We start from the raw sequence: 115,343 nt of genomic DNA on the forward strand, positions 1-115,343 counted from the left end.
CCTGTATCAATTGCTCTTGCTACTTCATAAGCAAAATGATCTTCTGGACGTAAAAAATAACAGCTTTGAGTGGCAACAAGCGGAATAGACTGTTCTTCGCACCAAATCACTATTTCTTCTTCATTCGCTGTTTTTACTCCATCTGGTCTAGCGATGCCCACATATAATTGCTGTTGAAATAGCTGAATTAAAGCAGTGACCGCAGTATGCCAATCCTCTAAATCTGCAAAATCATTTGTGGAAAGCAGAGCTATACAACCCGCTGCGTATCCCTCAAGCCACTTCCAAGGCAACACTTCGTCTTGTCTAATGGATATAGCACTACTAATCTTTAATAGCTGTTGATAGCCCTCCTGCGTTTGTGCATACAGAACAAGAGGGATGGTTTTCTCATGCCACTGTACGTTAACGGAAAGCCCAATGACAGCGTGGATACTTGCTTGCTGCAATGCTTTACAAAAAGGCAAAAGCCCGTACAATTTCGTATTAACGATTGCACAGGCCTGTGTCTTTTGCTCTTGTAAAAAAGGAATCAATTGCTCAAGCCGAATTGTGCTTTTCAATAAATCCGCGCTCGTATACATTTTCGTATATACATGTGTCAAATGAATCCCTTCCTTTTCTCTGTTAATGATACGCCTTACACATTTCTTGTAATCTTGAAATAACGTGGTCAGCTTCCTCCCATGAATAAGCTGTCGCACCAGATGCAAGCGGATGTCCTCCACCATTAAATTCTTTTGCTAATGTATTAATAACAGGTCCCTTCGAACGTAGACGTACTCGTATTTGATCTACTTCTTCAATGAAAACAACCCACGCGCATATCCCTTTAACACTGCCAAGGCAGCCTACTAATAAAGAGGCCTCAGATGGCACTGTATTATATTCCGCTAACAATTCCTTTGTTAGCTTTACATAGGCAGCTCCATGCTCATCCATTGTAAAGTTTTGATATATATAGCCTTGTAAATTAAGTAGCTTTTGCTCCATTTCATACATACCATCAAAAATTTGATTTCGATCAAAATCATATGTAATCAGCTCTGAAGCCACTTTAAATGTTTTCGCTGTCGTGCTCGGGAACTGGAATCTTCCTGTATCCCCTACAATTCCTGCAAATAATAGGCGTGCAGCAGCATCTGTAAGTTGCCAGCTAGCAACTGCCTTGCCTTCTTCATACAACGCATAAATCATTTCACTGCATGAGCTTGCTGTCGTATCTACCCATAATAAGTCACCATATGCATCGTCATTTGGGTGGTGATCAATTTTTATCACCATTTTTCCTTTTGTATAGCGTTGATCGTCAACCCGCTCTGTATTGGCCGTGTCTGTGACAATTACTAAAGCATTGTCGTACATATCATCTGCTATTTCATCAGGCTGTGCCATAAATGATAAGGAAGCATCATGTTCACCAACAGCAAAGACCTTTTTCTCAGGGTAGTTGGCTAAAATAATCTCTTTTAAACCTTGCTGAGAACCATAAGCATCCGGATCTGGACGTACATGACGATGAATAATGATTGTTTCAAAGGCCTTAATTGTGTCGATGATTTGTCTTTTCACCTTACATTCCTCCAAAATGATAGTAAGAACCGTTAGCATTTTTTTATAATTATCGTTACAATAATGTCTAGTTATGCTAGGAGGTTTACTATGCTCAATTTAATATTTGTATTTGCGATTATCATATCTTTTGTTTTTTATTTCTATTTTAAAACAAAACAATTCCGTTCTCCACTACCAATTGCTAAAAATTGGTATAAAAGTAAGGCGAATATCGGCTTAGGTTCCTTAATTTTATCCTTCGCTTTAAATCAAGCTTATTTATTCCCAGGCTTATTTACATTTATTATTGTAGCAATTCTTGTCGCACTAGGCATCTTAGTTGTTATAGAAAATATAAAAAAAGCACGCCATTATGGGCAATTTGTTGAGGAAGAATTCCGCATTAATCAATAATATATGTACAAAGGGATGACCAAGCAATTGCGCTAGGCCATCCCTTTTTCAATACTTAACGTTCTAATAGTTGGAACATCATCATTGCCTTACCGACAAGCATTTGTTGATTATACACTTCGAAGTCCATTTTCACAAACTTACGACTCATGTCTAAAATGCGAGGCTTAACCGTAAGCGTACTTTCCATTTGAACCGGCTTAATAAAATAAATAGTCATATTCTCAGCCACTGCATCACCACGTTTACGGCGTTTTAAGGCAAATGAACCAACTTCAGCTAGTAAAGTTGTAAAAGCACCATATGAAATGGCCCCATATTGATTGGTCATTTGTGGTGTGACTTTAAACTCTACTATTAGTTCTTCATCACCCAGTACCTTCATCTCATTTTTCACTAAATCATCAATCGTTTCACCATGCTGAGGCTGTCTTTGTGCTAATTGCAGCGCCTTAAGTACATCCTGACGACTAATAACACCTTGCAAAATATTGTCATCATCAACAATTGGTAAGAGATCAATCCCTTCCCAAATCATACGATGCCCAGCAGAAGCTACACTCATTTTCATGGAACCAGCAATCGGATTTTTTGTCATTACTTTTTCAACTAGCTCGTTCTCTTCACGACCAATAACGTCTTTTACGGTAATCATCCCGACTAATTTATTTTGATGTGTGACAACAGGAAATGCACCATGTGTTGTGCGTTCATTTAACTTATGAAAATGATGGATCGTTTCATCATTTTTTAAGGCAGCCGTGTCAGTCATTGGGACATAAATATCTTCAATAAATAAAATATCTTTTTTGATTAATTGGTCATAAATTGCTCGGTTAATCATTGTTGCTACTGTAAACGTATCATAGCTTGTTGAAATAATGGGTAAATCTAATGAATCCGCAAGTATTTTATTATCTTCCGTTGTATCAAAACCGCCAGTGATTAAAACAGCTGCATCCGCTCGAAGTGCATTTTCATGTGCCTTAATCCGGTTACCAACAATCAATAAGCTACCTGCATCTGTATAACGCATCATGTCTTCTAATTGCATTGCACCAATGACAAATTTCGTTAACGTTTTATGTAGACCCGATTTTCCACCTAAAACTTGGCCATCGACAATATTGACAATTTCTGCAAAAGTTAAGCGTTCAATATTTTCTTTCTTTTTTTTCTCAATGCGAATTGTTCCAACACGCTCAATCGAACTTACTAAGCGACGATTTTCCGCTTCCTTTATGGCACGATAAGCCGTCCCTTCACTCACTTGCATTTCTTTCGCTATTTGACGTACTGAAATTTTATCACCCACGGGTAGTGATTCGATGTATTGTAAAATTTTCTCATGTTTTGTAGACAAAATATCACCTATTTCCTAAGCTTCTATTCTGCTCTTAGTGTACCATATTTTTTATAAAAATATTTAATATAAAGTGATCAAATTGTTTAACTTTCCCCATCATTTCAACTACTAGCGTGGTGTCAATTCATATAGTACAGCCCTGTCAACGATTAGAAACAGTTTACTTTTTCGCCAGCTTTCAAAATTTGAACCTCTGTATTTTGCACTAAATCTGCAAAAATTTGTGGATCCTGCTCGATTGGTGGGAATGTATTGTAATGAATTGGTACGACAATTTTCGGCTTTAAGAATGAAACCGCGCAAGCTGCATCCTCTGGTCCCATTGTAAAATTATCCCCAATCGGTAAAAATGCAATATCAATAGGGTGTCGTTCGCCAATTAATTTCATATCACTAAATAGAGCTGTATCACCTGCATGATAAATCGTTAATCCCTCAACAAATAATAAAACCCCTGCTGGCATACCCATATAAATTATCTCATTATTCTCTGTTACATAAGATGAACCGTGAAAGGCTTGTGTAAACTTCACCTTACCAAAGTCAAACTCCTTAGCACCTCCAATATGCATTGGATGCGCTTTTACACCTTGCCAAGAGATCCAATTAGCTAATTCATTTGGGGCAATGACTAACGCATCTTTTTTCTTCGCTAGCTCCACTGTGTCCCCAACATGATCATTATGTCCATGTGTAAGTACAATAATATCTGGTGCTTCTCCTGCCACCGTTAAGTCTGTTTGCCCATTGCCATTAATAAAAGGGTCAATTAAAATTGTTTTCCCGTTTGTTTGAATTTTGACAACTGAATGTCCATGATAACTAATTTCCATTTTAAAATCCTCCTCGAAAACCAAATTACAGTTCATCATTTTAATTCGCTACTCATGCGCTTTTTCCCTTTTTTTGATATGCTTGTACAGAGAATAATCGTAGTGTTCTCTAACAGCCTTATACCCTGTTAGCGCACAATTATTCAGTACTAGAAAAGGAACATCGACATTGCTTTATAGAGTCGACGCTTTTTTACGTAAAATTTCCCATGTACTAAAAGGAGGACATATTGATGTCAAAGGTCGAAGAAATCCAAAGTTATTTACAGCAACATCACATCGATGCAGCATTCGTAACAACACCTGACAATGTTTTTTACGTTTCAGGCTTTAAAAGTGATCCACATGAAAGATTACTAGGAGTCATGATTTTTAAAGATGCCGAGCCTTTTCTAATTTGTCCACAAATGGAGATTCCAGATGCGAAGGCAGCAGGTTGGTCTTATGAGGTAATCGGCCATCAGGATACTGAAAACTCAATGGACGTTCTTGCGCAAGCAATCATTTCACGCCAAGTTAATCCGACTACGTTTGCTATTGAAAAAGCGCAACTAATCGTCGAGCGTTTAGAAGCTTTACAGCAATCATTCCCACAGGCTAACTTTGTTCGCCTTGATGAAAAGATTAATGCTATGCGCGTCATCAAAGATGGGACTGAATTAGAAAAATTACGTAAAGCTGCGGAGCTAGCAGACTATGCAATTGAAATCGGTTGTAAGGAGATCGCTGAAGGGAAAACAGAAATGGAAATTCTAACAGCGATTGAAAGTGCTATTCAAGATAAAGGTTGCAAAATGTCCTTTGAAACAATGGTATTAAGTGGTCCAAAAACGGCCTCTCCTCACGGCAAGCCAGGTGCACGTAAAATTGAAAAAGGGGATATGGTATTATTTGACCTTGGGGTTATTTACGATGGCTATTGCTCAGATATTACGCGTACTGTTGCCTTTGGGGAGCCTAGTGAAGCACAGAAGGAAATTTATCACGCTGTTTTAGCTGCCAATACAAATGCTGTCGCAGCTGTAAAACCAGGTATTCGTGCGATGGACTTAGATAAAATTGCACGTGATACTATCACAGAAGCTGGCTATGGTGAATATTTCACTCACCGTCTTGGTCATGGCCTTGGAATTTCTGTGCATGAATTCCCATCCGTTACAGGTGCAAATGAAATGACGATGGAAGAAGGCATGGTCTTTACAATTGAGCCAGGGATTTATAAATCAGATGTGACAGGCGTACGCATTGAGGATGATGTAGTTGTAACGAAAGATGGCGTTGAAGTATTAACAAAATTCCCGAAAGATTTAATTGTTCTATAATTACACACAAAAAAAGGAAGCAACTAGTGTAGTGCTTCCTTTTTTGATTTATTGAATTAACTCATCCACTTCGACAAATGGAAGACCTTGTGAATCTGCCACTGCTTTATAGACTAGTTGTCCATCTAATGTATTCACACCTTTTTTCAGTGCCGCATTATCTAGGCAAGCTTGTTTATAGCCTTTGTTTGCAATTTGAAGTGCATATGGAATTGTATTATTTGTTAAAGCAATTGTTGATGTGCGCGGTACTGCTCCTGGCATATTTGCTACTGCATAATGTACTACGCCATGTTTCACGTATGTTGGGTCATCATGAGTTGTCACACGATCAGACGAAGCAAAAATACCGCCTTGGTCAATCGCAATATCGACTACAACAGAGCCAGCTTGCATTGACTGAATCATTTCTTCAGATACAAGTTTCGGTGCTTTTGCGCCTGGTATTAACACCGCACCAATGACTAAATCTGAATCTTTCACTGATTCTGCAATATTATAAGGATTTGAAATTAATGTTTGAACATCACGACCAAACAGATCTTCTAATTGACGTAAACGTTCTGGGCTTAAATCGATTACTGTCACATCCGCACCCATGCCAACAGCGATTTTTGCAGCATTTGTTCCTGCGATACCACCACCGATTATTGTCACCTTGCCACGCTGCACACCTGAAACGCCACCTAATAAAATACCTTTACCAGCATGGTTTCTTTCTAAGAACTGTGCACCGATTTGCGTAGCCATTTTACCAGCTACTTCACTCATAGGCGTTAACAATGGTAATGAACCGTTTGCTAATTGCACTGTTTCGTAGGCAATACCTACAACCTTTTTATTTAAAAGTGCCTGAGTTAGTTCAACCTCTGGCGCTAAGTGTAAATACGTAAATAAAATTTGACCTTCATAGAAATAATCATATTCAGAAGCTACAGGTTCTTTTACCTTCATGATCATTTCTTGTGACCATGCTTCTTTAGCAGTTTGAACAATATGAGCTCCTGCTGCAATGTAATCAGCATCCGTAAAGCTTGACCCTAAGCCTGCTCCAGTTTCAATGTATACCTCATGACCTGCGTGTGTTAAAGTTACAACTCCTGCTGGTGTCATGGCTACACGATTCTCATTGTTTTTAATTTCCTTTGGAATACCAATCTTCATTGTTTCCTATCCCCTTCCATAGCATAAAAAATAAGCATCATTATTATGTAACTAAGAATTGATGCACCCCTTGCCATTCCATATTACCAAACAAATGCAAAAAAAGCTTTAACTAAAGCAAATACAAATAAAATTTCTAACATTTATAAAATACTAAATATTTAAACGATGAATAATGGTATAAATTATTATATTTGAAAACTAAAAAGACGGCTATAACAGTTGCTAACGAAGTAAATACTTCCACAAGTTCTACCGATCAAAAGGCGTTTACACGCTGTAAATAGTGGGAATTAAGTAAGTGTATATAATTGACATTTTGAAATGAAATGTCTTCACTTTTTCATATTTTTCTTTCGGAAAGTATTTCCTTTAGAAAATCATTTGGTATAATCAACATATACAAATCAGGGAGGTTTTTCAAAATGGCTAATCATTATAAAAGCATTGTTGTTGCAGTAGACGGCTCAAAAGAAGCTGAATATGCATTTCGTAAGTCAATTGATGTTGCAAAACGAAACGAAGGTGCTGTCTTAAATCTAGTAAATGTTATTGATACACGTTCATTCGCTGCAATCGAAGCATATGACCGTTCCATTGCAGAACGTGCTCAAGCATTCTCTGAAGAGCTATTAAATGGTTACAAAAAACAAGCTGAAGATGAAGGCTTAACAAACGTTAATCTTATCATTGAGTACGGCTCTCCTAAAAATATCATTACAAAAGAGCTTTCTAAAGTCGTAGACGCAGATCTAATCATTTGTGGTGCAACTGGTCTAAATGCAGTTGAACGCTTCCTAATCGGTTCAGTATCTGAAGCAATTGTACGTTCAGCTAAATGTGACGTACTTGTTATCCGTACACCAGAAAACTAATTCGCAATACATAAAAAGGTATCCTTCCATAGGATACCTTTTTACATTGTGTTGAAAAACAAAACGATCACTAGAATTTCTATGAAGGGTGAAAAAGGCTTTTCATTCTAAAGGACGCTGGTCCAACAGAAATCACCCTCACCTTACCAAAAGGTCTTTTTCTGCTAGTAGTAACATCATCTTTTTACTTATGTCGGCTTCCAGAGCAATTATTTGCCCTCTTTCCACATCTTCACTTTTTCAAAGAACAGCGCAAGAGCTTGCTTATTCTGCATATTCGGTACTTTTGCTAATAGTACCTCTTTAGGTGCTTTCAATTCCTTTGCTTGCTTTTGCAAAATCACAATACTTTTTTCTAATGCCTTATTGGCAAACATAGCCTCAGGTAATTGAATAATGGCTTGAATCCAAGCATGCTTTTGAATGTACTTGTGTAGTTGCTTAGACTGCTCGGAGTCAAAAAGATGTGATGGCGCAAGGAAAAATAAATAGCCGCCATCCTTCGTATAATTCATCGATTGCTCAATGAATAGATGATGAGCATAACTCATCCCCTCTGCTGCGCATAATTCATAATCGAGTGCTACTTCTTCATTAGGATAATAGCCTACAGGTAAATCACAAACAACGGCATCCACTGGGTTTACCAATAAATCTTCTAAGGCATCTTGACGGTATAAGGAAATAGGCTGTTCTGTTAAATCAGCAGTAGCAGCAGCAAGACGAATTAATAGCTCGTCAACCTCTACGCCTGTCGCTTCCACTTTTCCATCTAATAAATTCATGACTGTTAGTAGTAAATTCCCCGTACCTACGGCTGGGTCCATAATTGACATTTTTTCGTTTGCAAGGCGCTCTTCAAATATTTGCTCCACAAAATAGCCAACTAGTAACCCTAACGTATCAGGTGTCATTTGATGGTTTGGCTGCGACCCTTTGCGCATTCCTTTTAAAATAGCGATTTGAATAGCTTTGCGAATATCCTCTTTTGTTGCATCCTTTTGTGAAAAATTCACTTCGCCATCAAGCCATGCCTCAAGACCATCTAGCAACCCTTCTAACAATGTTAAATCTTGTTCTTTTTCGATCTTTTCAGCATGCTCATTTAGCAGACCAAATAATTTCTCGATGTTTTCCATATTTAAACTTCCTTTCACGCAGAAAAGAGCCGTGACAAACTCTCGTCACAGCCCCTTTGTCTAGTATTATCTTAGCCTAAAAGCAGCTCATTATGCTAGTGCTTTAACAGCTGCAATGGCCGCTTCATAGTTTGGATGATCTGTAGCTTCAGGTACATATTCAACATATGTTACTTTATTATTTGCATCCACAACGAATACTGCACGTGTCAGAAGACGTAATTCTTGAATGTACACGCCATACGCTTCACCAAATGAAAGATCGCGGTGATCTGATACAGTTTGCACTGCATCAATACCTGCTGCACCACACCAACGCTTTTGAGCGAATGGAAGATCGACAGATACTGTATAAATAACTACATTGTCACCCAGGTTAGCTGCTTCTTCATTAAAACGGCGTGTTTGTGCATCACATACACCAGTATCTAATGATGGTACAACACTGAATAGACGAATTTTGCCTTCTGAATCATTTAATGTTACAGGTGATAGGTCATTCGCTAATACCGTAAAATCTGGAGCTTGATCGCCCACCTTTACTTCATTTCCTACTAGTGTTACTGGACCATTTTTAAATGTTACTTGTGCCATATAAACGCCTCCTTATTTCATATGTACATAATATTACTAAATGAAGGGAATTAATTGCAACTAAGATAGCTTACTTTAGAAGAACTAGCTTAGAAATAGGAAAGACTGTCTCGAATTAGGAGACAGCCTTTTGTTTATTGTTCATTTTTTTCCTCTAGCTTGGCTAGTTCTATTTTTTCCTCTTGCACAGTCGTTTCTATCTGCTCTTGCTGTTTTGGCAAAGCGGCTGGTGCTGGATCCTTTTCAACAAAGACTTTTTCGTGCACCACTGCTGTATCTGCAAAATAATCATGTAACCCTTGATTTTCTGGTAAAATGACTACCAAAATATACAGAGGCATAAAAATATTATTGATAATGCGGCCAATCCAATCACGGAATAACACATCTGACCAAGTAAGCTTATCATGCTTTAATGAAATAACACGTAAGCCAAAAACCATTTTTCCAAGTGTTTGCCCAAAGAACTTTGTCATCAGTACAAAATAGCTATAATAGAGGATCGCTGTGATGATTGAAATCGGTGCATACCAAACAGATTCTGATAAGGACCAATCCATTAGATAAAAGATAGGATTGATAAGTATTCCAACTACAGCAGAAATAATGAATCCATCTAATAAAAATGCCCAAAACCGAATCCAAAAACCAGCCGTTTTTAAAGCATAGTTTTTATGCTTTACTGACTCATCTGGAGCGTTCATAAGAAAGCCATTTTCCATAGAGGGTGAACCTTGCATAACAAATTCATTGTTTGTCATTGTACTCCCTCCTTAGTATTCCCCGTATAAATACATCATTTTCGGTGCACTGTAGTCGGTCATAATTTTCATTAGCATTTTTTCTTCTGCAGATGGACCAAACATGGAGCCAATTTTCATCCCAACGTATGATTGCCAGCCTCCCATATCGTACGCATACTCAAATAAAGCAGCATCTTCCAGTCCATAATCTGCACGTAGAGCAGCGATGGCTGCTTCTTCATCACCAATTTCATCGATTAAACCTGCTTCAAGCGCTTTTGTGCCACCAAGAATACGACCATCTGCAACCTTCTTCACTTCTGCTTCAGACATATTACGTCCCTGCTCTACAATGTCTACAAATTCTTCATACGTTTCATTAATCATATCCTGCATCATTGCACGTTCTTCTGGTGTCACTTCACGCATTGGGCTTAGCATATCCTTATGCTCCCCTGATTTAAACGTTTCAAATTTAACACCTACTTTTTCAGCCAATGCTTGGTAGTTAATGGATTGCATAATGACGCCAATTGAGCCTGTTATTGTATCACGATGGGCAAAGATTTTATCTGCAGGTGCTGAAATATAATAACCACCTGATGCTGCCATCGAATCCATCGATACATAAATTGGAATTTGTCGTTCTTCTTTAATTTTTAGCAGCTTTTTATAGATTTCTGCTGATTCTTTCACACCACCACCTGGTGAATTGACGCTTAAAACAACGCCCTGTATCGAATCATCATACAAAATATTATCCAATTGCTCTAAGAAAAATGTATGATCATAGGCAACTGGTTGCCATAATGTACTTGAGCCGATATCTTGAATCGCTCCATCTACCTTTAAATAAGCAATTCGCTTATCAAAATTGTCCCCTTCAATGACATTTTCATATACATCTAAATTATTCCCAGCCATCAAACTATCAAAATTACCTAGGAAATCTGCTTTAAATAGGGCAAAAATGGTGTTAATTCCTAATGAAAATAGTAAAAGAACACCTGCGACTACTAAAGCAACCCACCTTTTTACATTCATGTCTTTCCGCCTCCTCAACACGTAATACGAATGACTTGCTTATTTGTTTCATTTTTTTGCAATAATATGCAAAAAGCTTGTTGCTATTTATTTCCTCATATTACCTTACCTAAAAAAATAAAAAAAATCAAAGTCCATACCTTTGCATGAACTTTGATTTTCGACATTATTTCCTAGGAAATGATGATGAATGGCATTGCTTTGTTTCTTGCTGTCGTAATTCAACTCGTCGAATTTTTCCAGAGGATGTTTTGGGTAGCTCTTCGACAAATTCAATAGCACGTGGATATTTATATGGGGCAGTCAATGATTTCACATGACTTTGAAGTGTTTGAATAAGTGTTTCATCACCAATTTCACCATTACGAAGAACAATAAATGCCTTTACAATATTTCCTCGAACTTTATCTGGACTGGCAATGACAGCAGCTTCTTTCACAGTTGGATGCTTCATCAAAGCATCCTCTACTTCAAAGGGACCAATTGTATAACCCGAGGAGATAATGACATCATCTCCTCGACCCTCAAACCAAAAGTAGCCATCTTCATCTTTGTAGGCACGATCTCCTGTTATATACCAATCACCACGGAATTGTAAATTTGTACGTTCAGGATCATTTAAATATTTTTTAAAGAGAGCTGGTGTTTCACGATGAACAGCAATATCACCCACCTCTCCCACTGCAACAGGATTGCCGAAATCGTTAATAATATTAACGGTGTTGCCAGGAGTAGGTTTTCCCATTGAGCCAACTCGCGCCTCCATCCCTACCATTGTACCAACAAGTAATGTATTTTCCGTTTGACCATAGCCATCTCGCACTTGTAAATGGAATGTTTCTGAAAATACGTTGATAACCTCACTATTTAACGGTTCACCTGCTGATACAGCTTGGCGAATTGCATGTAAATCATATGCGTGTAAATTTTCAAGTGATGCCATAAAACGATATTCAGTTGGTGTACAGCATAATACATTGATTTTGAATTTTTCAAGCATTGCCAAATAGGAAGCAGCATCAAATTTACCTTTGTAAACAAATGCAGTAGCACCACTGCCTAATGTAGCGAGAAAGGGACTCCATATCCATTTTTGCCATCCAGGTGCTGCTGTTGCCCAAACAATATCATTTTCTTGTACACCTAACCAATGTGGTGCTGTTGTTCGTAAATGAGCATAGCCCCAGCTGTGTGTATGTACCGCTGCCTTTGGGTTACCTGTTGTGCCGCTTGTATAGGCTAAAAATGCATTATCAGTACTTTTTGTCGGGGTCGGATTTATGTAAGTTGTAGGTTGATGGTGCATTTTTTCTAGTAAAGGCTGCCAAGGCTCATGTGCTTTCCCTATGACAAATTGCTGTATGCCCTGTAAATTTCCAACTTCATCAAATTGTTCAATATAGGGCTCATAGGCAACAACCCCTTTAGCATTGGCGTGATGAATGCGATACTCAATATCTTTTGTTCTTAACATTTCTGAGCTTGGAATGATGGTTAAACCTGCTTTTAATGCTGCAATATAAACAATATATGCTTCCACTGAGCGTGGTACCATCACTAAAATCACATCACCCTTCGTTAAACCTTGTAAGGTGAAAACATGTGCTGCTTGATTCGCTTTTTCCATCAAATGTGCATATGTAATAAATTGTACAGCTTGATTTTCTTCATAAATAATTAAAGCATTTTTCGTTGCATCCTGAGCATATTTTTCAATTTCCTCTGTTATGTTATACCATTCTGGTGCAACTAAATCTTGTCTTTTCATGGCAGATGCCCCCTTTTGCTATGACACATTATAAAACTCCTTTTTCAGTATTTTCAATGGTTTGCGCTTAATTTAGGTAAAGTCATGACAACTATCATACCTAGCTATATGGCATCAGTCACGTTTTGTCGATAGGAAAACTAGCTATTGAACACAAATGAAAAGTATGGTACATTTTGGTCAACTAAAAGCAAAATTGCAGGGGGACTCGAAAGAGTTGAGAAGGTAAAACCTGACCCTTTGAACCTGTTAGTTAATACTGACGTAGGGAGCAACAGACATCGATTTTTTCAGATGAAAGGCTCTTTTTCGTGTATTTTCACATAAAAAGAGCCTTTTTGCATGCTTACGTCCATCCACAAAGGAGGACTAAAATTAAAATGATATTTCAAACAATTCGTCAACAGCAACCACTTATTCATTGCATCACAAACTATGTGGTGGCAAATTTCCAAGCAAATGGTTTATTAGCATTAGGTGCTTCGCCCGTTATGGCTGACGATAGCCAAGAGGTTGAGGAAATGGTAGCAATGGCACAAGCATTATTAATTAATATCGGGACACTCAATACTCGCACCAAAAACGCCATGCTGTTAGCAGGAAAAAAAGCTAATGCACTTGGCATTCCAGTTATATTAGATCCAGTTGGGGCAGGGGCTACAACTTATCGCAAGGAAACCGTTCAATACTTACTTGAAAACATACAATTTGCCGTAATTCGCTGTAATATCGGTGAGCTTGCGGCTATAGCCAATGTAGATTGGCAACAGAAAGGTGTAGATAGTGGTCATGGCTCCATGTCACTGGAGACGGAAGCATTACTAGTGGCACAACGATATAATTGTATCGTTATTGTAACAGGTGAACGTGATCTTATAACAAATGGTGAGCATAGCCAGTGGATAGCTGGTGGCCACCCACAAATGACAGAGGTCACTGGTACTGGCTGTTTACTTAGTGCGCTTTGTGGTGCTGCCTATGTCGCAGGTAACAAGCCATACAACCAATTAGCAGAAACACTCACTTACTATAAAAAGGCAGCAGTACTAGCTTCTGCATTCACTGCAGATATCGGTGATTTTCAAATAGCTTTGCTTAATGCTATACATCGTTTATCAAAGGATGGTGAAGCATCATGCATATTGTAACGACGATTGCTGGATCAGATAGTGGTGGCGGTGCTGGTATACAGGCTGATTTAAAAACATTTCAGGAATTAGAGGTGTTCGGCACTTCCGTTATTACAGCTTTAACTGCACAAAATACAACAGGCGTGACAGGTGTTTTCCCCATTGACATTTCGTTTGTGGAAAAACAATTTCAAGCGTTAGTCGAAGATTTTCCGATTGCTGCAATGAAAACAGGCATGCTTTATTCCTCTGGTATTATCCAAGCCATCGCACGCATGATCGGTGAATTAAACATACCACTAATTGTGGATCCCGTGATGATTGCAAAAGGTGGAGAAAGCTTATTACAGCAAGAAGCTATTGAGGCGTTACGCTCATCTTTACTACCACTAGCTACGATTGTTACGCCAAATATACCCGAAGCAGAGGCTCTCACGGGGAGAACCATTCGCCATTTTGAGGATATGAAACAAGTGGCTCAAAGCTTTTTACAGCTAGGTGTACAATGCGTCATTGTAAAGGGTGGGCATTTAGCAGAACCACTTTATGCCATTGATTATGTATTTTTCAAAAATGGACAATCTTTTTCGATGCAGTCTCCACGAATCCAAACCAAAAATACACATGGTACTGGCTGTACATTTTCAGCAGCACTCACTGCTTTTCTTGGACGAGGTTTAGCGATGGAAGAGGCTATTATCGAAGCTAAAAAATTTATTCAATTAGCGATTATGCATGATTTAGCCATCGGCAACGGGCACGGACCTACAAATCATTTCGCTTATCAACAGCATAAGGAAGCCTGTGAGGTAATTATTCATGAAACGTGAGGATTTACAGCTTTATTTTATTATGGGGACAGGCAATGTTTTTCAACAAAATCCCATCCATCTCCTCGAAAAGGCATTGCAAGCTGGCATTACGATGTTTCAATTTCGCGAGAAAGGGTCTCTTGCCTTAACTGGATTAGCCTATGAACAATTTGCACGCCAATGTCAAAAACTTTGTCAGCAGTATAATGTACCGTTTATCGTTAACGATGATATAGAGCTCGCTTTGCGAATTGGTGCCGATGGCGTTCATATTGGACAAGATGATTTAGATGTTGAAATAGCACGTAAAAAAATCGGGAACATGATACTTGGTGTTTCTGTACATTCACAGGAAGAATTACAAACAGCTATAGACCATCATGCTGATTATGTAGGAATTGGTCCAATCTTTGCAACAACATCTAAAAGTGATGCACAACCACCATGCGGTACAAATTTTTTACAGCAAGCTTATCATCTTTATCCTGAATTACCGATTGTAGCGATTGGTGGGATTACTTGTACAAATGCACATTCTGTTTTTCAAGCAGGTGCTGATGGTGTTGCCGTTATTTCTGCTATCTGTGAAAGTCAAGACATTGCACACACTGTATCTACATTTACGTCATTATCTCGCATAAAAAAATGATCTATAAACAAACTAAAACCAGTGCCTTTTACGGTCACTGGTTTTAAGTTTATAAATGCTTAGTCAGCATTTATTGGTTGTTTGGCATACCTTTTAATTGAGATTCTGCCATTTGTACAAGACGTTTAGTGATTTCACCACCAACGGAACCGTTAGCACGAGCTGAAGCTTCAGCTCCTAATTGAACACCAAATTCTTGTGCAATTTCGTATTTCATTTGATCTAGTGCTTGTTGTACACCAGGTACTGCAAGCTTGTTTGAACTGCGGTTGTTGTTTGAAGTCATGTGTCTCACCTCCTTGTGAATATAGAATGTGCGATATTCGATTTTTAATACGAAAATTTTAAAGGTAAATTGTACCTCTAATGGCATCTAGCCAGTAATATAAAAAAGCCGTCTCAAAATGGACTTTGAGACGGCTTTGAATCCTTATAATAGTTCTGCAAACTTATCTTGTTGTTGCTCTTCTTTCTTAGGGAAAATATAGACCTCTCGATTTTTTACTGCTCGCTCGATTAGCTCATCAAAATCAGAGAAGCTTTCATAATGCTCGACCTTTTCAAGCTTCGGCTTTGTTTTTGGACTTGTAGGTGTAAAAATCGTACAGCAATCTTCAAATGGCTGAATAGATGTTTCGTATGTGCCGATTTTTTCTGCAATATCAATGATTTCGAGTTTATCTGATGAAATTAACGGACGCAAAATAGGTGTATTCGTTACAGCATTAATCGCTGTTAAACTTTCAAGCGTTTGACTCGCTACCTGCCCAAGACTTTCACCTGTTACAATGGCAAGTGCCCCAATTTCCTCACGCACCTGATCAGCTACTTTCAACATCATACGGCGTGTTGTTGTCATCGATACATTAGAAGGCACTTTCTCTTTAATAAGAACTTGTATTTCAGTAAATGGAATGACATGTAAACGAATACTAGCACCAAATTTCGTTAGTTCATTGGCAAGTACCTTTACTTTTTCTAATGAATTTTCGCTTGTATATGGTGGACTAAAGAAGTGAATCGCTTCTAATCGCACGCCTCGCTTCATCATTAAATAACCTGCAACAGGGCTATCAATACCACCAGATAACATTAATAAAGATTTTCCATTAGACCCTACAGGCATTCCACCTGCGCCAGGAATAACTTGTGCCATCATATATGTTGCATCATGACGAACTTCTACACGTAGTTCAATATCAGGCTGCTTCACTTTGACTGATAAATTTTGAAATTGCGGTAAAACATAGCAACCAATCTCACGTTGGATGGCATGAGATTCTAAAGGAAATGTTTTATCGGTACGTTTCACTTCTACTTTAAATGTATGCTGCTCATCTTTAAATGTCTCCATTATAGTGATGGCAAGTTTCTTCATACTTTCTATATCTTTTTCACATGCAGCCACAGGGCTAAAAGATTGAATACCAAAAATTTTAGGTAAGCCTGTTACAAGTGCCTGCATTTGTGTTTCGTTTTCTATAGCAATAAACATACGATCACGCTCTGTACGAATATGCAGCTGTCCTAGATCGGCAAAAGCATGACGAATATTTTCACGTAAGCGACGGATAAAATCCATTTTGTTGCGACCTTTTGTAGAAAGCTCACCATATCGAATTAAAATTTCTTTCCAAATCATTACTTAATTTCTCCTTTGAGTTCCAGCATGACTTCTGCTAGTACTTGTTTAAACTTTTCTATATCTTGTGCTGTGTTATGCGCACCAAAGCTCATACGAATTACACCTTTTTTATAATGCTCATCGAGGTGCAGAGCCTCGACAACATGGCTTGTTTTCGTTTGCTTCGATGAACAAGCACTTGATGTTGACACAATGATGCCACGTTTTTGCATAGCATTAATAATGACTTCCCCTTTTAAATCACGAACACTGAACGATAAAATATGTGCAGCTCCTTGTGGAGTCGATAAAATATGCACTGCCTCTCCGTATCCTTTTAGTTGCGTACGAATTTCATCTTGCCATTGACGGTATTTCATTGCACGGTCATTCAATGTTTCTACTGCTAATCGAGCCGCTTTTGCTAATGCAGCTGCTTGCGGTACCGCTACAGTACCACTTCGCAAACCAAATTCCTGACCTCCACCAAGTGCATAAGGCTGCCATCTCATGCTTTTACGAAAGGCTAATACACCTGAGCCTTTAAAGCCATGAATTTTATGACCTGAAATAGCAATACTGTCTGGACCTTCTTCTCCATTAAAGGACACAGCTAATTTCCCAAAGCTTTGAACAGCATCAACATGAAGAGCTGCTCTACTCATTTCATGAATCATTGCTGCTGCTTCCTTAATAGGCTGGATAGCACCCATTTCATTATTCACATGCATAATGCTGACTAAAATTGTATCTTTACGTATTTTAGCACGCAGCTCCTCTAAAGAAATGACTCCATGTTGATCAACTCGAAGATAGTCAACCTCATAGCCCTCTTTTGTAAGCTGTTTAACTGTTTCTAAAACCGATGGATGTTCTATTTCAGTCGTTAAAATATGCTTTCCTATATGTGTATTACTACGTGCTATACCAAAAATAGCTGCATTATTTGACTCGGTCCCACCTGAAGTAAATAGCACATTTTTTGCCTCTGTCTGCAAAATATCTGCTACTTGCTCACGTGCACGCATTAATAAATCATTTGCTTCAACTCCCATGGCATGGATGGATGCAGGATTGGCATAATACTGCTCATTCACTACCATAAATGTCTGCATAACCTCTGTTAAAGGTTTTGTTGTTGCACTATTATCTAAATAAATTGTCTTAACCATCACTTTTCACACACTTTCAAAACGTTGATTTAACGGTATTTATCATAACGCAATCTTTGGCGATTGACCACTAACTTTCACGATTCTTCAAATTTTAAATAGCATATTACACTTTTTTCAACATTGTAATAAAGACTGTTGGTGTACTAAATTCACTATCTTTGACAAAGCCGAATTTTTCATAAAGACAAATGGCTCTCTTATTAAATCGGGCCACAGTTAAACGAAGCGGTAGTTGATGCTCTTGTTGAATTGTTTTGACAATAAACGAAAAAAATGCCGTCCCTAAGCCTTGACCAGTTAGATTGGGCTTCATACCGATGCCGATATCTACATAGCATTCTGCATATGCCCCAATGTCATGTCCTTTCGGTACTTGTGCGGCTGTTCCTGTGCAATAATAGCCGATTAACTCCTCCCGCTCATTAAAGATAGCATAGTAGGGATTTTCGAGCATTTCTTGTAAGGTTTCATCTGATAAATCATTATTATAAAAATCGTATGGTGCTGCATAATGCCATTGTAAAATTTCACTCGCATACTTCTCATTCATTTCTCGTAGCGACAGCTTCAACCGTATCACACCTTTCCCTCTATTTAATAAAGAAAGCTGTCTAAAAAGTAATCGCTATACTTTTTAGACAGCTAACAGTTATTTGAATTAATTTGACATAGACTCTTCTGCAACCATTTCTTGAATACGTTTTAAAGCACCTGGCTCCATCTCTTCAACAGCTGTTCCTGCTTCTTCTAATGCTTTCGCATAACGGAATTGATGGAATGCCTCTTCAGCTTCTTTTAAACGCGCATTCAATGTTGGATTCGAAGCACGATGACGATTTCCATACTGAATAATACGTTCAATAAGCATAACATTTTCTATTAACTCATGTGCTTTGACTTTTACATCCTCTACGCACAGTGTGGCAGCATTTAAATTATTATGAACAGTCCCCATATTTAATGGTACTTCTTGCAGGCTTTGCATAACAATGTAGATGTGCTCTGCAGCCTCATCAAGACGTGCATCCATTTCCTCAGGGATTCCTGGGATATTGGCCTTGTTCAATAAGCGATCTGTATCTTGTAATATTTTCTTTAAATTTTCAACTTGAGCGCGGGCTTTATTTTCATCAATTCGAAGCTTCTTCATTGTATTTGATAAATGTCCTTGCTCCTCATGAATTCGTTCAAGCTCTTCACTAATTTCGATTAATTCTTCCTGTAAACTAGAATAAGCCGATTTTTCTTCTCTCACACGCATAGCTAATAAGTCGTAGCGACGTTGTAATGCTTCCAATTGCTTTAATGCAGCTTTCGGAATTTCTGCATCCTTTTCGTTCAAATGATAACTTTGCTGCACATAGGTCGCTTCATCATTCACTAATTTTGTTGAAGAAATAACATTAGTGATGGAGCTTAATAGACGCTCACAATTTTGATCAACGTAATTTTTAGCAATAACCTCTTTTTCAAGTAAATCATAAAAATGATCGATTTCTTCATTTATTTCTGTCACACGAGGTTTAACTACTGTTAAATTAAGCGCTGCTAAGTCTTTTTTTAATTCATCAAACTCTTTTTCATACTTATTTAATGCCTCAGTCAATTCTAAATGCTGTAAATAGTAAGATTGATCTTCCATTTCACGTTGACCATTCCGCAATTCCTGAACCGCTCCTGGTAGCTTCACTTGTAATTCCGTTAAAATAGTTGGGACATCATTAATAAATTCAAAGGTCTGCTGTGATTCTTGATTTAAACTAATGACAATTTCGCGTGCTTGCAAATAATTCCCATCATTTGTCAATACATCAAACTCTTCAAACTTTTGTACAAATGTTTCTAGCTTTTTCTCAAGTGCAGGTAACGCTACACCAAATGAATGTTGGTGAGCAAGCAAAGTCTTTCTTGCAGAGCGATAATATTCCTTTAATTGTTCAATTTCAATTCGATTTTTTTCTTCGCTGCCAATTAATTCATTCAGTTCTTCTAAAATTTTATCTTTATCTTGTTCGCATTTCTCAATATAATCTTCAATTTCACGTTCTATAAACGTCGCTTTTTTAAAACGAAGTCGATTAATTTGATCCTCAGCATCAAATAGCAATGAATCAATTTTAGTCATATGTACATCGATGACCTCATCCCAAGTATTGCGCCATCGTTCAAACATTTCTTCCGTTTCACCGTTCATGTTTAAAGATTTTACTTTTGAAATTTCTTCATTTATAGGATTATGTTGAATTTGTAATTTTTCATTTTCAAGTTTTGCAATGATTGCAACATGTTTTCTTCGCATCATAAATCCTACTATGGCTAAAATTAATAGTAGGATAATCGGAATGATGATATACTCCATCGTAAGCCTCCTATTCTACAATAAACGAATTGGCTAGTTGTCTTTATTATATACTATGTTTTCGCCTTTTGTACTAAAATTTAAGTGTTTTTCAGAAAACTGTATTTTCGCTATTGTGAAATACTTAAATAGCGCATCTATAGAGCTAAAGGAGTGGTAAATTATGAAACGTGATGGGCATATACATAGTCCTTTTTGTCCACATGGCAGTTCAGATTCTTTCGTGCAATATATTGAAAAAGCAATTTCTCACCATTTCACTGATATCACCTTTACTGAACATGCCCCATTACCAAAAAATTTTGTCGATCCTACCCCGCAAAAAGATAGCGGAATGAATCCACATGATCTCATGCCCTACTTTGAGGAATTGCAACACCTACAAAAACAGTATGCACAAGATATTCGCATCCGAATTGGGTTAGAAGTTGACTATATCCAAGGTTTTGAACAAGAAACTCGGCAATTCCTTGATACATATGGACATTTTTTAGATGATGCGATCTTGTCTGTCCATTTTTTACAATGGCAAGATTCCTTTGTCTGTATCGACTTTTCTCCTGAGTGCTTTATTGATTTTTCAAAAAAAGTTGGCTCTGTTAAACAGGTTTATGATTTATATTATGATACTGTCCTACAATCCATTAAGGCCGATCTTGGTCCATACAAGCCGAAGCGGATTGGGCATCCATCTCTTGTTCATAAATTTCAGCTAGTGCATAATGAAAAAATCAATGATGCCCCACGCATCAAAGAAGTATTAGACAGCATGAAATGTGGAGGCTATGAGCTAGATATAAATAGTGCTGGTTTAAGCAAACAATATTGTCAGGAGCCTTACCCTCCATTTACTTTTATCAAGTATAGTCAAGCTATTGAACTGCCATATGTATTTGGTTCGGATGCACATAGCGCAACGGACTTACATCAACATCATAATGTTATATTACCAATATAAATAATTTTTAAACGAGGTGCTTATATGTTTACAAAAATTAATTACGAAGGATCAATTGCTGGCCAATATCTGACATTATCCAAACAATTAGATGCACTACTGACTGGCGAAACAGATTTGATCGCCAATTTAAGTAATGCCTCAGCACTTTTAAATCAGTTTTTAACTGACATTAACTGGGTTGGCTTTTATATCCTACAAGAAAATGAGCTTGTACTCGGACCATTTCAAGGTCTTCCAGCCTGCGTGAGAATCCCCATTGGTCGTGGCGTTTGTGGAACATCCGTGGCAACGAAAGAAACGATTGTTGTCAAAGATGTGCACGAATTTCCAGGACATATTGCCTGTGATGCTGCTTCACAGTCCGAAATTGTGATTCCATTGATAAAACAAGGCAAGATCATTGGTGTCCTTGACATTGATAGCCCCATTGTGAGCCGTTTTTCAGAGGAAGACCGCAATGGCTTAGAACAATTTGTCCAAACATTACTTCTTCATTTATAAAATATTAAAAAATTGCCCTGAAATGTTTTATATTGTCATTTCAGGGCAAATTATTTGTACAACCATAGACATTTCGACTTATTCGCCTATACATTAGTTTGATAAGAGCCGTCATGAATACAAAAACGATTTTTCCCACTATTTTTCGCTTCATATAAGGCTGTATCAGCATGTAAAAAAACAGATTGGAATGCTGGTCGGTCTCGTTCATCCCATGTTATGAGGCCCGCAGAAATAGTTACTTGTGGATCTGTAGTACTCGGAATAACCTCCACAATGGCGGATGCTAATTCTAATGCTTCCTGCTCCTTAATGTTTGGTACATAAACAGACATCTCTTCTCCGCCCCATCTTGCACAAATCCCACGACTACCAATCGTCTCTTTCAATTGGAGTGCAATTTGCACAAGAATTTTATCCCCTACTTGGTGACCGTACGTATCATTGATGCGCTTAAAATTATCAATATCAATTAACAAGAACATCCCAGATTGGTCGTATTCAAGCGACTTTTCTACAAATTGATCGAGATAACTGCGTGCATATAGTTTTGTTAAATGATCCAAATCGACCATTTCCTGAAGTTGTGTTCGTAAAATTGAATTTGCAATGGCTAAAGAGGAGTGATGAATTAACGATTGCATTAATTTAAAACTATCGAACGAAAAGAAATATGGCTCTTTATGTAAGACAATACTAAAACCATTGATCTTTTCTTCCATTAATATAGGGATCGCCATAATGGAACGGTACTCAATTTGATTCGCTGTTAAACGACTGAAATCGGCAATAAACAGTGGATCATTCGTTTGAGCAAAATGCTGCTCAACATGTTTTATATAGGTCTGCCCCTCTTCTGCATTGAACAAAGATGTACTTGCGCCCGTCACTTCAAACGTATCATTTTTTTTAAATGCGAAACAAACTTCCATTGGTTGAAAAGATTTCAGTAACTGCTTTTGTAGGAAAAGTAACATTTCATGAATGTCAATCCGCATATTTAAACGATGTGATGTTTCATTGATGAGTTGTAAATCGCTTACAAGACGATGCGATTGATGATATAATTTTGCATTTTCAAGTGCATTTCCTGACGCTTGTGCAAGCATTCGTACGAAGTCTTTTTCAGTCGTTGAAAAAAGATAAGTCGTTGGTGCACTTACTTGCAAGATGCCATAGATAGCTTGCCTGCCCTTTATCGGCGCATTTAACAATCGACAATTTAAATCACTCGCTAGTTCTGTTGTTAACTCTCCTGATACAAAAGCCTCAATTGTAGCAGGTCTTTCTGATAAATAATCAAAAAGCTTAATATCGATGGTCGTATGTCGATCTTGATCATTCGATAATATAAGCTCTACATTAAACTCTGGGAAATTATCCCTTATATTTTTCAATACATTTTCTAAAATTAAATCAATATCCATTGTTGAATGAAATAAATCAGTCATATTATAGAGTTTTCTATATTGATCTTCGTTTATTTTGACATCTAAATTGTCCCTCATCATTTGAAGAACCTTCGAAAGTATTTCTATACACTCTTCACCATAATCCGAGGTCATAAAGTCATTCCAAGACTCTGATGCCTCCACAAGTAATACACCAATGGGATGTTTGCCCTCTGCTTGGAAAAGCACCATATCTGTCATCATTGAATAGGCCTGTCTTGCTTTTATTATATAAGGAATTTTCACTACTTTTTGTTGATAAAAACTAGCTTCGATCATCAGCCATGACACAGCATTTAGCTTTGTTTCAATTGTTAATGAAGCCATCTCCTCAATAGGTATTAATGAATTACCTTCAAAGCTGAGAAAAGCTGCATTATCAATTTTCAAGTGCTTCTTTAGACACTGTTTTAATGAATAAAAATACCCATTAAAACTAGCTTGTTCTTCATTAGAACTCACCCAAAAGCTCAAAACATCAGATTTTATATATTTTAGCGTTTGTAAATGGTCTGTCATGAAATCACCTTTTCTATATAACGTCCAAATCAATTACTATTAACTTATAATATATTATACATAATTTGTGTCATTTTGACTATGTAATTATCCCTTACTTTTACATTTTACATTACACAGCGTATCATTAACTATTTTCACATCATTTGAAATAGGTCTTAAGGAATTTCCTACTATGAAAACTCATGATGAAATTTTATATGTTAATAATTGACGTCCTTGCCCTGAGCAGTTACAATGGAGTTTGTGTAAAATAAACGCAGCAGTGGTATAAGCTTATAACTGTATTTTATTCCTCTATTTTCATATGTACAACTACTTAGATTCTTCAGCAACGGAAATTAGATGGTGTATTGTGTAACCTAACGGCTGCATAGGCGAAAATACATGAAAATAAAATGCGTGTAAGAATGGGTACTACTGGTTTTTGTTTTACAACAAAAAAACCAAATTTAAAGGAGGAGACAACAATATGTCTCGTTATACAGGTCCATCTTGGAAATTATCACGTCGTCTTGGTATCTCACTAAGCGGTACAGGTAAAGAAATCGAAAAACGCCCTTACGCACCAGGTCAACACGGTCCAAACCAACGTAAAAAATTATCAGAATACGGTTTACAACTTCAAGAGAAGCAAAAACTTCGTCATATGTATGGTATGAACGAACGTCAATTCCGTACACTATTTGACCGCGCTGGTAAAATGAAAGGTGTTCACGGTGAAAACTTCATGATCCTTCTTGAAACTCGCCTTGACAACTTAGTTTACCGTTTAGGTTTAGCTCGTACTCGTCGTGGTTCTCGTCAATTAGTTAACCATGGTCACATTTTAGTAGATGGCAAACGCGTTGATATCCCATCATACAGCGTAAAACCAGGTCAAACGATTTCTCTTCGTGAAAAATCTCAAAACCTTGCTGTTGTAGCAGAAGCTATCGAAGTAAACAACTTCGTACCTGACTACTTAACATTCGACGCTGACAAAAAAGAAGGTACATTCACTCGCCTTCCTGAGCGTTCTGAATTATCAGCTGAAATCAACGAATCATTCATCGTAGAGTACTACTCTCGTTAATGACAATAAAAGCCCTGAAATCCCTTGTATATCAAGGTTTCAGGGTCTTTTTATTGTCTTCACCATTTTATCCTAATTCCTATGATAATCAATTCGAACCAACGTTTTTTCCGCTTTTAATCATTAGTGCGGAAACGAATCCGATACTAAGTGTGATAGCTAGAAGAAGAAAGGCTACAGCAAAGCTACCAGATTGTATCAAATAAACAGATATGAATGGTGCAACACTTGTTCCAGCAAATAAAATGACTGTATACATAGAGACCGCAATCCCTCCCATATTCCAGCCTAACTGACTAACAAGTGTTACTAATGAAGGAACCGCCAGTGCAATCCCACCGACAAATAAAATACTAATAATCGTTAAACCAGCTATTGTTGAAACAAAGCTCATCACCGTTAGTGAGATAATCGAAAGACATAAGGCCAATTTTAATACAAATAGTACATTAAAACGCTTCGCTAATTTACCTGCAAATGGTGACATCACCATTCCTACTATCCCAAAGGCACGAATGTAAATGAGGTTCTGACTTTTCATACCAAAGGAATCACTCGTTAAATATGCCCCCAAAATAATGTACATACTGACAAATGACATTAATAAAACAAATGCAATGATATAACTAAATATCAAATTTCTATTGGTGAAAATACTACCAATTCTCTTCAAGGGAGCCCATATATTTTTGGTTTCATTGTGAACGATTCCCTTCGGTAAGATCCACACGACTAACAAAGCAGTCATAGCATACACTACTGCAAGCACATAAAAGATGACGTGCCAATGACTATGTTCACTTACATATCCACTAAATACCTGACCAACTATACCCGCTACAAGAAATCCCGTACTAATAAAACCAACTGTCCCAACTTTTCGATCATTTGGAAAAACCTCAAGAGTATAAGCAAGCGCTACTGGTGAAAATGTAGCTGCCGCAAGCCCTTGTAATCCTCTCATTAGAAGAATAAAAGAAAAATCATTAACTAAACCTAGAAGTAACGTTATCACACTTAATGAAAAAAGCCCAAATACGATGACATTTTTACGTCCATATTTTTCTGATATTGCACCATAGAAAAAACACCCTAGCGCAAATCCAAGTGAAAAAACACTTGATGTAAAACCTGCTTTAGACAATGAAATATGAAAATAATCACTGAATAAACTAATAAGAGGTATTGTTAAATAGAGGCTCGACATCACCACCATACCTGTCCAGGCTAAAATAGTTGTCATTAAAGTATAATTTGCGCGATTTCCTGAAATTACAATGTTCATTAAATAAATCACCCTTTTAGTTTGATTAGCTTATAGTTAGATAATCTAATTAAACAACTAAAAATTAAACTGTATCAATATAGCTACAGTTTAACGTTCCACCTTTAGTTTTCTTTGTATAGATTTTAATAATTTACTCACTAATTTCTCGAATACTTTTCGTTCATCAGGTTCCAAATCGATTAAATTAGAAGCACATGACGACCAATAAGTCGGTAAAACCTCAGCGATAAAAGTACGCCCTTCATCAGTTAAACTTACATAGATCTTCCTCCGATCTTCTTTACTATGATTCCGTACAACAAGATTTCTCTTTTCTAGCCAATCCAGCATTGATGTTGCTGATGCCCTCGTAATTCCCAATCGTTTAGCTAAAGCAGACGGAGTCGCACGTCTCTCTTCATGTAGTGTCAGCAATAATAATAAGTCCAATTTACTTTCTGTAATTCCAAAAGGAGCTAACTCATTGTCTGTTACATCTAAAACATGATCACTTAACCATAACAACATTAATCCCAATTTTGCATCTTCTTGATTTGTCTCACTTGAAGAGGACGCCTGAATCAGTTCAATATATGGCTCTACCCCTAACACTGGTAAATCATCTTCATTCGTGTACGTTTTCTTAAGCTTTGTCATTGAATCACCTTTTAATTAGATTATCTAACTATTAACCATTCTAACTATAAAATTAATCTAATGCAAGAACTTTTATTTCCACAAATTTCTTCAAAATAAAGCCACTATTTTTTAGCGCAGACGTATTTCATTATAACGAACAATAATTATTCCCCTCTCATATGATGACAATCTTATGTACTTTAAAATAGTAATTACACCGTTTCAAAATAACATAATCACTACCTTAATAATAAAAACAAAATATCAGTTATTTACTATTCAACTACTCATAAAAATAGAACCATTTTCTAAAAAATATATTTTACTTTCATAGTAAAATATTTTTCAAACTACATTAAATTCAATATTCTTATACAAAACTACTTTCTAAACACCCTTTCAACACCTTAACTTTTTTGTGAAATAATAACATGAATAAAATGAACAATTTTAATAAAAATACGAGTTGAACTTTTACAAAAAATAGAATACGATGAATTCCGAAAGGTGGTTCACCATCATTCAAGCAATAATAATTTTTTAAAAGGGGTTGGAAATATGTCAGACGTTCTAAAGCAATTTGTTATGCCGAAAACAAACTTATTTGGACCTGGAGCAATTCAAGAAGTTGGTAAACGCTTAAACGATTTAGAAGTGAAAAAGACATTAATCGTAACAGATGAGGGATTACACAAATTAGGTCTCTCAGAACAAATTGCAAACATCATTACAGCTGCTGGAATCGATGTAGCAATTTTCCCTAAAGCAGAACCAAATCCAACAGATCAGAATATTGAAGATGGTGTAGCAGTATATCATGCTGAAAACTGCGATTCCATTGTTTCTCTTGGAGGAGGCAGCGCACACGATGCAGCAAAAGGTATCGGACTTATTGCTTCGAATGGTGGACGCATTCATGACTATGAAGGCGTTGACAAATCACAAAATCCATTGGTGCCATTAATTGCGATTAATACAACTGCTGGGACAGCAAGTGAAATGACTCGATTCACAATTATTACAGATACAGCACGTAAAGTGAAAATGGCCATTGTTGACAAACATGTAACACCGTTATTATCCATTAATGACCCCGAGCTTATGATTGGCTTACCACCGGCTCTAACTGCGGCTACTGGCGTAGATGCATTAACACATGCGATTGAATCCTTTGTTTCTACTAATGCTACGCCAATTACAGATGCATGTGCTGAAAAGGTACTTCAACTCGTTCCTGAATTTTTACCGCGTGCTTATGCGAACGGTGCTGATTTAGAAGCGCGTGAGCAAATGGTGTATGCTCAATTTTTAGCAGGAATGGCCTTTAATAATGCATCGCTTGGCTACGTGCATGCGATTGCTCATCAATTAGGTGGCTACTATAATTTACCACATGGCGTGTGCAATGCTATTTTATTGCCACATGTTTGCCGCTACAATGTAACAGCACGTACAGAACGCTTTGCTCGTATCGCTGAATTATTAGGAGAGAATGTGGAAGGATTAAGTAAACGTGATGCCGCTGAAAAGGCTATTACAGCTATTGAAAAGCTATCACAAGATTTAAATATTCCTAGCGGCTTCCGTGCATTGGGTGCAAAAGATGAGGATATCGAAATCTTAGCGAAAAATGCAATGCTGGATGTTTGTGCTGAGACTAACCCTCGTAAAGCAACACTAGAGGATATTAAACAAATCATTACTAATGCAATGGGGCCTCTTGCGAAAAAAGAGGAGTCACTCGAAGCGGTTGTCCTTTCTTAATCGAGGAATTCATATAAGCCTACCATGACAATAGATGGAGAAAACGCTTGTTTTCTCCACTTTTTTATAGGTTCAGTATACATACATTGTCTATACTAGAAACTCTCGCTATACTTTTCTTAAAAAGAATAGGAGAAAAACGATATGCGTTTAATTTCAATTTGTCCTAGCAATACAGAATTAGTCGCTTATTTAGGGCTGACAGACCAGCTCGTTGGTGTCGATGATTTTTCTGATTGGCCAGCTACGGTTAAAGATTTACCACAGCTTGGACCAGATTTATCCATTAATATGGATGCATTAGAGGCATTACAGCCTGACCTTGTCCTAGCTTCCTTAAGTGTGCCTGGGATGGAAAGAAATATTGAAGCATTGAAAGAAAGAAAGATTCCCCACATCATTTTTAATGCAAACTCACTAGAGGAGATTGCTCAGGACCTTCTGACACTTGGAAGAGCTTGTTATGTGGAAAAACATGCACAGGCCATCGCCGAACAATACATGGATTCTATCGAAAAGATGCGTTCCATTGCACAGACTATCCAAAAGAAACCTACTCTTTATTGGGAATGGTGGCCCAATCCTATTTTTACACCAGGAAAAATAAACTGGCTTACGGAAATTAGTGCTATTGCAGGTGGGGTTAATTTATTTCAAGATGTAGATCTTGCCAGTGTTCAAACGGATTGGGCAGATGTCGTTGAGCGAAAGCCCGACTACATTATGATGGCTTGGGTAGGTGTAGCATTTGAGCGTATACAGCCTGCTAATTTATTAAAACGTCCACATGCTAAAGAGCTACATGCCGTTCAAATGAAACAGCTTCACGTAATGGAAGAATGGCTGTATTGCCGCCCCTCTCCACGGCTGATCGAAGGTGCCATAAAGCTTGCGAACCTATTGCATCCTAAAGAATATAAACAGATAAAACCTCCAAGTTTCTTATAAATGAAAAAAAGCAATATCCCCCTGAACAAGAGGATGTTGCTTTTTCATTTATAGAAATTAAACGAACTTCACCATATGATATTTTTTCTTCCCACGACGCACAATGCTGAATGCATCCTCTAAACGGTCCTTGGCATCGAATACATATTCTAAGTCCGTCACCTTCTCACCATTTACACTAATCGCACCATTCGATACGTCCTCACGGGCTTGACGTTTTGAGGATGAGATCCCCGCTTCCACAAGAAGGTCTACAATATTTTTGTCCTCTTTAGCCATTTCAATAGAAGGAACATCTTTAAATGCATCCTTCATTTCTTCAGCTGAAAGTGCTTTTAAATCCCCTGAGAATAAAGCTGCTGTAATACGAATGGCTTGCTCTAATGCCTCTTGACCATGAATTAAACGAGTCATTTCTTCTGCAAGTGCTTTTTGAGCCTTACGTAAATGTGGTTCTTCTTCTACAGAGACTGCTAATGCTTCAATTTCTTCACGAGAAAGGAACGTAAAGATTTTTAAGTATTTGATCACATCTGCATCAGCAGCATTGATCCAGAATTGGTAGAACTCATATGGAGATGTTTTCTTACTATCTAACCATACAGCACCACCTGCTGTTTTACCGAATTTTGTGCCGTCTGCTTTCGTTACTAAAGGAATCGTAATCCCGAATGCTTTCGTTTCTTCCTCATGTGTTTTACGAATAACTTCTAAGCCTGTTGTAATATTACCCCATTGGTCAGAGCCACCTACTTGTATACGACAATTGTAGTGATTGTATAAATGATTGTAATCAATACCTTGGATTAACGTGTATGCAAACTCTGTAAAAGAGATTCCTGTGTCTAGACGAGAAGCAATCGTATCCTTTGCTAACATGTAGTTTACGTTAATTAATTTACCGTAATCACGTAAAAATTCAATTGTATTGATATTGCCAATCCAGTCGCGGTTGTTCACAAGCTGTGCACCGTTGCCATCTTCTGCAAAATCAAAAATACGTTCTAATTGGCTACGGATTCCTTGGACATTTTTATCGATTTGCTCTACTGTTTGTAATTGGCGCTCTTCTGAACGACCAGATGGGTCACCTATCATCCCTGTTGCACCACCAACAAGTAAAATTGGACGGTGACCAGCTTTTTGGAATCGACGAAGTGTTAACAATGGAACAATATGTCCTATATGCATGGAGTCTGCTGTTGGATCTACTCCACAGTACAAGGATACTGATTGCTCATCTAATAATTTTGCCATGCCTTCTGTATCTGTTTGTTGGTATAGCAAACCACGCCATTCTAAATCTTGTAATAATTCGTTTGTCATATTAATTCCTCCTAAAAATGGTTGAAATGCGTTACGTGTATGGGCTTATTTAAATAAAAAAGTCCCTACACGCAAATAATTGCATGCAGGGACGTTAAGTTACAAACTAACGCGGTACCACCCGGCTTGAAGATGTCATCCATCTTCCACTTCATTCAACCGCCTTTATCGCAGGCGCGCACGTCTAAGCTCCAAGCACGTAATTCGTCTCTACACTATGACCAGTTTTCACCAACCACTGGCTCTCTAAACAGGGAATATAGATACTACTGCAAACTCTTCATCACTAGAAAACTATAAACATTATTCTATACGAATCTATTTCAAAGTCAATAACTATGTTCGAGCTAAAACATTATGTGCTATAATAGACAAGATTTTAGGAGGTCGATACATTGAAAGATTGGATTGAAAAAATCAATGCGAAGATCGATGAATTACTTGAACAAAAATGGATGAAGAAATTACGTATTTCAGGTAGTGTTACCTGGAACTTATTTTTACTATTTTTAGTCTTTGCATTGGTAGGCACTGTATTTGTCGGATCAGTTGGAGCTGGGTATTTCGCTTCTCTCGTAAAAGAAGAGCCATTACGCTCAAAAGAAGAGTTGCGCAATCAAATTTTTAGTTATGAAGAAACCAGTGAAATTTATTTTGCCAACGATATTTATATTGGGAAGTTACGGACAGATTTGGATCGCCGTGAAACATCACTTAGCAATGTAGCACCAGATGTTGTGAATGCTGTTCTAGCAACAGAAGACGAATATTTCCGCGATCATAACGGCATAGTACCAAAGGCGGTTGTTCGTGGTTTATTACAAGATGTCACTAACTCTGCTACGCAAACAGGTGGATCTACCCTTACTCAACAGCTTATTAAAAACCAAGTACTAACAAACGAAGTATCCTATGAACGTAAAGCTAAGGAAATCTTACTGGCAATGCGTTTAGAACATTTTATGACGAAGGAAGAAATATTAGAGGCTTACTTAAATATTATTCCGTACGGTCGTAACTCTTCAGGTCGAAATATCGCTGGTGTTGAAACAGCCGCTGAAGGGATTTTTGGTGTGAAAGCTAAAGAATTATCTCTTCCACAAGCTGCTTACATAGCTGGTATTCCACAGGCACCATTTGCCTACACACCTTTTACGAATACAGGTGAACTGAAAAGTGAAGAAGCTTTAAAGCCGGGTATTGATCGTATGAAAACGGTACTATATCGTATGAAAGAAGCTGGTTATATTGACGACGCGCAATACAAAGAAGCTTTAGATTATGATATAGCGGCAGATTTCCGCGGACCAGAAATGCGTGCGGAGGATCGTTACCCATGGCTAACATATGAGCTTGAAGCTCGTGCAAAAGAAATTATTGCAGAGAAACTAGCAAAAGAAGATGGGGTTGACCCAGAACGATTAAAAGCAGAAAAAAAACTAAAGGATAAATACACAATTTTAGCAGATCGTGATGTTCGTTCAAAGGGCTATCGTATTTACTCAACCATTAATAAAGATATGTATGATTCCATGCAAAAGGCCGCGAAGGACTTCCAGTATTACGGTCATACGTATACTGGTAAAGGAAAAGATCCTGTCACTGGTGAAGAAATAGATATTGAGATGCCTGTACAAGTGGGCAGTATTTTAATAGAAAATACTACAGGGAAAATTTTAAGCTTTGTCGGTGGTCGAGACTTTAAAACAACACAAGTAAACCACGCTACACAGGCTTTTCGCTCTAACGGTTCTACTATGAAACCATTACTTGTTTACGCTCCTGCTATAGAATATGGGGTAATCGGTGCAGGTAGCCCACTCGTTGATGTGAAATTCTCGATTGGTTCCTGGAGTCCAAGTAACTATATTACGAGTGATGAACGAGGTCTTATTCCAGCTCGTGAGGCATTAGCAGACTCTCAAAATATTTCAGCGCTCCGTTTATATAATGACATTATTAATAGACGCCCTGCTGATTTATTAGTAAAAATGGGATTCACAAAATTACATCCTGATGATTTTACAAACTTAGCAACGGGTATCGGTGCTTTAAGTGAAGGGACTACTGTTGAAGAAAACACAAATGCCTTTGCAACTTTTGCAAATGGTGGACAATTCATTGATGCTTATATGATTGATCGAATTGAAGACCAAGAAGGAAATATTGTTTATCAACATGAAGTGGAACCTGTCCAAGTGTTCAGTCCCGAAACATCTTATATCGTGACAGATATGTTACGTGATGTTCTAACGAAGGGAACAGGGACAATGGCACGAAATACGTTAAAATTCTCTTCTGATTTCGCTGCAAAAACAGGGACTTCTCAAGAGTATAAAGATGTTTGGTTAGTTGGCTATAATCCAAATGTATCCCTTGGTGTTTGGATGGGGTACGATCAGCCTCGTACACTTTATGCATTTAACAATACGTATTTACAGCCAAGTGTTCGTGTCAATAAGCTATGGGGCACTTTAATGAATGCTGTTTATGATGCAGACCCTCAATTAATTGATCCGCCGACAAGCTTTAAGGCGCCTAAAAATGTTGTGACTGCTTCATTCTGTGGTATTTCAGGTATGGCACCTTCTGCCGCTTGTGCAAACGCAGGTCTTGTACGTTCAGATTTATTTAATGCGAAAGTATTTTTACCGTCACAGCCTGATGATAGCTTAGCATCTTCAAGTGTTGTAACGATTAAAGGAAAAACCTATAATGCTCTGCCAAATACACCAGCAGAATTTGTTAAATCAGGTGGTGCAGGCATTAATCAAGCATTTATCAAACGAATGCTAGGAAGACTTGGTGGTAACCCAGCTAGTCTATTACCAAAGAATTCAACATTGTCGAATTCATCTGTATCAGCAGTTGATTTCCCAGCGGACGATAGCCCACCAGCAGCTGTAACAGCTACAGTAAATGGCTCGACATTATCATGGTCAGAGTCATCAAATGATGTTGTTGGTTATCGTATCTACAACGTTACGAATGGTGGTAACACACTTGTAACGTCTGTGCTAGAGTCAACACAAAGTATCTCTGTTGCTAGTGGACAAGCATATGTTGTGGTCGCTGTAGACATTACAGGTCTAACATCACCACAGTCTAATGTTGTTTCTACTGGTGGTAGCGAAAATGAACCTGACCCAGAGGAAAACGAGCAAGAACCAATTCCACCAACAACGCCACCTACAAATGGCAATGGCTCTGGTAGTAACGGTAATGGTTCTAATAATGGGAATGGCTCTAATAATGGTAACGGCTCTGGTAATAACGGCAACGGCTCTAATAACGGCGAGGGCTCTGGTAACAATGGCAATGGCAATGGAACTGAAAACCCGGAAGATGGCTCAAATGGAGGAGACAATGGCAACACCCCTCCTCCTGACACATCAACAACAAGACGCTAATCTATGTTGCTTAGCATAAAGCAATCGAATAAAACAATCTAGCTAAACAGACTTACTACATCATTACTTATGAATTGTAGTAAGTCTGTTTTTTTGTCATTATAAAGAGGACTACTATTTTGAAGGGGTGGAAAAATATGAACATATTAGTTTTAGGAGGCACACGTTTTTTTGGTAAAAAGCTGGTGGAACTTTGTATTCAAAATGGACATGATGTAACGATTTTAACACGTGGTCAAAGCGGTAATCCCTTTGGTACAAATGTTAAGCAATTAGTGGCCAATCGTAATGATCGTGACGCTTTAGCACAGGCACTAGCTAATACTACATGGGATATTGTTTATGATAATATTTGCTATTCTCCCAACGAGGCACAAACAATTTGTGAGCTATTAAAGGGGAAAACTAAAAAACTGGTTTTCACCTCTACTCTTTCAACCTATGAAGTAGATGGAAAGATGAAAAAGGAAGAAGACTTTGACCCATTCCAGTATCAAATTCGCATGGGTCAACAAGAGGAATTTTCTTATGGCGAGGGCAAACGACAAGCAGAGGCTGTCTTATTTAAAGAGGCTTCGTTCCCAGTTGTCGCTGTACGTTTTCCGATTGTGATGGGGGAACATGACTATACACATCGTTTACATTTCCATGTTGAACGTATTTTACAGGATCAACCGATCACTCTACCAAACATAGATGCAAAAATGAGCTATATTACAGATGAGGAAGCAGCTGCATTTTTATATTTTACTGGTGTTACTCCTATAGAAGGTCCATACAACGCTACTGCGTCTGGTACTATATCACTTAAGGATCTAATAGCTATGATTGAAGAGATAAGTGGTAAGCGTGCAAAAATTTCACTTATTGGCGGAAATGAGGAATCACAGTCACCCTACGGAGTTCCTGCAGACTGGTATATGTCGAATGAGAAAGCAGAGAAAGCAGGATTTACATTTAGTCAGCTTGAAAAGTGGCTACCCGAATTAGTGAGCACTTTAGTAAAACAGCTCCAATAACTCTTTAACAACACAAGACGGCTGGTACAAGAGGATTTTATCCAATGAAAAACCCAAACTATTTAACGAAACGCTCATCTAGTGTTTCGTAATAGTTCGGGTTATCTATTTATATAAGAAAATGTCTAGCCTTTATCATGGACAATTAATTATAACCCATCCTCTATTCGTTCAATGTAAAATCATCTTTAAAATAGCCACTGCTTTGTCAATCTCTTCCTTTGTGACCGTTAATGGTGGCAAGAGGCGAATAACAGTTGGTCCTGCCCCCACTAATAAAAGACCACGCTCTTCTGCTGCTGCAATATAAGGTGCTACCTCTGTATTACCACAACCAATCCCTAACAACAGACCCTGTCCCTGAATGGTATAGCTAGAAGGTAAATTTGCTTTTAGCTGAGCCACAAAATAAGCCGATACTTCTCGTACCTGCTGTAAAAATTCCGGCTCAAATACATGGCTCAAAACAGCTTGTGCTACATTCATTGCAAGAGGGTTTCCACCAAATGTTGTACCATGTGTTCCAGGGCTAAATGTCGCATGAAGCTCGGCAGTTCCTAGCATGGCGCCAACAGGGAAACCACCGCCTAATCCTTTTGCCAATGTCATAATATGTGGTTTTAATACCGTTTGTTCAAAGGCATAGCGTGTGCCCGTTCGTCCAATACCTGTTTGTACTTCATCAATAATTAGCAGTATCCCTTTGTCATCACAAGCTTTTGTAATAGCTGCTGCAAATTCTGCTGATACGCTATTGACACCGCCCTCTCCCTGAATCATTTCCAGCATAATAGCTGCTACCGAATCATCAATGGTTGCTTCAAGTGCGGCCACGTCATTGAATGGCAAAATCGTAAACTTTTCTACGAGTGGTCCAAAGCCATTATGTACTTTGCCTTGACCTGTTGCAGACATGGCGCCAAAGGTACGACCATGAAAGGATTTTTCAAATGTAATAATATGATGTTTTCCTGTATGCTTCCGCGCTAATTTAATAGCCGCCTCATTAGCCTCTGCTCCACTATTACAGAAAAAGGCATGAGCAAAGTGCGTATGGGCGATTAATTTTTGTGCTACCTTCTCCTGACCCGGTATATCAAAAAGGTTTGATATATGCCACAGCTTTTCACTTTGCTCTTGCAGTGCCTGCACAATGGCTGGATGGGCATGACCAAGGCTCACTACAGCAATTCCACTAGTAAAATCTAAATATTGTTTCCCTGTAGAATCTTCCACAACGGTCCCATGTCCTTTGACAATTTGTGCGCGGCGCTTACCGTAGTTCCCAAATAAAGCACTCATGTTATCATCTCCACTATCATTAGAAATAGTCTTCTTTCAACAACTATACTTATCACATTATCTTATTAGAACTCTAGGGCGAATGAAGTTTACTCGAAGCGATAATCGTTGTCCCTATTAATGTTTCTCCCACAATTTGCACAGAAGGAATACCTGCACGTAAACCGTCAATAGCCCCTTGTACTTTCGGAATCATTCCTCCGTATATATGCCCCTGCTCTGTCCACTGATCGATGAGAGCAGGTGTAGCTATTGATTGATATTCATCCTGAATACGAATACCACTCACATCCGTTACGAGTAATAAGCTATCTGCCCCTATCGCTAGCGCAATTTCACTTGCCACTGTATCACCATTTATATTGAGAGCCTGACCTGCTTCGTTAGCACCTACACAAGCAATAACTGGAACAATCCCCCCACTCATTAACATTTCCAATAATGACGTATTGATGGTTTTGATAGCTCCAACATAGCCATAAATAGCTCGATCTAAAAAGTCTGTGACCATCAATTGACCATCAAAGCCATTTAGCCCAAGAGCAGCTATACCTGCATGTGTTAATTCATGAACTAGCGCAGGATTCACTTGACCGATTAAAGTCGATTGGACAACTTTCATAGCCGCCTCATTCGTAACACGTATGCCATTTAATGTATGTGATTGTATACCTCGAGCAGCCAGTTCGCAATTAATGGCTGGGCCACCACCATGGGTGATAATCAGTTCTACCCCACTTTCTTGTAACCTTTTAAAATTATCAAAGAAAGCTTCATTTAACCCTTCCAGTGTACTGCCTCCAAGCTTAATCACCATACGTTTACGAGCGGTATGAGGCATTGATTTGGACGTAGTCATATGTTAAGTCACATCCCCAAGCATGCCCCTTGCCTTCACCCAGACCAAGAGACACATAGATTTTTACTTCATGCATTTTTAATATTTGAATTAACGCATCTTCAGAGAAAGCAATTGGCTCACCGTTTTCAACCATTGTGGCACCACCAATTTGAATAGTAATTTTATCTGGATCTATAGTTGCTCCACTATACCCTACCGCAGCAATAATACGCCCCCAGTTAGCATCACAGCCAAAAACGGCCGTCTTCACAAGTGGTGAACCCACGACAGTTTTAGCAATTTTTCGTGCCTCTTCATCTGAAATTGCCCCAACAACTTCCACTTCTATGAGCTTTGTTGCCCCTTCTCCATCTTTGGCAATCATTTTTGCTAAATCTTCCGCCACTGTTTGCAACGTGTAATAAAAATTTTGCCAGTCTGGATGCTCAGGCGTTAGAGTATCATTTCCCGCTAAACCGTTTGCCAATACAACCACTGTGTCATTAGTGGATGTATCCCCATCCACTGTAATAGCGTTAAATGTCAAATTTGTAATAGCTGAAAAAGCCGCTTGTAACACATCAGATTCAATGTTGGCATCAGTTGTAATAAAACCAAGCATTGTTGCCATATTCGGTTCGATCATGCCTGAACCTTTTGCAACACCAGCGATAATGACTTCCTTGCCATCCACCGTTGTACTATAGCTTGTGTTTTTCATAACCGTATCTGTCGTCAAAATAGCTTGTGCAAAGTCAATGGCACTTTCTAAATTATCCTTTGGCTCTAGCTGTTGAATACCATTAGCAACTGGCTCCAATTTCATTATTTCGCCAATAACACCCGTTGAACAAACACCTATCAAATTCGGTGCAATTCCTAGCTTTTCAGCAGCTAACGCCTGCATCGTTTGGGCATCCTTAACCCCTTGTTTACCAGTGCAGGCATTCGCATTGCCAGAATTCACAACGATTGCTTGCATTTTCTTTGTTGTATAGACAACTTCTTTCGTGACTTTTAATGGTGCTGCTTGGACAGCGTTTGTTGTAAAAACACCAGCTACACTTGCGGGTACTTCGCTTACTAAAAGTGCTAAGTCTTTTTTCTTATGCTTTAAACCGCAATGTAATCCTGCCGCTTTAAAGCCTTTTGGTGAAACGATATTTTTACTTGATAATTTCTTCATTACAGTTGTTAACGTAGTGACTGTCATTCGAAATTCCTCCTTTGATGGATAAAATAAGACAAGCATACAGTTCCCTGCATGCTGTTAAATAAAGAACGGTACAACATCTAGCCCTGTCGTTTGTGGTAAATCAAATTGCACATTCATATTTTGAATGGCTTGCCCTGCTGCCCCTTTGACAAGATTGTCAATTACACTGACAATCGTGGCACGATTCGTACGGGAATCAACTTTTACCAAAATATCACAATAGTTTGATCCTTTCACACGATTTGTCCCTAAACCGTTTGCATCCGTAACTACTCGAACAAATGGATGCTTTTCATAGGTTGTCTGTAAACAAGTGATCAATTGTGCCTCTGTAATGCCAGGCATAACAGGTGCATAGGATGTCGCCAAAATCCCCCGTGTCATTGGCACCAAATGCGTATTAAAAGTAATCGTTGTATCTACATGAGCAAACATGGAAAGTGCCTGTTCGATTTCTGGTATATGCTGATGTGTATTTACTTTATAGATTAAAAAGCTCTCATTCGCCTCACTAAAGTGGGTCGTTTGTGATGGCTTATTGCCAGCTCCCGAAATACCGCTCTTAGCATCAATCACTAAAAAGCTCGGATCAATCAACCGCTCCTTTACAAGTGGCAATAAGGATAACAAAACCGCTGTTGGGTAACAGCCTGGATTAGCAATAAGTGTTGCTTGCTGGATAAGTTCTGTATTCCATTCCGTTAAGCCATACACACTCTGTTGCACACTATGGGATGGTGCCGCTTTTTTGCCATACCATGCTTCATAGCTTGCGAGATTTTTTAAGCGATAATCACCAGATAAATCGATTAATCTTGGTCCTTTTCCAATCAATGGCGGTAAAAGCTCACTAGTCACGCCAGATGGTGTACTCGTAAACAAAACATCAAATTTTTCTAAAGTGTCATACTCTATTTTTTGTAATGGCGTATCTACTATCGTAATAAGATGACCAAATTTTGAAGAAAAAAGTACACCCTCTTCTGATGAGGTAAATAAATCAATCTGATCCACAGCCGGATGGTTATGTAAAAATCGAATAAGCTCTAGTCCACCATATCCAGTTGCTCCAACAATACCTACTTTCAATGCACTCACCTCTGAAATAAGTTAAAAATAGTATACGTCTGCATATTTATTAAGTCAACTGAATTTTTATAAAATTATATATTTTCTCTGTAGACTTTACTTCATCTTTAGAATGCTTATGTAACATTGTAAAGTCAGAAAAAAGAAGGCAAGAATCCTTTCGTTCATCGAATGAATCCTTGCCTTCCTTTTATGCATATGTTGTATAAATATCAATTGTTGTTAGCTTACTTGTTTAATCTTCCATCGTCGATAAATCACCAGTTGGCAAATTTAATTCCCATGCTTTCAATACGCGACGCATAATTTTACCACTACGTGTTTTTGGCAATTTATCCTTAAATTCAATTTCACGCGGTGCTGCATGTGCAGATAAACCTTTCTTAACAAAATCACGGATATCTTCAATCAATGCATCAGAAGGTTCAACCCCTTCTCGTAAAGATACAAAGGCTTTAATGATTTCCCCCCGCACTGGATCTGGCTTCCCGATAACACCTGCTTCGATTACATCTGGATGCTCAAGTAGCTTGCTTTCTACTTCAAACGGTCCTACACGTTCACCAGCTGTCATGATGACATCATCCACACGTCCTTGAAACCAGAAGTAACCATCATCATCCATATAAGCCGAATCACCGGATACATACCATTGTCCTTTTAGGAAATAAGATTCATAGCGCTCTGGGTTGCCCCAAATTTGGCGCATCATGGCTGGCCAACCACGTTGAATAGCTAGATTACCCATTGTAAAGGGTGGCACTTCATTGCCAGTATCATCAACAATCGTTGCATGAATACCTGGAAGAGGTTTCCCCATCGAACCCGGCTTAATATCCATCGAAGGATAATTACAAATCATATGAGCTCCTGTCTCGGTCATCCACCATGTGTCATGTATACGATGTCCTAATTCCTCCATTCCCCAACGAATAACTTCTGGATTCAAAGGCTCACCGACAGATAACACATGTCGTAAAGAGGATAAATCATAGCTTTCGAGTAAACCACTACCTGCCCCCATGAGCATACGGAACGCAGTTGGCGCACTATACCAAACTGTTACACCATAATCCTCAATGGCTTGATACCATGCTTGCGGTGAAAATCTTCCGCCAACAATTAGCATTGTCACACCGTTTAACCAAGGCCCAAAAATACCATAGGCTGTTCCAGTAACCCATCCAGGATCGGCTGTACACCAATAGATATCGTCTTCCCGTAAATCAAGCACCCACTGTGTTGATTGATATTGCTGAATCATTGCATTATGGACATGCAACACACCCTTTGGAGCACCTGTTGAACCTGAAGTATAATGAAGAATCATCCCATCTTCTCTCTCAACCCACTCCACTTCAAATCGTGCCGAAGCCTCTTTTAAATGTTTATTAAAGTCTAGAATTTGAGCTGTTTCCTCAATATCCTCCCCAACTAAAAAAACATGTTCTAGCTGAGGCAATTTGGCTAATGGCACACGTTCAAGCAACGCTGGTGTTGTGACTAATACTTTCGCCTCACTATCTGCCAGACGATCATACACAGCTCCTTCCATAAAAGCTTCAAACAATGGTCCAACAATAACACCCATTTTCAGTGCACCTAACAATGAAAAGTAAAGCTCAGGTGAACGTGGCATAAAAATAAATAAACGATCACCCTTTTGCAGGCTAGTAGCTGATTTAAAAACGTTTGCCGCTTTATTTGTTAATCTCTTCATTTCATTAAAAGAGTAAGCCTCTTTTCGTTTACCATCATTAAAATAAAGTGCCACCTTATTTTTACGTTGTGTTTCTGTATGACGATCAATTGCCTCATACGCCATATTTACTAAACCTGTTTCGTACCAGCTAAATGCCTTTTCCGTATTCGTCCAATTATGAGACTTTGCTACTTCTTCGTAATTCGTTAAATGGTGTTGACCAGGTAAAGCCATTAGCTTCTCCTTCATTTTCATCCCCATAAAACTACCCCTTTCTTTGCTTTTGCATTTGTCTAAATTTCAACAATCCCCCCTGTTGAAATGTAGAAATAATCGTAAAAGCAAATTTGATATACAGCCTTTGTTATATAACAGTTTACTACTGTAATAATGATAGAATTCTTAATCACACTACTTTCATCTGTTAAATAACAGAAGCATTATATTTTTATTTTACACGAATTTTGATGGATTGTCTTAATATTTTCACTTTTCCAAAAATACAGGTATATTTTGCAAAAATAAGCGTTTTTCCGCAAGAAATCAGCTATAATGGAATTATTAAACTCAGGTGGTGTAATTATGGAACATAAAAAAACTTTTTTTTCTGTCACAAAGGAAACTAAGCATGGTACTGTGTATGTGGAAGGACCTGTACCTCCAGAAAAATTAGCTACATATTCATTCCATGAGGGCTTGGTTGCCTTCAGACCTCCAAAACAGCAGCAGCAGGCCATCATCGAAATTGCAGGGCTCCCAGAAGGTCGTATTATTATTATTCGAAACGAAGATATTATCGTAGGCTATGTTACCTATCTTTATCCTGATCCACTTGAACGATGGGCAGAAGATCGAATCGATGACATGATTGAATTGGGCGCCATTGAAGTCATTCCAGACTATCGTGGAACGGGTTCAGGTAAGGCTCTGCTAGCCGTTTCATTTATGGGAGATGAAATGGAAGACTATCTGGTGATTACTACCGAGTATTATTGGCATTGGGATTTAAAAGGAACGGGTTTAAATGTTTGGGACTACCGCAAAATGATGGAGAAAATGATGAGCTCCGTCGGCTTTGAATATTTCGCTACGGATGATCCCGAAATTACTTCACATCCAGCAAATTGCCTTATGGCACGTGAAGGAAAACGTGTGCCTCCTGAGACAATGGAAAGATTTGATAGGCTTCGTTTTAGAAATCGTTTCATGTATTAAAACCAACACAAAGGGGATGCGTATATGATCGTAGAAGAAATTATGAATGATGAGCCTTACACATTAGCGCCTACTAATACCGTGCATGAAGCACTAAAGCTAATGCGTGAAAAAAAAGTTCGTCATTTACCAGTTATAGATGAGGAACGTCATGTTTTAGGTGTAATTACTGAACGAGATATTAAAGAGGTCTTACCGTCATCATTACAGGATGAACCTCACTCTCCTGTTTTTAATGCAAAAGTAGAGGAAATTATGGTGAAAGACCCGCTTATCGGTCATCCACTAGATTTCGTTGAAGAGGTAGCTCTTACATTTTATGAAACGAAAATAGGCTGTTTACCGATTGTCTCTGGTGGAAAATTAGTAGGGATTGTGACAACAACAGACTTACTCTATACATATATAGAGCTGACCGGTGCTACGGAGCCTGGCTCAAAAATCGAGATCCGAGTATCAGATACACCAGGGGTTTTATTTGAAATCACCAAAATATTTCATCAACATCATGCCAATGTCCAAAGCGTCTTAGTTTATCCTGATTCTGAAAATACACAAAATAAAATTTTAAGTGTCCGAGTAAAAACACTGAATCCTTTAGCCATGATTGAAGACCTTCGCAAAGAGGGCTTTGATGTTCTTTGGCCCAATTTACCAGGTGTTTCATTATAATGAAAAAGGCCGTATTCGTTTACTCGCCTGAACAACTCGGATATAAATTTTCAGATACACATCCTTTCAATCATAAACGCTTGACGCTAACTATGGATTTATTAAAAAATATCAATGCTCTTGATGATGTGGATATTGTGCCTGCTCGTGTTGCAACGGAAGAAGAGTTATTGCTTGCACATGATCCAAAATATATAGACATCGTGAAAAGAGCTGGACATGGTGAATTATCGGAAGCACAATGTGAAAGCTATGGTATTGGCACTGAAGATACACCTATTTTTGCCAATATGCATGAAGCCAGTGCACAGCTCGTTGGTGGAACGTTAACCGCTGTTGATTATGTAATGGAAGGTAAAGCCGAACATGCCCTCAACCTTGGCGGAGGGCTACATCATGGTTTCCGTGGTCGTGCATCAGGATTTTGTATTTACAATGATAGTACGGTTGCTATTCGTTATTTGCAGGAAAAATACAATGCTCGTGTACTTTACGTAGACACAGATGCTCATCATGGAGACGGTGTCCAATGGAGCTTTTATGAGGATCCAAATGTTTGTACATTGTCTATTCACGAAACTGGTCGCTATCTCTTTCCGGGAACAGGAAACATTACAGAGCGCGGCAATGGTCAAGGCTATGGAACCTCGTTTAATTTTCCAATGGATGCTTTTACAGAGGATGAAAGTTTCCTAGATATTTATGAACAGTCCATGCGAGAGATCTTTGAATTTTTCAAGCCCGATGTTGTGTTAACACAAAATGGTGCTGATGCCCATTTTTTTGATCCGTTAACACATTTACACGGAACGATGAATATTTATCGTAAAATTCCAAGGCTCGCCCATCAATTAGCACATGAGTATTGTCAGGGGAAATGGATTGCTGTTGGTGGTGGTGGCTATGATATTTGGCGAGTGGTGCCTCGCGCCTGGTCCATGTTATGGTTGGAAATGACTGATCAAGTATGTCCAACAGGATCACTCCCTCAGGCATGGCTTGATCGCTGGCAGCCAGAAGCACCTGTTCCTTTTATACCAACTTGGGAGGACCCAATTCCTTTATATGAGCCCATTCCTCGAAAAGCTGAAATCGAAGAGAAGAATGCTCAAATGTTAGCCAAAGCGCTACATATTATTCGAAATGAAAAAAGAGATTAACTTTTTTTGCCTCACGATCAACGTGAGGCTTTTTCATTGGAGCGATAATGGCCCGCCGCATTTAATCCATCGCTTCTATAGTTCTATTCTTCATTTTGGAGTTCTATCCACCACTTTTATAGTTTTATCCACTACTTTTAGAATTCTATCCTTCATTTTTATAGTCCTATCCACCACTTTTGCAGTTCTATCCATCCATATAAAAAAACACGCAAACTCTTCACAAGTTTACGTGTTACAATCATTATTTACTTTTGACCGATTGTCGATGCTCAATACGGTGGGGTAGAATAACTGCCTCGTCCTCGACAGGCTCCTTGCTCATTAATTTTGTCAGCAAGCGCATGGCAACTGCTCCAATATCATATAGCGGTAATGCTACACTTGTTAGCTGTGGGCGTACCATTCGCGCTAGCTTTGAGTTCTCAAAGCTGATGACTTCAATATCCTCTGGAACATTTTTGCCTGCGTCTTGTGCGCCATGAATTAAGCCGATTGCCAGCTCATCACTGCCTGCAAAATAAGCTGTTGGTGGATGTTCGAGAGCAGATAATATTTCCCAAGCCTCTAAGCCCATGTCATAGCTAGACTCTTCTGCGGCAATTAATGCCTCATCTATTGGTAAACCAGCATCCTGCAATGCTTTCTTATAGGCTGCTAGCTTGAATTTTCCGTTAATTGTATACGAAAGTGGACCAGTTACGAAACCAATACGTGTATGTCCATTTTGAATAAGTAATGAAATTGCTTCATAGGCCGCTTGGAAATAATCGATATTCACAGTGGCAATTGTCTGCGATTCATCAACCGAGCCAGCTAGCACAATCGGTACTGGAGAATGATCCATCGTTTGTTGCATTTTTTCTGTGACCTCATCACTCATCATAACAATTCCATCTACTTGTTTTCCAAGCATCGTATCCAGTAGCTGTAACTCTTTATCTTCATGTTGATCTGAGTTGGCTAAAATAATATTATAACGATACATCGTGGCAATATCCTCTACACCACGAGCCAGCTCCGCATAAACATTGTTTGCAATATCTGGGATAATCACGCCAACTGTTGTTGTTTTCTTACTTGCTAAACCTCGCGCTACTGCGTTTGGACGGTATTCTAATCGCTCAATTACTTCTAATACTTTTTTTCGTGTTGCTGGTTTTACATTTTGATTACCATTGACTACACGAGAGACCGTTGCCATGGAAACATTCGCTTCTCTTGCAACATCATAAATTGTAACAGTCATCGTACGTGCCTCCCTTTTTTCCTATTATAGCCTTATCATACGATAATTTTCATATTATTTTCAAGAAGAACTACGTAAAAACCAAGTACTAATAGTCCTATTCTAGACATTATTTTGTCACGATATAACAAACACCGCCTGCCGAAGTAAGCAAGCGGTGTTCGCTGTTAACAATTAAGCATGAATTTCATGATTTTTCATGAATTTTTGTAGTGTTTCATAGAATGCGTCAAATGTTGGGATGTCCATTTGTTGTTGTGAATCAGACAATGCTACAGATGGATCTGGATGTACTTCTGCCATAACACCATCAGCGCCAATTGCGATAGCTGCTTTAGCACATGGTAATAATAAATCACGACGACCTGTTGAATGCGTTACATCTACGAATACTGGCAAATGCGTTTCTTGTTTTAAAATTGGTACAGCTGAAATATCTAATGTATTACGTGTTGCTTTTTCATAAGTACGAATACCACGCTCACAAAGGATAATGTTTTCATTGCCTTTAGACATAATATACTCAGCGGCATGAATGAACTCATCAATTGTAGCAGCTAAGCCTCTTTTTAATAGGACAGGTTTATTTGTTGCACCTGCTGCCTTTAATAATTCAAAGTTTTGCATATTACGTGCACCAATTTGGATAACATCTATATAGTCTAATGCTTCCTCTAAATGACCTGGTGTTACGATTTCTGTAATCACACCTAAACCATATTCCTCTGACACACGTTTTAAAATTTTAAGTCCTTCTAGCCCAAGACCTTGGAAGTCATATGGAGAAGTACGTGGTTTATAAGCACCACCGCGAATTAACTTTTCGCCTTTTGCTTTAATAGAAGCGGCAACAGCTGCTACTTGCTCATACGACTCAACTGCACAAGGACCAAATACGAAAGATGGCTTCCCTTGCCCAATTAATTCACCATTGATATTAACAACTGTATCTTCGGATTTCTTTTTACGAGATACAAGCAATTCCTTCTTCTTATCAGCTTCTAATTGTTTTAAAGCTGTTTTAAAGATTTGCTTAAATATATAATCAACCGTCATTTGGTTTAATGGTCCTTGATTGTGTTCTTTAATAAGATCGAGCATGTGTCTTTCACGTAGTGGATCATAGCGATTCACACCTTGCTTTTCTTTAATCTTACCGATTTCATCAACTACAGCTGCACGTTCGTTAATTAGACGAAGAATTTCTAAGTTTAAACCGTCAATTTGACTACGTAAGCTTTCTAAATCTTTTTGGCTCATGCTTACTTGCTCCTCTCCTCATGACAGACACTTTCAGAACTCTGAAATGTATGTTACATTTTTAGATAATAGCATTATTATAATCAATGTTGTTCAGAATGTCACGCATTTTTAATTTAGCGCTTCAACTCGCTAAATTATTTTTCAAGTATGACGCGAAAGGAAGCGATTACATTGAGTTCTAAATTATTCGCACTTGATATTGGTACACGCTCAGTGGTCGGGATTATTCTACAAGAAGAAAATGACCATTTTCATGTGGAAGATATTTTAGTGAAAGAGCATAAAGAACGTGCCATGGTAGATGGTCAAATACATAATGTCATGTATGTGGCAGATTTAATAAATGAAATAAAACGTGAACTCGAAGAAAAACATGGTCCTCTTACAAAGGTAAGTGTGGCTGCCGCAGGTCGATCTTTGAAAACTGAACAAGCTAGTGTGACCATTAATATACGTAATCGGCCTATTTTTACTGAAGAAGATATTAGTCGCTTGGAACTTCAGGCCGTTCAACAAGCACAGCAACAACTTTTACAACAAAAGGAGGATGCAAAGATTAGCCACTATTATTGTGTAGGCTATTCAGTCCTCTATTATCGCTTGGATGGCGAGGAAATCGGCAGTCTGCTCGATCAACAAGGTGATGAAGCACAAATTGAAGTGATTGCCACTTTCCTACCTCGCGTTGTTGTGGAATCACTTATTGCTGCTCTTAAACGGGCAGATTTAGAAATGGAAGCACTGACATTAGAACCTATTGCTGCCATTAATGTGCTCATTCCGCCAACGATGCGTCGCTTAAATGTGGCACTTGTTGATATAGGGGCAGGAACATCTGATATCGCGATCACTGATAAAAGTACAGTTGTGGCCTATGGTATGGTGCCAACAGCTGGCGACGAAATTACAGAAGCATTAAGCGACCACTATTTACTAGACTTCCCTGTAGCAGAAGAGGCAAAACGTCAGCTCCAAACAGCAGAAGAAATATTAATTCAAGATATCCTAGGATTTGATCAGTTTTATCCAAAGAATGAGGTGTTATTAGCAATTGAGCCTGCAGTGAAGCAACTGGCAAAGTCTATTGGTGAAGAAATCTTACGACTCAATAATCGTGTCGCACCGAAAGCCGTTATGTTAGTTGGTGGTGGTAGCTTAACACCCAATCTGACTACAGAACTTGGACAAGTCCTTGACTTACCAGCAAATCGTATCGCTGTTCGAGGTATTGATGCTATTCAAAACCTTACAAAGGAAGAACATATAAAAGCATCACCTGAGTTAGTCACGCCGATTGGAATTGCGATTGCTGCTAAAAAAATGCCGATTCAATATATGAGTTTAACGGTTAATAATCAAGTGGTTCGCCTTTTTGAATTAAAGGAAATGACTGTGGCGGATGCTTTTTTAGCGGCAAATATACGAGCAAAGCAATTATATGGAAAACCTGGACTTGGGCTATCTGTCAGTGTCAATGGACAAGATATTTTTATCCCAGGTGGTCATGGGCAACCAGCAGAAATATTGGTCAATGGCCAACAGGCATCTACCAAAACATTGATTAAATCGGGTGATGCTATTCAGCTAATTGAAGGGCAAGATGGGCAAACTGCAACAGCTACAGTGAGAGATCTTGTTGATGATGCAGCGATAAAAACAATTACAATACAACAAACCAAATATGTGATTGAGCCAAAAATTACTGTCAATCAATCACCTGCATCACTTGATACAATTTTAAATGATCGTGATAGAGTAGTTTTTGATATAGCTGATACAATTGAAGATGTATTTAAAGTCACGAACAACTGGAATTTAGTCAAACAATTTGAATCCTATTCTATTCAAGTGGACAGTCAACCTTTGTATTTACCAGAATTCTCTTCACAGCTAATGATTAATGGAAAAATAGCTAAAATGAGCTATGCGGTTCAAGATGGCGATATCATTAGCTTTCACCAACCATCTTTACCAACCGTACAACGTATAGCAGACCAAATGAACCTTTTGCTAGAGGATAAAATCATTATTCATTTCCAACAGGAAGTTTTAGAACTTAAGAAAACAGCAAATGAGGCGCTCGTCAATCAAAACGTTGTATCACCACTGTCCACTGTGCCGAATGGAGCAACTATCGAATTTAGAGAAAAGGATCGCAGTCGTTGGATTTATCAGGATGTATTCCGTTTCTCTAATTGGCAGTTACCAGGTACATTTAAAGGGAATTTCACGATTTTAAGAAATGGTCAACCAGCAAGCTTTGATACAGAAATATTTGGTGGCGATCAACTAGAAATACTATTAGAAGCTTCACCCATCACTTAAAAAAGGGATACGTTACATCATTATCATGTAACGTATCCCTTTTTATTATGCATTATGCGCGTACTTCTTCATTTGTCTCTTCTGTTTGTTCCTTTATTTCTTGAGCTTTAGGTTCCTCACTAGGAATAAATTCCTCTAGCGGTTCTTCACCCTCAAAGGAAACCGTACCATCATCAAAAACAGCTGGTGCTTTTGCCGTTTTCAATGTTTTTACTTTTTCCACTAATTGTGTAGATTGTTCTTGAAGTTGTTTAGAAAGTTGAACCGTTTTATCTTTTGCAGTTGTCGAGAAGTCTGCACTCTTATCTTTTAACTGAACAGCTTGTACCGCCACATCACTACGTAAATCTTTTCCTGATTTTGGGGCTAACAGTAGACCTGCCGCAGCACCTACGATTCCTCCGACTAATGCGCCAATCACAAAATCTTTCATGTTTACACGCTCCTCTTCATAAATCGAGTCTTGTGAATGATAAAGCTGAGGTAAAGAACTTTCAAGCTGTTGTTCCTTTACTTCGTTAAAATTTGGCTTTTGAGTTGTCATACAACAATTCCTCCCCATCTTATTATCAAATTTGTCTAGACTGGTTGTCCATCTACTTTCACAGATGCATCTACAACTTATGTCTAAGACTTTATTTTTATTCAGTCAGCATGTAATACTCACTGAATAATTATCATTTTTTACGACCCCATTTTCTTTTTGGCTTTTCTTCTACCTGTACCGTTTCAAATGCATAGGCATCCTCAGAAACTGACTCTTGCTCAATGATTTTGCGTTTTTTCCACTTATCCGCAATACCCATCGCCACATTACTCCATTGTACAACCTGTGCAATTTTTTCTTCGTTTTGTTCTACGCTTTTAGAAACAGAAGAAGTGATTTGCTGTACAGAATTATTTAAACCATTAACGGAATCACCAATACCTTTAACAGCTTGAACAACTGAATTTAATTGTTCCGATTTATGTTGAATATCATCTGCTAAGCTATTTGTTTTTGTTAATAAGGACGTTGTTTCACGCGTAATGCCTTCCATTTGTCCTTCAATCCCAGATAATGTCCCAGCTAAACTGTTTAAAATGGACTTGAGCGAAAATAATGTCATACCAACGCTCACACATAAAATTAAAAATCCGATTGCAGCAATAATGGCTGCAATATACAAAATCACTTCCATAAGATAACCTCCTGCTAGTAAATTGTCTTTACTATTACTTTCCCTATCTTCGACAAAAAAAACGGAATTCCTTCTCAAATTTGAGAAAAAACAGCTTAACCCCTACGGACTAAGCTGTTTCATTGTTTGTAAGCACGTCTTCAAAAGCATCTTGGAACTTGTGAACATCACCAGCGCCCATAAATAAAAATACTGCGCCTTTATGTTTTGTTAATATATCAATTCCTTCAGTGGTAATCACTGCACTGCCTTCGATAAGAGACGCTAAATCATGAATAGATAGTGCACCTTGCGTTTCTCTTGCAGAGCCAAATATATCACATAAATAGGCTGTATCTGCAAGGCTCAAACTATCCGCAAAATCTTGTAAAAAAGCTTGGGTACGTGTAAATGTATGTGGTTGGAAAATAGCAACTAGCTCACGTTCAGGGAACTTTTGTCGTGCCGATTGAATTGTTGCACGAATTTCCGTTGGATGGTGTGCATAGTCGTCTATTAAAACAGTATCCCCTATATCGGTTTCAGTAAAACGTCTCTTAACACCTTTATATGTGTGTAGACGCTCCTGAATAATATCAGGTGAAATGCCTTCATATTCGCATAGCGTAATGACAGCCAATGTATTTAAAACAGCATGATCCCCAAATAACGGGATAAAGAAAGTACTATAAAATTCATTGCGAACAAATACATCAAATTTTGTACCTTTAGTTGTTTTTTCTACATTACGCGCTTCGAAGTCATTTTCAGCACCAAATCCATAATAGACAACTGGTACTTTTGCTTGAATACGCTGAAGCTGTTCATCATCACCACATGCGATGATCGCTTTTTTCACTTGTAACGCTAATGATTGAAATGCAGAATATACATCCTCTATGTTGGCAAAGTAGTCTGGATGATCAAAATCGATATTAGTCATCACAGCATAATCTGGATTGTAGGCTAAGAAGTGACGGCGATATTCACATGCTTCCATCACAAAGAAATCAGCATTTTCATGCCCTGCACCTGTACCATCACCAATTAAATAAGATGTTGGCTTATAACCGCCTACAACATGTGCCATCAAGCCTGTTGTAGATGTTTTACCATGCGCACCTGTGATTGCAATGGATGTATAGTTGCCAATATATTCACCTAAAAATTTATGGTAACGAATGATTTCTACACCGATTTCTTGGGCACGTACTAATTCAGGATGATCATCTGGAAACGCATTTCCTGCAATTACTGTCATGCCTTCTTTAATATTATCTGCATTAAATGTAAAAATTGGAATATTACGTTCACGTAACGGCTGCTCCGTGAAGAAATATTTATCGACATCTGAGCCCTGTACTTGTTCACCAGCATCAAATAAGATTTGTGCAAGCGAACTCATGCCAGAACCTTTAATGCCTGTGAAATGAAAAACTGTCATTAATTAAACCCCCCGGGAATTTCAATATCCCATCTATCATCTATTAGGTGTAACGTATTATTTCACGAATCGTTAGGTATTAATACCTTCACAAGTGTTAAAAAATACGTACTATTCAACACATCCTGTCTATTATAGCACTTTTTATGCATAAGGATAGATGTGTAACTTTTCTAAAAAAACTAAAATCGACGTAAATTAGATAATCTAGACGAAAACAATGCAATTCTTATTCAAACATAGTAATTAAATCTTCTTCTGTAATGTAACTTTCACGCGGCTTACTTCCTCTTGCCTCCGAAACAAAGCCATGTGATTCTAACATATCAATTAAACGAGCAGCACGATTATAGCCAATATGATACTTTCGTTGAATCAATGAGGTTGAGGCACCACCTTGCTCATAGACAAATCGGCAAACATCTTCAAACAGATCATCCTGTTCTGCGGACACCTCTGTTTTCTTCAATAACTCCTCTTGATCGAAAATATAATCAGGCTCTCCCTGCTCACGAACATGCTCAATAATGGCTTCAATTTCATCATCTGTCACAAATGTTCCCTGTAGTCGCACTGGCGCTGACATACCATTACCTAAATATAGCATATCCCCTCGCCCAAGTAATCTTTCTGCTCCCTGCCCATCTAAAATGGTACGAGAATCAATTTGTGAGGAAACAGCAAAGGCAATACGTGTAGGGATATTTGATTTGATTAACCCTGTAATAACATCCACAGAAGGTCTTTGCGTCGCAACAATTAAATGAATACCACAAGCACGTGCCTTTTGAGCAATTCGACAAATGGCCTCCTCTACATCAGCGGGAGACATCATCATTAAATCAGCTAACTCATCAATGACAATTAAAATATAGGGTAGCTTCAAGCTATGCTCATTATTTTTATCTGCTATTGCATTATAACGTGTAATATCACGTGCACCTGCATGAGCAAATAGCTGATAGCGACGCTCCATTTCCTCCACTGCCCATTTCAGTGCAGCCGTTGCTGCCTTCACATCTGTAATAACAGGGCTAACTAAATGCGGAATATGGTTAAATGGTGCAAGCTCTACCATTTTAGGGTCGATCAGCATGAGTTTTAACTCATGTGGTGCAGCTTTATATAATAAACTAACCAAAATAGAATTAATACAAACAGATTTACCCGAACCCGTTGCACCAGCAATTAAGCCATGAGGCATTTTTCGCAAATCTAATGTAACAGGCTTTCCTGTTAAATCAAGACCTAACGCTGCCTCTAATGGAGAATCCGATTCAAGGAAAGAAGCACTATTTGTCACCTCTGACAAGCGAACAGCACGAGATACGCGGTTTGGAATCTCAATACCTATTGAACTTTTTCCAGGGATTGGTGCCTGAATACGAATATCTTTTGCTGCTAAGGCCAGTTTTAAATCATCGGCTAAGTTTCGGATTTTACTAACCTTTGTACCATGGCTCACCGTTATTTCGAATTGCGTAACAGCTGGCCCCTGCATAATCGATTCAATTTGAGCGGAAACCTGGAAATAAGAAAGTGCCTCGACCAATGTATCTCCCTGTTGTTCCATCCAATCCGTATCCTGTGTTTTCTCCTCTGGTGGCTCTAAATACTCATCTGTAGGCTTTTGATAGACATGAACTGGCTTTGCAGGTTTTTCAGCTTCCTGTGCTTCCACTTCAAATACTGGTGGTTCCTCTTGCTTGTCAACAGACTGTACAGGACCATACGCTACAATTTCTGAAATTTCATCAGTGTTGGTAGTTAGTTCTGGTTCTGGTTCTGGTTCTGATTCTAGCTCTGGCTCTAAATCTGGTTCTAGTTCTGATTCTAAACCTCGTTCTAGTTCTGATTCTAGCTCTGGTTCTAAATCTCGTTTTAGTTCTGATTCTAGCTCTGGCTCTAAATCTCGTTCTAGCTCAGTAGTAGCTGAAATTTCATCAATAGCGGCTTTTTCAATTTCTGTTCTTTCTTGCGTTAATACACCAGACATTGTTGTCACAGGTGTCATTGTAATGACTGCTACATTGTCTTCAGAGCTATGTGGAGTAGTAGCATTTCTCGTATCGTCCTTGGCATATTGATGGGATGCTAACTCATCTTGCAATGGCATATGCTCGGTCATTGATTCAACAAGATTCTCTTCTGTTAGTGAATCAGCAGGTTGGGGACGATCTATTATTACAACGCTGTCTGGAGAACATGATTCTTCCTCTTCATAGGCTACCGCCACATCCACTGGTTCGTTTTCCATTGCTTTCTGAGTACTTTCAACATGAATAGGCTGTGCCTTTTTCATTTGCTGTTGGATTCTCCATTTTTCTTTATCCGTTTTTAACATGAGGACATTAAAAGGAATACGACTTGTTTCTTCCTTCTGCACCGTATCAACAGATTGGTCGTCAACAAGTAATGGGTCATCCTTCGATGGCTGTACAACTGTTACCTCTCCGATATGAATCGTGGAATTTTCGATTTGTACTTGCTCTACTATCATTTCTTTCACGTGAATTTCAGATTGATCGGCAGAAAGTTGTTGAACTGTTTGGTCTTGCAGAACAGCTTCCTTCACTTGATCTTCAAAGGCCATGGCAAATGATGTTGTTTGAGGTATAGCCATATTAGATGACATACTCTGCTGCTCACCATTAGCCTCTACCGATACATCATCATCAAAATGAATAGGCTCATTTGCTAAAGGTAGCTCATCAGGTTCAATGATTTCATGCTGCTCTACTTCAACCATTTGATCTATGCTAGACGGCTCTTTTTCTTCTAGTATATTTTCATTAGCCTCATTTGTTGTCGTTTCTTTTATAGAGTTCGTAACCGTCACCATTTCGGTATCATGTACCGAGGTTTCTTGCTCCTCGTATTCTTCTTTTCTTTTATCTAATAATTCTTTGATGGGACTTGGTTTTGCAAATCCATAGACGGGTGAAGGTACATCTGTTGGCACAAAGCGTTTACGATTCTCAGGTAAAATGCTTTCAACTTTTTGTTCCTTCCACTGCTTTTTCTCTTTCGAAACAGATGCTGGTGCAGACGCAGACTTAACATTGACTGTCTCATGTTGTGCATCCCGAAACACTAAGCTTGCTCGTGAACGATATTGCTGTTCTACAGGCTGACTTTTCATCGTTGTTTTTCGACCAGTGCGTTTTGAACGATTTGCTAATAAATCACGAATCCCTGAAACCTCCACATCATAAACACTGGAGTCAACAATATGGTGGTTTAAATGCTTCGGTAAAGATAAATCACCAATCTGTCCATAATCATCATTACCCATTTGATCAAACATTTCTTTTTGTGGTGTGTAGGATGTCCCGCTTTCATCATCGTCAATCAATGGAAAACGGAAAGTCTTCTGCTTAGCCATCGGTACTTCATTTTGCGTATGTAGTTGCTCGGTCTGCTCTTCTTCGTAGCCATCATAATATTCTTCATACTCGTAATATTCATCTTCTTTATTTATAAATTTACTAATTTGTTTTTTAAACCAGTTCACTTCGTTTCACTCATTTCTCTTACACTTCATTTATAGCATTGGCTTGATTCATATAATTAATAGCTCAATGTCTATATCAAAAAGCATACCATAAAAACGCTCTTGAAACTTGCATTTAGAGGCTCATTCTAAACAAAAAAATCGTTACGCTACTAGCATATTAGTAACATAACGATTTAGGGCATTTCACCTTGATACAAGGAATAATATCATGATAAAACATTTACATTTTAATAAATTCCTTTTCAAATAAAGGCATTTCTATTTAGTTGGTGTTTCAAAAGCACTACCAATAGTGGCATCTCCCGGTAATACTAAAATTCCTTTTTCAGAAGGAGCGTTAGGAATGGCTAATTCACGAGCTGAGCAAAGCATGCCGTAAGACTCAACACCACGTAAATTTCCTGCTTTAATGAGCATACCTGAAGGCATTACTGCACCAATTTTTGCAACAACTACCTTCTGACCTGCTTCTACATTAGGAGCACCACAAACAATTTGCAATGTCTCATCGCCTACATTTACGGAACAGATACTTAATTTATCAGCGTTCGGATGCTTGTCCTTTGTTTCCACATAACCCACCACAAATTTTGGAGAAAAGTCAACATCAAGGTTGATTGTAGCTCCATTTTTCTCGATGGCTGCAGTTAGTTGTGCTACTAGTTCTGGTGTCACTTCCACTAAGCCTCTTGCATCTGTTTGGATGTAGCTGCTTGCATTAAATAAATTAAACGCCTTTATTTCTCCTGTTTGTGCTTCTTTTAAAATAGCGATATCTCCAGCTCGTTCTACTACTGTTTTCACAATAGACTCAGTTGCTAATTGAACTAGTAAGACATCTCCTACATGCTCTTTGTTGTAAAATACGTTCATTGTTTTTCTTGCTCCTTTTTCACTCTGTTTTTGGCTAAAATAAAGATTGGTTCTAGTTCCCCATCTTCATAAATAAAAGATAATGATGTGATCGGTACTATACCGACAGTAAAGAAATGCATCGTCATCTGTGCTAATACATCATACCCTGTTTCATTGCGAATATCACCTATAATTAACACATCTTGATGTGGCACAGACAATGTCATATCGCCTTCCACCAGTGCTCGCATGTCTGTCAAAAAACTCTCATTTAAAATACGGCTAGCATCGTAGCCATCATTCACATTGACAAAATAAAATAGATTACCTGCTACCTCATCTTTTTTATATGCGGTTGGTAATTGCTTTACTGAAAAGCGTGCCATTTCTCGAATTTGCTCTACCGTTAATTGTAATGCTTCTAGCATGGATTCATCAATAAAACGATAGGTTTTACCCAAATCGAGCGCATAAAAAATACGTGTCTCCGCTGTATGCTCAGTTGTAATAAACGCATGTCCTTCTTTAGATGCTTGGGGATAAGAAGTCGCACGTATAATAGGATAAATTTGTGTAGTCGTTTGAAAGCCTTGTTCTTTTTCTTGCTCCATCGCATTAAAAGTCTGCTCAATCGTATAGACAACTTCCTCAATCGCTGCCTCTTGCTTATCATTGTATTTTGCTAAGATACCAGGTAATGAGAGCTCCATTCCTTTGTCAATCGTCTTATGATTCAATCGTAATTTATCATGCTTTTTATCAAAATGAAATTCGTATTTCTCTTCATTCAATCGTTTTTTTAATAGCTCTATCAGTTGTTCTGATTTCAATTGCTTCATTTCTCTCACATCCTGACTTCAAAATGAAACGGCTCACATGTTTGTGAACCGTCTGTTCAATCCAATCTATTTACTTCATTTTAACCGAATGTACAATTTTCGTCATCTCACGCAAATTAGTTTCAATATGTTTGGTCTGAGAAATCGTTGTCATTTTCACGCCGCCGCTACTAACAATGAGCTCCATCTCATTTTTATCTTCCGTCTTTAGAACCGCAGTGAAGCCAAAACGACCATTCTTGTCATAAGTTAACTCTTCGATAATTTTGTCCGCTTCATTTTCTTTTAAAAGATTATAATAAAGTTTACTGTCTTGTGCTTCTTCATCATTAATAAAAAGAATATAGCTTTCTTTTCCTTTTGAAATCACAATATTATAAGCATCTGAACTGTCTTCAACTTTAAAGTTTGAAGGTAAGTATAATTTGATATCTCCAATTTTCTCCGTATGTTCTTCTGGCTCTTCAGCAAAAACCGTCTCCGTTAATTGGAGCCCATTCGCAATTTGGTCATCAATCGATTGATTACAGCCAGAAAGGACCAGAAGTAAAAGCATCAGGCCGATAGTTTTTAGCCAGGTAAACGACATGTTCCTCTTCCTTTCTCTGCTAACTTTTTTCTATTTTAAAAAAATTATTCATCAGATGCAACCTAACTGCATGCTGAATACTAATTCTATTTAACTATTTTTGTGAAAATGTGAACAAATATTGACCAACCAATAGTGATACAATATGCTCAAACATCATCTGTCGACTCACTAAACCTTGCGTAAAAATACCTACAGCACCTGCACCTTGACGAATATCTCGACGTTTTGTGTATTGCTCCATAATAGGGCCAAGTTCTCCACCACCTCTTATTTCCTGGGCAATTTCTTTTGGTAATATAATTTGTGCACCAGCAGCTGTGAAAATTGTTCCATCAGAAACTGTTAATGCACCCCAATTACAAACATACATTTCATCATCTATTTCAGTTACGCCACCCTCTAAGCCAAATGCGAATTGTGCACCTGTTGTGTTCATGGCGTTTTTTGCACGATTAATCGCCCCTAGTCTCGTTTCTTCATTACTTATTGGTTGATCTGACACTTCAGAAGCAGCTTTCACATGCGTAAAGATGGCATCTTCAAAATATTGTCGAGCAATTACTTCAACTGCCTCTGTCTTCGCTTTATTCATTGTCCCAATGGCTATATTCATCTAATCCCCACTTTCTTTCCATAGAAAAAGATGCCTCTAAAAGGCATCTTGTTAACTTCTTATACATTAGCGCGAATTGTCTCTAATGTCGAACGATCTGCTTTTTTCACTAATTCAACAATTAATGCCTTGGCAGCTGTATAATCATCAATATGAATAATGGACGCTGACGTGTGAATATAGCGTGAGCAAACACCAATAACAGCGCTTGGAACACCATCATTTGCTGTATGTACTCGCCCTGCGTCAGTTCCTCCCTGAGATACAAAGTACTGGTAAGGAATATGATTTGATTCGGCAGTATCTAAAATAAATTCTCGCATACCACGATGTGTGACCATTGTGCGGTCTAAAATACGAAGTAATGTACCTTTGCCAAGCTGTCCAAATTGATTTTTTTCTCCTGACGTATCGTTGGCAGGAGAAGCATCTAATGCGAAGAATAAATCTGGTTTAATCATATTTGCTGATACTTGAGCACCACGTAAACCTACTTCCTCCATAACATTTGCGCCTGAATATAAATGCGATCCTAGTTTTTCATTTTGTACTTCTTTCATTAACTCAATCGCTAGACCACAGCCATAACGGTTATCCCAAGCCTTAGCCATAATTTTTTTCGGATTGGCCATTGGTGTAAATGGACAAATAGGAATGATAGATTGTCCTGGACGAACACCCATACCCATTGCATCTTCTTTGTTGTCAGCGCCAACATCGATAAGCATATTTTTTATATCCATCGGCTTAGCACGTTCTGCATCTGTTAATAAATGCGGTGGAATAGATGAAACAACGCCAGGTATTGCGCCATTTTTTGTATAAACTTCTACACGCTGTGCAAGCATAACCTGGTTCCACCAGCCACCTAATGTTTGGAAACGGATCATGCCATTATCTGTAATAGAAGTAACCATAAATGCTACTTCATCCATATGTCCAGCAACCAACACTTTCGGCGCGTCAGCAACCCCACTGCGCTTAACACCAAAGATGCCCCCTAAATTATCTTGAACGATTTCATCCGAGTACTTTTCTAACTCAGAACGCATGAACGCACGTACAGCATGTTCATTCCCCGGAGCGCCTGGTAGTTCTGTTAATGTTTTAAATAATTGTAATGTTTCCTCATTCATGATGACTCTCTCCCCACGAAGTAGAATATTCTTCCTTGCCTATTGTAACACATTTATTTCCGAATTCGAAATATTGATACATTTCCTAAAACTGTTAAAGTGTGAACGTGCATTCACTCCATAGGCTATGCTAAAATATAGGTATAGAAAAAGGAGGAAAGATGTATGAAATTACGTGATTTTTTAATTGGTGTTGCAACTGGCTTAGCTGCCGCAGTCATTATTAAAGAAGCTAGTGAAAAAGTTTCTCCGTTCGTACCTGCAGGACAAGTACTTGAAAACATAAAAAGAGAGTTTAAAAAGGATGCACCGATTGACGGTTCTTGGATTTTTATGAAAACAGAAGATTTCACAAACGGTATTATGACTATCCCAGTATATCGCGGAGGAATCTCTCGTATGAATGAAGGGGAAATGCAGACTTTCGAGTTTGCTGCCGACGCACGCTCTGGTGTTGTCGTGGAACTAACAGAAGTTTAATCATGTATAGACAATAAGAAGCCATCTCCAATGAATGAGATGGCTTCTTATTGTTATTCGGATAAACCTTTATTATTAAAGTACTTTTTATACTTACGATAATAATTCAAGTTATTGAGCGTTAACTTCACCCAACGCTTCGTATTCATATCCTCATTAAAGTAAAGAGAGTTTGTATATTTGCCCTCACTAATTAATTTTTTTGCTTCTAGTTTAAGCTTTTCATTTGATGCATATTTGAATAATACGCCCTTAGGGATAATCATCCATAAATGTTTGTCCTGCACATATGTGACATCTTGCTCGATATTTAACATATGGTCATCAGCGACATACTTCATTAAATTATGACCACTGGCTGTTACATAGTAGCTAGAGCGACCATTACGTAAATTAATTTCAAATAGCTTATACTGCTTGTCTCGAATATCATATTTCATATCGAAATTTGCAAAGCCTGTATAACCGATATCCTCTAAGAAGAATCGTACTTGATCCATTAATTCTTTATCATAGGTTGTAACGATGGCTGCATAACTTCCGATTCCTTCAGGAGAATGTTCTTCTAGAATAGGATTACCTAGACACATCAGCTTTACTTTTCCATCTTTCCCTACGTAAGCATTTAACACACGCATATAAGAATCATCACCAGGAATAAATTCTTGGATAATCATAGTATCCTGATATGTTGAGCTATAAATCGCTTTTAATATGGCCGTTTTTTCCGCATCATCATGCGCAACAAATACTTTTTTCTTACCTGGGAATTTACATGCCCAATATTCTACAGAGTTTGAAGCTTTTAAAATAATAGGGTAATCAAATGGTGGTGTAAAGTTTTCATAGTTATCGGCTGTCACCGTTGTTGTACCTGGATATTTAAAATTATATTGATCACACATTTTATAGAAGTTTTCTTTCAATAAAATTTCATCCATCAACGATTCATCGATGTACGGTACAGTAAAATGCTCTTGTAACGCTGGCTTATTTTTAATAATCAGCTTAGCATAATCGTCTCCACATGCTAAAAGTAATAGTTTTTTATCAGCATATTTTTTTGCAACTTCTGCAAGTGCAGGTGCAAAAACATCTTGTTCATTTAAACGGTCTATTTCTTGAAATTGTAGGATATGGCTATCTTGAGTCGCTGTTAAATGAGAACGTCCTAAGACAAGTGGTTTAATACCATATGCTTCATAAAACGCGCGTGCCATACCATATGCATTCATATCTGATCCTAGTAAAACTGGTAAAAATGGTTGTTCAGTTGCCATGTTTATTTCAACTCTCTTTTGTATTTTAGTATCGTGTTAAGTGTATCATATTTTCTATCCTGTTCACGAACAAAAAAGCGAGGTAATTGACATTTTATATGTCAATTACCTCGGCCTTTGCTGGCGCTATTAAAATGTAATAACAGCTTGTCTACTACGCTCAAGCTTATTGACAATTTCTTTGCCCGTTTCATCCCATTTAATCATACGGTAATATGCATCGTGATAGAAAATAAAGCTATAGCTATTAGTAAGCGCCTCTTTTATAAGTCGCTCTTTGGCAAATACACTTGTCATTGGGTAATCATCATACGCTAATACCCATAATGGATTCTGGTGAGCATGTGTTGGCATAATATCCGCCATATGCAATAATACTTCACCATTTTGCGTTAGCTTAATAACGGCATGTCCCTCACTATGTCCACCTGTATGAATCATTTCGATCCCTGGTACCACTTCCAACGTATCTTCATAGGTTTCAACTAAGTGCTGCACTGGCTCCCAATTCTCTTTCCAATACGTATTTTTAGAGCGGATATTAGGATTACGCATTTCATCCCATTCAATTTTCGTAACAAAAATTTTGGCATTCGGAAAAGTTGGTACAAGTACATCCTCTTCCCATTGTGTTAAGCCACCAGCATGATCAAAATGTAAATGAGTCATTAACACTGCATCAATATCCGCTGTTGTTAATCCCAGTTCCTGTAAGCTTTCCGTTAATGAGGATTCCTCGGTTACACCAAAGTTTCGTAATTGTTTTTCGTTTAATTTATTAAAACCAACTCCTGTATCAATCAGGTAGTTTTTGCCCTCATATTGAATGAGGATGGGTTCTGTTGGTAATTCAATTTGATTTTTTTCATTGACTGGATATTTACGTGACCAAAGCGGCTTCGGTACAACACCAAACATTGCCCCGCCATCTAGGCACGTAACACCCCCGTTAAGCCATGTTAATGACATTTTGTGAAACTGTAACTGATCCATCCATATTCCCCCTACAATTTAGTGATAAATTGTGATTCTAAGCGATAAATCGGCTGCCCTTTCGCAGAAAATTTCTCCTCATATTCCGTCATCACATTATCCTCTGGCATATTTGCATGTAGGTCGAGAGATACATACTTTAGTAACATACCATATTCAGACATACTGATTAAAGAATACTCGAACAGACCACGGTTATCCGTTTTAAAATGGACTTCCCCATTATCCACTAAAATCGACTCATATAATTTCAAAAAACCCTCGTGCGTTAAACGTCTTTTTGCATGACGTGTTTTTGGCCAAGGATCTGAGAAATTCAGGTATACACGTGATACATCATTTTTATCAAAGAATTTATATAAATCTGCGCCATTTACTTTTAGTAAGCGTAAATTCGCTGGAGATTTTGCCTCTAGCACTTTTTCTAGTGCACAAACAATCACACTATCATAAAGCTCAATGCCAATATAATTAATCGTTGGGTTTTGCAAAGCCATACCTGTAACAAATTGCCCTTTTCCAGAACCTACTTCAATATGGATAGGATTGTCATTTCCGAAAACAGACTGCCACTTTCCTTTAAAGTCTTCAGGATTTGGAATAATCACCTCTGGGTGATCTGTAATCATTTCCTCTGCCCAAGGCTTATTTCTTAATCTCAATGTTGTTCCTCATTTCTTTCTTGTGAAGTTATTGATGTTTTATAGTATAACGTATTCCCCTACAATTCGCATGAAATTATTGCACAATGATATTTTTAGGCATCTTTAGCAATAACCTGCCATGCATTTTGCTGTACTGTACAGTGTATAGGGATCCCTTGATTCACAACGCCCACGTAATTGCCATCCGTATGACAATCAACCTGATGAGCGCGTACACTCATATCAAAGTGTTGGCCCTGTAAAAAAGTAATTTCCTTAAATTTTGTATGCTTTTCAAAAAAAACAGTGATAAAAACAAGTAATAATTTGATACGTGATATTCCATGGACAATCGTTATATCCACAAGGCCATCATCTGCTTTTGCAGCTGGTGATATTTTCATGCCTCCCCCGAAATAAGGCTGATTACTCATCGCTACAAACCATGCCTGCTGGAATTGCCATTCTTGTTCACCTGAACGAATCGTTACATCAAAACGCTTAAAGCGAAATAACCCTCTCATAACAGCTACAGCATAGGAAAGCTTTCCTAACCCAATTTTATTGAGATAAAATTTAAGACGAGATGTATTAATTGATTTTGTCACATAGGCATCGAAGCCTATACCCGCATTATTAACGAAAATTTCATTCCATTTATCACCGAGCTGAATAATTCCTGCATCCATCTGTGTATTGGCCATAGTGTTCCTTATATAGGCCTCTATTTGCCTCGCATGTTGAAAGCTTGGGAAAAAGCGGGCAAAATCATTGCCAGAGCCTGCTCGAACGACACCTATAATGACGTATTTATTATGTACAACACCACTAACTACCTCATGGATGGTGCCATCACCACCAACAACGACAAGTAACATGTGTTCTTGCTGTTGCTGAGCCCATTGTTTGGCTATTTCCTTCCCATGTCCTTCATATTCCGTAAAAGCTACTTGATAGGTGATCGTTAGTTGCTGTTGCAGCTGAAGCCAAACCCTCTTGCCTTTCCCATTTCCTGCTGCCTCATTGACAATAAATAATACCTGCATATATCAGTCCTTTGTTGGTTGTGGCGCTTGCTGCCAAATGTCTCGATTAAAGGAGGTTGTTTGGACAGTATTTAAAATTGTTTGAGCAGCCCGTATTTGCATATGCTTCATAGGAGAGGAAACTTTTCTCAACTGCTCTATCCATTCGTGGTAATTTCGACGATCAACAAAGCGAATCCCAAATGGTGCACCAGGATAATCAAAATAACCATTCCGAGTTAGCACAACTTTACGGATAGGCATATCTATATTCTCTTGTTTAAATAATTGCGATAGCACCGATTCCATCCGCCCTAAATTAATTGTTGGATTCAGTACTTTAACGTCCTTAGTTCCCACTTTCTTCATCCAGAAGCGATCACTCCCACCTACATAGACAGCTTGATTTTCAGCTTCTAACACCGTAATACAAATACATTCTGTTGGTGACATGAGTACTACATCAAGCTCAATAGGGGCTTTTCTTATTTGTAGAATAGGATAATAAAACAACAAATAGTTATCTGGTAACGTTTGCAATAATGTACGTAGTAAAGAGTCACGCATGAAACGAGGATCTACATATGATTTTTCACGTAATGTTGAACTAGCCCATTTCATTTGAAAATGGAAAAATTGATCGATAAACATTCGTTTCAGCTCATGGATGGATTGTGGTGCAAACACAATTTTAGGTTCAAATGTGAGCGTCGTTTCTTCTTCTGGAATGGTATCTTCATCACTGACAAGCTCGTTGGATATTTCTAGTTTTTCAACATCCTCAGTTGCTTCCTTTTGGCGGCCAGCAAAGATTTTTTTGAAGAAGGAAAACCGTTCCTTTTCTTCGAAGGCATTTGTTTCTGCCTCATTGTCGTCATGTTGCCATTCGCTTATATCCTCTCCCAATTCCCACTGACGCTTAATGCGCTCCCACTGACTTTTCTTTAAGCGCACAAATTGAGTTGGATATCTCGCTAAATCAATTTGATAGCGTGAAATATAATCTTGTAATTTCACCAATTGTGCCATGTAAAGGTCACTCCATTCTTACTCACCATATCTATATTTCTTTTTATCTTGATTCAGCAATTGTTTTTTGTACTAAAAGCGTGTGTTCAAACGCTCGCTGAAATAGGGAGAACACTGTCAAAAAGCATCATGCCCTGAAGCAATGACGACGTGATCTACTCCATGTTGTCCCGAATTCCCCGACGAATGTTACAACCTTTAAGAGAAGATAATTAACTGCTCACACAACAGGATGACTTGAGGTTAACTTCTTACTTGCAGGCTTGAAAAAAATTTAGACACTATTACACCGAGACATCATGGATTACGATTGCTTTAGTAGAAAAAGAGGCAATTGTATACATTACATCGACATTTGTTCTACGAATTTCAATCTGTAAAATTATTCTTTCCTATCCTTTTTATTTTACATGACGACACTCAACATTACATCCATAAAAAAGAGAACTATCCTTATTGGTAGTTCTCTAAATGTTTTTTTATTTTGTATTTGAAGAAAGTGGTAATTTCGCTTCAAAAGCTTGTTGCAATTGACGTGTCCATTCCCCTGGTACACCAGCACCAATTTGGTTTCCATCAACATCCACTACAGGCGTCACTTCAGAAGATACAGACGAAACAATGATTTCATCCATCGTTAATAAATCAGCTTTTGTCATCGGCTCTTCCACGACAGGTAAATTAATTTCCTCTGCACATTTTAAAATGACTTGACGGGTAATGCCATTTAAAATGAAGTTATTCGCTGGATGTGTATAAAGCTTGCCGTCTTTAATACCATAAACATTCGCTGATGAGCATTCTGTCACGATATCCCCACGATGTAATATCGCTTCATAGCAACCTTTTTCAGCAGCCTCTTGCTTTGCTAATACGGCACCAAGTAGGTTTAAAGATTTGATATCACAGCGTAACCAACGAATATCCTCAACAAAAGTAGCCTTTACCCCTTTTTCAAAGTTTTCATATGCACGTTCACCCTCTTTAACATTACCAGTTAATACAGCTGGAACACTCGCATCTGGGAAAACATGATTACGGGCATTAGCACCACGTGTAATTTGGAAGTATACATGCCCTGTATCTAGATTATTTTTTTCAATTAGCTCATGTAATAATTTGTGTAAAACGTCCTTTGTATAAGGAATAACAAGACGAATTTTTTCGGCGCTTGCATAGAAACGATCAATATGCTCTTGTGCTGTAAACATATTTCCGTTATAAACTTTGATTACCTCATAAATGCCGTCACCGAATTGATAACCTCGGTCTTCTGGAGATATCACAATCGATCCTTCTTCAACAATTTGATCATTCCATAATGAATATGCCATGTTTTGTTCATCCTTTTCGTCTTTGAGTTATTTTTTTCCTGCAAGTTCAACAATTGCTTCAGCATAAATTGCTGCAGCTTTAACGAGATTTTCAACGACAACAAACTCATCTGCACGATGCGCTACATCTGGCTCTCCCGGAAACAGCATGCCAAATGCCACACCTTTTTTCATCACACGTGCATACGTCCCACCACCTGTCGATAATAGAGGTGTTTCTCTATCACCCGTTTGACGTCTATAAATAGCTGCTAATGTTTGGATAAATGGATCATCTTCACTGACATAATGCGGTTTGGAGTCGTCTTGAATATCTAGTGAGAACCCTTTTTCCACCGTTAAGCGTTGAGCCGCCGTTATTTTTTCATCGAATGGGTAGGACACAGAATAGCGCATACTAATTACTAAACTGCCACCTTTATGAACATCATAGCTGACGATACCTGGATTTAATGTAGTTTTTCCTGACATTGCATCCTCAAACTGTAGCGCAAGCCGATGGCCGTAATGATCCTGATAAAAAACATGTGCGATAAAGTCAACAAATTGTTTACTTGCCTCTGTCGTCAACTCTTGTTGTAAAAATGCTGCAAGATAAACAGCTGCATTAACACCTTTTTCTGGTTCCATTGCATGGGCTGCTTTACCTTTGATAGTTATTATATAGCGAGAGTCCTCCATTAATAAAGAGCCATCTAGCTGATTTTTGCTTAAAAATGTTTGAAAATTCTGTTCGAATGACTCGGAGACATGCTGAATTGTTGCTTTCGCAAAATCAGGTACCATATTTGGGCGCTTTCCTGCATTAAATAGTAGTAGTTGTTCTTTCGTTGCATCACCTATTTTATTTTGAGAGAACACAAGCTCGGCAATGCCTTTTTCCGCATTGATGAGCGGGAAATCCGCATCTGGTGCAAAACCAATTGTCGGCATTTCCTCTTGTTTAAAATAGTGGTCGACACAGCGGAATCCTGTTTCTTCATCCGTACCAATAATCATTCGTACTCTTTTTTCTAATGGAATACCCGCTTCTTTCACAAGCTTCATAGCCATCCATGCCGCAATCGTAGGACCTTTATCGTCAATCGCACCACGTGCATATAACTTACCGTCTGCTACTGTACCGCTGAATGGTGGGTATGTCCAGTCAGCTTCGTCTCCAACCGGTACAACATCAACATGACATAAAATACCAAGTGATTCTTCACCTGAACCCATTTCAATATGCCCAGCATAATTATCAACATTTTTCGTTTGTAAGCCTTCGTTCTGACCTTTTGCTAGTAACCATTCAAGCGCTTGAAGTGGACCATCTCCAAATGGTACTTCAGTAGTTATTGTATCCTCATCAAGAACACTATTAATTTGCACAAGCTCCTGTAACTCTTGTATCAATTCATCTTGCCTTTCTTTTGCAGCCTGTAACCAATCCATACCATATACCTCCTTCAAAGTATCAACATTATTCTACACCTTACAACATATATGACAATCAGCTTTCTGACAACTATTTTCAGTAACTTCTACTGACACTACCACATATAGCATGTTTTTCACGTATTCCCACAAAATACAGTATAAAATTTATATTTCAAATGTAAATTTCTCTTGCATTCACTAGAAAATTAAGTAGTTTTTCTATATAATGAAGTTATCAGAATAATTGTTCTGACTATAAAATTAGAAAAGGGGATGTCTAAGGCAGCTACTTATTAGCCTAAGTGCACTCCGCACATATTGTCGTCCGCTAGTCTTTGCCAAGAGAATTAAGATGAAGGAGTGGTTCATTTAATGAAACCAACTACTGATCGAATGCTTAATCGTATTAAAGACGTGTACATGTTTATTTTAGACAAAGGAACCGTGTCTACACAGGATTTAGTCGAAGAGTTTAGTATCACTCCTCGCACCGTTCAAAGAGATTTGAACGTGTTAGCCTTTAACGATTTGGTAATGAGTCCAAGTCGAGGCAAATGGACAACGACGAAGAAAAAAGTAAAAATGACGTCTTAGTTTTACGTTTTGTACGTAAAGCATTGTGTATGGAAAAAGAATGACCTTTCGTCGGGGTCATTCTTTTTTGTCGTTATAAGCGTATTAGATTTTTTTATGGCTTATTGGAAGGGCCAGTCATTTCACTATTGTGCATTCAAAACATACCCTTTATGTATGCTCCATACTTACAGAAAAATTTCCCTATGTGCTCCTTCAAGATTATTTTGACTATTTACAGTTGCTTAACAATCCGTTAAACTCGAAACATTCTAAATGTTGAGAGGAGGATTTTATTTGAAATTGTCAACGTACTTTCATCCATTAGTTTGGATTATCTTAGGCGGAACAATATTTACACGTATTGCAAGCTTTATGGCAATGCCTTTTTTAGCTATTTATCTACATAATGAAATTCAAGCCTCCCCTTTACAAATTGGGTTGACGATTGGAATTGCGCCACTTATTTCCACTATTGGTGGATTTTTTGGTGGTTATCTAACAGATCGCTTTGGTCGAAAAAGTGTTATTTTACTAACGATTATTGTTTGGAGCCTTGTATTTTTCGGCTTTGCAACTGTTCATACCGTATGGCTCTTTGTCCTATTCAATGCCTTGAATGGTCTTTGTCGTTCATTTTTTGAACCTTCCACACAGGCATTAATGATTGATTTTACACCTGCTGATAAACGAAAAAGACTATTTTCGTTACGTTATACAGCCATTAATATTGCAGCGGTCATCGGCCCTATTATCGGTGTGTACATCTCACAGCTATCAAGTCCAAGTATCCCCTTTATGCTGACAGGTATTATGTATATCATTTATGCTGTATTTTTATTTTTCGTGTTAAACCGTTATCAAATGCAACAACCTAAAGCTGTCACTCAAACAAAAATACTAAGTACATTCACAATTTTATTAACAAATCGTGTACTACTTAGCTTTATTTTAGGTGCCATCCTAATCAATATAGGATACTCTCAATTTGATTCTACATTACCACAAATCATTGAATTAAAAATCGAGGAAGGTGCGAAACTTTATTCGCTATTAATCTCTCTCAATGCAGCGGTTGTCTTATTATTACAATTACCAATAAGCATTGTATCAGAGCGGTTTTCATCGTCCGCAACATTATTGGTAGGTATACTGTTCTTTGCAATTGGTCTATTTTTATTCGGATTCTCCAATAATTATACGCTCTATATCATCGCCATGATTATTTTTACAATAGGTGAGATTTTTGCCTTCCCAACAATGAATGTTATGATTGATGAAATTGCACCAGATACACAAAAAGCAACTTATTTGGGCGCTGCGCAATTTAAAAATTTAGGCGGCTTTATTGGACCCATAATAGGTGGTTGGTTATTGACTCATTATATGAATGCTATGTTTGCTGTCATCGCCATTCTTGTATTATGTAGTTGTTTCTTTTATAGATCCAAAACGACAACGCATTAAAAAACGCTCCATTGCTATCATTGGCTAATGATAGAATGGAGCGTTTTTTTAAATACTATAGTCTTCGTCAGCAGCGACCTCAGCATAACTAGAATATTGATCTTTACCTGCATTTTTAGATTGATATAGTGCCTTATCCGCCCGTTCAAATAAGCTCATTTCTGTCTCTTCAACATGATGATAAATGGCGCCACCCATGCTGACAGATAATACGGACCATTTTTCACTAGCATATCCCTCATATTTTACGGTTCTGATTTGAGTCAAAATGGCCTCTGCAATTTGTTGCATCTGTTGTTCTGTCGTATCGTACAAGACAATAGCAAATTCATCTCCACCGAATCTCACGACAAAGCCATTGTTTTTCACTACATGCTTTAAAATCATGGCTGTTTCAATCAGGATACGATCCCCTTCCACATGCCCAAATTGATCATTTACTTGCTTAAAATTATCCAAGTCGATTAACAACAAACCCGGTACATTCATTTTTCGTTTTTTTAATAAATTGTCAAACTTCCGAATATAGGTAGCACGATTATAGACACCCGTTAACGGATCGAATGTGGCAAGATAGATTGTTTTAGATAAAATTTTATTGATGACTAATAGCATAATAAATGCTGTTAGCAAGGCAATGGATAGTAAAATCCAAAATTGTTTTGTATTTTTTTGGAGCGCTTCTATTTTAGTAAAATTGACAAATTTCACATAAACAAGCCTTTTTGAAGACTCCCCTCTCACTGTCTCTGCTTCATAAGGCAAAAAAAGATGCGTTTCTATATAACCATGATGTAATGCTTTTTGAAATTCAACTGGCTCCATTTTTTTCTTCGCTAGCTCAAAATATTGCTGAAATTGTTTGGATTGATCTCGCACGGTGATCTTCTTCAATCTAGAATCATCAAAAAAAACTCCACCGGCGTTAATGATTTGCACTTCTACTAAATCCTCGTATTTAGCAATTAAGGATTCTGCGGTTTTCTCAAAATTAAAGGTTTGAAAGACTGGATCATTCAGTAAGTCTATGCCTAACTCAAGCAGATATTTCTTATCATGCGTTGCCAAATAGCCGAACTTTCGGTATTCTCCTGTCGTTGTCGAAATATCTATTCCATCTGTATAAAACTCACCACTAGCACGCCGCTCATCCAATAATGCCGAAAAACGCTGACAGCAGCTCGAAAAATCCAAACCAATATCTTTCTCAAATGTCGTGTAAATCACCTTGTTGGATTGATCTACTATGTAAATATCCATACCATGCTTCTGTTTCTTCTGTTGCAAATCCCAAGTTTCAATAGCAGGATTTTTGCGATAATCGTTTTGTAATTTTCTAAGTTCCTGTTCCATATTATCTGACATATTTTTATCAAAATAAAAATGAGCATTATCGATCGTTTGCATATCTGTCAGAATATGATTTTCAATTAATACTTTATTCATGGCCACTTGCTTCTCGATATCTGCCACTAGTATTTGTCTGTTGACATATGAAATGACAGCAACGAGTATGACTGCAAAAGCTATTAAAGATAGTAATAATTTTATACGCAGGTTCTTCATATATTTGTCCTCTACCTATTTTCACCATCATATTTTAAAAACTTTAGATAATGATAAGCTACATGAGTACATCACAGTAACTCATTCATATTATACCGTTACTGTCATCATACTGTATATAAAAAATCCCCGATGCTATAGTAGCACCGAGGATTGTGTTAATGATTGTTTTGTAAGCTGGCTAGCTCTTCTGCAGTTAGTTCACGATATTCACCTAATGCCAGCTTATCATCTAGGTGAAGATTCCCCATAGACAACCGCTTTAAATACGTTACACGTTTACCCACAGCCTCAAACATTCGTTTCACCTGATGAAATTTGCCTTCCTGAATTGTCAGCTCTATTTCTGATTGCTGTGCAGATTGTAGAATCACAAGCTTTCCAGGCTTTGTAACGTAGCCATCATCTAATTCCACGCCATGCGCAAATTTCTCGACATCTTCTTCCGTCACAACGCCCTCAATCTGTGCAAAATAAACCTTTGGCACATGTTTTTTCGGAGACAATAAATTATGGGCCAGCAAACCGTCATTGGTTAATAACAGTAACCCTTCTGTATCTTTGTCCAGCCGTCCAACTGGGAAAGGTTGAAAATGCTGATGCAATGGCTCTAATAATTCAATCACCGTTTCGTCTCTTAAATCTTCTGTTGCAGAAATAACATCAGGTGGCTTATTCATCATAAAATAGACAAACTCTGTATAAACAACGCGCTCTCCAAACACTGATACAATCTGCTGTTCTGGGTCTACATGTAGCGCTGCGTCTTTAACATAAGCACCATCCACTGTGACAGCCTTTTGCTTTAATAGCTGCTTCACTTCTTTACGGGAACCATACCCCATATTCGCTAGTAATTTATCTAAACGCATAGTACCACTCCTATTTCATTCCCAGTTTGCTCATAATGCGCGTTAATCGTTCACCCAATAACTTTTGTGCCAAACCTAAGCGCAGTGATAAAAAGCCGTAAACAGCCACACCAACACCCGCACAAATAATAGAGAATAGTAATGCTGAGAATTTACTATCTACTGGGCCCATAAGCAATTCCAATAATTTATGCACAACGAGCACGCTAATTGCCATTGCCATTGTCAATAAAGCAATCAACATAACACGACGAACAACCATTTCTGATCGATAATTCAATGTTTTTCGTAGCACAAGGATATTGATAAGAATCGATACACTATAGCCAATTGCAGTTGCCACAATGGCACCATCTGCCTCCAGCCAACGAATGAATGGAATATTTAACGCTAGCTTAACGAATATCCCTGATAATAAGCTGAAGACAATCCACTTTTGAAAATCAATCCCTTGTAACAACGCTGCTGTTACTTGGAATAATGCAAATAAAATCGCAACTGGTGCATAATGCGCTAATATAGTAGCACCCATTTCACTTTCTGAATAAAGCATGAAGTAGATTTCATTAGCTAAAAGAGAAATACCTACTACAGCTGGCAATGTAATAAAAATTAAAATTTGATAGGTTTTATCCATCGCATGGCGTAGCGATAAATACTCACCCTGTGTGTAATATTTTGTAATCGTCGGTACTAATGCCATTGAAAAGCCTGTCGCTAGCATGACCGGAATGATGACAACCTTATGTGTCATAAAGTTTATCATCGATAAATAAGTATCTGTCACTTCTGCTAAACCAATGGAAGTCATCGCCCCATTAAATGTAAGCATGTCAACTAATTGGAATAACGGGTTGGCTACTCCAACAAACACCATTGGTATGGAATAGGTAATCACTTCTTTATAAATATTGTACATCGGTAGCTGTGTAGACGTCACACTTTGGCTACGTAATAAGTTGAATTCAGGCTGATATTTTTTCCAGTAGTAATAAAGAACACCTAATCCACCGATTGCCCCAATAAAGGCAGCAAACACAGCAAACGAAATCGCTGTCTCTGGCTTCCCTTTGAACACCACAACGACTAAGAAAGAACCACCAAGTAACACAACAATTCGCACAATTTGTTCTACCAATTGAGAAACTGCCGTAGGCTCCATTTTGTCATAGCCTTGGAAGAAGCCGCGCCATAGACTCATAAATGGTACGACGATTAAGGCAAAGCTGACCCAGCGAATCACCGAAGCAATTTGTTCAACCGTAAAGACTTGTTCCTCACTTTTAATAACTAGCCCTGCTATCGGCGTTGCAAGCAGGAAGAGTGCGATAAATGCCCCGAAGCCTGTTACCATCATAATGAGTATGCCCGATTTCATCAGCTTGCGACCTGATTGATAGTCTCCCATTGCATTATACTTGGAGACAAATTTAGAGACGGCTATTGGCGCACCTGAAATAGCTATTGCCAACATAATAGAATAGGGAATATATGCATACTGATAAAGCGCAATGTTCTTTTCGCCAACAATTGCATAAAACGGAAAAATATAAATTAATCCGAGTACCTTCGATAAAAACATCCCCAGTGTTAATATCGCAGTACCTTTCATTAAATTGGACATCATACCCATCCATTCATTGTAAAATCAATATTAATATCGTAACACTTCAAGGATACTTATAAAACATTTTCGTTTCTGTTACTTCAAAGAAACCAACATGCAAGCGCTATCACCTTGTGAATAGCATAAGTAAACCAACTGTAATCTTAACATATTTATAGGAAATGAGACGCATAAATACACCAAAAAGTTCATTCAAAAATACCTGATGAAAAAAGACCTTAAAATAATCGGTGAGGAATGGAACATCCCCACCGATTAACCGTATTTCTTATACCATGTCCACAAAGAACTTTTTATACCACACTAGGAATACATAAACCGTCCAAATATATCGACCGCGATTTGCTTTCCCTTCATAGTGCTCATCTAGATAGCCCACTAATTGTTTTGTATCAAAGAATTCATTCGCAAAGTCCGTTGTAAACATTTCTTTGACCATGCTGTAATACTTTTCTTCACGTAACCAGTGACGAATTGGCACTGGGAAACCAAGTTTTGGCCGTTTCGCCCATTCCTCTGGTAATTCTTGATGTGCCGCTTGACGTAAAACATATTTTGTATCAATGTCATTGACACGATATCTAGATGGAATATTTTTCGCTAATTCCATAACTTCTTTATCTAAAAATGGTACACGTAATTCAATTGAATGAGCCATACTCATTTTATCTGCTTTTAATAAAATGTCACCAGGCATCCAAAGGTTTAGATCCAGGTATTGCATTTTTGTCACATCGTCATCACCAGGCACTTCATCATAAATACGTTTTGTAATCGATTTTACAGATGGCGCATTTTTATAAGCTGGTTTTAAAACATTAATGGCATCTACTTCATCCCACACGACTGCTTCTCCAATAAAACGCTCTTCTACCGTTTGAGCACCTTTAATAAGGAAGTTCGTATATTGATTTTTCGGTAGGGCTTCTGCCATTCCTCGTAATGTTTTACGAAGACCTAATGGTAGTTTTTCGTATTTTTGCATTTTCCCTGAGTTTTGATACCAAGCATAGCCACCAAAAATTTCATCTGCGCCTTCACCTGATAGCACAACTGTTACATCTTTTGATGCAAGCTCTGAAAGGAAGTAAAGTGGCACTGAAGATGGATTGGACTGTGGCTCATCCATATGCCATTGAATTTTAGGAAGAGCTTCAAAGCACTCATCCGCTGTAATATATCTACGTTCATTTTGAATATTCAACGTATCTGATAAATCTTTTGCAAGATTTGTCTCATTGAACATATCTTCATAGTCAGCAAATCCTACTGAGAAGGATTTATCTGGGCGTAATAAAGAAGTAATATAACTAGAGTCAATACCACCAGATAAGAATGAACCAACTTTTACATCACTAATTTTATGAGCTTCTACAGACTCTTTAACCGTTGACTGAATTTCTTCGATATATTTTTCAATCGGTGCGTCTTTTGCATGGAATTTTTTATCCCAATATTGCACAATTTGCTTTTGTCCATTTTGAATCAGCATATAGTGTGCAGGTGGTAATTTAAAGACACCTTTAAAGAAGGTTTCATCCATTGAAGAATATTGGAATGTTAAGTATGGGCGTATCGCCTGTTTATTTAATTCTTTAATAAATGAAGGATGTGGTAAAAACGATTTTATTTCAGAACCGAAAATAAATGTACCATCTGTTGTATACTCAGAATAGTACAATGGTTTAATACCAAAACCATCACGTGCAATAAATTGTAAATCATTCTTTTTATCCCAAATACAGAAGGCAAACATCCCACGTAGTTTTTTCACAAAATCTACGCCATATTCTACATAGCCATAAATAATGACTTCACTATCTGACTGTGTTTTAAACGTATGACCTTTTTCAATAAGATCTGCACGTAACTCTTGGAAGTTGAAAATTTCCCCATTAAATACAAGCACAATATTGCCGTCTTCACTATATAATGGTTGATTTGCTACTTCTGATAAGTCAATAATACTTAATCGACGGAAACCTAACGTTACTTTATCGTCACTATGAATACCGCCGCTATCTGGTCCGCGGTGAATAATTGTATTCATCATATTTTCTATTGTTTGATGATGATCAATCACATTTGTTCCATTAATATAACCAATAAATCCGCACATTCTATTTTTCACCTCATAATTTAGTGCATAACCTTTACCATAATAGCATGAAAAGACGTTCATTTCATGCTGACAATGCTAATAAAGGAAAACTTTCATCGAAACAATTGTATAACAAAGATTCATGTGTTTCATTCTACTATAAACACTCTTCATCACGAAAGATGAGATAAGGAATTATAAAACACTTTTCTATTATTTTCAATGTCCAAGAAAACCCCTCTCTATATAGACTTCATGTATAATAGGAAAGATTCCTAATTTGAACAGAAAGTGAGTTTCTAACTATGTATGATGTAATCGTGATCGGTGGTGGCCCATCTGGTTTAATGGCGGCGATTGCTGCCGGAGAGCGTAAAAAGAAAGTGTTATTGTTAGAAAAAGGCGCAAAACTTGGCAAGAAATTAGCCATCTCTGGCGGTGGACGTTGTAATGTTACTAATCGTTTACCTGTCGAAGAAATAGTTAAGCATATACCTGGCAATGGTCGTTTTCTTTATAGTCCATTTACAGTTTATAATAACGAAGATATTATCGCATTTTTTGAAGGGCTTGGTGTCGCCCTAAAAGAAGAGGATCACGGCAGAATGTTCCCTGTATCCAATCGGGCACAAGATGTAGTTGATACACTAATTCGTCAGCTTCAACGACTACATATTGAAGTTCGTTTACACACAGCCGTCAGTAAGCTTCTGATGGACGAAAATAAAATTTTGGGTGTACGTCTTGCGGATGGCTCCGAAGTCCGTAGTCAAGCAGTCATTGTAGCTGTTGGTGGCAAGGCGGTCCCACAAACCGGTTCAACAGGTGATGGCTATCCTTGGGCAGAGCGTGCTGGTCATACAATCACGACGCTCTTCCCAACAGAGGTGCCTGTTCTATCAAAAGAGGACTTTATCCAAGCGCGTGAGCTTCAAGGGCTAGCATTGCGTGATGTCGCTGTCTCTGTGCTCAACAAAAAAGGCAAGACACTTGTCACACATCAAATGGATATGCTCTTTACCCATTTTGGCTTGAGTGGTCCCGCTGTTTTACGCTGTAGTCAGTTCGTTGTGAAAGAATTAATGAAAACAGGCTATGAACCAGTGACAATACGTATTCAGACACTGCCTCATTATAATGAAGAAACATGTCTGCAATATTTAAATAAACTAATCAAGGAAGATCCAAAAAAGGCTGTGAAAAATGTCTGGAAAGGCATTGCACCAGAACGGTGGCTCTTATTCTTATGTGAGCGAGCAAATATCGATGTCCAATCAACAGGTGCTGAGTTATCCCAAGAGAAAATTCGTCAATTAGCACATTTACTAGTCAATTTCACATTAAAAGTGAGCGGCACACAGTCACTTGACAAAGCGTTTGTTACGGGCGGTGGTGTCTCTGTAAAAGAAATCGAGCCAAAAACAATGGCATCAAAGAAAAAAGAAGGTTTATTCTTCTGTGGAGAAATTCTTGATATTCATGGCTATACAGGAGGCTATAATATTACCTCTGCGCTCGTAACGGGACGTATTGCAGGAATGCATGCTGCATTATAATAGAAGAGAAAGACCTTTTGGCAAGGCAAGGGGTTGATTTCCGTTCAAGGGGCGTCCGATAAGCCGCCTCCACCATGTTTCTTTATCTTTCATATAGCTGTTGCAATCGAATAGCCCTTTATTTGTATAATGAGAGAAAGAACAGGCTCTTATTTTCAATGTGGAGAAGTGTTTAGTTACAACACGCTTTCATAAATGCTTAGTGAACACCTTCACTTTATTTAAAAACCTTTGCTAAAAAGTTAAATATTTGTGGGTTGAGGTGGCAGGCTACTTGACTCCCATGGGATAGCGAGACAGTTGAAACCCTACACCGAGCGGTAGCGGAGGAAGCAGCTCGGTGCTCGCCTACAGGAAAGCAAATAGCCAGCAACGGAAATCCATTTTCATCTTTCACAAAAATGCTATTGATTGCTTTGTTTTTCAACACTATGAAAAAGCGTGTCCAAGAAAAACGGACACGCTCTTTTTAGCTTTCACTAGACATATAAACTTCTTCAAACGGCTGGATAATGACAAAGCCTTCACCTGAAAATGCCATCTGAATGGATTCGCCACTGCCACGACCGATAAATGTACGGAAGCTGATATCTGTTTTAAACTCAGGTGTTAAATTTCCTGACCATGCAACGGTAGCATGTGGATCAGTATAAACTGTTTCACCTGGTTTCACTAATAATGTCAATGGTTCAAAATGTGTTGTAATGGCCACTTTCCCTGTTCCTTGTAGTGTCACATTGAATAAACCACCTGACATGATGCCAGCCATTTTACGCATTAAGCGTATATCCCATTCAATACTAGGCTCAAAGGCAAGTAAATCATTTCCGTTTACACAAATACTATCATTTTTCAAATCAAAAACCGTTACTTTCTTTCCTTGGTCTGCTAAATAAAGTCTTCCCTTTCCACTTGCTTTCATCAATTGCGTGCCTTCACCTGTTAAAGCCTTCTTAAACATCTTACCAAGACCATGCTCCAGCACACGCTCACGTTCAAATTTAATATCACCCGTATAGGAAATCATTGCACCCATTTTTGACCATACTTCACCGTTTAGATTCACTTCTAATACTCGTTCAGTTTCCAATTCAAAATAATCATTCTCATTGTCATCTTGCTGTGTTTTATGAACAAATTCATCTAAAGAAAATTTCCCCAAGATTCATCCCTCCTAATTACCTTATATACGTTTACTGTTGAGAAAAGATTCAAATTTTAGCGGATTGTCCCTGATTGTGCATTTCGTTACAAAATTTCTCTTTTAATAATAAAATCACTTCATTTCCAGTCATGTTATTGACATCAAATATATACTGTTATACATTAAATGAAGAAACGTTAATTGTTATATAACAACCGCTGCAAAAAAATAACTATATAAGTGCCATGTGCGAAATGACACTTATATAGTTCCTGTCTCAATTGAAAGTTCACTTTATTGAGTAGCGGAGACATCTCCAACATTTTGTGCTGCTTTTAAAGCAGTTTGTTTACGTACATCTGCGCGTAGTGTTAACGAAATAATTAATGAAGCTGCGATTAACCCAGCAAATACATAGAACACAGGAATATAGCTTCCGTAAGCATTTTTAATTGTACTTACTAACAACGGTCCGAAAATACCACCTAATGACCAAGTTGTTAATAAATAGCCATGAATAACGCCAAGTTGCTTTGTACCAAATAGATCACTAGCAAATGCAGGTAAATTCGAGAATCCACCACCGTAGCAACTAACAACTAAGAAAATAAGTGCTTGGAAAATAATTACGTTTGTTGTATGTGGTAGGACAATAAATGTAATTAATTGTGCTGTAAAGAAAATAACAAAAACGTTTGAACGACCAATATAATCAGACACAGCGGCCCAAATTAAACGACCACCACCATTAAATAGCCCCATTATTCCTACCATTGCAGCAGCACCAGCAACTGATAGACCAACAATCTCCTGTGCCATCGGAGAGGCAACAGATATCATCATAATCCCCGCAGTTACATTGACTAAATGCATGGACCATAGCATCCAGAAATGCTTTGTTTTGACAGCCTCACGCGCTGACATCACTGCTAAATCTTTCTTTACTACTTCTTTGCCTTTATCGGCAGCTGCCTTCATATTCGCTGGCATATAACCAGGCTTAGGCGGCGCTATATATGAAGCCCCTAAAATCATTAACGTGAAATAACTTGCCCCTAAAATAAAATACGTTGTAGAAATGCCAACTGCCTCCATTAAGTTGGCTGCGACTGGCGCTGTAATTAATGCACCAGATCCAAATCCAAGTACGGCCATACCTGTTGCTAGACCACGGCGATCTGGGAACCATTTTACAAGTGTTGATACAGGGGCTATATAACCAATCCCCATACCTAACCCACTAAGAACACCATATGTTAACCAGTACATGACAACAGAATCCATTGAAATCGCTACACCCGCACCAGCTTGTCCTGCTCCAAATAAGACAGCTGCTACCATCGCCGATTTACGTGGCCCCATTTTTTCTACTAAGCTACCAAATAATGCGGCAGAGAAACCTGCAAGCCCCATCATAATGGTAAAGGCAACCGTTACCTTTGTTTCACTCCATCCCATTTCTGTGACAATCGGTAGCTTATATACACTGTATGCATAGGCTCCACCGATTGAAAGGTGAATAGCGATTGCAGATAATGCAATTAACCATCTATTTTTATTCATAAATTCTCATTTCTCCCCTCTTTTGCTACCTGTGAAAATTCTATGAACGTCCATGTAAAACAATTTACCACTTAGAATTATTCAAATGCAAGATGTTTTTCTAAAAAATATTATTTCTCCAAAAAGTATTTTGTTTTTTTATTAATGATTTTTATCACATAATCCTTACAGTCTCTAAGTATAAATTCGTTTTTCCTACAAAAAACATGACAGCTTTTAGCTAATATTACTTTTCTACTCTATTATCCTAGGTATCATTAATTATGTTAATATAATTATTTTTGTGCATAACTTCACATTCTGATGTTGTATACGTCTTATTTTACCAACAATATTTTTATGCTCATTTCTCTAAAAAGGAAGCAGATCAAATTAATGAATAATAGAAATTTTTAGAACAAAAGAGAATTTCACCATATAAATGTACGAAATTTTAATTTTTAGAAGTAGCAATAAAAATTAAAAATCAATTCTGTTTTTACTTAAACTTTCAAAAAAAAAATTTATTGACAATACAGAGTATGCATATTTTATAAATAGCTTTCAATCGCTCCCTATTTTTATTATTCAAATATACATTTTTATTTCAGGAAATTGAATATTAATGGCAACTAAACAAAATCAATTGCTTCTTAATAAAATACAAATAATCTGGAACAAGACGATTTTCGAAGTCATATTGTTTTTGTAAAAAAATAAAACAAGCGCTACAATCAGAACCACCAGTATAACTGGTGGTTTGCTCTGCGCGTGAAACGCTGGGGTACTGGCCCATGTCTAAAGACATTCTGAATGGTCTGCCAACCGCACTCCGTTTTCACACAAACCGCTAAAGCGGCTTACTTATTTTTTCTTTCTCTTGATTTCTTCTCCTGTGAATGGGTCAATGAATTCTTTCATCGTCATTTGATCTTGCAGGATATCTTCTTGTAATTGATTTTTTATATACTCTTGTATCTTTTTCTTATTTCGGCCGACTGTGTCCACATAGTATCCTCGACACCAGAATTGACGATTACCGTATTTATACTTTAAATTCGCATGTCGGTCGAAAATCATTAGACTACTCTTCCCTTTTAAATAACCCATGAACGCAGATACACTCAATTTCGGTGGAATACTTACCAACATATGAATGTGGTCAGGACAGGCTGTTGCCTCTATGATTTCTACATCTTTTCTTTCACATAATTGGCGCAATATTCTTCCAACATCTGCTTTAATTTGACTATAAATAATCTGCCTTCTATACTTTGGCGCAAAGACGATATGATACTTACAATTCCACGTTGTATGTGCTAAACTTTTGTTATCCATTTATGGTGGCTCCTTTCGTACGAAGTCGGTTGACTAGACCTGACTTTATTGTACGTTTGGAGTTTTTTTATTGTCCATAGCTAAAAGCTTTCCGGAACCCCCTGCATAGCAGGGGGTTTTCAAAGCACACAAAAAAACAGCATGTTAGAAGCTACCTCTAACATACTGTACAGAAAAATACATTTTTTAATTTGTTTTTCCTTTCATAAAAAGCATAACTTTTATTTCTTTATAATAAATACATAGCAAAATCCCTAGTAAAATCAGTAAGGAGCCATAAATTTGGACACTGGTAGGAAATTGCTTTAAAAAAATCGCACTCAACAGCATGGCAATAGCTGGCTCAAAATTCAATAACAGCGAAGCATTCGTCGAGCCTATTTCCTTCATTTTTTGATTCCACATTAAATTACTAACCCCATGAATAACGATTGCTGATAAAACTAGCAAAATCCAATAGGGGTATGTTACTTGCCAATTTGTTTGCGGCAATATAGTAAAAGAAAATGGTATAAGCATCAGTAAGCCAATTAGATTTGTATAAAAGGTGATGGACTGAGCTGACATTTTTAGACTAAGATGATTCACAATAATAAGGAATAAGGAAAAGCTTAGCATTGTAATTAAACTTAGCACCTCTCCCTTACCAATAGAAATGGTGATGAGAGCTCCTTTTGTAATGATAAGACCCACTCCTACAAATGAAATGATCGCACCTAGCCAAAATATGCCGTTCCGTGATTCATGATAAATCAATTTATTCAGTAATGATGTGATAATCGGTGCACAGGCTAATATTAAAGCCGCAGTGATAGGAGAAGTATGCTGAAGGCTGGCATAAAAACTATAGTGATTAATGGAAACGCCCAGTATTCCTGCAATGACCAACAATAGTAAATTCTTGCGCGTAAATATTGTTCGGGTAATAGCTTTCCAACTAATACATCCCAAAAATAAAACAATGATAATTAGCCTAAAAATGGCGACTGTTATAGGAGCCCAGTGTTCAATTAAAATCGAGCCAATAATGAAGTTACTGGCCCAAAAAAATACACAGCTAAATAAAATCATATAGATAGTGAATTGCTTCATATTAATCGTACCTGCATGTAAAGAGACTTCTACATAAGTTCTGGGTCAACTATTAAAAATCTACTTCCCTTTCCTTTATTAATCTTTTCTATTAAAACATAAGTATAGCAAACTAGAAATCTTCTAGTTTGCTATCATATCTAAATAAGGGGGATTTAGATTTATACTTAGTTGATAAACTTACCATTTGACATAACCACTCGGTTAGATAGTTTACGTGCAATGACCTCAGCACTTGATACTGCGTCAAAGAATACAAAGCTTGCTTCGTCTTTCACATTCGGCCAAACCTTCTGACCATTTGCATCTAATGGTGTTACACCATTTGTAATATATTTTAATGTTTGTCGAATAGAGCGTTCATCTAGCTTACGAGAAATATCAGCAAAAGTAGTCGCTTTTTCTAAAATATCTCCAGAGCCATTAGGACTCCAAGAATCATAAAAGCCATCGCACCCAAAGTGGACATCTACTCCGTGCTCTGTTAGTAAATCAATTGGTGGAATTAAACGTCTTAAATCGAATGGCACAGTAGACATAATTTTCACTTGCTGTTGTGCGAGACGATCAGCGATTTTATGCTGTTCCATAACGGATACATCCCCAAGTGAAAATGCATGACTAATCGCCGTTCTACCTTGATATTGTGCATCCTCAACGATATCTATCCATTTATCGATTGTATAATACCCAACATGACCACCATCATGGAGGTGAATATCAACATCTACATTAAACTCCTGTGCGATATCCATCACTTCATAAAGAGAAGGCTCAATTGAATTATCAATCCCTGCTGGATCTAAGCCGCCAATCATCGTTGCCCCATTGCGTAAGGCTTCACGCAATAATTTAGGGACATCATCTCTTAGTAAGCCATGCTGTGGGAAGGCAATGACTTCTGACGTCACGACATCTTTATATTCATCCAATGCCGCTAGTACACCTTCTAAATTTTTCAAGCCAATGTAAGGATCAATATTAACATGGGTACGAATATGGTTGGCGCCATTCTTAACGATTTTCTCAATCATTGCAGCTGCACGTTGTTTACCTGTTGTAGCAAGAACGGATAACTCTTGTGCTTCACGATCAAGTCGTTCCTTTAAATTTTTTACGGGTACACAAGCCTTCCATGGTAAAGTTAAGTATGTTTTATCTAAATGATTATGCATTTCCTTAAAGGCAGGTAATAGCAGCTTCCCGTTCATATTTGTTACTTCATTTGGAGAATCGATTACCTGCGTTGCTGGTACAATTTGAGAAATATAGCCATCTGTAATTTCAAGGTTAAAAAGCTCCACTTTCGTACCAACTGTATCATTTTCTTTTACATATTCTCCTGTTTCAAGTAGAACATTTGTAAGCCAGTGCTTCATCTGAATTCTCCTTTCAACTCTCCTACTTCCTGTTGGTGAATAATTTTGCCCTGTGAAATAACAGTAGAAATTGGGCATCTTCTTGCTATAACATGAGCAGTGCTAACGCCATCTACTAACAGCATATTGGCTTTATCACCAGCTTGTGGCCAAACACGTTCTCCCACGTCGTTCAAAGGTGTGATACCACCAGAAGCGTATCTCCAAGCACGACTTAATGAATATTCGTCGATAAAACGGAATCTCTGTGCCATCACATTTAATTTCATAATCGTATTGCCCGTACCGTATGGTGACCAATGGTCTGTTAAACTATCATGTCCTACAGAAACCTTTACACCATTGTTATAAAGATAAGGCATTGGTATTGTTGAACGATTCAGGTCTGTTGGTACAGTTGTTGTGACATCCATTTGTACAGCAGCCATCGCCTGTACTAAATCTTCTAATCGTGACTGTTCTAAATCCGCAAGTGCCATCGCATGGCTAATTGTCACTTGTCCTTCTTTTTTCGCCTGTTTCGTTAACTCGATTAGCTTATAAAATTCAAATTCACCAAGTGTGTTAGCTGTATGAATATGAATATCTATTCCTGCATTATAGTCTTGGGCAATACCCATCGTTGTGTGCAGTGATTTCTCAATATTGCGATCTACAATGGATGGGTCAACGCCCCCAACGAGCGTTGCACCCATTGCCATTGCTTCACGGATCAATTCTTCCACATTGGAGCGTAATAAGCCATGTTGTGGAAAAGCCACAATCTCATAGGTGATTTGATCTTGGTATTTTTCTAATACTTGCTTTGTGATGTCAATGTGTTTTGTCCCAATTTGTGGGTCCACATTACAATGTGAACGAATATGTGTATGTCCTTGGGAAATAAGCCACTTCACCATTTCCTCTGCTCGATAAGCAGCCGTTGGTAATTGCTTTGGTAATAGCGTTCTTTCTTCTTCAATACGCGTTAATATCCCTTTAGTAATGGGTCTTGGTGCTTGCCATTCCCCACCAAAATACGTTTTATCGATATGGATATGCATTTCTCGGAAAGAAGGGACTAATAGTTGCTTTTGAGCATCCACTACTTCTACGTCTCCATCGGCCACTATATTGTTATCCACTTGTTGAACATGCCCATCTACGATTAGGACATCATAAATACCTGTACGAGTTGCAACAATATGTTCATTTTCGTGCTCATATGCTTCTTCTAATCTTACATTTTTCAGCAATAGTTTACTCATAGTTTCCTCCCAATTGGTAATTTTTATCTTTCACCAAATTCGATTATTCTACAATTTCAACGCCACCGATTATTGTGTAGTTAGATGCGTCTAACCAGAAACCTTTTACAGCATTGCTGTAGACTGCTAAATGCTCATAGTTACGAACTGGAATGTATACAGCTTCATCTAACTCTATTTGCATTGCCTTTTTGTAGATTTCATTACGTGCTTCTTGATTTGACTCAGAACGTCCTTGCTCAATTAGCTTGTCTACCTCTGGATTTGAATAGTAGAAATGGTTGCCTGGAGGTCCCATAGAAGCCGTGTGGAATAGATTAAATTGGTTATAATCAGCATCCCCAGTAGCATTACCCCAACCACTAATAAATATTTGGTGCTGTTCTTTCGTGATTTCAGAAATAAATGCACCATACTCCATTACTTGAATTTCAACATCTAATCCAATACCTTTTAATTGAGATTGAATAACCTCAGCCATATTGATACGCTCTTTACGGTCACTTGTCAGTAATTTAACTTTTGTTCCTTCTTTAACGCCAGCTTCTTTTAGTAACTCTTTTGCCTTTACTACATCATAGTCATATGGTTTTGTTTCACTAGAATAACCAATAATTTTAGGACTCATTGCCGAATTTGCAAGTGTACCTACATTATCATAAATACCACTAATAATTGCTTCGCGGTCAACTGCATAACTAATTGCCTGACGTACTTTTACATCTGATAATAGTGCATCTTTCACATTGAAACCGATAAATTCTACCGCAAGTCCTTCGGCACGGAATAAATTCATCGTTGAAGAATTTTCTATGCGGTCAATCTCTGTTACGGGTACTTGTTCAGCGATATGTGCTTCTCCACTTTCAATCATTGCTAAACGAGTAGAGTCCTCTGGTACGACTTTAAATGTTACTTTATCTACTTTCGGTACAGTGCCCCAGTAATCTTTGTTTGTATTTAATGTAATTTCTTGACCAGATTTCCAATCCTCGAATACAAATGGACCTGTCCCTACTGGATGTGTTGCTAATTCATCAGCCGCTTCCGCAATAGCTTTCGGGCTGATCATACTACCTTCTTGACTTGCTAAAATAGATAAAAGCGGTGCATATGGTTCTTTTAACTTCAACGTGACAACATACGTATCATCTACCACTGCTTCATTAATCATTGATAATTTATCACGTTGTGGTGAACCAGTTGCAGGATCTAAAATACGATCAAATGTAGCTTTAACAGCCTCTGCATTAAAATCTGCTCCATCATGGAATTTAATGCCCTCATTTAATGTAAATGTCCAAGTGACATCATCTTTTTGCTCCCACTCTTTTGCAAGTAATGGAACAATTTTGCGATCTCTATCAAAAGCAACAAGTGTTTCATATATTTTGCCATGGATAATATTCGCTGACGGAATATCTGTAATAAAATGAGGATCAAGGCTTGTCGCATCCGATGCTCTTAAAACAACTAATTCTCCTCCTACACTTTTTGATCCCTCCTTAGAACCTTCTGAACTTTGATTACTTGCAGTTGAACATGCCTGTAAAACAAGTACGGTAATGAGTGTCATAAATAAAATCAACTTCATTTTCTTCATAAACATTTCCTCCTTATATGATTTGATCCTTACATTTCGAATTATAAAGAAATAAAATTCACTTGTTTTTTAAAATCTTTACGTGTTTTTTAAATTTTCTGACTAATACTCCATTAATCATTTACATTCTTTACGCTTTTCACTAAATTGAAAACAAATCAAATAGAAAAGGAGATTCGATATGGATAAAGTAACTACTACTATCGATCATTCTGTTTTAGTGAATGCACGCAAGGCCTCTAGAAAAAAGAATCTTGTCTCTTTCCTAAACAAAATAAAAAAAAATAAAGCGGCGGTCGCTGGGGGCATCATCATTCTTCTCTATATATTGATGTTTCTTATCGGACCTATTCTAGCACCTTATGATCCTTACGACGTACAGTTAGATCAAAAATTACAAGGGCCAAGTTTAGATCATCTAATGGGCACCGATGACAAAGGACGAGATATTTTAAGTCGAATTTTATATGGTTCACGCTTATCCATTGGAGTTGGTATTTCAGCTGTGTTATTTGGTGGATCGATTGGCACATTCCTAGGACTTATCGCTGGTTATTATGGTAAATGGGTTGATTCTATTATTAGTCGAATTTTAGATATCATGCTTGCCTTTCCAGGTATTTTATTAGCTCTAGCTATTGTCAGTGCATTAGGGCCAAGTCTAATTAACGTCACAATTGCAGTAGGTTTTTTCTCTATCCCCATGTTTGCTCGTATCGTACGTGGCTCGACAATGGAAGTTAAAAAACTAGAATATATCGATGCTGTCAAAACACTCGGAGCAAATGATATGACGATTTTAATTAAACATATTTTCCCGAACATTTTATCACCGATTATTGTACAAGCATCTATGCGTTTAGCAACGGCTATTCTATCTGCGGCAGGTCTATCCTTTTTAGGATTAGGGGCACAGCCACCATCTCCTGAATGGGGTGCCATGCTATCAAACGGAAGAGATTTCTTATTTACTGCTCCTTATATGGCGCTATTCCCTGGTATTATGATTTCCATCCTTGTTTTAGGATTTAACTTATTTGGCGATGGTTTACGCGATGCGCTAGACCCAAGAATGAAAAATTAAAGGAGAGAAGACACATGACATTATTTATCATAAAACGGCTCGCTCAAATTATTCCTGTGACCCTTGGTGTAACGCTTGTTGTTTTTTTAATTATGCAAATGATCCCCGGTGATCCCGCCATTATTTTAGCAGGAGAAGGAGCTTCTCAAGAAACGGTTGAAGAATTACGTGAAAATTTAGGGCTTAATAAACCATTAGCTATCCAATATACAGATTATATTAAAAATCTTGTACAGGGAGATATGGGGCATTCGTTAAAAAATAAACAACCTGTATTTGAGGAAATTACTGCACGTTTACCAATTACAATTGAGCTAGCCTTTTATAGTATTTTAATCACTATTATTTTGGGGTTGATTGCCGGCATCATCTCAGCAATCCGTCCATATTCGTTTATGGATGTTGGACTAATGATTGTCGCCTTATTAGGGATTTCCCTACCAAGTTTTTGGTTAGGTATTTTATTGATGTATGTTTTCTCTGTACAGCTACACTGGCTTCCTGTAGCAGGTTGGGATAGTGCCAAACATATTATTCTACCAGCGGTCACACTAGGTGCTGGTGGCGCTGCAATCGTTGCGCGTATGACTCGCTCTAGTATGCTAGAGGTTGTGAACCAAGACTATATTCGAACAGCGAAGGCGAAAGGTTTAAAAGGCTATATTATCATTTTAAAACACGCACTACGCAATGCCTTAATTCCAGTTATTACAGTTGTAGGCTTACAGTTTGGTAGTTTACTTGGGGGAACAGTATTAGTAGAATCTGTGTTCGCTGTCAACGGCTTAGGACGAATGATTGTAGATGCTATTCGTACACGAGATATACCTGTTGTTCAAGGCGGCGTTCTCGTAGCCTCATTAATATTTGTTTTCATTAATCTTTTCGTAGACATATTATATCGAATTTTTAATAAACGAATGGATTTAAACTAGGGAGGGAAAAAGCGATGAAACAAAATACCGTGTTAGAAGTAAAAAATTTACAAACTTATTTTTATTCGAGTGAAGGCGTTGCCAAAGCTGTGGATGGTGTTTCCTTTATACTTCAAAAGGGAGAAACGCTAGGCATTGTTGGTGAATCTGGTTGTGGGAAATCAATGACCTCCCTATCGTTACTTCGTTTAGTACCGTCACCTCCTGGTAAAATCATCAACGGTGAGATTTTCTTAAATAATACAGATATCTTAAAATTATCAGATGAGGAATTACGCAAAATTCGAGGCAATAAAATATCAATGATTTTCCAAGAGCCTATGACAAGTCTAAATCCTGTGTTATCCGTTGGGGAGCAAATTGCTGAATCTATTCGCTTACACCAAGGTTTATCACGTAAAGAGGCATGGCAAAAGGCCGTCGATATGATCCGTCTAGTGGGAATTCCTGCACCAGAAAAAAGAGCGAAGCAGGAGCCGTACCAGTTAAGCGGTGGGATGCGTCAGCGCATTATGATCGCAATGGCATTAGCGTGTACACCCGATGTTTTAATTGCAGACGAACCTACAACGGCACTTGATGTAACCATTCAGGCTCAAATTATTGAAATTATACAAAATCTGCAAAAGCAATTAGGCATGAGCATTATTTTCATTACTCACGACCTAGGTGTTGTAGCAGAAATTTGCGATAAAATTGCTGTGATGTATGCAGGGCAGATTGTAGAAGAAGGCACAACAGAAAGTCTTTTTGAAAAACCGTTACACCCCTATACAAATGGATTAATACAATCATTACCAAAGCTCTATGAAGAGCAAGAAGAATTATCTACTATTCACGGAACTGTTCCAAGTCCATACAATTATCCGGTTGGCTGTCGTTATGCAGAACGTTGCCCATTTGCTACAGATTTATGTCATGAACAACAACCTGAGCTTATGACTGTGGAGCACGAGAAAAAAGTAAGATGTTGGATGTACAGCAATGAATGGCAAGGGCAAACAATGATGAAGGAGATGACAGTATGACAACAGCGCTACAAACACAACCAATCTTACAAGTAAATGATTTAAAACAGCATTTTTTCTTAAAAAAAGAAAAGCTCTTCGGTCCTCAGCAAATTGTAAAAGCTGTGGATGGTGTTTCCTTTGACATTATGCCTGGTGAAACACTTAGCATTGTTGGAGAATCTGGCTGCGGAAAATCAACGACGGGGCGTTCTATTTTAAGATTAGATGAACCTACTTCTGGAGAAGTAATGTTATTTGGTAAAAACTTAGTGAATATGAACAAAAAAGAGCTACGTGCTGCACGCAAGGACATCCAAATTATTTTCCAAGATCCGTATGCATCCCTTAACCCACGAAGAACCATTCGTAAAATGTTAACAGAGGCCATGTCTATTCAAAAAATAGTACCACCTGAACAACAAGAGGCACGCATGATTGAATTAATGTCGCTTGTTGGATTACGTCCTGAATACTTAGAGCGCTATCCACATGAATTTTCTGGTGGTCAGCGTCAACGTATCGGAATTGCAAGAGCTCTTGCAGTCAATCCTAAAATTATTATTTGTGATGAATCGGTTTCTGCGCTAGACGTTTCTATTCAAGCACAAATTTTAAATTTATTAAAGCAGCTACAACGAGATTTAGATTTAACATTTTTATTTATCTCACACGATTTAAGTGTTGTTCGACATATTTCAGATCGTATCATGGTCATGTATCTTGGAAAGGTTGTCGAAATTGCTGATAAGCATTCCCTTTTCACACAGCCATATCATCCTTATACAAAAGCATTATTTTCTTCTATTCCAGTAATCGACAAACAACATCGCAAGGAGCGTATTATTTTAAAAGGAGACCTACCGTCACCTCTTAATCCTCCTACTGGCTGTAGCTTTCACACACGTTGTCCATTCGCCACAGAGAAATGTAAAGCAGAAGTTCCAGCATTACGAGAAATCACTGCAACACATAAGGTAGCTTGCCATTTTGCAGAAAATTTAGTTTAATGTATCTTACACTTATAAAATAAATGGAGAGATCATTATGTTACAACTAGAAACCTTCAACATATATATTCTCCTATGTGTAATTGCTCCAATTATTGGAGCTTTTCTGCTTACTTTTATATTTATTTTCGAAAAACAAATCGATAGCCTTGAGGAAGAAAAGAGAAGTTTAGAGCTCAAGCAGGATTTACAACGAGCGAATATTCTTCAGTTAAATCAGCAAATACAACCACATTTCTTTTTTAACGCATTAAATTCATTGCTAAGCCTAGCCCGCATCAATCGTAAGGAAGATTTGGTTGCGGGTATTGAGGCCTTAGCAACGTTTTTTAAATTTAAATACAATAATCATGAGGTTTTAATCGCGTTAAAGAACGAGATACAATTTATGGATAGCTATTTAAATATTCAACAGTTACGCTTTGGACATCGTCTGACGATTCATAAGGATATGGATGATGAAGCTCTATCTGTACAAATACCTCCATTTATTTTGCAGACCATTATTGAAAATGCATATAAACATAGCTTTGAAAAGCATATAGGACCTGCTGAGTTATCCATTACGATAAAAAAAATGGACAAGATCTTATTAATAGAAATAAAAAATACACAGCCCTTAGAAAAGATAGAAACTGCTATTGAGCAGCTAGAAGATGAATTACAGCAAGGTTATGGTCTTGAAAATATTAGACAACGGCTTGAGCTTATTTATGGTCTCGAAAATGTTTTATTTTCGATTCAAAATAATGAACAGTTTTACACAGTTACAATTCACGTTCCCGCTTAGCCCTTCTATCAATTTGAATGTGAAAGGAGAATCTCACCATGCATATTTTAATCGCAGATGATGAGCCGTTAGAGCTAGAGCAAATGATTTATTTATTAAAACCGCATTTCCCTAATTGGACATTCCATACTGCTCAGGATGCCTCACAAGCTCTGCAATTAGCTAAAAAACACCGTATGACTATCGCCTTTTTGGATATCCAAATGCCTGGGAAAGATGGTATCACTTTGAGCAAGGAATTAAAAGAAATGTATGAAATAGACATCATTATGGTAACCGCTTATCAGACCTTCGAATATGCCCAGCAAGCATTGCGTATCGGGGTAAAAGATTATCTTACAAAACCTGTTATTGCTAGTGAATTAGATGCGATTGTGGAGAAATATAAAGTATGGAGCTCCAACCATGATGCGATTCAAAGCGCGCTTTCCTATATCCATGAAAACTATTATGAAAAGCTCGGTTTAAATATTATTGCAGAAAAGATCCATTTGAATCCAAGCTACTTAAGTCGTAAATTTTTGGAGGAGCAGTCTATTGGCATTAATGAGTATATAAATAATTACCGCCTCGAAATGGCCGTGAAGAAAATAAATGAAAACCTGGACGCAAGCATGTCTGCAATTGCGGAGAGCTGTGGATTTAATAGCCAACACTATTTTAGTGTGGCCTTTAAGAAAAAGTATAATCTATCGCCACGTCAATATAAATCCGCTAAAATGAGTAAAGGTATTTGATAGTATGTTAAAAAATTATTCATTGCTCGTACCATTTGCAAGTTTAAGCACAGCAGCAGGCGTCATCATTCTTTTAGCAAGATGGATTAACGGTAATTTATTATTGTCCTCTCCCTCAGCTCTTATTTCTTATGGCTTTATGGCAGGCATTTGTTATACATTAGCAACAGCCATTTCATTTATTGTATTGAGCTCCTTGTTAAATAAAAGGAATTACAAGCAAAACCAGCATACACAAAGCTTTTTACTCTCTACCATACAACAAAAATTGAGTGGTATGAATTTAAAAGTGATACGACTGTTTTACCTTTTGACAAGCATTGAACTTTGGTTAATTCAATTAATTAGCATTAGTGTCTTGTCTGAAATCATGTTAAATATCCCGATACCCATTACGCTTTTTTTATTTCTAACCGGTATGTTACTGTTTGATCGCATCATGTCTGTGAAAAGTATACTGTGGCTAGAAATTTTATTTATCATCGCCCTGTTTTCATTACTTATTTTTATCCCTATTTACTACTTTGTACAAAATGGAGCAAGCACCGTTTATGAAGGCATTCGTTTATACCACCCTTATTTATTTTATTTTAAAAATAGCGAAATCCTCCTGTTCTATGTCATTATTCAATTAGCCGTTTTAGGACAAGTACTTTTTGATAAATCAACATGGTATTTAATTGCATTTATCAAGCCCAAAAAAATACGTCGCAGCCTATTTTCATCAGGTGTGATTTTAGCATTATTAACATTATCCTTTACAGCTATTTTAATGATTGCTTTATACAGTGGCTCCTTTGGTCAGTTTCAAGTGCTAATTTTTACGTTCTTATATGAAGTACAGCCTGGGTTTCTGACATTCGCTTTCCTTGTCATTGTCCTGTTGGCCGTTGTGACGTCCTTACTTGTAGATATGCGTGCAACAAAACGTTTTTTTATGAAGAAAAGACCCTATTATTTTTACTTAATTGGACTTATGGTCATTTTACTTACCTTTTTCTTATCTATCGATTTAACGATTTTAGGGGTTATTTATTCTTTCGCGTTCCTGCACATTACCATACTGCCGTTTATGTTAATTCTTTTATTTACGAATCGCCGTATTCATAAACATAGTTGGTTTGTCATACTGCTATCTATCCTCATAGGAATTGGCGTTGCCCTAAGCTTCAATGCACTTTACGGATTAGCAACTAGCTTTATGATCTCTAGCATTTATCAATTAATGCTTCAGACCGATACTATAGAAAAAATGCCTGAACCCTAAAATATATGGAGGTCAGGCATTAGTCTGTAGTTAACTAAATATATGTCTTTTATGTTTTCATAAATAATGATTAGGTAAAAAAATACATCCTGAATACCTTCTTCTGCATCTTTAAATAACACCACTCGTACGTTTGCCACAATGGTCAGAACTTCCCAAACACGCCTTACACTTTCACTTCCCTAGTTGGTTTCCTACGTTTTCATTTACACATTGGTCATAAAATTTTAAAAACTTCACACAATAAAAAAGTGTTTTGACATGAGCTTTTCTTGTTATAGAACTGTATTTATCGTATTCGTATGCCCTGTTGCATACTTTTTTTCTATTATCTATTGAATAACTAGCAAAAAAACTGTTATAGTGAGATTGTTTGTCTGACGTCTGACTAATTAAGATCTTTAGCTGTTCTTCTGAATTTGGAACATCAGGACAAACTATTACACATACTTATGGAGGAACTTATGAGATACTTAATATCCTTTTGTGGATTGTTACTTGTTTTTGCCCTAGCTTTATTAATGAGTAAAAACAAAAAAGAAATAAAATATAAATATATAGTGGTGATGTTAATCATCCAATTTTTATTGGCAGCTCTACTACTCAATACGACAATTGGTTTTGTTTTAATCAAAGGAATCACCAAAGTATTTGATCATTTATTGTCTTACGCAAATGCAGGGATATCATTTGTTTTTGGTGGATTAGCAAATGAAGGAGAGTCTCCGTTCTTCCTAGCTGTATTATTACCGATTGTCTTTATATCAGTCTTAATTGGGATTTTGCAGCATTTTAAAATTCTCCCTTTCTTCATGAAATGGATAGGATTACTGTTGAGTAAAGTAAGTGGAATGGGAAAATTGGAATCCTATAATGCTGTTGCTTCCGCAATGGTTGGACAATCGGAAGTATTCATTACAGTCAAAAAACAATTAGATAAGATTGCGCCACAGCGTATGTATACATTATGTGCATCCGCGATGTCGACCGTCTCGATGTCAGTTGTTGGCGCGTACATGACGATGATTGAACCAAAGTATGTCGTAACGGCGATTGTTTTAAACTTATTTGGTGGTTTTATAATTGTTTCCATCATTAATCCGTATACCGTAAAAGAAGAGGAAGATATCTTAACCATTGAAGATGAGCAGAAGCAAGCTTTCTTCCAAATGCTTGGTGAATATATTATGGATGGCTTTAAGGTAGCCATCATTGTTGGAGCCATGCTAATTGGTTTCGTAGCATTAATGGATTTAATCAATTCATTGTTTGATATGATTATCGGTGTTTCTTTCCAAGAAATATTAGGCTATATTTTTGCACCAATAGCTTTCCTAATGGGTATCCCATGGGCAGACGCTGTTTCAGCTGGTGGAATAATGGCCACTAAATTAGTAACGAATGAATTCGTTGCCATGATCAACCTTGGCGACGTCTCAGAGTCCATGAGTGAACGTACACTGGGCATTATTTCGGTATTCCTTGTATCCTTTGCCAACTTTTCATCCATCGGTATTATTTCCGGAGCAGTTAAAGGGTTGAATGAAAGACAAGGTAATGTCGTTGCTCGTTTTGGCTTAAAGTTATTGTACGGAGCCACACTTGTCAGTATCCTAACAGCTATTATTGTTGGATTGATTATTTAAACATCATCATTTGAACTGCACTCCGATAGTTATGGAGTGTAGTTTTTTAAATTATCCACTATAAACTCTTCACGAAAAATAAAAAATGTACATCACTAAAATTTCATTTAGTAATGTACATTTTTATTATTTAGATCATTTTATTTAACGACAATATTGACAAGTTTGCTTGGAATAACGATGATTTTCACTAGTTTTTTTCCTGCCATATATTCTTGTACTTTTTCATCAGCAAGCGCTACTTTTTCGATATCCTCTTTTGAAGCATCTTTCGCTACGACGATTTTTGCACGGACTTTACCAGCCACTTGCACGGCAATCTCCACTTCATCATCCACAAGCTTCGTTTCATCGTATGTTGGCCATTGCTCGTAAGAAAGTGTTGAATCGTGACCTAATAGCTGCCATAGCTCTTCTGCAATATGCGGCGCCATTGGTGCTAGCATTTTAACAAAGCCTTCCGCATACTCTGCTGGAATAACGTCAGCTTTATAGCAATCATTGATAAATACCATCATCTGTGAAATAGCTGTGTTAAAGCGGATACCTTCGTAATCCTCTGTCACTTTTTTCACTGTTTGGTGGTATGCTTTTTCAAGTGTTTGATCGTTAGACACTTGAATTTTTGATGAAATGGCACCATCTTCTTCATTAACAAATAGACGCCAAATACGATCTAAGAAACGACGTGCCCCATCTAAACCATTTGTTGACCATGCAACAGATGCCTCTAATGGTCCCATGAACATTTCATACAAACGTAATGTATCGGCACCATGTGATGAAATGATTTCATCTGGGTTTACAACATTACCTTTCGATTTAGACATTTTTTCATTACCTTCACCAAGAATCATACCTTGGTTAAATAATTTATGGAATGGCTCTTTCGTGTGAACAACACCTAGATCATAAAGAACTTTATGCCAGAAGCGAGCGTAAAGTAAGTGCAGTACTGCATGCTCTGCTCCTCCAATATAAATATCTACTGGTAACCAACGTTTTAGTAACGCTGGATCTGCAATCGCCTCTGTATTTGTAGGGTCGATATAGCGTAAGAAGTACCAGCTAGACCCAGCCCACTGTGGCATTGTATTTGTTTCACGGCGACCCTTTTTGCCTGTCTCTGGATCTACAACATTCACCCATTCAGCAATATTAGCTAATGGTGATTCACCAGTACCCGATGGACGGATATTATCTGTTTTTGGAAGCACTAATGGTAATTCTGATTCTGGAACAGGTGTGATCGTGCCATCTTCCCAATGAATCATTGGAATTGGTTCACCCCAGTAACGCTGACGTGAGAATAGCCAATCACGTAGTCGATAAGAAATTTTCTTCTCTCCAACGCCTTTTTGCTCTAACCATTCAATTGCTTTCGCAATGCCATCTTCTTTATTTAAACCATTAAGGAATTCAGAATTAATATGTTGACCATCACCTGTAAATGCTTCTTTGCTAATGTCCCCACCCTCAAGTACAGGAACGATGTCTAAACCAAATGCAGTCGCAAATTCATAGTCACGTTCATCATGTGCTGGCACCGCCATAATAGCACCTGTACCGTAAGACACTAACACATAGTCAGCAATCCAAATCGGCGCTTTTTTCCCGTTAATCGGATTCACTGCATAAGCACCTGTGAATACGCCTGTTTTTTCTTTTGCTAAATCTGTGCGCTCAAGATCCGATTTCATTTTCACTTTCTCTAAATATGCCTCAACAGCTTGACGTTGCTCAGCTGTCGTTATTTGTTCTACCAATTTATGTTCAGGCGCAAGTACACAATATGTAGCACCAAATAATGTATCTGGACGTGTTGTGAAGACCGTGAAGTTTTGATCTGAACCATCAATAGCAAATGTTACTTCTGCCCCTTCTGAACGACCAATCCAGTTGCGCTGCATATCTTTAATAGATTCTGGCCAATCAACTTCTTCTAGGTCGTCGATTAAACGATCAGCATATGCAGTAATTTTAAGCATCCATTGTTTCATTGGTCGACGTTCTACTGGATGCCCACCACGCTCTGATTTCCCATCAATTACCTCTTCGTTAGCCAATACCGTACCAAGCGCTGGACACCAGTTAACAGCTACTTCATCCACATAGGCTAAACCTTTTTTATAAAGCTGGATAAAAATCCATTGTGTCCATTTATAATACTCTGGATCCGTCGTGTTAATTTCGCGATCCCAATCATAACTGAATCCTAGCTCTTGAATTTGGCGTTTAAAAGTTGCAATATTTTTAGCTGTAAATTCTGCTGGGTCATTTCCTGTATCGAGTGCATATTGCTCAGCTGGTAAACCAAAAGCATCCCAGCCCATTGGATGTAATACATTGTAGCCTTGCATACGTTTAAAGCGTGATAAAATATCTGTCGCTGTATATCCTTCTGGATGTCCTACATGTAGTCCAGCGCCAGATGGGTATGGAAACATATCTAATGCAAAAAATTTAGGCTTCGCTGTTTCATTTTCAGTTTTGAATGTTTTGTTATTAGCCCAATATTGCTGCCACTTTTTTTCAATTTGTAGATGATTAAAACTCATTCTTTTTCCTCCTTCGATTGAATCATGTTGCTCTTCATCATAATTGACAAAATATTTAAAAAATAAAAAAACTCGTCCCTTTCTTATAGAAGGGACGAGAGAATTTGTACTCCCGCGGTACCACCCAAATTAGTGATTACACTCGGCTCAAGCTTCCTTAACGCGGAAGAAACGACACACGCTGTTTCACGCGGGCAGACTCAGAAGGCGAGTTCAACTTGCTTTCTTACTAGCTCCCACCAGCCGCTAGCTCTCTAAAAAGAACGACAAATTTACTATTCCTCATCACAGTCTTTACATGATATTGCATTTATTCTAATGGAAAGTATTGAAAAGCACAAGCCTTTGTTTACAGACTAACCCATTACTGAAGAATTAATTCCTTTTCTTCCTTAGATTTTGATAAATCCTTACATTCATGAAAAGCAAAATGCTGGCATCCGATGCATTTCTTTGTGTCCAAATAGCCGAGAGCCTTAGTAATCGCTTCTCCAGTATGCTGATAAAAATGATGCGCTCCAATCTTATCGTAAATACCATTGTGCTGAAGAGCTACTTTTAAATCACCTTGCACACCTGTTACCAGGATTTTACCACCCTGTGCTGTAAAGTTTTCAATAATATTGCTAAAATATGCTTCACCAGTGGAATCCATAAAGGGCACTTTCCCCATTCGCAATATCAAAACTCTTGGTTGCTGATGCAAAGTGCTTTCAATTTTTTGTTCAAACATTTGAGCAGCTCCAAAGAACAATGGTCCTTCAATTGTATACATGCTAATTTGCGGACAATCATGCTGCTGGTGAACGACATGGGGCTGTACCTTCCCACTTTTGTTTGAATGGTCTGGGAGTACCTTTGTCACAACAAGCTTTTCACTCATGCGTTTTGCAAATAATAGCACAGCTAATACAAGCCCTACTTCCACTGCTAATGTGAGACTTGTAAACACCGTTAATAAAAAGGTAATCAATAACACTAGCGAGTCACCCGATTTTAATTTCACAATATGTGAGAAATGGTGTCGTTCGCTCATATTCCAGGCTACAACCATCAATACAGGAGCCATACTTGCTAATGGAATATGAGACGCATATGGTGCTAATAGCAATAATGTAACTAAAACAAATACTCCGTGTATGATACCTGACATAGGCGATACTGCACCTGTTTTAATATTAGTTGCAGTCCGTGCAATAGCACCTGTAGCTGGAATCCCCCCGAACAAAGGCGTCACGATATTAGCAATTCCTTGACCAATCAGCTCTCGATTACTGTTATGCTTACTATTCGTCATCCCATCTGCAACGACTGCCGATAGTAGTGACTCTATGCCCCCTAGCATGGCGATGACAAACGCTGGTCCAATAAGCAGTTGTAGGCGTTCAAAGGTGATATCAGGTATAGCAAAATGAGGCAATGAATTCGGAATTTGCCCATAAGCTGTCGCGATCGTAGCAACATGTCCTGTAAAGAGGAAAGTGGCCACAAGTGTAGAAACAACAATACCTGCTAATGCTCCAGGAACCTTTGGAAAAAACTTCGGCGTCATCAGTATTGTCACAAAACAGATAACAGCCGTCAAAATACTATACATATTGGTCGTTCCAAGCTGCTTCATAATTTCTTGTATATTGGCAATAAAATACTCATGTCTTTTAACATTTGTTAACCCTAAAAAGTTGGCAATTTGACCTGTAAAAATAATAACTGCTATACCTGCTGTAAAGCCAACTGTTACAGGGCGAGGAATAAATTTAATTAAAGATCCTAACTTAAAAATGCCCATTAAGCAAAGCATAATCCCAGCCATTAATCCTGCAAGTAATAAATCCTCATAGCCATAGGTAATGACAATTCCTAATAAAATCGGTACAAACGCCCCAGTTGGCCCACCAATTTGATATTTCGATCCACCAAAAAGAGAAATAAGAATACCCGCAATACAGGCGGTATAAATCCCATATTCGGGTTTCACCCCCGATGCAATGGCAAAAGACATGGCAAGTGGAATAGCGACGATCCCAACTATAATTCCGGATAATAGATCCTTCTTGACGTGATGAACAGAATACCCTTCAAAGCGTCCTGTAAACAGTGACTTCATAGATAAATCTTCCCTTCGAAATAATAAGCAAAGCATAATTTTTCAACTTCTTTGATTTACTTATTGCCTTCGTCACCTTCATTGCTCGTCATTTCCTCTAATCTCGAAATGGTGTTAACTAAATGGTTATTGAAAATATCCTTTGCCACCCCAAGTAATTCACCAATCATCGGATCACTTAAAGAATAGTAGACTTTTTTACCTTCCTTCACACCATAAACGATATTTTTGGCGCGTAATACACTTAATTGCTGAGAAACAGCAGAACCCTCTTTCTCTAAGCAATCTTGAATCTCATTGACACTTTTCTGACCTTCTACAAGGAGTTCCAGTATTCTAATGCGTAACGGATGTGCTAATGCTTTAAAAAAATCCGCCTTAAATTGTTGTAAACCCTCTTCCATAAAAAACACCCTCCACATTACTACATATTCAAATATTTGAATATGTATGATTGTAAGCCTGTATCGATTATTTTTCAATAGCTTCAATAAAAAAAGAGCAAAACCAAGTGCTGATCACTCGTTTTTGCTCTCTTCCTTGCCCACTATTAATCTGCAACGATATTATTCTTTTTTAAAGGATAATCATAAGTTAAACATGGAATAATAGCCAACAGCACAACGACCACTAAAGTTAATACAAGAGGTATCATGCCAAATTGATCCACCATTATCCCACCGAATAATGGCCCAATCATCCGACCACCTGTCGCTGCACTATTGATAATGCCCTGATAGAATCCTTGTCGACCTTTTGGTGCGAGCTGATTCGCGATGGTTGGTAATGCTGGGGTATAGAACATTTCACCAAACGTTAAAACAAGCATCGCGGCTCCAAACATTTTAAAATCACTCGCAAAGGCGATGATTCCAAACGATAGGGCAATCAGAATTACACCAAATACGAGCTGACGCTTTAAATTGTTTTCCCATCTTTTCACAAGCGGTGCAATGAGTGGCTGACCTACAACTATAAGCAAACCATTTATTGTCCAAAGTAAACTATATTGCTTTAACCCTAAGCCTAAATCTTGAGTATAGGATGAAATAGTAGCACTCCATTGAGAATATGCAAGCCAACATAACACTGAGGATGCGCTAATAATTAACAAAGCATAGAATGGTGCTTTGTTAACAATTCGTTTACTTTCACTGACGACATTTTTAGGGGCAATACTGCCTGCCTCTAAACGTTTAAATGTAAATAAAGCAATAAAAAAGAATAAAATATACATGCCTAAATTCACTTTAAAAACATAATCAAATTGATAATCAGCCACTATACCCGCAAGAGCAGGGCCAACTGCAACACCAACATTCTGTGCCAAATAGATCGCATTAAAGGCTTTTCGTCCGCCCTCAGGCCATGCAGCCCCTGCTAATGCGAACATACTTGGAAAAACGATGCCCCCACTAAAGCCTAGTATCGTTAAAAACCACACATAATGTGGCCAACCATGCCAAATTGTTAAGCCTATTAATGAAGCAATCGTTAGCAGGATGCCAAACATAATCGCCTTATAGCCACCGATTCTATCAAATAAGTAACCACCTAATAGATTGCCCAATACTCCAGCAGCAGAGTTGAGCATTAAGACAAAACCAGCCATCGCTAAAGTTTTCCCTAAATAATCATGCATATATATGGCATTTAAAGGCCATAAAAAAGAGTTACCTGTTGTGTTCACAAGCATTCCAATAAGTAAAAACCAAACACGTTTTGGCATATGATGACCTCCATTATTTCGCCTCTCTAAATAGCTAGTTTATGCTGAAAACCTTAAAAGCACAAGAAAAATAATTTTACCCTTTTTACAAGTATGCCATCATACTTTAACTAAGTTTTAAAAGTCTTTTTCTTGTTTTCATTACAATTTTTCTTCATTGATGTAACGATCAAGCCCTTCCCCCATGACGGAACGAAAAGCACATGATAGAATAAAGCGTTAGAGGAGTGAAATAAATGACAGAAACGAATTTTCCTTTTCCTTCAGAAGGAAAAAGGTATTATACATGGAATCGCTATTTACGTGATCAATTCGGACATAAAGTATTTAAAGTCGCATTAGACGCAGGCTTTGATTGTCCAAACCGTGATGGCACAGTCGCTTTTGGTGGCTGTACATTTTGCAGTGCTGCAGGCTCTGGTGATTTTGCCGGTAATAAGGTAGATCCAATCGATGTACAATTTGCTGAAATCCGAGACAAAATGCATCAGAAATGGAAGGACGGCAAATATATGGCGTACTTCCAAGCCTATACAAATACACATGCCCCACTGCCAGTTTTAAAGGAAAAATTTGAAGCTGCTTTAGCACAAGAAGGTGTTGTTGGTCTTTCCATTGCTACTCGCCCTGATTGTTTGCCAGATGATGTCGTGGAATACTTAGCAGAGTTAAACGAGCGTACGTATTTATGGATTGAGCTTGGTCTTCAAACCGTGCATGAAAAAACAGCGAATCTGATTAATCGTGCCCATGATTATGCAACCTATGTGGAAGGCGTTGAAAAATTGCGCAAGCACGGCATACGTGTTTGCTCACATATCATTAATGGCCTGCCTCTTGAAGACTATAACATGATGATGGAAACTGCTCGAGCAGTAGCACAGCTAGATGTCCAAGGCATAAAAATCCACTTACTACATCTACTAAAAGGGACGCCAATGGTGAAGCAATATGAAAAAGGCATGTTAGAATTTTTAGATCAGGATGTCTATACAAAACTAGTAGCAGATCAATTAGAACTTCTCCCACCTGAAATGGTCATTCATCGTATTACCGGCGATGGACCGATTGATTTAATGATTGGACCAATGTGGAGCGTCAATAAATGGGAAGTATTGAATGGTATTGATGCCGAGCTTGAACGTCGTGGCAGCTGGCAAGGGAAGTTTTATAAGGCTGAGGTTACAAAATGAAACTACAACGTGTTTTACAATATGCACAGCAGCTTTTAAAGGACAGTATAGATGAGGGAGATACGGTCGTCGATGCTACTGCTGGAAACGGTCATGATACATTGTTTCTAGCACAGCTTGTGGGGGATAATGGACAAGTTTATGCCTTTGATATTCAAAAAGAAGCGGTTGATGCAACACTCCTTCGCCTTTTAGATCACGGTTTAGAGCATCGTGCACTGGTCCTTAATAAAGGGCATGAAGACGTAGCACAGTATGTACACAAGCCTGTAGCTGCAGCCATTTTCAACCTTGGCTATTTACCTGGCAGCAATCATGACATTATTACAAAGCCCGCTACAACGACACAAGCTATTGAGGATTTACTAAAGCTTTTGAAGGTTGGCGGCCTAATCATTCTTGTTATTTATCATGGTCATCCTGGTGGTAGGGAAGAACGAGATACGGTCATGGACTATGTTAGTAGGCTTCCACAAAAACATGTACATGTCTTAAAATACGAGTTTCTCAATCAACAAAATGATCCACCTTTCGTTATTGCGTTAGAGAAAATGAAAGAATTTCCTATTTAATACATGACATGCAAAAGGCTATCTACTAGTTTAATAGAAACTAGTAGATAGCCTTCGTCATTTACTATTTATTTTTACGTTGCTCATTATAATCAACCCAGAAATCTGCACCCTTAATGCCTAGTTTACGAGGATCAAAGACAGGGTCTTTCCCCTCTTTTTTCTGTTTCTCGTAATCTTTTAATGCTACGATAGCTGGTTTCATAATAATTAAAATAGCAAGAACGTTAATCCAAACCATTAGTCCAAGACCCACATCTCCCATTGCCCAAGCTAGGTCAGACGTACGGACTGTACCATAAAAGGCAGCAACTAAAATGGCAATTTTCGCAATCCAAATGAAAATCTTCTCCGTGCTACCTCTGAATAAATAGGCGACATTCGTTTCAGCAATATAGTAATAGGCCATAATTGTTGTAAAGGCAAAGAAGAATAACGCGATTGCTACGAATGGAGCTCCAAAACCAGGTAATGATGAATCAACTGCATATTGTGTATAAGCAGCACCTGCTTCAATACTTTTCGCAAATGTCATTTGCTCATCGCCTGCTAATCCGCCACTATTGAATTCCCCAATATGGATAAATGGATCTGCTCCTTCAGCGGCCTTTTCATCATGTACATTGTACATACCTGTAAATAAAATCATAAATGCAGTAGCAGAACAAATTAATAATGTATCAATGTACACAGACGCCGCTTGTACTATCCCTTGTTTAGCAGGATGTGATACTTCCGCAGCAGCAGCAGGGTGCGCCCCTGTTCCTTGACCAGCTTCATTGGAATAGATGCCACGCTTCACTCCCCAAGCTATCGCAGAACCAATGATACCACCAAAAATCTCTTGTGCACCAAAGGCACTTGAGAAAATTAAAGCAAAGACTGCAGGTACCTCAGAAATATTCATAGCAATAATGATAATAGCCATAATAATGTATGCTAATGCCATGAACGGTACAATGATTTGGGCAGCATTCGCGATAGATTTAACTCCCCCAATAATAATAGCACCTAACAACACTACAATAATCAGTCCTGTAATCCATGTATCCAGACCAAAAGCGTTTTCAACAGCTCCTGCAATGGCGTTAGACTGCACACCTGGCATTAAAATTAGCATTGCAATCAACGCAGCTACAGCAAAAATAACTGCAAACCATTTTTGACCCATTCCCTTTTCTATGTAAAAGGCTGGTCCACCACGATATTCCGTATCTTTTTCTTCTTTATAGATTTGTGCTAATGTTGACTCTACATATGCGGTAGCCGCACCAATGAAAGCGATTGCCCACATCCAAAAGACAGCACCAGGTCCCCCCATCCCAATTGCAGTTGCAGTACCAGCAATATTACCAGTACCTACACGGCCTGATAATGCAATCGACATTGCTTGGAAAGATGAAATCCCCTTTTCCGATTTCTCCCCTTTAAACATTAAAACAAACATGTCTTTAATGTGTCTTACTTGCAGAAACCTTGTGATGATTGAGAAAAAAAGTCCAATCAATAAAATACCATAAATAAACCACGGTCCCCATAAAATACCATTCAACTTACCAACGATTACCTCCATTTTACCCCTCCAATTTGAAAATACCATACTTTAAGTCATTATAGTATTACACTTTTCTGAAAATTACAACATTATATTTAAGTAACAATATTTAAGTAAGTCTTCTAGTAAATGGAAGGGATAAAACCTATTTAATGATATAACCGATTCTTCGAAGAGCATTATTAATAAAATCACGAATATACATAAAAATCTCTTCTCGTTCTACTTCGTGAAATAAATTGTGATAGCAATTTGCCCATTCTTTAAATTGAAACTCTGTAAACTCTTGTTGATGGAGCCAATTTCGAGTTTGTCGTGTTTCCGTAATTTTATCTTTCTCAGCTGTCATAATGAGCATAGGCATATTCGGAAATTCACCTTTTGGAAGCATCACTAAATTTTTCATCATCTGCTGAAGCTCTCGATACCATTTCACTGAAACGACTGACATGAATGGTACCTCATCTTTCATTTCGTCCCTACCTTCAACATTGCGTGTAAGGTTCTCATATGAAATATTGTGAGTCATTTTAACATTTGCAGTCAATGCACTTAGACTCGTTAAAGCATTTGATAATTTACCTGGTAAAAGCTTTAATTGCAGCCACGGTGATGTCAAAATAATGCCTGCACATTCATATTGCTTCTTTTGCATTGTGTGAAGAACTAACGTTGCTCCAAGCCCATGTCCTATTACAAAAGTTGGTAAATTATATGAAAAAGCATTCTCAATCAGATTTCTTGTATATTTATTGTACAATTTGAAGTCCTCATCATGGACACGAGCAAACCTTGCATTCACGCCATGATTAGGTAAATCTCCCATGACTATGTGGAAGCCTTCCAATCTTAATTTCTCTATCAGCCATGCATACCATCGGTGATTTTCATATGCACCATGAACTATAGCAATCACAGCCTTTGCTTGTCCTTCAGCTTCCCATTTCCACATTCACATAGTCCTCCTAAAAAATAATTACACATTGATTATATCGAAATAAATAGCTCATTTTAATTTTATATTTCCATAAAGTTGCGTATTTGATACGATAATACTACATTATAGAAAGAATTGAGGCGATTTTCATGATTTATCCATTTAAAGATAAAATGCCAAAGATCGATCCATCTGTCTTCATTGCTGATTACGCAACTGTTACGGGCGACGTAACAATTGGTGCTGAAACAACCATTTGGTTTAATACGGTCATTCGTGGTGATGTTTCCCCAACCATTATTGGGAAACGTGTCAGTATCCAAGATCTTTGTTGCTTACATCAAAGCCCAAAATTTCCGCTAATTATTGAAGATGAGGTAACAGTTGGACACCAAGTCACTTTACATAGCTGTACAATTCGCAAAAATGCTTTAATTGGTATGGGCTCCATTATATTAGACGGGGCAGAGATTGGAGAGGGTGCATTTATTGGGGCAGGAAGCCTAGTACCTCCTGGTAAAGTCATTCCTCCGAATAGTTTAGCATTAGGTCGTCCGGCAAAAGTAGTCCGTGAATTAAATGCAGAAGATAAAGAGGATATGGAACGTATCGTGCGCGAATATGCAGAAAAAGGACAATATTATAAATCCCTTCAGAAGTAAACAATATACACAAAAATTCAATATTAACGAAAAAAATACCTCGCATTTCCGTGTAACCAAAATGTTCACGGATCGTAGCGAGGGATTTTTTGTAAAACAAAGGGGACAATATTGCCCCTTTCCTTTTTAATACATCAGAATAATTTTCTAATGTCTTCATTACTTTAGCTCAATAGTTTATAGATGTGCCTTTTCTCGTAGAGCATCTGCTTTATCGATTTGTTCCCATGGTACATTTAAATCTGTACGACCAAAATGACCATAAGCTGCCGTTTGTTTATAAATCGGACGACGTAAATCTAGCATTTTAATAATACCTGCTGGACGTAAATCAAATAGCTCACGTACCCACTCTACGATTGCGCTTTCTTTCACTTTACCTGTACCAAATGTGTCAACCGCAATGGAAACTGGTTGAGCCACACCAATCGCATAGGCAAGTTGTACCTCAGCACGTTCTGCCAAGCCAGCTGCTACAATGTTTTTTGCTACATAACGTGCCGCATAAGCCGCTGAACGGTCTACCTTTGTTGCATCCTTACCAGAGAATGCGCCACCACCGTGACGTGCATAACCACCGTATGTATCAACAATGATTTTACGTCCTGTTAAACCAGCGTCCCCTTTAGGTCCACCGATAACAAAACGGCCAGTCGGGTTAATAAAGTATTTCGTGTTTGCATCTAATAATTCACTTGGCACAACGGGTGCAATAACAAATTCTTTCAGATCAGCTTGAATTTGTTCAAGTGTTGCTTCTTCATCATGTTGTGTTGAAATAACAATTGTATCCACTCGCACAGGTACATTATTGTCATCATATTCAATCGTTACTTGTGTTTTTCCATCAGGACGTAAATACGCTAATTCACCTGATTTACGAACTTCTGTTAATCGGCGTGCTAATTTATGTGCTAAGCTGATTGGCAATGGCATTAGTTCAGGTGTTTCATTACATGCATAACCAAACATTAGACCTTGGTCACCAGCACCAATTGCTTCAATATCAGCATCTGTCATAGAGCCTTCACGAGCCTCTAAAGCTTGGTCAACACCTTGTGCAATATCAGGCGATTGTTCGCCAATAGCTACAAGCACCGCTAGATTTTCAGCATCAAAGCCATATTTACCACGTGTATAGCCAATTTCTGCTACAGTATCACGAACGATACCTTTAATATCAACGTAAGTAGAAGTAGTTATTTCTCCTGCTACTAATACTAATCCTGTTGTGACAGTTGTTTCACACGCTACACGTGCATTTGGATCTTCTGCTAAAATAGCATCTAAAATGGCATCCGAGATTTGGTCACAAATCTTATCTGGATGTCCTTCTGTTACACTCTCTGATGTAAACAGTCGACGGTTTGTCATTTGGTTTTCCTCCTATTACTCTTACAAAAAGTAGTTGTGTATGAATACGGTACTCATTACCCATGTCAAGTCCGCTCCTAAGGATTGAACTCTCAAGCCGTTACTGCTGCTTTTAACACGAGGATTTCGAAAGATCTGTCATTATAATAAGGAAAGAACTACATATACTTACCTTTACATTCTTTTTTAGCAATAAAAAAATCCTTTACTCACGTTACTGCACATGAGGAAAGGAATAATGACTTCGTAACCTTTCACTCTTATCGTTCAAGGGATGTTCCCTTGCATCAGGTTGGCACCAACGCATGTTGTGAAATAAAACATGCAGGTTGCCGGGTTTCACAGGGCCTGACCCTCCACCAGCTCGGGATAAGAGTATCCGTTCAATTTCATGTTACTGAAAAGGTTGAACGTTGTCAAATATTTTCTTATGTATTACTGTATAGAAAGGAAGGAACTGATTACACAAAAACTTTCCATACTTGGATGATGATGTAAATAGAAGCAAATTAATCCCTACAACATACCTAGCTACTTGTGGTAACATATGTGTGGCTCAATTTTTGCGCCTAATTACAGTAGGATTGATCGGATTCTACTCGAAAAACATTATTTTTTGTCAGTTTATTGAAAAGTGATAAAAACTCTAAAATAATTTCTTAATTAGTATAGATTATTTAAGCAATTGTGTTATACTATTTTTGAAATTAAGAAAAAATCCCTCTAAATCAAGGGAATACTATAAAAAAGGATGGTATTTAATCGATGAATTCAGTAGAAATTGCAAACGAACTGAAGGAATTATTAAACGGCGGTAACATTAATGTTCAACTTTCAGTACCACAATTAGCAGAAAAAGCTACATCTCGTGGTGAAGCAATGTTAACAGTAGATGGCGCAGTTCGTGCAGAAACTGGCAAATACACTGGTCGTTCACCTAAAGATAAATATACGGTAGAAGAAGAAAGCACAAAAGATCAAATTGACTGGGGTAAAGTCAACCAACCGATTTCTTCTGAAGTGTTCGATAACTTATATGTAAAAGTAATAAAATATTTAAAAGAACGTGACGAGTTATTCGTATTTAAAGGCTTCGCAGGTGCTGACAAAGATTCACAATTAAGCATCCAAGTAATTAATGAATACGCTTGGCACAACCTTTTTGCTCATCAATTATTTATCCGTCCAACTGAAGAAGAATTAGCTTCTCATGTTGCAGACTTCACTGTCATCTCTGCTCCTAACTTTAAAGCAGACCCTGCAGTTGATGGTACTGCTTCTGAAACTTTCATCATTGTATCACTTGAAAAGAAAATGATCTTAATCGGTGGTACTGAATATGCTGGTGAAATGAAAAAATCTATTTTTGGTATCATGAACTACTTATTACCACAGCAAGGTATCCTTTCAATGCACTGTTCAGCAAACGTTGGTGAAGCTGGCGATGTGGCATTATTCTTCGGTCTATCTGGTACTGGTAAAACGACATTATCCGCTGATCCAGATCGTAAGCTAATTGGTGACGATGAACACGGCTGGTCTGATAATGGTGTATTCAACATTGAGGGTGGCTGCTATGCAAAAACAATCAACCTTTCTGCTGAGAAAGAACCAGAAATCTACAATGCAATCCGCTTCGGTTCTGTTTTAGAAAACGTAGCTGTTGATCCAGAAACTCGTATTTGTGACTATGATGATGGTTCATTAACAGAAAATACACGTGTAGCTTATCCAATCCAATACATCGAAAATATTGTTGATCCTTCTGTTGCAGGTCATCCAAAAACAATCATCTTCCTAACAGCTGATGCGTTTGGCGTATTACCTCCAATCAGTAAATTAACAAAAGAGCAAGCAATGTACCACTTCCTAAGCGGTTTCACTTCTAAGCTTGCTGGAACTGAACGCGGTGTAACAGAGCCAGAACCAGTATTCTCTACTTGCTTCGGTTCTCCATTCCTTCCACTTCCAGCAACAGTGTACGCAGAAATGTTAGGTCAAAAAATTGACGAGCATGGTGCACAAGTATTCCTAGTGAACACTGGTTGGACTGGTGGCGAATATGGTACAGGTAGCCGTATGAAGCTGTCTTACACACGCACAATGGTACGTGCAGCAATCGACGGAAAATTAACAAATGTTGAAACGACACAAGATGCTGTCTTCGGTTTACACATTCCAACAGCAGTTGAAGGTGTACCGTCAGAAGTGTTAAATCCTCGTGAAGCATGGGCAGATAAAGCTGCATATGATGCGAAAGCTGCTGAACTTGCAGGCTTATTCAACGAAAACTTCAAGAAATTCTCAAACGTTTCTGATGCCATTACTACACTTGGTGGCCCATTAAAATAACGACTAGACACAAGAATCAAAGGGAACGAATTCATTCGTTCTCTTTTTCTTTACCTTGAAGGTAGCTAGTATTAGGGAGATACATATGACAAAAAAATATAAAATACTATTTTCTATTCTTATAATGTTGTTAGCTTTATTTGTTGGCGCTGGTTTTTTTGCAGGAAATTACTTTTATAATCTGGCATTAAATCCTGACACTGATAAAACAGCAGTGCTAGATGCACCTCATAATGTAATAGCTGTCAATCCTCAGGAAGCTAAAGAGAAAGAAACAACTGAGCAATGGTTTCATAAGCAATATGAAGATGCTTCGCTTCAATCCTATGATTCGCTAAAGCTCCATGCTTACTCCATCCAGAATGATCACCCCACTGACAAATGGGCTATCATCTTTCATGGCTATTCAAGCGAAGGCGCACAAATGACAAAGTATGCTAGACATTTTTATGATATGGGCTATCATGTACTTATTCCAGATGCGAGAGGCCATGGTAAAAGTGAAGGAGATTATATTGGCATGGGCTGGCATGATCGTTTTGATGTTGTTTCATGGGTCAATCACATTGTCAGCTTAAATGAGAGCGCTGAAATTGTTCTTTATGGTGTTTCGATGGGTGGAGCCACTGTCATGATGGCTTCAGGAGAGAATTTACCAACAAACGTTAAAGCAATCATTGAGGATTGTGGCTATTCTTCAGTATGGGATGAATTTTCCTATCAGTTGAAAGCAATCTTTCACTTACCTGCATTTCCAATCATGCATTTCTCTTCTGTAGTGACGAAACTAAAAGCAGGCTATACATTAGGTGAAGCGAGTGCAGTTGAACAAGTGGCAAAATCGAAGACACCCATGTTGTTTATTCATGGAGACAACGATACGTTCGTTCCATCTACCATGTTGAATGAAGTATATGAAGCGGCAAATGTACCAAAGCAAAAGTTGATTGTTGAGGGAGCTGGGCATGGTGGCGCAGAAAGTGTTGCAAGCGAGCTTTACTGGGCTACCATACAACAATTTTTAGAAAGTAACATGAAATAATCATCACCCCTTTATTGCCCCCTACTCCTTAGCATAGCTATCTTGCCTGAAGCGGATAGCTATGCTAAGGAAGGGGGTATTTTTTTATCATTCATTGCTGTTTCATCCATTCACAAAGTGCACGGACGGTTTCACGATTTTTTGCTGGTGGGTATTGATGTGCATGGTCTGGATCATACCAGGTTTCGTATGATTTATTCGCATCTTCTAAAAAAAAGGCTAGTTGTCTGGCATGTTCGATATCTACATTTTCATCACGATAGCCATGTATGATTAATACAGGCGCAGTGATCTGCTCTATCTCGAAAAGTGGGGTTCGCGCATCATATGCTTCTGGTACACGATTCGGTGTTCCGCCAATTACACGCTTCATCATTCTGCGCATATCCGTACGTTCCCAATAAGTGGCTGTTGCGTCCGAAACACCTGCCCATGTGACGACCGAGGTAATATCCTTTCTTAAAATGGCTGTCCAAAGAGCCATAATTCCCCCACGAGAAAAACCAAAAACATGTATATTGTCATTACAATATTGCTTGAGAACATCTACGGCATAAACAGCATCATAACGGTCTGCTCCTGCAAACTCATCACGGCCTTCTCCACCACGATTTCCACGATAGTATGGGGCAAAAACGATAAAGCCCTGTGCAGCAAATTGGGCAATACGTGAAGGTCTTACCATCCCAATGCTTTGCATGCCCCCTCTTAAATATAAAAAACCATCATATGTACCTTCTGCCTTTGGCTCTGCTAATAATCCTTTTATACGTAAGCCTTGTGATAGATAGGTTATTTCTGTTAGTCGTATGGCTGGATTCGGTGAGGGATAGGCACGTTTTTCCACAATTTCACCATTGTATGTCACGGTCTTTCAACTCCTCCAGCATTTTCTTCATACCCTCATCCTTCATATGAAAGCTTAAATTAGGATGATGAGCAAATTCTTCATCCGTTAGCCAAAGCATACCCGATGTTTCTAAATCAAATTCAATGTCTTCCTGCGTTAAAAATTGTGCAGTAAAAACAGATTTACAAAACACAATGGCATCATGAACGGCATATTCTGCGAACCATTGGAGATTTTTCACACGGACACCCGTCTCTTCGAAAACTTCCCGAATAGCCGCCTCCTCTAAAGTTTCACCTTGCTCTAATTTGCCCCCTGGCACCTCTACACCACGTCGTTTATGAATAGTACATAGCCATTTATTTTCATGCTTTAACAAAACAAGGACGTGCTTTGGCTCGACTTCAAATTCCCCTCTTGAAAAACTCAAATCTACTTGTAGACCATGTAAATCTGTAAATGTTAGCATATTTTCAACCTCACGTTCTTTCTTGATGACCAATAGAAGCTATACCTATTCTTTGCTCCTATTTTATGGACAGGATCTAATGTTGGTTCCTAGTTTAACGGAATGCTAGATGCAAAATGTTTCCTTTCCTCTAGCTTATCTATGTTAACTATAGTGTAATCCTACAAAGACAAGCAACTGTAAGCTATAGTGAGGTAAAGCAAAAAAAGCGTGCTTCATATGAAGACACGCTTTTCCTTAGATGACTTGCTGACCATCGAAATAGACAGTGGGGTTTTTCACAACGCAATCAATATGGACATCAGCCATATTTGCTCCACCGAATGGCTTATTACTACCAAATGCAATATGGATTGTCCCATACACCTTCTCATCCTCTAGTACATTACCACATAGGATGGCACTTTTATTCGCTCCGATGCCAAACTCTGCAATGATTCTACCATTTCCTTCACCAAGTAAAGCAAGTAATTGAGGACCATCAGGACCGATTGCCTCCTCTAAACGACCATTCGTGATTTTTAATAATAATGGCTCCTTTAAAACACCTATATTAGCAATCGAACCATCCACTAAAATCTCTCCATTCGCAGATGTTTCTAGTGGTGCAATATAAGATTCTCCAGAAGGGATATTCCCATGCTCTCCAGTTTGGCGTATAACACCTGTAGAACGAATTCCCAAACGATTTTCTACACTAAACGTTAATGTATGCCCGTCTTTGTCAATGCGAATATTTTTTGCTGCATCAAGTAAATGAACATATTTTTCTACCATATCTTCTATTTCCTGTGCATCTGCATGTAGCGCACCTTGCTCTAGCATATCCATTGTAACACCTGGCATTGTCGCCACTCGGCCACCCTGTTCACAGGCGTTTTTACGAGCAGCTGTATGTGTTAATGAGTGCGAGGTAATACAAAGCGTGACATCGACATTCGTCATCAGCGTCGAAACAGCTTGGATTGGCTCCTGTCCAGATTTATCTAATAGCGGCATTACCATCAACATTGTCTTCGCTGTAATAGATTGCCCAGCTTTATAAAAGATTTGCGCAATATCTTGCTTATGAATATCTGTTAAGATTAACAGTGTTTCAGATGATTGAACATTTAGATTACCTTTTAGTATAGTAAGTGCAATATCATGTAAATGTTGCATAATAAAACTCCTTAATTAAAATTCAAATGATATCTACGAATAATTCCTTCTATTTCATTTCTCGCCTCTTTTAATGGTTCTAAAACTTCTGGAACACGTTGTTCCGTAAAACGATAGATTGGTCCAGAAACAGTAATGGAGGCTACGACCTGATCTTCACTATTGAATATGGGCATGGCAAGTGCCAGTACATCAACAGAATATTCACTGTTACTGAGTGCATAACCACACGCACGAATTTTTTCCAGCTCTGCTCGTATTTCATTAGCATCTGTCATCGTATTATTCGTATAGGCTGTTAAAGGCTCGTCAATCACCTTGGCAATTTGCTCTTCATTTAGAAAAGCAAGCATCGAACGATAGGATGCCCCTACATAAAGTGGGGATCTACTTCCTCTTGAAACAGTAAATTTCACCTTATTAACAGGTTCGGCTTTTAGTAATGTTAACGCTTCCAGTCCATTCAGAACAGTAAAAATAGCTGTTTCGCCTGTGACATCCTTTAATTTCTCAAGAACCGGCATACATAGCTGATCTATGTTTAATGAATCATACATATTCATACCAATCTCCCATAAAGCAATACCGAGTGAGTATTTTTTTGTTACAGGATCTTTTGTAATAAACCCATTATTTTCAAAGGTTTCAAGAATGCGATATAAATTTGTATGATTCATATTCATCGCCATTGCTAACTCTCTTCCACCCCATATGGGCTTTTCTTTTGTAAACATTTTTAAAACCGCAATTGATAAATTTAACGTCTTTAGCATATCTCTCATCCTTTTGATCTATTTATCTGTACAAACGGCTGCAAATCTTTCTCTTAAAGGGGGAAATAAGCGACAGATTTAGCAGCCGTCAGCACCTGATATCACTTTATCAAAAGTAAGAGAGTAGCTAATCTCTTACTTTTGATATAGGAAATCAACAGCAGCAGTAATATATACTTTTGCACAGCGTACGATATCCTCAACACGCACTTTTTCATTGTAACCATGAATACTTGGTAAATAGGCTGGGCCGTACTGCAATACAGGAATATTATATTGTCTGAAATGTCGAGCATCACTACTTGCCCATTGCATAACGCCATATGCCTCTTGCCCTGTTACAAATGAAATATTTTCCACAATGGATTGGCATACAGGATTTTCGGCAGGCGTATAATTTGCTACACTTTTGAAGCCAAAACGTTTGATTGAATAATCAATAGCCAAACCATCTAGTTTATGTTTCAAAATTTCTGTTACTTCTTCTTGTGTAATACCGAATGGTAAGCGACAATCGACCTGAACCTTGCAATAATCTGGGATTACGTTGGACTTCGTACCTCCCTCAATTGTACCAATATTTACAG

The 115,343-nt window shown here is 38.0% G+C and carries 99 protein-coding genes, 2 riboswitches and 2 other annotated features (2 of these 103 running past the window's edge); of the genes, 34 read left to right on the forward strand and 65 right to left on the reverse strand.

All coding sequences use genetic code 11. The annotated features are described in order from the left end of the window. Together dnaE and NST76_RS16130 are read right to left on the reverse strand one after the other, a co-directional pair. Positions 1-605, reverse strand: partial view of a DNA polymerase III subunit alpha gene (gene dnaE, locus NST76_RS16125; protein WP_342535029.1) — the 5' end (the start) only. 2,479 nt of this gene lie to the left of the window's left edge; the window shows 605 of its 3,084 coding nt (coding positions 1-605); the start codon lies at positions 603-605; its stop codon lies beyond the left edge, outside the window. A 22-nt stretch (positions 606-627) separates the two neighbouring features. Further along, the gene (locus NST76_RS16130; RefSeq protein WP_089934172.1) at positions 628-1,572 is read right to left on the reverse strand and encodes a bifunctional oligoribonuclease/PAP phosphatase NrnA; all 945 of its coding nucleotides are present in this window, start codon (positions 1,570-1,572) and stop codon (positions 628-630) included. 90 nt (positions 1,573-1,662) lie between these two features. Between NST76_RS16130 and NST76_RS16135 the strand changes: the two genes are divergently transcribed. Continuing rightward, complete coding sequence (locus tag NST76_RS16135; RefSeq protein ID WP_036118909.1) at positions 1,663-1,968, forward strand: YtpI family protein; 306 nt, start codon at positions 1,663-1,665, stop codon at positions 1,966-1,968. 55 nt (positions 1,969-2,023) lie between these two features. On the opposite strand, the gene NST76_RS16140 is transcribed toward NST76_RS16135, so the two are convergent. Together NST76_RS16140 and NST76_RS16145 are read right to left on the reverse strand one after the other, a co-directional pair. After that, on the reverse strand, positions 2,024-3,331 hold the full coding sequence (locus NST76_RS16140; RefSeq protein ID WP_342544144.1) for a DRTGG domain-containing protein: 1,308 nt from the start codon (positions 3,329-3,331) through the stop codon (positions 2,024-2,026). A 152-nt stretch (positions 3,332-3,483) separates the two neighbouring features. Next, positions 3,484-4,167 carry a metal-dependent hydrolase gene (locus NST76_RS16145; protein ID WP_089934174.1) on the reverse strand — a complete coding sequence of 228 codons (684 nt, stop codon included), beginning with the start codon at positions 4,165-4,167 and terminating at the stop codon, positions 3,484-3,486. Positions 4,168-4,400: 233 nt separating this feature from the next. On the opposite strand from NST76_RS16145, the gene NST76_RS16150 reads away from it, so the two are divergent. Beyond that, positions 4,401-5,489: a Xaa-Pro peptidase family protein gene (locus NST76_RS16150; protein ID WP_089934177.1), complete on the forward strand. Its 1,089-nt coding sequence runs from the start codon at positions 4,401-4,403 to the stop codon at positions 5,487-5,489. A gap of 48 nt (positions 5,490-5,537) precedes the next feature. On the opposite strand, the gene ald is transcribed toward NST76_RS16150, so the two are convergent. Continuing rightward, entirely contained in the window at positions 5,538-6,653 is a 1,116-nt protein-coding gene (gene ald / locus NST76_RS16155; protein ID WP_036118902.1) for an alanine dehydrogenase, read from the reverse strand. 425 nt (positions 6,654-7,078) lie between these two features. On the opposite strand from ald, the gene NST76_RS16160 reads away from it, so the two are divergent. Next, positions 7,079-7,528: a universal stress protein gene (locus NST76_RS16160; RefSeq protein WP_036118901.1), complete on the forward strand. Its 450-nt coding sequence runs from the start codon at positions 7,079-7,081 to the stop codon at positions 7,526-7,528. A gap of 209 nt (positions 7,529-7,737) precedes the next feature. Here NST76_RS16160 and NST76_RS16165 read toward each other — a convergent pair whose 3' ends face one another. The 5 genes from NST76_RS16165 to NST76_RS16185 form a co-directional block, all read right to left on the reverse strand. Further along, positions 7,738-8,667, reverse strand: coding sequence for a class I SAM-dependent methyltransferase (locus tag NST76_RS16165; protein ID WP_036118900.1), 930 nt, complete (start codon positions 8,665-8,667; stop codon positions 7,738-7,740). 90 nt (positions 8,668-8,757) lie between these two features. Further along, positions 8,758-9,261: a thiol peroxidase gene (gene tpx, locus NST76_RS16170; RefSeq protein WP_004226187.1), complete on the reverse strand. Its 504-nt coding sequence runs from the start codon at positions 9,259-9,261 to the stop codon at positions 8,758-8,760. 134 nt (positions 9,262-9,395) lie between these two features. Then, on the reverse strand, positions 9,396-10,022 hold the full coding sequence (locus tag NST76_RS16175; protein WP_089934178.1) for an RDD family protein: 627 nt from the start codon (positions 10,020-10,022) through the stop codon (positions 9,396-9,398). A gap of 12 nt (positions 10,023-10,034) precedes the next feature. After that, positions 10,035-11,048, reverse strand: coding sequence for a signal peptide peptidase SppA (gene sppA / locus NST76_RS16180; RefSeq protein ID WP_036118896.1), 1,014 nt, complete (start codon positions 11,046-11,048; stop codon positions 10,035-10,037). A 166-nt stretch (positions 11,049-11,214) separates the two neighbouring features. After that, positions 11,215-12,816: an acyl--CoA ligase gene (locus NST76_RS16185; RefSeq protein ID WP_036118894.1), complete on the reverse strand. Its 1,602-nt coding sequence runs from the start codon at positions 12,814-12,816 to the stop codon at positions 11,215-11,217. Between the two features lie 190 nt (positions 12,817-13,006). Further along, positions 13,007-13,104: riboswitch (TPP riboswitch) on the forward strand. 92 nt (positions 13,105-13,196) lie between these two features. On the opposite strand from NST76_RS16185, the gene thiM reads away from it, so the two are divergent. The 3 genes from thiM to thiE are packed head-to-tail and all read left to right on the forward strand — an operon-like array spanning position 13,197 to position 15,407. Further along, positions 13,197-13,964 carry a hydroxyethylthiazole kinase gene (gene thiM, locus NST76_RS16190; protein WP_036118892.1) on the forward strand — a complete coding sequence of 256 codons (768 nt, stop codon included), beginning with the start codon at positions 13,197-13,199 and terminating at the stop codon, positions 13,962-13,964. After that, a complete protein-coding gene (gene thiD / locus NST76_RS16195; RefSeq protein WP_036118890.1) occupies positions 13,952-14,776 on the forward strand; it encodes a bifunctional hydroxymethylpyrimidine kinase/phosphomethylpyrimidine kinase in 825 nt (274 codons plus the stop codon). Before thiM ends, thiD begins: the two co-directional genes overlap by 13 nt. Next, the gene (gene thiE, locus NST76_RS16200) at positions 14,766-15,407 is read left to right on the forward strand and encodes a thiamine phosphate synthase (RefSeq protein ID WP_036118877.1); all 642 of its coding nucleotides are present in this window, start codon (positions 14,766-14,768) and stop codon (positions 15,405-15,407) included. Before thiD ends, thiE begins: the two co-directional genes overlap by 11 nt. Positions 15,408-15,477: 70 nt before the next feature. Here the strand turns inward: thiE and NST76_RS16205 are convergent, their stop codons facing one another. The 5 genes from NST76_RS16205 to ezrA form a co-directional block, all read right to left on the reverse strand. Then, complete coding sequence (locus tag NST76_RS16205; protein ID WP_036118875.1) at positions 15,478-15,693, reverse strand: alpha/beta-type small acid-soluble spore protein; 216 nt, start codon at positions 15,691-15,693, stop codon at positions 15,478-15,480. Positions 15,694-15,837: 144 nt separating this feature from the next. Then, complete coding sequence (gene thiI / locus NST76_RS16210) at positions 15,838-17,049, reverse strand: tRNA uracil 4-sulfurtransferase ThiI (RefSeq protein ID WP_342544145.1); 1,212 nt, start codon at positions 17,047-17,049, stop codon at positions 15,838-15,840. Beyond that, on the reverse strand, positions 17,049-18,203 hold the full coding sequence (locus tag NST76_RS16215) for a cysteine desulfurase family protein (protein WP_036118871.1): 1,155 nt from the start codon (positions 18,201-18,203) through the stop codon (positions 17,049-17,051). Before NST76_RS16215 ends, thiI begins: the two co-directional genes overlap by 1 nt. A gap of 106 nt (positions 18,204-18,309) precedes the next feature. Further along, positions 18,310-18,777, reverse strand: coding sequence for a GNAT family N-acetyltransferase (locus NST76_RS16220; protein ID WP_089934181.1), 468 nt, complete (start codon positions 18,775-18,777; stop codon positions 18,310-18,312). Between the two features lie 87 nt (positions 18,778-18,864). Continuing rightward, the gene (gene ezrA, locus NST76_RS16225) at positions 18,865-20,565 is read right to left on the reverse strand and encodes a septation ring formation regulator EzrA (RefSeq protein ID WP_036118869.1); all 1,701 of its coding nucleotides are present in this window, start codon (positions 20,563-20,565) and stop codon (positions 18,865-18,867) included. Positions 20,566-20,728: 163 nt separating this feature from the next. Between ezrA and hisJ the strand changes: the two genes are divergently transcribed. Beyond that, positions 20,729-21,523 (forward strand): histidinol-phosphatase HisJ, encoded by a 795-nt coding sequence (gene hisJ, locus NST76_RS16230; protein WP_089934184.1) that lies wholly within the window; start codon positions 20,729-20,731, stop codon positions 21,521-21,523. A gap of 24 nt (positions 21,524-21,547) precedes the next feature. Continuing rightward, entirely contained in the window at positions 21,548-22,027 is a 480-nt protein-coding gene (locus NST76_RS16235) for a GAF domain-containing protein (RefSeq protein WP_036118867.1), read from the forward strand. An 86-nt stretch (positions 22,028-22,113) separates the two neighbouring features. On the opposite strand, the gene NST76_RS16240 is transcribed toward NST76_RS16235, so the two are convergent. Continuing rightward, positions 22,114-23,997 carry a GGDEF domain-containing protein gene (locus NST76_RS16240; protein ID WP_036118866.1) on the reverse strand — a complete coding sequence of 628 codons (1,884 nt, stop codon included), beginning with the start codon at positions 23,995-23,997 and terminating at the stop codon, positions 22,114-22,116. A 472-nt stretch (positions 23,998-24,469) separates the two neighbouring features. Between NST76_RS16240 and rpsD the strand changes: the two genes are divergently transcribed. Beyond that, the gene (gene rpsD / locus NST76_RS16245) at positions 24,470-25,072 is read left to right on the forward strand and encodes a 30S ribosomal protein S4 (protein WP_036118865.1); all 603 of its coding nucleotides are present in this window, start codon (positions 24,470-24,472) and stop codon (positions 25,070-25,072) included. Between the two features lie 88 nt (positions 25,073-25,160). Here the strand turns inward: rpsD and NST76_RS16250 are convergent, their stop codons facing one another. Further along, positions 25,161-26,357 (reverse strand): MFS transporter, encoded by a 1,197-nt coding sequence (locus NST76_RS16250; RefSeq protein ID WP_089934187.1) that lies wholly within the window; start codon positions 26,355-26,357, stop codon positions 25,161-25,163. A 90-nt stretch (positions 26,358-26,447) separates the two neighbouring features. Beyond that, positions 26,448-26,996: a MarR family transcriptional regulator gene (locus NST76_RS16255; RefSeq protein WP_058843400.1), complete on the reverse strand. Its 549-nt coding sequence runs from the start codon at positions 26,994-26,996 to the stop codon at positions 26,448-26,450. A 540-nt stretch (positions 26,997-27,536) separates the two neighbouring features. Here NST76_RS16255 and NST76_RS16260 point away from each other — a divergent pair. Both NST76_RS16260 and NST76_RS16265 read left to right on the forward strand, forming a co-directional pair. After that, positions 27,537-28,742 (forward strand): iron-containing alcohol dehydrogenase, encoded by a 1,206-nt coding sequence (locus tag NST76_RS16260; protein ID WP_036118859.1) that lies wholly within the window; start codon positions 27,537-27,539, stop codon positions 28,740-28,742. Between the two features lie 144 nt (positions 28,743-28,886). After that, on the forward strand, positions 28,887-29,690 hold the full coding sequence (locus NST76_RS16265; protein ID WP_330492998.1) for a cobalamin-binding protein: 804 nt from the start codon (positions 28,887-28,889) through the stop codon (positions 29,688-29,690). Positions 29,691-29,747: 57 nt separating this feature from the next. Here NST76_RS16265 and tyrS read toward each other — a convergent pair whose 3' ends face one another. Next, entirely contained in the window at positions 29,748-31,016 is a 1,269-nt protein-coding gene (gene tyrS, locus NST76_RS16270) for a tyrosine--tRNA ligase (protein ID WP_342544148.1), read from the reverse strand. 84 nt (positions 31,017-31,100) lie between these two features. After that, positions 31,101-31,309 (reverse strand) — a binding site (T-box leader). Between the two features lie 102 nt (positions 31,310-31,411). Here tyrS and NST76_RS16275 point away from each other — a divergent pair. Both NST76_RS16275 and NST76_RS16280 read left to right on the forward strand, forming a co-directional pair. Continuing rightward, positions 31,412-34,426, forward strand: coding sequence for a transglycosylase domain-containing protein (locus tag NST76_RS16275; protein WP_340809354.1), 3,015 nt, complete (start codon positions 31,412-31,414; stop codon positions 34,424-34,426). Positions 34,427-34,563: 137 nt separating this feature from the next. Next, positions 34,564-35,445: an NAD-dependent epimerase/dehydratase family protein gene (locus NST76_RS16280; protein ID WP_342544151.1), complete on the forward strand. Its 882-nt coding sequence runs from the start codon at positions 34,564-34,566 to the stop codon at positions 35,443-35,445. Positions 35,446-35,616: 171 nt separating this feature from the next. Here the strand turns inward: NST76_RS16280 and NST76_RS16285 are convergent, their stop codons facing one another. The 5 genes from NST76_RS16285 to acsA form a co-directional block, all read right to left on the reverse strand. Next, a complete protein-coding gene (locus NST76_RS16285) occupies positions 35,617-36,747 on the reverse strand; it encodes an acetylornithine transaminase (protein ID WP_340809355.1) in 1,131 nt (376 codons plus the stop codon). Between the two features lie 73 nt (positions 36,748-36,820). Next, positions 36,821-37,606 carry an acetylglutamate kinase gene (gene argB / locus NST76_RS16290; RefSeq protein WP_340809356.1) on the reverse strand — a complete coding sequence of 262 codons (786 nt, stop codon included), beginning with the start codon at positions 37,604-37,606 and terminating at the stop codon, positions 36,821-36,823. Continuing rightward, a complete protein-coding gene (argJ, locus tag NST76_RS16295; RefSeq protein WP_340809357.1) occupies positions 37,569-38,801 on the reverse strand; it encodes a bifunctional glutamate N-acetyltransferase/amino-acid acetyltransferase ArgJ in 1,233 nt (410 codons plus the stop codon). Before argJ ends, argB begins: the two co-directional genes overlap by 38 nt. 57 nt (positions 38,802-38,858) lie before the next feature. After that, positions 38,859-39,893, reverse strand: a complete 1,035-nt coding sequence (argC, locus tag NST76_RS16300) for an N-acetyl-gamma-glutamyl-phosphate reductase (protein WP_170829887.1) — start codon at positions 39,891-39,893, stop codon at positions 38,859-38,861. Positions 39,894-40,128: 235 nt separating this feature from the next. Further along, entirely contained in the window at positions 40,129-41,850 is a 1,722-nt protein-coding gene (gene acsA, locus NST76_RS16305) for an acetate--CoA ligase (protein WP_342545297.1), read from the reverse strand. A 327-nt stretch (positions 41,851-42,177) separates the two neighbouring features. Here acsA and NST76_RS16310 point away from each other — a divergent pair, with 327 nt between their 5' ends. The 3 genes from NST76_RS16310 to NST76_RS16320 are packed head-to-tail and all read left to right on the forward strand — an operon-like array spanning position 42,178 to position 44,642. Continuing rightward, on the forward strand, positions 42,178-42,810 hold the full coding sequence (locus NST76_RS16310) for a GNAT family N-acetyltransferase (protein ID WP_036118837.1): 633 nt from the start codon (positions 42,178-42,180) through the stop codon (positions 42,808-42,810). Positions 42,811-42,834: 24 nt separating this feature from the next. Beyond that, complete coding sequence (locus tag NST76_RS16315; protein ID WP_058843409.1) at positions 42,835-43,482, forward strand: acetoin utilization AcuB family protein; 648 nt, start codon at positions 42,835-42,837, stop codon at positions 43,480-43,482. Beyond that, positions 43,482-44,642: an acetoin utilization protein AcuC gene (locus NST76_RS16320; protein ID WP_089934199.1), complete on the forward strand. Its 1,161-nt coding sequence runs from the start codon at positions 43,482-43,484 to the stop codon at positions 44,640-44,642. The genes NST76_RS16315 and NST76_RS16320 overlap by 1 nt, the downstream gene beginning before the upstream one ends. Positions 44,643-44,886: 244 nt before the next feature. On the opposite strand, the gene ccpA is transcribed toward NST76_RS16320, so the two are convergent. After that, entirely contained in the window at positions 44,887-45,891 is a 1,005-nt protein-coding gene (gene ccpA / locus NST76_RS16325; protein WP_036118832.1) for a catabolite control protein A, read from the reverse strand. A 174-nt stretch (positions 45,892-46,065) separates the two neighbouring features. Further along, positions 46,066-47,151, reverse strand: coding sequence for a bifunctional 3-deoxy-7-phosphoheptulonate synthase/chorismate mutase (locus tag NST76_RS16330; protein WP_036118830.1), 1,086 nt, complete (start codon positions 47,149-47,151; stop codon positions 46,066-46,068). 174 nt (positions 47,152-47,325) lie between these two features. Here NST76_RS16330 and pilM point away from each other — a divergent pair, with 174 nt between their 5' ends. Further along, positions 47,326-49,479 (forward strand): pilus assembly protein PilM, encoded by a 2,154-nt coding sequence (gene pilM, locus NST76_RS16335; RefSeq protein ID WP_036118828.1) that lies wholly within the window; start codon positions 47,326-47,328, stop codon positions 49,477-49,479. A 52-nt stretch (positions 49,480-49,531) separates the two neighbouring features. Here pilM and NST76_RS16340 read toward each other — a convergent pair whose 3' ends face one another. The 9 genes from NST76_RS16340 to NST76_RS16380 all read right to left on the reverse strand — a co-directional run bounded on the left by NST76_RS16340 (position 49,532) and on the right by NST76_RS16380 (position 59,635). Further along, the gene (locus NST76_RS16340) at positions 49,532-50,023 is read right to left on the reverse strand and encodes a YtxH domain-containing protein (protein ID WP_036118827.1); all 492 of its coding nucleotides are present in this window, start codon (positions 50,021-50,023) and stop codon (positions 49,532-49,534) included. A 133-nt stretch (positions 50,024-50,156) separates the two neighbouring features. Further along, the gene (locus NST76_RS16345) at positions 50,157-50,660 is read right to left on the reverse strand and encodes a DUF948 domain-containing protein (protein WP_036118825.1); all 504 of its coding nucleotides are present in this window, start codon (positions 50,658-50,660) and stop codon (positions 50,157-50,159) included. A gap of 109 nt (positions 50,661-50,769) precedes the next feature. Continuing rightward, a complete protein-coding gene (gene murC / locus NST76_RS16350; protein ID WP_036118824.1) occupies positions 50,770-52,083 on the reverse strand; it encodes a UDP-N-acetylmuramate--L-alanine ligase in 1,314 nt (437 codons plus the stop codon). 229 nt (positions 52,084-52,312) lie between these two features. Continuing rightward, positions 52,313-55,597, reverse strand: a complete 3,285-nt coding sequence (locus NST76_RS16355) for a DNA translocase FtsK (protein ID WP_342544152.1) — start codon at positions 55,595-55,597, stop codon at positions 52,313-52,315. A 261-nt stretch (positions 55,598-55,858) separates the two neighbouring features. Further along, positions 55,859-56,473 carry a YtpR family tRNA-binding protein gene (gene ytpR / locus NST76_RS16360; RefSeq protein ID WP_036118820.1) on the reverse strand — a complete coding sequence of 205 codons (615 nt, stop codon included), beginning with the start codon at positions 56,471-56,473 and terminating at the stop codon, positions 55,859-55,861. Then, a complete protein-coding gene (locus NST76_RS16365; protein WP_036118818.1) occupies positions 56,470-57,294 on the reverse strand; it encodes a DUF1444 domain-containing protein in 825 nt (274 codons plus the stop codon). Before NST76_RS16365 ends, ytpR begins: the two co-directional genes overlap by 4 nt. 70 nt (positions 57,295-57,364) lie before the next feature. Continuing rightward, positions 57,365-57,883, reverse strand: a complete 519-nt coding sequence (locus tag NST76_RS16370) for a hypothetical protein (RefSeq protein WP_036118816.1) — start codon at positions 57,881-57,883, stop codon at positions 57,365-57,367. Positions 57,884-57,977: 94 nt separating this feature from the next. After that, positions 57,978-58,499: a DUF84 family protein gene (locus NST76_RS16375; RefSeq protein WP_036118814.1), complete on the reverse strand. Its 522-nt coding sequence runs from the start codon at positions 58,497-58,499 to the stop codon at positions 57,978-57,980. Positions 58,500-58,558: 59 nt separating this feature from the next. Next, on the reverse strand, positions 58,559-59,635 hold the full coding sequence (locus tag NST76_RS16380; protein ID WP_342544153.1) for a M42 family metallopeptidase: 1,077 nt from the start codon (positions 59,633-59,635) through the stop codon (positions 58,559-58,561). A 165-nt stretch (positions 59,636-59,800) separates the two neighbouring features. On the opposite strand from NST76_RS16380, the gene NST76_RS16385 reads away from it, so the two are divergent. After that, on the forward strand, positions 59,801-60,115 hold the full coding sequence (locus NST76_RS16385; protein ID WP_036118810.1) for a peptidase M4: 315 nt from the start codon (positions 59,801-59,803) through the stop codon (positions 60,113-60,115). Positions 60,116-60,168: 53 nt separating this feature from the next. Here NST76_RS16385 and NST76_RS16390 read toward each other — a convergent pair whose 3' ends face one another. The 7 genes from NST76_RS16390 to pepV form a co-directional block, all read right to left on the reverse strand. Then, entirely contained in the window at positions 60,169-61,395 is a 1,227-nt protein-coding gene (locus NST76_RS16390) for a hypothetical protein (RefSeq protein WP_036118808.1), read from the reverse strand. Positions 61,396-61,524: 129 nt separating this feature from the next. Continuing rightward, positions 61,525-62,388 carry an MBL fold metallo-hydrolase gene (locus NST76_RS16395; RefSeq protein ID WP_036118806.1) on the reverse strand — a complete coding sequence of 288 codons (864 nt, stop codon included), beginning with the start codon at positions 62,386-62,388 and terminating at the stop codon, positions 61,525-61,527. An 11-nt stretch (positions 62,389-62,399) separates the two neighbouring features. Then, entirely contained in the window at positions 62,400-63,050 is a 651-nt protein-coding gene (trmB, locus tag NST76_RS16400; RefSeq protein WP_058845062.1) for a tRNA (guanosine(46)-N7)-methyltransferase TrmB, read from the reverse strand. A gap of 95 nt (positions 63,051-63,145) precedes the next feature. Next, positions 63,146-64,078 (reverse strand): diacylglycerol kinase family protein, encoded by a 933-nt coding sequence (locus NST76_RS16405; RefSeq protein WP_036118802.1) that lies wholly within the window; start codon positions 64,076-64,078, stop codon positions 63,146-63,148. A gap of 3 nt (positions 64,079-64,081) precedes the next feature. Further along, positions 64,082-65,086: a nuclease-related domain-containing protein gene (locus tag NST76_RS16410; RefSeq protein WP_101966543.1), complete on the reverse strand. Its 1,005-nt coding sequence runs from the start codon at positions 65,084-65,086 to the stop codon at positions 64,082-64,084. Between the two features lie 479 nt (positions 65,087-65,565). After that, on the reverse strand, positions 65,566-66,420 hold the full coding sequence (gene dat / locus NST76_RS16415) for a D-amino-acid transaminase (RefSeq protein ID WP_036118799.1): 855 nt from the start codon (positions 66,418-66,420) through the stop codon (positions 65,566-65,568). Positions 66,421-66,447: 27 nt separating this feature from the next. After that, the gene (gene pepV / locus NST76_RS16420) at positions 66,448-67,854 is read right to left on the reverse strand and encodes a dipeptidase PepV (protein ID WP_342544157.1); all 1,407 of its coding nucleotides are present in this window, start codon (positions 67,852-67,854) and stop codon (positions 66,448-66,450) included. Between the two features lie 357 nt (positions 67,855-68,211). On the opposite strand from pepV, the gene NST76_RS16425 reads away from it, so the two are divergent. Then, positions 68,212-68,433 carry a DeoR family transcriptional regulator gene (locus NST76_RS16425; protein WP_036118795.1) on the forward strand — a complete coding sequence of 74 codons (222 nt, stop codon included), beginning with the start codon at positions 68,212-68,214 and terminating at the stop codon, positions 68,431-68,433. A 276-nt stretch (positions 68,434-68,709) separates the two neighbouring features. After that, positions 68,710-69,879, forward strand: a complete 1,170-nt coding sequence (locus tag NST76_RS16430) for an MFS transporter (RefSeq protein ID WP_080717032.1) — start codon at positions 68,710-68,712, stop codon at positions 69,877-69,879. Positions 69,880-69,927: 48 nt separating this feature from the next. Here NST76_RS16430 and NST76_RS16435 read toward each other — a convergent pair whose 3' ends face one another. The 4 genes from NST76_RS16435 to asnB all read right to left on the reverse strand — a co-directional run bounded on the left by NST76_RS16435 (position 69,928) and on the right by asnB (position 76,063). Then, a complete protein-coding gene (locus NST76_RS16435) occupies positions 69,928-71,445 on the reverse strand; it encodes a GGDEF domain-containing protein (RefSeq protein WP_089934489.1) in 1,518 nt (505 codons plus the stop codon). Between the two features lie 158 nt (positions 71,446-71,603). Beyond that, complete coding sequence (locus NST76_RS16440) at positions 71,604-72,317, reverse strand: pseudouridine synthase (RefSeq protein WP_036118789.1); 714 nt, start codon at positions 72,315-72,317, stop codon at positions 71,604-71,606. 10 nt (positions 72,318-72,327) lie between these two features. Next, the gene (locus NST76_RS16445) at positions 72,328-73,941 is read right to left on the reverse strand and encodes a polysaccharide biosynthesis protein (protein ID WP_342545298.1); all 1,614 of its coding nucleotides are present in this window, start codon (positions 73,939-73,941) and stop codon (positions 72,328-72,330) included. 271 nt (positions 73,942-74,212) lie between these two features. Continuing rightward, positions 74,213-76,063 carry an asparagine synthase (glutamine-hydrolyzing) gene (gene asnB, locus NST76_RS16450; protein ID WP_271910733.1) on the reverse strand — a complete coding sequence of 617 codons (1,851 nt, stop codon included), beginning with the start codon at positions 76,061-76,063 and terminating at the stop codon, positions 74,213-74,215. Positions 76,064-76,350: 287 nt separating this feature from the next. Between asnB and NST76_RS16455 the strand changes: the two genes are divergently transcribed. Then, positions 76,351-77,601, forward strand: coding sequence for an NAD(P)/FAD-dependent oxidoreductase (locus tag NST76_RS16455; RefSeq protein ID WP_036118785.1), 1,251 nt, complete (start codon positions 76,351-76,353; stop codon positions 77,599-77,601). 469 nt (positions 77,602-78,070) lie between these two features. On the opposite strand, the gene NST76_RS16460 is transcribed toward NST76_RS16455, so the two are convergent. From NST76_RS16460 to NST76_RS16490, 7 genes are all read right to left on the reverse strand, one after another. Next, complete coding sequence (locus NST76_RS16460) at positions 78,071-78,763, reverse strand: AIM24 family protein (protein WP_036118779.1); 693 nt, start codon at positions 78,761-78,763, stop codon at positions 78,071-78,073. 276 nt (positions 78,764-79,039) lie between these two features. Next, complete coding sequence (locus tag NST76_RS16465; RefSeq protein ID WP_036118777.1) at positions 79,040-80,308, reverse strand: OFA family MFS transporter; 1,269 nt, start codon at positions 80,306-80,308, stop codon at positions 79,040-79,042. Between the two features lie 843 nt (positions 80,309-81,151). Continuing rightward, positions 81,152-81,625, reverse strand: a complete 474-nt coding sequence (gene tnpA / locus NST76_RS16470; protein ID WP_271912593.1) for an IS200/IS605 family transposase — start codon at positions 81,623-81,625, stop codon at positions 81,152-81,154. A 186-nt stretch (positions 81,626-81,811) separates the two neighbouring features. Continuing rightward, on the reverse strand, positions 81,812-82,717 hold the full coding sequence (locus tag NST76_RS16475) for a DMT family transporter (protein ID WP_342544158.1): 906 nt from the start codon (positions 82,715-82,717) through the stop codon (positions 81,812-81,814). A gap of 167 nt (positions 82,718-82,884) precedes the next feature. After that, entirely contained in the window at positions 82,885-84,096 is a 1,212-nt protein-coding gene (locus NST76_RS16480) for an amidohydrolase (RefSeq protein ID WP_342535040.1), read from the reverse strand. Next, on the reverse strand, positions 84,093-85,343 hold the full coding sequence (locus NST76_RS16485) for an amidohydrolase family protein (RefSeq protein WP_058845056.1): 1,251 nt from the start codon (positions 85,341-85,343) through the stop codon (positions 84,093-84,095). The genes NST76_RS16480 and NST76_RS16485 overlap by 4 nt, the downstream gene beginning before the upstream one ends. Before the next feature lie 43 nt (positions 85,344-85,386). After that, on the reverse strand, positions 85,387-86,946 hold the full coding sequence (locus tag NST76_RS16490) for a glutathione ABC transporter substrate-binding protein (RefSeq protein WP_340809369.1): 1,560 nt from the start codon (positions 86,944-86,946) through the stop codon (positions 85,387-85,389). A gap of 181 nt (positions 86,947-87,127) precedes the next feature. Between NST76_RS16490 and NST76_RS16495 the strand changes: the two genes are divergently transcribed. The 8 genes from NST76_RS16495 (at position 87,128) to NST76_RS16530 (ending at position 95,422) form a co-directional block, all read left to right on the forward strand. After that, positions 87,128-88,030: an ABC transporter permease gene (locus tag NST76_RS16495; RefSeq protein WP_036118772.1), complete on the forward strand. Its 903-nt coding sequence runs from the start codon at positions 87,128-87,130 to the stop codon at positions 88,028-88,030. Between the two features lie 14 nt (positions 88,031-88,044). Then, complete coding sequence (nikB, locus tag NST76_RS16500) at positions 88,045-88,965, forward strand: nickel ABC transporter permease (RefSeq protein ID WP_036118771.1); 921 nt, start codon at positions 88,045-88,047, stop codon at positions 88,963-88,965. A 14-nt stretch (positions 88,966-88,979) separates the two neighbouring features. Then, positions 88,980-89,993 (forward strand): ABC transporter ATP-binding protein, encoded by a 1,014-nt coding sequence (locus NST76_RS16505; RefSeq protein ID WP_271910738.1) that lies wholly within the window; start codon positions 88,980-88,982, stop codon positions 89,991-89,993. Beyond that, the gene (locus tag NST76_RS16510) at positions 89,990-90,982 is read left to right on the forward strand and encodes a dipeptide ABC transporter ATP-binding protein (RefSeq protein WP_342544160.1); all 993 of its coding nucleotides are present in this window, start codon (positions 89,990-89,992) and stop codon (positions 90,980-90,982) included. The genes NST76_RS16505 and NST76_RS16510 overlap by 4 nt, the downstream gene beginning before the upstream one ends. 37 nt (positions 90,983-91,019) lie before the next feature. Further along, positions 91,020-91,772, forward strand: a complete 753-nt coding sequence (locus NST76_RS16515; RefSeq protein ID WP_036118768.1) for a histidine kinase — start codon at positions 91,020-91,022, stop codon at positions 91,770-91,772. Positions 91,773-91,810: 38 nt separating this feature from the next. Then, complete coding sequence (locus NST76_RS16520; RefSeq protein WP_342544162.1) at positions 91,811-92,509, forward strand: response regulator; 699 nt, start codon at positions 91,811-91,813, stop codon at positions 92,507-92,509. Positions 92,510-92,513: 4 nt separating this feature from the next. Next, on the forward strand, positions 92,514-93,776 hold the full coding sequence (locus NST76_RS16525) for a permease (RefSeq protein ID WP_342503520.1): 1,263 nt from the start codon (positions 92,514-92,516) through the stop codon (positions 93,774-93,776). Positions 93,777-94,240: 464 nt separating this feature from the next. Continuing rightward, positions 94,241-95,422 (forward strand): nucleoside transporter C-terminal domain-containing protein, encoded by a 1,182-nt coding sequence (locus NST76_RS16530; RefSeq protein ID WP_036118765.1) that lies wholly within the window; start codon positions 94,241-94,243, stop codon positions 95,420-95,422. 140 nt (positions 95,423-95,562) lie between these two features. Here the strand turns inward: NST76_RS16530 and leuS are convergent, their stop codons facing one another. The 4 genes from leuS to NST76_RS16550 all read right to left on the reverse strand — a co-directional run bounded on the left by leuS (position 95,563) and on the right by NST76_RS16550 (position 101,816). Continuing rightward, entirely contained in the window at positions 95,563-97,980 is a 2,418-nt protein-coding gene (leuS, locus tag NST76_RS16535; RefSeq protein WP_342544164.1) for a leucine--tRNA ligase, read from the reverse strand. Between the two features lie 87 nt (positions 97,981-98,067). After that, positions 98,068-98,278, reverse strand: a binding site (T-box leader). Between the two features lie 66 nt (positions 98,279-98,344). Beyond that, positions 98,345-100,087: a SulP family inorganic anion transporter gene (locus NST76_RS16540; RefSeq protein WP_089934498.1), complete on the reverse strand. Its 1,743-nt coding sequence runs from the start codon at positions 100,085-100,087 to the stop codon at positions 98,345-98,347. A gap of 56 nt (positions 100,088-100,143) precedes the next feature. Next, positions 100,144-100,491, reverse strand: a complete 348-nt coding sequence (locus NST76_RS16545) for a metalloregulator ArsR/SmtB family transcription factor (protein ID WP_036118762.1) — start codon at positions 100,489-100,491, stop codon at positions 100,144-100,146. A 146-nt stretch (positions 100,492-100,637) separates the two neighbouring features. Next, entirely contained in the window at positions 100,638-101,816 is a 1,179-nt protein-coding gene (locus NST76_RS16550) for an MFS transporter (RefSeq protein ID WP_036118761.1), read from the reverse strand. 236 nt (positions 101,817-102,052) lie between these two features. Between NST76_RS16550 and NST76_RS16555 the strand changes: the two genes are divergently transcribed. Then, positions 102,053-103,009: a TIGR01212 family radical SAM protein gene (locus NST76_RS16555; protein ID WP_342544166.1), complete on the forward strand. Its 957-nt coding sequence runs from the start codon at positions 102,053-102,055 to the stop codon at positions 103,007-103,009. After that, on the forward strand, positions 103,006-103,581 hold the full coding sequence (locus NST76_RS16560) for a class I SAM-dependent methyltransferase (RefSeq protein ID WP_058845048.1): 576 nt from the start codon (positions 103,006-103,008) through the stop codon (positions 103,579-103,581). Before NST76_RS16555 ends, NST76_RS16560 begins: the two co-directional genes overlap by 4 nt. A 64-nt stretch (positions 103,582-103,645) precedes the next feature. Here NST76_RS16560 and NST76_RS16565 read toward each other — a convergent pair whose 3' ends face one another. Together NST76_RS16565 and NST76_RS16570 are read right to left on the reverse strand one after the other, a co-directional pair. Continuing rightward, positions 103,646-105,154, reverse strand: a complete 1,509-nt coding sequence (locus NST76_RS16565; RefSeq protein ID WP_036118756.1) for an alanine/glycine:cation symporter family protein — start codon at positions 105,152-105,154, stop codon at positions 103,646-103,648. Positions 105,155-105,281: 127 nt separating this feature from the next. Continuing rightward, on the reverse strand, positions 105,282-106,088 hold the full coding sequence (locus NST76_RS16570; RefSeq protein WP_036118754.1) for an alpha/beta hydrolase: 807 nt from the start codon (positions 106,086-106,088) through the stop codon (positions 105,282-105,284). Between the two features lie 134 nt (positions 106,089-106,222). On the opposite strand from NST76_RS16570, the gene NST76_RS16575 reads away from it, so the two are divergent. Further along, on the forward strand, positions 106,223-106,735 hold the full coding sequence (locus tag NST76_RS16575; protein WP_036118752.1) for a gamma carbonic anhydrase family protein: 513 nt from the start codon (positions 106,223-106,225) through the stop codon (positions 106,733-106,735). Between the two features lie 177 nt (positions 106,736-106,912). On the opposite strand, the gene metK is transcribed toward NST76_RS16575, so the two are convergent. Continuing rightward, complete coding sequence (gene metK, locus NST76_RS16580; protein ID WP_058845047.1) at positions 106,913-108,109, reverse strand: methionine adenosyltransferase; 1,197 nt, start codon at positions 108,107-108,109, stop codon at positions 106,913-106,915. Positions 108,110-108,366: 257 nt separating this feature from the next. Then, positions 108,367-108,485, reverse strand: a riboswitch (SAM riboswitch). A 389-nt stretch (positions 108,486-108,874) separates the two neighbouring features. On the opposite strand from metK, the gene pckA reads away from it, so the two are divergent. Next, complete coding sequence (pckA, locus tag NST76_RS16585) at positions 108,875-110,461, forward strand: phosphoenolpyruvate carboxykinase (ATP) (protein WP_036118749.1); 1,587 nt, start codon at positions 108,875-108,877, stop codon at positions 110,459-110,461. An 85-nt stretch (positions 110,462-110,546) separates the two neighbouring features. Further along, positions 110,547-111,503, forward strand: coding sequence for an alpha/beta hydrolase (locus NST76_RS16590; RefSeq protein ID WP_342544168.1), 957 nt, complete (start codon positions 110,547-110,549; stop codon positions 111,501-111,503). Positions 111,504-111,594: 91 nt separating this feature from the next. On the opposite strand, the gene NST76_RS16595 is transcribed toward NST76_RS16590, so the two are convergent. From NST76_RS16595 to NST76_RS16615, 5 genes are all read right to left on the reverse strand, one after another. Further along, positions 111,595-112,371 carry a prolyl oligopeptidase family serine peptidase gene (locus NST76_RS16595; RefSeq protein ID WP_036118745.1) on the reverse strand — a complete coding sequence of 259 codons (777 nt, stop codon included), beginning with the start codon at positions 112,369-112,371 and terminating at the stop codon, positions 111,595-111,597. Next, positions 112,355-112,822, reverse strand: coding sequence for an NUDIX domain-containing protein (locus NST76_RS16600; RefSeq protein WP_036118781.1), 468 nt, complete (start codon positions 112,820-112,822; stop codon positions 112,355-112,357). The genes NST76_RS16595 and NST76_RS16600 overlap by 17 nt, the downstream gene beginning before the upstream one ends. 237 nt (positions 112,823-113,059) lie before the next feature. Then, the gene (locus tag NST76_RS16605) at positions 113,060-113,983 is read right to left on the reverse strand and encodes an aminopeptidase (RefSeq protein ID WP_342544169.1); all 924 of its coding nucleotides are present in this window, start codon (positions 113,981-113,983) and stop codon (positions 113,060-113,062) included. An 11-nt stretch (positions 113,984-113,994) separates the two neighbouring features. After that, positions 113,995-114,756 carry an IclR family transcriptional regulator gene (locus NST76_RS16610; RefSeq protein ID WP_036118741.1) on the reverse strand — a complete coding sequence of 254 codons (762 nt, stop codon included), beginning with the start codon at positions 114,754-114,756 and terminating at the stop codon, positions 113,995-113,997. 135 nt (positions 114,757-114,891) lie between these two features. Next, positions 114,892-115,343, reverse strand: the end of a protein-coding gene (locus NST76_RS16615) for an ArgE/DapE family deacylase (protein WP_342544170.1). Its footprint extends 817 nt past the window's final position; only the last 452 of its 1,269 coding nucleotides appear in the window; its start codon lies off the right edge, out of view; its stop codon occupies positions 114,892-114,894.

The organism is Lysinibacillus sp. FSL W7-1291, assembly GCF_038593415.1.
Lineage (GTDB): Bacteria > Bacillota > Bacilli > Bacillales_A > Planococcaceae > Lysinibacillus > Lysinibacillus fusiformis_D.

Bases quoted from the DNA above. Each gene is read 5' to 3' on its own strand.
- NST76_RS16265 (WP_330492998.1), top strand. From the start codon at position 28,887: ATGCGTTTAATTTCAATTTGTCCTAGCAATACAGAATTAGTCGCTTAT.
- thiM (WP_036118892.1), top strand. From the start codon at position 13,197: ATGATATTTCAAACAATTCGTCAACAGCAACCACTTATTCATTGCATC.
- NST76_RS16530 (WP_036118765.1), top strand. From the start codon at position 94,241: ATGAGATACTTAATATCCTTTTGTGGATTGTTACTTGTTTTTGCCCTA.
- dat (WP_036118799.1), bottom strand. From the start codon at position 66,420: ATGGCATATTCATTATGGAATGATCAAATTGTTGAAGAAGGATCGATT.
- ald (WP_036118902.1), bottom strand. From the start codon at position 6,653: ATGAAGATTGGTATTCCAAAGGAAATTAAAAACAATGAGAATCGTGTA.
- tnpA (WP_271912593.1), bottom strand. From the start codon at position 81,625: ATGGATAACAAAAGTTTAGCACATACAACGTGGAATTGTAAGTATCAT.
- NST76_RS16260 (WP_036118859.1), top strand. From the start codon at position 27,537: ATGTCAGACGTTCTAAAGCAATTTGTTATGCCGAAAACAAACTTATTT.
- NST76_RS16285 (WP_340809355.1), bottom strand. From the start codon at position 36,747: ATGAGTGCTTTATTTGGGAACTACGGTAAGCGCCGCGCACAAATTGTC.
- NST76_RS16485 (WP_058845056.1), bottom strand. From the start codon at position 85,343: ATGAGTAAACTATTGCTGAAAAATGTAAGATTAGAAGAAGCATATGAG.
- NST76_RS16455 (WP_036118785.1), top strand. From the start codon at position 76,351: ATGTATGATGTAATCGTGATCGGTGGTGGCCCATCTGGTTTAATGGCG.
- NST76_RS16555 (WP_342544166.1), top strand. From the start codon at position 102,053: ATGACAGAAACGAATTTTCCTTTTCCTTCAGAAGGAAAAAGGTATTAT.
- NST76_RS16320 (WP_089934199.1), top strand. From the start codon at position 43,482: ATGAAAAAGGCCGTATTCGTTTACTCGCCTGAACAACTCGGATATAAA.
- NST76_RS16345 (WP_036118825.1), bottom strand. From the start codon at position 50,660: ATGGAAGTGATTTTGTATATTGCAGCCATTATTGCTGCAATCGGATTT.
- NST76_RS16440 (WP_036118789.1), bottom strand. From the start codon at position 72,317: ATGCGTTTAGATAAATTACTAGCGAATATGGGGTATGGTTCCCGTAAA.
- nikB (WP_036118771.1), top strand. From the start codon at position 88,045: ATGACATTATTTATCATAAAACGGCTCGCTCAAATTATTCCTGTGACC.
- argJ (WP_340809357.1), bottom strand. From the start codon at position 38,801: ATGACAGTCACTACGTTAACAACTGTAATGAAGAAATTATCAAGTAAA.
- NST76_RS16495 (WP_036118772.1), top strand. From the start codon at position 87,128: ATGGATAAAGTAACTACTACTATCGATCATTCTGTTTTAGTGAATGCA.
- NST76_RS16175 (WP_089934178.1), bottom strand. From the start codon at position 10,022: ATGACAAACAATGAATTTGTTATGCAAGGTTCACCCTCTATGGAAAAT.
- murC (WP_036118824.1), bottom strand. From the start codon at position 52,083: ATGACAGTTTTTCATTTCACAGGCATTAAAGGTTCTGGCATGAGTTCG.
- argB (WP_340809356.1), bottom strand. From the start codon at position 37,606: ATGACTACGTCCAAATCAATGCCTCATACCGCTCGTAAACGTATGGTG.
- metK (WP_058845047.1), bottom strand. From the start codon at position 108,109: ATGACAAACCGTCGACTGTTTACATCAGAGAGTGTAACAGAAGGACAT.
- NST76_RS16565 (WP_036118756.1), bottom strand. From the start codon at position 105,154: ATGGAGGTAATCGTTGGTAAGTTGAATGGTATTTTATGGGGACCGTGG.
- NST76_RS16520 (WP_342544162.1), top strand. From the start codon at position 91,811: ATGCATATTTTAATCGCAGATGATGAGCCGTTAGAGCTAGAGCAAATG.
- NST76_RS16160 (WP_036118901.1), top strand. From the start codon at position 7,079: ATGGCTAATCATTATAAAAGCATTGTTGTTGCAGTAGACGGCTCAAAA.
- NST76_RS16135 (WP_036118909.1), top strand. From the start codon at position 1,663: ATGCTCAATTTAATATTTGTATTTGCGATTATCATATCTTTTGTTTTT.
- NST76_RS16425 (WP_036118795.1), top strand. From the start codon at position 68,212: ATGAAACCAACTACTGATCGAATGCTTAATCGTATTAAAGACGTGTAC.
- NST76_RS16540 (WP_089934498.1), bottom strand. From the start codon at position 100,087: ATGAAGTCACTGTTTACAGGACGCTTTGAAGGGTATTCTGTTCATCAC.
- NST76_RS16575 (WP_036118752.1), top strand. From the start codon at position 106,223: ATGATTTATCCATTTAAAGATAAAATGCCAAAGATCGATCCATCTGTC.
- NST76_RS16250 (WP_089934187.1), bottom strand. From the start codon at position 26,357: ATGAACATTGTAATTTCAGGAAATCGCGCAAATTATACTTTAATGACA.
- NST76_RS16610 (WP_036118741.1), bottom strand. From the start codon at position 114,756: ATGCTAAAGACGTTAAATTTATCAATTGCGGTTTTAAAAATGTTTACA.
- NST76_RS16510 (WP_342544160.1), top strand. From the start codon at position 89,990: ATGACAACAGCGCTACAAACACAACCAATCTTACAAGTAAATGATTTA.
- NST76_RS16405 (WP_036118802.1), bottom strand. From the start codon at position 64,078: ATGCAGGTATTATTTATTGTCAATGAGGCAGCAGGAAATGGGAAAGGC.
- rpsD (WP_036118865.1), top strand. From the start codon at position 24,470: ATGTCTCGTTATACAGGTCCATCTTGGAAATTATCACGTCGTCTTGGT.
- NST76_RS16600 (WP_036118781.1), bottom strand. From the start codon at position 112,822: ATGCTAACATTTACAGATTTACATGGTCTACAAGTAGATTTGAGTTTT.
- thiE (WP_036118877.1), top strand. From the start codon at position 14,766: ATGAAACGTGAGGATTTACAGCTTTATTTTATTATGGGGACAGGCAAT.
- pepV (WP_342544157.1), bottom strand. From the start codon at position 67,854: ATGGATTGGTTACAGGCTGCAAAAGAAAGGCAAGATGAATTGATACAA.
- asnB (WP_271910733.1), bottom strand. From the start codon at position 76,063: ATGTGCGGATTTATTGGTTATATTAATGGAACAAATGTGATTGATCAT.
- NST76_RS16445 (WP_342545298.1), bottom strand. From the start codon at position 73,941: ATGTCCAATTTAATGAAAGGTACTGCGATATTAACACTGGGGATGTTT.
- NST76_RS16255 (WP_058843400.1), bottom strand. From the start codon at position 26,996: ATGACAAAGCTTAAGAAAACGTACACGAATGAAGATGATTTACCAGTG.
- sppA (WP_036118896.1), bottom strand. From the start codon at position 11,048: ATGAATGTAAAAAGGTGGGTTGCTTTAGTAGTCGCAGGTGTTCTTTTA.
- NST76_RS16560 (WP_058845048.1), top strand. From the start codon at position 103,006: ATGAAACTACAACGTGTTTTACAATATGCACAGCAGCTTTTAAAGGAC.
- NST76_RS16375 (WP_036118814.1), bottom strand. From the start codon at position 58,499: ATGAATATAGCCATTGGGACAATGAATAAAGCGAAGACAGAGGCAGTT.
- NST76_RS16215 (WP_036118871.1), bottom strand. From the start codon at position 18,203: ATGGTTAAGACAATTTATTTAGATAATAGTGCAACAACAAAACCTTTA.
- NST76_RS16590 (WP_342544168.1), top strand. From the start codon at position 110,547: ATGACAAAAAAATATAAAATACTATTTTCTATTCTTATAATGTTGTTA.
- NST76_RS16465 (WP_036118777.1), bottom strand. From the start codon at position 80,308: ATGAATAAAAATAGATGGTTAATTGCATTATCTGCAATCGCTATTCAC.
- NST76_RS16145 (WP_089934174.1), bottom strand. From the start codon at position 4,167: ATGGAAATTAGTTATCATGGACATTCAGTTGTCAAAATTCAAACAAAC.
- NST76_RS16490 (WP_340809369.1), bottom strand. From the start codon at position 86,946: ATGAAGAAAATGAAGTTGATTTTATTTATGACACTCATTACCGTACTT.
- NST76_RS16545 (WP_036118762.1), bottom strand. From the start codon at position 100,491: ATGGAAGAGGGTTTACAACAATTTAAGGCGGATTTTTTTAAAGCATTA.
- NST76_RS16410 (WP_101966543.1), bottom strand. From the start codon at position 65,086: ATGGCACAATTGGTGAAATTACAAGATTATATTTCACGCTATCAAATT.
- ccpA (WP_036118832.1), bottom strand. From the start codon at position 45,891: ATGACTGTTACAATTTATGATGTTGCAAGAGAAGCGAATGTTTCCATG.
- NST76_RS16570 (WP_036118754.1), bottom strand. From the start codon at position 106,088: ATGTGGAAATGGGAAGCTGAAGGACAAGCAAAGGCTGTGATTGCTATA.
- NST76_RS16150 (WP_089934177.1), top strand. From the start codon at position 4,401: ATGTCAAAGGTCGAAGAAATCCAAAGTTATTTACAGCAACATCACATC.
- NST76_RS16390 (WP_036118808.1), bottom strand. From the start codon at position 61,395: ATGGCAACTGAACAACCATTTTTACCAGTTTTACTAGGATCAGATATG.
- NST76_RS16480 (WP_342535040.1), bottom strand. From the start codon at position 84,096: ATGAAGCACTGGCTTACAAATGTTCTACTTGAAACAGGAGAATATGTA.
- NST76_RS16525 (WP_342503520.1), top strand. From the start codon at position 92,514: ATGTTAAAAAATTATTCATTGCTCGTACCATTTGCAAGTTTAAGCACA.
- ytpR (WP_036118820.1), bottom strand. From the start codon at position 56,473: ATGAACGTATTTTACAACAAAGAGCATGTAGGAGATGTCTTACTAGTT.
- NST76_RS16395 (WP_036118806.1), bottom strand. From the start codon at position 62,388: ATGGATCAGTTACAGTTTCACAAAATGTCATTAACATGGCTTAACGGG.
- acsA (WP_342545297.1), bottom strand. From the start codon at position 41,850: ATGAAAATGAAGGAGAAGCTAATGGCTTTACCTGGTCAACACCATTTA.
- pckA (WP_036118749.1), top strand. From the start codon at position 108,875: ATGAATTCAGTAGAAATTGCAAACGAACTGAAGGAATTATTAAACGGC.
- NST76_RS16435 (WP_089934489.1), bottom strand. From the start codon at position 71,445: ATGAAGAACCTGCGTATAAAATTATTACTATCTTTAATAGCTTTTGCA.
- NST76_RS16380 (WP_342544153.1), bottom strand. From the start codon at position 59,635: ATGAATGAGGAAACATTACAATTATTTAAAACATTAACAGAACTACCA.
- NST76_RS16505 (WP_271910738.1), top strand. From the start codon at position 88,980: ATGAAACAAAATACCGTGTTAGAAGTAAAAAATTTACAAACTTATTTT.
- NST76_RS16605 (WP_342544169.1), bottom strand. From the start codon at position 113,983: ATGCAACATTTACATGATATTGCACTTACTATACTAAAAGGTAATCTA.
- NST76_RS16330 (WP_036118830.1), bottom strand. From the start codon at position 47,151: ATGAGCCAAAAAGATTTAGAAAGCTTACGTAGTCAAATTGACGGTTTA.
- NST76_RS16385 (WP_036118810.1), top strand. From the start codon at position 59,801: ATGAAATTACGTGATTTTTTAATTGGTGTTGCAACTGGCTTAGCTGCC.
- hisJ (WP_089934184.1), top strand. From the start codon at position 20,729: ATGAAACGTGATGGGCATATACATAGTCCTTTTTGTCCACATGGCAGT.
- NST76_RS16205 (WP_036118875.1), bottom strand. From the start codon at position 15,693: ATGACTTCAAACAACAACCGCAGTTCAAACAAGCTTGCAGTACCTGGT.
- tyrS (WP_342544148.1), bottom strand. From the start codon at position 31,016: ATGACAAACGAATTATTACAAGATTTAGAATGGCGTGGTTTGCTATAC.
- NST76_RS16185 (WP_036118894.1), bottom strand. From the start codon at position 12,816: ATGAAAAGACAAGATTTAGTTGCACCAGAATGGTATAACATAACAGAG.
- NST76_RS16235 (WP_036118867.1), top strand. From the start codon at position 21,548: ATGTTTACAAAAATTAATTACGAAGGATCAATTGCTGGCCAATATCTG.
- ezrA (WP_036118869.1), bottom strand. From the start codon at position 20,565: ATGGAGTATATCATCATTCCGATTATCCTACTATTAATTTTAGCCATA.
- thiI (WP_342544145.1), bottom strand. From the start codon at position 17,049: ATGATTTGGAAAGAAATTTTAATTCGATATGGTGAGCTTTCTACAAAA.
- NST76_RS16315 (WP_058843409.1), top strand. From the start codon at position 42,835: ATGATCGTAGAAGAAATTATGAATGATGAGCCTTACACATTAGCGCCT.
- tpx (WP_004226187.1), bottom strand. From the start codon at position 9,261: ATGGCACAAGTAACATTTAAAAATGGTCCAGTAACACTAGTAGGAAAT.
- NST76_RS16365 (WP_036118818.1), bottom strand. From the start codon at position 57,294: ATGAAGCAATTGAAATCAGAACAACTGATAGAGCTATTAAAAAAACGA.
- NST76_RS16310 (WP_036118837.1), top strand. From the start codon at position 42,178: ATGGAACATAAAAAAACTTTTTTTTCTGTCACAAAGGAAACTAAGCAT.
- NST76_RS16340 (WP_036118827.1), bottom strand. From the start codon at position 50,023: ATGACAACTCAAAAGCCAAATTTTAACGAAGTAAAGGAACAACAGCTT.
- NST76_RS16550 (WP_036118761.1), bottom strand. From the start codon at position 101,816: ATGCCAAAACGTGTTTGGTTTTTACTTATTGGAATGCTTGTGAACACA.
- NST76_RS16165 (WP_036118900.1), bottom strand. From the start codon at position 8,667: ATGGAAAACATCGAGAAATTATTTGGTCTGCTAAATGAGCATGCTGAA.
- NST76_RS16280 (WP_342544151.1), top strand. From the start codon at position 34,564: ATGAACATATTAGTTTTAGGAGGCACACGTTTTTTTGGTAAAAAGCTG.
- NST76_RS16475 (WP_342544158.1), bottom strand. From the start codon at position 82,717: ATGAAGCAATTCACTATCTATATGATTTTATTTAGCTGTGTATTTTTT.
- NST76_RS16240 (WP_036118866.1), bottom strand. From the start codon at position 23,997: ATGACAGACCATTTACAAACGCTAAAATATATAAAATCTGATGTTTTG.
- NST76_RS16515 (WP_036118768.1), top strand. From the start codon at position 91,020: ATGTTACAACTAGAAACCTTCAACATATATATTCTCCTATGTGTAATT.
- NST76_RS16370 (WP_036118816.1), bottom strand. From the start codon at position 57,883: ATGTCGTTTACCTGGCTAAAAACTATCGGCCTGATGCTTTTACTTCTG.
- leuS (WP_342544164.1), bottom strand. From the start codon at position 97,980: ATGAGTTTTAATCATCTACAAATTGAAAAAAAGTGGCAGCAATATTGG.
- thiD (WP_036118890.1), top strand. From the start codon at position 13,952: ATGCATATTGTAACGACGATTGCTGGATCAGATAGTGGTGGCGGTGCT.